Raw genomic sequence first — 115,343 nt, forward strand, 5'->3', positions numbered from 1 at the left:
GATCGTCTCGATGGCCCGCGCGCTCTCGCACGACGTCCGGCTCATCGTCATGGACGAGCCGTCCGCGGCTCTCGACCCCGACGAGGTCGACAACCTCTTCCGGATCGTGGGCGATGTGACCGCCGACGGCGTCGCCGTCGTCTACATCTCCCACCGCCTGGAGGAGATCCGCCGTATCGGCGACCGCGTGACCGTGCTGAAGGACGGCCGTGCGGTGGCGGGCGGACTGCCCGCGAAGTCCACGCCGACCCGGGACGTCGTGGCCCTGATGACGGGACGCAACGTCGAGTACGTCTTCCCCGACCGGCCCACGCGTGAGCCGTCGGCCGAACCGGTGCTGAAGGTCCAAGGACTGTCCAGGACAGGGGAGTTCGCGCCGCTCGACCTCGAACTGCGCCCCGGCGAAATCGTCGGTCTCGCGGGGCTCGTCGGCTCCGGACGCTCCGAGATCCTGGAGACGATCTACGGGGCGCGGAAGGCGACCTCCGGTCAAGTACTCGTGGACAGACGGCCGTTGCGGTCCGGCAGCGTACGTGCCGCCGTCCGTGCCGGGCTCGGACTCGCCCCCGAGGAACGCAAGGCCCAGGCCCTGCTGATGCTGGAGTCCGTCACTCGCAATGTGTCGGTCTCCTCCATGTCCCGCTTCTCGCGCGGAGGTTGGATCGACCGGCGTGCCGAGCGGTGCGCGGCGCGGGCGGCGACCCGCGAGCTGTCCCTGCGCCCCGACAACCCCTCCGCACCCGTGCGGACCCTCTCCGGCGGCAACCAGCAGAAGGCCGTCCTCGCGCGCTGGCTGCTGCGCGGCTGCCGCGTCCTGCTGCTCGACGAACCGACCCGCGGGGTCGACGTCGGCGCCCGCGCCGAGCTGTACGCGGTCATCCGCCGGCTCGCCGACGAGGGCCTCGCCGTCCTGCTGGTCTCCAGCGAAGTGCCCGAGGTCCTCGGGCTCGCCGACCGGGTCCTCGTCCTCCGCGAAGGCCAGGTCGTCCACACCGCCCCGGCCCGCGAACTCGACGAGCACCGCGTACTCGACCTCGTCATGGAAGGAAGCCCGGTGGCCACTGAAGGGAGCCCGGCGTCATGACACAGCCCGTATCTCCGCCCAGGGACGACACCCACAAGGCGTCGCCGGTCAGGGAACACCCGTCGTGGCGGACGCTCGCGGCCCGTGCCGACGTCCGCACCCTCTCGCTCCTCGGTGTGCTCGCCGCGCTGGTCGTCATCGGCGGCATCACCAAGCCGGACGAGTTCCTCGACACCCGCAACCTCCAACTCGTCCTCACCCAGGCCTCGGTGATCGGTGTCGTCACCGTCGGCATGACCTTCGTGATCACCTCCGGCGGCATCGACCTCTCGGTCGGCGCGATCGTCGCGCTCAGTTCGGTCTGGGCGACGACCGTCGCGACCCAGGAGTACGGCTTCGCGGGCGTCCTCTTCACCGCTGTGCTCGTCGGTGTCGGCTGCGGGCTGGTGAACGGACTGCTCATCGCCTACGGGGCGATGGTCCCGTTCATCGCGACCCTCGCCATGCTCGCCTCGGCCCGCGGGCTGGCCCTCCAGATCACGGACGGCAAGACGCAGATCGTCAGCATCAACGGGATTCTGAAGCTCGGCGAGCGCGACTCGTACGTGCTCGGCATTCCGCCCCTGGTGCTCGTCTTCGCCGTCGTCACGGTCATCGGCTGGCTGATCCTGAACCGCACCACCTTCGGCCGGCGCACGGTCGCCGTCGGCGGCAACGCGGAGGCGGCACGGCTCGCCGGCATCGACGTACGACGACAGCGGCTGTACCTCTATCTGCTCTCCGGGCTGTGCTGCGGCATCGCCGCGTTCCTGCTGATCATCCTGTCCGGCTCGGGCCAGAACACCAACGGCAACCTGTACGAACTCGACGCCATCGCGGCCGCGATCATCGGCGGCACGCTGCTCAGCGGGGGCCGGGGCACCATCACCGGCTCGGTGCTCGGTGTCCTGATCTTCACCACGATCACCAACATCTTCGCGCTCAACAACCTGCAGAGCGACGTCCAGCAGATCGCCAAGGGCGCGATCATCGTGGCCGCCGTGCTCGTGCAGCGCCGTACCGCGCAGACCACTTGAGCCGCCCCATACGGGAAGGGTGCACCGCCATGCCAGAACCCACGAGCCTCACCAGCCGCAGAGGACTGCTCTTCGGGACCGCCGCCGTCTCGGCCGGCGCCCTCCTCGCCGGCTGTACCAGCAACGACTCCGGCGACGACAACGCGACCGCGAACGAGCAGCCGGCCGCCGACGACAAGCCCGGCAAGCACGTCACCATCGGCTTCGCGGGGCCGCAGGCCGACCACGGCTGGCTCAACGCGATCAACGACAACGCCAAGAACCGGGCCAAGAAGTACGACGACGTGACGCTGGAGATCACCGAGGGATCCAACGACACGGCCGCGCAGATCGGCCAGATCGAGACACTGATCAACAAGAAGGTCGACGTCCTGGTGGTGCTGCCCGCCGACGGCAAGGCGCTCACCCAGGTCGGCCTGAAGGCCATGCGCGCGGGCATCCCCGTCGTCAACCTCGACCGGATCTTCAACTCCCCGCAGGCGTACCGCTGCTGGATCGGCGGCGACAACTACGGCATGGGCCTCAGCGCGGGCCACTACATCGGCGAGAAACTCAAGGACAAGAAGAACGCACGGGTCATCGAACTCGCGGGGCTGGACAACCTGGAGCTCACCAAGCAGCGCACCCAGGGCTTCGACGCGGCGCTGAAGAACTATCCCAACATCAAGAAGGTCGCCCGCCAGGCAGCCGACTTCACCGTCGAGTCCGGGCAGGCCAAGATGGCCCAACTCCTGCAGGCGCAGTCGAAGTTCGACGCCCTGTGGAACCACGACGACGACCAGGGCGTGGGCGCGCTGCGGGCCATCAAGCAGGCCGGGCGCGACGACTTCCTGATGGTCGGCGGCGCTGGGGCGCTGTCCGCCTTCCAGGCCATCGACGCCGACAACAGCGTCCTCAAGGCCACCGTCCTCTACCCGCCGACCATGGCCGCCTCCGCCATCGACCTCGCCCGCGCGCTCGGCCAGGGCAAGGGGGTGAGCGGTATCGCCGAGTTCGAGATCCCGGCGTCGCTGACGCTCTACTCGGCCGTCGTCGACAAGGAGAACGTCGGCCGGTACATGTCCACCGGCTTCAAGTGAGGCGCTCACCCCCCAGGGCCTGCCCGCCACCGCACCGGCGGACAGGCCCCACCCCCCACCGCGCCACGACGACGAGGAGGACATCCGCATGGGACAGCCGCACCGGGGCGACGAGGCAGAGAAGCCGCCATTGGGCGTGGGCATGGTCGGATACGCGTTCATGGGCGCCGCCCACTCGCAGGGCTGGCGCACGGCCGGCCGCGTTTTCGACCTGCCGCAGCGCCCGGTTCTCGCCGCCGTCTGCGGCCGCGACGCACAGGCGGTGCGCGCCATGGCCGACCGGCACGGCTGGGCGGCCACGGAGACCGACTGGCGTGCCCTGATCGAGCGCGACGACGTCGACCTCGTCGACATCTGCACCCCCGGCGACAGCCACGCCGAGATCGCCGTCGCCGCGCTGGCCGCCGGCAAGCACGTGCTGTGCGAGAAGCCGCTCGCCAACACGGTCGAGGAGGCCGAGGCCATGACCGAGGCGGCCGAAGCCGCCGCCCGGCGCGGCCAGGTGGCCATGGTCGGCTTCAACTACCGCCGTGTGCCCGCCACTTCACTGGCCCGCTCGATGGTCGCCGAGGGGCGCCTGGGGACCCTGCGCCATGTCCGGGTGACGTACCTTCAGGACTGGCTGGTGGACCCGGAGTTCCCGCTGACCTGGCGACTGCGCAAGGAGACGGCGGGGTCGGGCGCGCTCGGGGACCTGGGAGCGCACATCGTGGACCTCGCGCAGTACCTGGCGGGGGAGCCCGTCGTCGGCGTCTCGGCGCTCACCGAGACCTTCGTCCGCGTGCGGCCACTGCCCGCCGGTGCGTCCAGCGGTCTGTCGGCGGCGGGAGCGGCAGGCGACACCGCGCCGGCCGGCGCGGCGGGCGACACCGAGGGCGGCGCACCGGCGGCAGGCGGACGCGGCACGGTCACCGTCGACGACGCCGCCGTCTTCACCGGCCGGCTCGCCTCCGGCGCGCTCGCCTCCTTCGAGGCCTCCCGGTTCGCGACCGGCCGCAAGAACGCCCTGCGCATCGAACTCAACGGCGAGCGCGGCTCGTTGGCCTTCGACCTGGAGCGCCTCAACGAGCTCTCGTACCACGACCACACCGAGCCCGGCACCTACGCGGGTTTCCGCCGCATCCTCGTCACCGAGCCCGACCACCCCTACCTGGAGGCCTGGTGGCCGCCGGGCCACGCTCTCGGCTACGAGCACACCTTCGTGCACCAGGCCCGCGACCTGGTGCGGGCCATCGCGGCGGGTCAGCCGCCCACGCCGTCCTTCGCCGACGGCCTGCAGGTGCAGCGCGTGCTGGCCGCGGTCGAGGAGAGCGCCGCGAAGAACTCCGTCTACACGCCCGTCCAGGCCTAGAGGAGGACCGACGACATGCCCCGCACCTTCACACTCTTCACCGGCCAGTGGGCCGACCTGCCCCTCGAAGAGGTCTGCCGGCTCGCCCGCGACTTCGGCTACGACGGACTCGAACTCGCCTGCTGGGGCGACCATTTCGAGGTCGACAAGGCCCTCGCGGACCCCGCCTACATCGACTCGCGCCACCAGCTGCTCGACAAGTACGGCCTCAAGTGCTGGGCCATCTCCAACCACCTGGTCGGCCAGGCCGTCTGCGACGCCATCATCGACGAGCGCCACCAGGCCATCCTGCCCGCCCGGATCTGGGGCGACGGCGAGCCCGAGGGCGTACGGCAGCGGGCCGCCGCCGAAATGGCCGACACCGCGCGCGCGGCGGCCGCCCTCGGTGTCGACACCGTCATCGGGTTCACCGGCTCGGCGATCTGGCATCTGGTCGCCATGTTCCCGCCCGCCCCCGAGTCGATGATCGAGCGCGGCTACGAGGACTTCGCGACCCGCTGGAACCCGGTCCTGGACGTCTTCGACGCACAGGGCGTGCGGTTCGCCCACGAGGTCCACCCCAGCGAGATCGCGTACGACTACTGGACAACTCAGCGCGCGCTGGCGGCAGTCGACCACCGTCCCGCCTTCGGCCTGAACTTCGATCCCTCCCATTTCGTGTGGCAGGACCTGGACCCGGTCGGCTTCCTCTACGACTTCCGGGACCGGATCTACCACGTCGACTGCAAAGAGGCCCGCAAACGGCTCGACGGCCGCAACGGCCGCCTCGGCTCGCACCTGCCCTGGGGCGACCCGCGCCGCGGCTGGGACTTCGTCTCGGCGGGCCACGGGGACGTCCCCTGGGAGGACGTCTTCCGGATGCTGCGCTCCATCGACTACACGGGCCCTGTCTCCGTGGAGTGGGAGGACGCCGGCATGGACCGGCTCCAGGGCGCACCCGAGGCCCTGACCCGCCTCAAGGCCTACGACTTCGAGCCACCGACCGCCTCGTTCGACGCGGCGTTCGGCGGCAACGACTGAGCAGCCCGGGCCCGGCCACAACGCCGGGCCCGCGCAGAGGACCTCCGGAGTGACGGCGCACTCCGGCCTACCGCACCCGCCCGTACGACCAGCCCCTTCATGGAGGCATTTCGTGCACCCGAACGGCAGGAACACCAGCACCAGGAGCCACGCAAGACGTCCGAGACTCCGCGGGGCACTCGCCCTGCTGAGCGGCGCGCTGCTCGCGGCCGCCTCCCTCACCCTCACCGCGCCCCCGGCCGGCGCAGCCGTCGCCGACCCGGGAAGTTCGGCGGCCGAGGACTTCCAGCAGGTCACCCTCGCCAAGGGGGAACCCGAGGTCGGCGAGCCCATGTCGCTCGCCGTGCTCCCCGACCGCTCGGTCCTGCACACCTCGCGTGATGGCGAACTGCGCCTGACCGACGCCGCGGGCAACACGAAGCTCGCGGGCAAGCTCGACGTGTACACCCACGACGAGGAAGGTCTGCAGGGCGTCGGCATCGACCCCGGCTTCGCCGCCAACCGCTTCGTCTACCTCTACTACGCCCCGCCCCTGAGCACCCCCGCGGGCGACGCCCCCGAGACCGGCACCGCCGCCGACTTCGCGCCCTTCGACGGTGTGAACCGTCTCTCCCGCTTCGTGCTGAAGACGGACGGCACCCTCGACACGGCCAGCGAGAAGAAGATCCTCGACGTCCGGACGTCCCGGGGCATCTGCTGTCACGTCGGCGGCGACATCGACTTCGACGCGGCCGGGAACCTCTATCTGTCGACCGGCGACGACTCCAACCCGTTCCAGTCCGACGGCTTCACTCCCATCGACGAGCGCTCCGACCGCAACCCCGCGTTCGACGCCCAGCGTTCGGCCGGCAACACCAACGACCTGCGCGGCAAGATCCTGCGCATCAAGGTCAACGCGGACGGCTCGTACGCCGTCCCGGACGGCAACCTCTTCCCGCCGGGCACCGACAAGACGCGCCCCGAGATCTACGCGATGGGCTTCCGCAACCCGTTCCGCTTCAGCGTCGACCAGAAGACCGGCATCCTGTACGTCGGTGACTACGGCCCGGACGCCGGCGCCGCCGACCCCGCCCGCGGCCCGGCGGGCCAGGTCGAGTTCGCCCGCGTCACGAAGCCCGGCAACTTCGGCTGGCCGTACTGCACGGGCGACAATGACGCCTACGTCGACTACGACTTCGCGACCAAGCAGTCAGGGTCCGCGTTCGACTGCGCCGCTCCCAAGAACAACTCGCCGCACAACACCGGCCTCACGGACCTGCCGCCGGCGCAGGCCGCCTGGATCCCGTACAACGGCCCGTCCGTCCCGGAGTTCGGGGACGGCTCCGAGTCACCGATGGGCGGTCCTGTCTACCACTACGACGCCTCGCTCGACTCCCCGGTCAAGTTCCCGCAGGCCTACGACGGGAACTTCTTCGCCGGCGAGTTCGGCCGCCGCTGGATCAAGCGGATCGTGTCGGACGGCGACGGGACGGTGCAGTCCATCAACGACGTGCCGTGGACCGGCACACAGGTGATGGACATGGCGTTCGGGCCCGACGGCGCGCTGTACGTCCTCGACTACGGCACCGCCTGGTTCGGCGGCGACGAGCACTCCGGCCTGTACCGGATCGAGAACGCCACCGACGGTCACTCGCCGGTCGCCCAGGCCGCGGCCGACCGCACCTCGGGCCAGGCACCGCTGAAGGTGAAGTTCTCGTCCGCCGGCACGACGGACGCGGACGGTGACGCCCTCACGTACAGCTGGGACTTCGGCGACGGCGGCACGTCGACCGCGGCGAACCCCACGCACAAGTACAAGAAGAACGGGACGTACACCGCGACGCTGACGGCCAAGGACGCGACCGGACGGACCGGGAGCGCGAGCGTGCAGGTCGTGGTCGGCAACACGGCACCCCAGGTGGTGCTCCAACTGCCCAAGGACGGGCAGCTGTTCAGCTTCGGCGACGCCGTGCCCTTCAAGGTGAAGGTCACCGACCCGGAGGACGGCAGCGCGATCGACTGCGCCAAGGTGAAGGTCACCTTCGTCCTCGGCCACGACAGCCACGGCCACCCGGTCACCTCGGCCAACGGCTGCTCCGGCACCATCCAGACCAGTGCCGACGGCGGTCATGACGACGACGCCAACATCTTCGGGGTCTTCGACGCCGAGTACACCGACGGCGGTGGCGGCGGCCAGGCCCCGCTGACCACCCACGACCAGAACGTCGTCCAGCCCAGGCACCGCCAGGCCGAGCACTACGGCAAGGCCTCCGGCGTCACCGTCCAGTCCAAGGCCACCGCACACGGCGGCAAGACGGTCGGCGACATCAACAACGGCGACTGGATCTCCTTCACGCCGTACGTGCTCGCCGACGCCAAGAAGATCACCGCGCGCATCGCGTCCGGTGGCACCGGCGGCACCCTCCAGGTCCGCGCGGGCTCCCCGACCGGGCGGCTGCTGGGCACCGCGACCGTGCCGGTGACCGGCGGCTGGGAGACCTTCCAGGACGTCAGCGCGAACATCTCGCGCGCACCGGCCGGCACCACCACGCTCTACCTGGTCTTCAAGGGCAGTGGCACCGGCGCACTGTACGACGTCGACGACTTCACCTTCACCACGAGCTGACGGGAGTGTGACCGACATGCGCGCCTCCCTGCGAGTGATGACGTCGGCCGCCGCGACCGCCCTGCTGATCGGGTGCGTTTCGGGACCGGCCGCCTCCAAGGGGCCGGACGAGACACGGGTCCTGGTCTTCTCCAGGACAGCCGGCTTCCGCCACGACTCGATCCCCGAAGGGATCGCCGCTGTACGGGAGTTGGGCTCCGCCAACGGGTTCGCGGTGGACGCCACCGAGGACGCCGGCGCCTTCACCGCGAAGAACCTCGCGCGGTACGGGGCCGTGGTGTTCCTCTCGACCACGGGTGACGTCCTGGACGCCACCCAACAGACCGCCTTCGAGCGGTACATCAAGCGCGGTGGTGGCTACGTGGGCGTCCACGCGGCCGCCGACACCGAGTACGACTGGGCGTTCTACGGCGGTCTCGCCGGCGCCTACTTCCAGTCGCACCCGGCGATCCAGCCCGCGACGGTCGACGTCGAGGACCGCGGCAACCCGGCGACCGGGCACCTGGATCCGACCTGGCACCGGACGGACGAGTGGTACAACTACCGCTCCAACCCCCGGGACCACGCCCACGTCCTGGCCTCGCTCGACGAGTCGTCGTACAGCGGCGGCACGATGAGCGGGGACCATCCGATCGCCTGGTGCCAGACCTACCAGGGTGGCCGCGCCTTCTACACCGGCGGCGGTCACACCAAGGAGTCGTACAGCGAAGCCGCCTTCCGGCAGCACCTGTTGGGCGGCATCCGGTACGCCGTCGGCGACGCACAGGCCGACTGCCGTCCGGAGAACGGCTACCGACCGCTCTTCGACGGCACGGCCGAGTCCCTGTCGGCCTGGCGGCAGGCGGGTCCCGGCTCCTTCTCCCGGTCGGACGACGGCACGCTCACGTCGAACGGCGGCCTCGGCATGCTCTGGTACGCCGGCTCCGGCTTCGGCGCCTACTCGCTGAAGCTGGACTGGAAGGTGGACGGGGACGACAACTCCGGTGTCTTCGTGGGCTTTCCGGCCTCCGACGACCCCTGGTCGGCCGTGAACAACGGCTACGAGGTCCAGATCGACGCCACGGACGTGCCCGAGAGGACCACGGGATCCGTCTACAGCTTCCAGTCCGCCGACATCGGCAGGCGCGACCGTGCGCTGAACCCGCCGGGGGAGTGGAACACGTACGAGATCCGCGTGGAGGGCGAACGGCTCCGCGTCTGGCTCAACGGCGTGCGGATCAACGATTTCACCAACACCGATCCGGCCCGGAGTCTGCGGGACGGCCATGTCGGCATCCAGAACCACGGAGCCGACGACCAGGTGTCCTTCCGTGACATCCGGATCAAGGAACTGCCCGTGCGCTCCGGCGCGCCGGGCGACTGAGCGGCGGCGGGCGGGAGACGCCGGACTTCCGCCCGCCGTCTTTGTCCCCCACTTTCCCGTGGCTGTCGTACGAGGACCGTACGACGACGCCCGCCGGGGTCCGCCGGAAGCCGCCGGGGTCTGCCGGAGTCCGCTGGATTTCGACGGGAGTCCGACGGGAGTCCGACGGAACCGATGGAGCCCGACGGACTCCGGCGCGTGGGATGACGTTCGACGAAGTTCGAAAAAGGAGGCTGCCCATGTCCGCGTCCCCTTCCGAATCCCGGGTGGGGGTGTGGCTGATCGGAGCACGCGGCTCCGTCGCCACCACCGCCATCGCCGGCTGCGCGGCCATGACCGCCGGCCTGCATCCCCCGACGGGCATGGTCACCGAGACCGACCTCTTCGCCGACAGCGGTCTGCCGGCCCTGTCGTCCTTCGTGTTCGGCGGCCACGACACGCTCGACTGCCCGCTCCCCAAGCGGGCGGAGGCGCTGGCCGCCGGGGGAGTGCTGCCACCCGGGCTGCCGGCGGCGATCGGCGCCGAACTGGCCGACGCCGACCGCGAGATCAGCCCCGGCGGTCCCGCCGCCGGGGACACCCGGGCCCCGGAGGAACTCATCGAGACGTTCGCCTCGGACATTCGCGATTTCGTACGGCGGCGGGGGCTCGCCCGGGCGGTCGTGGTGAACGTGGCGTCCACCGAACCGGACCCCGTGCGCCGGAACCCACAGGGGGACTCGTCCTCCGAACTTCCGCTCCCCGCAAGCTCGTTGTACGCGGCGGCAGCCCTGCGCGCCGGCTGCCCGTACGTGAACTTCACCCCGTCGACCGGTCTGCACCACCCCGTGCTGGCACCCCTGGCCGAGACCTGCGGCCTGCCCCACGCGGGCCGGGACGGCAAGACCGGACAGACGCTGCTCCGGTCGGTCCTCGGGCCGATGTTCGCGCAGCGCGCGCTGCGGGTGCGCGCCTGGTCCGGCACGAACCTCCTCGGCGGCGGTGACGGCGCCTCCCTCGCCGACCCGGCCGCCGCCGCGGCGAAGAACGCCGGCAAGGAGCGCGTCCTCGCGGACACGCTGGGCGTGGTGCCGGAGGGCGAGGTCCACATCGACGACGTCCCCGCGCTCGGCGACTGGAAGACCGCCTGGGACCACGTCGCCTTCGACGGCTTCCTCGGCACCCGCATGGTCCTCCAGACGACCTGGCAGGGCTGCGACTCGGCCCTGGCCGCACCCCTGATCCTCGACCTGGCCCGGCTGGTCGCGCGCGCCCACGAGGCCGGCCTGACCGGGCCGCTGAGCGAACTCGGCTTCTACTTCAAGGACCCCGTGGGGGAGGGGCCCGCGGCCCTCGGTGAGCAGTACGCGGCCCTGGCCACCTTCGCGGAACGGCTCCGCGACCTCCGGGGGGAGGCGGCGTGAGGGGGCTGTGGGGAGGCGAGGGGCGCGGGTCGCTCGGGACGCGTGGCGTTCTCGGCGCATTCGGCGTTCTCGGGGCCGGTGTGGCTGTCATTTCGGTGGGAGCGGTGTGGGCGTCGCGGGCGGGGGCGTCGGGGGGACCGGGCACGCGGGCGCTGACGGAGACGTCAGCTGCAAACTCGGCGTCAGCCTCAAGGTCGGTGCCGGCGTCAGCCTCAGGTTCTGCGCCGGCGGCGACTCCGGCGTCAGCTGCTAGCCCGGTGCCGGTGCCGACGGTGGCGTCGGCCTCAGGTTCGGGGGGGACGGTGACTCCGACGTCGGCCTCGGGTTCGGCAGCGACGGTGACGTCGGCCTCAGGCTCGGCGCCGACTTCAGCCTCAAGGTCGGCGCCGACGGTGGCCTCGACGCCGGCCTCAAGCCCGGCGCCGACGGTGACCTCAGCCTCGACACCGACACCGACACCGACGGGGATGGCGCAGGCGAAGACGGCGGAGGCCCCCGGCATGGCGGCGGCCCAAGCCGCCGGTGGGGGTGGCCGTAGGCGAGGCACGGGGCGGGCCTGGGCCGAACTGCTCCGTCTGCCCGCCCTGTTCACCGTCCCCGGCGACGCACTCGCGGGCGCGGCCGCAGCCGGCGCCCGGCCGAACCCCCGCACCCTGCTCGCCATCGGTTCCTCCCTCTGCCTGTACGAGGCCGGCATGGCCCTCAACGACTGGGCCGACCAGGCCGAGGACGCCGTGGACCGCCCGCACCGCCCGCTGCCCTCGGGCCGTATCCGGCCGACCGCCGCCCTCGCCGCGGCCGGCGCCCTCACGGCGGCGGGCCTCGCGCTGGCCGCCCGTGCGGGCGGCCGGTCCCTGGCGGTGGCCGTGCCGCTCGCGGCCACGGTCTGGGCGTACGACCTCGGGCTCAAACGGACCCCCGCCGGACCGGCGGCGATGGCTGCCGCCCGCGGCCTCGACCTCCTGCTCGGCGCGACGGCCACCGGCGGCCGGCCCCGGTCCGCCCTGCCCGCGGCCCTGACCCTGGCCACCCACACCTTCGCGGTGACCACCGTCTCCCGCGGCGAGACACAGGGCGGCTCGCACACGGCACCGCTGGCCGCGCTGCTCACCACAGGGGCGGTGGTCTGGGGACTCACCCGCGGTCGACCGGCCGCGGGCACAGACCGACGTCCGCAGTCCGCGCACCGGGGGACTTGGGACGCCGACGCGGGGCTCGGACGGTCGCGTTCGGCCTCCGGCCTGGGCTCGGGTATCTCCGCGCACCGCGGGAGTTGGGACGCCGACGCGGGGATCCGACGGTCGCGCTCGGCCTCCGGCCTGGACTCGGGTATCTCCGCGCACCGCGGGACTCCCGACGCCGGCAGCCCGTCGTCGCGCCCGGCCTCCGGCCAGGGCTCGCGCATCCCCACCCACCGCGGGATTCCAGCCGTACGACGTCCGTCGTCGTCCCCAGGCTCAAGCCCAGGCAGCCCGCCCACCCCCACGGACGCCATACACACGGCCCTCACCGTCGCCTACGCCGTGACCTCCGCCCGGCCCCTCTTTCATGCCGCCCTCAACCCCTCGCCTCCGCTCACGCAGCGCGCCGTCGGCGGGGGCATTCGCGCCATGATTCCGCTCCAGGCCGCGCTCGCCGCACGCGCAGGTGCCCCGGCCGTCGCCGTTCTCACGGCCCTACTCGCCCCGGCGGCACGGAAGTTCGCGAGGAAGGTGAGCGTCACATGAGGGAGACGCCCCGCCTCGCGCCGAACCCCGGCTCCCACCCCCTCCGCTTCGGCTACGGCACCAACGGCCTCACCGACCTCCGTCTCGACGACGCCCTCTCGCTCCTCGCCGACCTCGGCTACGACGGCGTCGGCCTGACCCTCGACCACATGCACCTCGACCCGCTGGGCCCTGATCTCGCCGCCCGCACCCGTAAGGTGGCGCGACGGCTCGACGCCCTCGGCCTGGGGGTCACCGTGGAGACCGGGGCCCGCTATGTCCTCGACCCACGCCGCAAACACGGCCCCTCACTGCTCGACCCGGACCCCGAGGACCGCGCCCGGCGGGTCGATCTGCTCGTCCGTGCCGTGCGAGTGGCCGCCGACCTCGGCGCGCACGCCGTGCACTGCTTCAGCGGAATCACCCCCGCCGGCACGGAGGAGGACACCGCCTGGAAACGCCTCGCCGAGGCACTCGACCCCGTCCTGAGCGCCGCCACCGAGGCCGGCGTACCGCTCGCCGTCGAACCCGAACCAGGACATCTGCTCGCCACCCTCGCCGACTTCCACCGGCTCCGCGAGACGCTCGGCGACCCCGACGCACTCGGTCTCACCCTCGACATCGGGCACTGCCAGTGCCTCGAACCCCTCTCACCCGCCGACTGCGTACGCGCCGCCGCCCCCTGGCTGCGCCACGTCCAGATCGAGGACATGCGCCGCGGCGTCCACGAACACCTCCCGTTCGGGGACGGGGAGATCGACTTCCCGCCCGTACTCGAAGCTCTGGCGGCCACCGGCTACCAGGCGCTGACCGTCGTCGAACTACCCCGCCACTCCCACGCGGGCCCCCACTTCGCCGGACGGTCCCTCCCGTTCCTCCACCGCGCGGCCCGGGCGATCCCCAAGGGCCTCGAAGGGACAGCCCCGTGAACCACCACCCACACCCCACCCGCGACAGCCGGGCGCACCACACCCCCCAGCCGGCCGTCGCCGTCCTGCACTCGCGTCTGAACAGCTGTCTGGGCCCGGCCGCCCGCGCCTGGCTCGACCAGGCCCTCGACGAGGCCGCCACGCACCCCGGCATCCACGGACCCATCTCCGTATGGGAGTTGCGGATCGCCGAGGCCGGCCGCCGGTGCGGACCCGAGTACGCCGACGCCGCCCGCGTCCTGCTGCTGCACGCCGCCCGCGCCGACCCGGACGCCCTCGCCCGCGTCTACCGGCAGGGCACCGCCGCCGAACGCCGGGCCGTCCTGCAGGCCCTGCCCCACCTCGTCACCGGCCCCGACGCCCTCCCCCTAGTCGAGGACGCCCTGCGCACCAACGACACCCGGCTCGTCGCCGCCGCCGTCGGCCCGTACGCCGCCCGGCACCTGGACGCCCACAACTGGCGGCACGCCGTCCTGAAGTGCCTGTTCACCGGCGTCCCCGTCGACGAGGTGAGCGACCTGCCGCGGCGTGCCCACGCCGATGCCGAACTCGCCCGGATGCTCGGCGACTACGCCGACGAACGCACCGCCGCGGGCCGCTCCGTACCCGAGGACCTGCACCGCGTTCTGGCCCTGACCGACCCCACGGCCGCCGGTTCCGCCGCGGCCGGCCGCACCCCCACGAATGGCGCTCCCGGTCCGGCGGCCCCGTCCGGCACCCGCGCCTCGTCCGGCAAGGAGTCCTGATGCGCATCTTCGACCCCCACATCCACATGACGTCACGGACCACCGACGACTACCAGGCCATGTACACCGCAGGCGTCCGCGCCGTTGTCGAACCCGCCTTCTGGCTCGGCCAGCCCCGCACCTCGCCCGCCTCCTTCCTCGACTACTTCGACTCCCTCCTCGGCTGGGAGCCCTTTCGTGCCGCCCAGTACGGCATCGCCCACCACTGCACGCTCGCCCTCAACCCCAAGGAGGCGAACGACCCCCGCTGCGTCCCCGTCCTCGACGAACTGCCCCGCTATCTCGTCAAGGACCAGGTCGTCGCCGTCGGCGAGATCGGCTACGACTCGATGACCCCCGCCGAGGACACCGCTCTCGCGGCCCAGCTCCAGCTCGCCGCCGACCACGGGCTGCCCGCCCTCGTGCACACCCCGCACCGCGACAAGCTCGCCGGGCTGCGCCGCACCCTGGACCTCGTCCGCGAATCGGCGCTGGCCCCGGACCGCGTGCTCGTCGACCACCTCAACGAGACCACCGTCAAGGAGGCCAAGGACAGCGGCTGCTGGCTCGGCTTCTCCGTCTATCCCGACACCAAGATGGACGAGGAACGCATGGTCACCGTGCTCAAGGAGTTCGGCCCCGAGAAGGTGCTCGTCAACTCGGCCGCCGACTGGGGCAGAAGCGATCCCCTCAAGACCCGCAAGGTCGGGGACGCGCTGCTGGCCGCCGGATTCACCGACGACGAGGTCGACCTGGTGCTGTGGCGCAACCCGGTCGCCTTCTACGCGCTCAGCGGGCGCCTCGACCTCGACCTCGCCGACACGGCCGCCACCCACGAGGGCAACTCCATCCTCCGCGGCGGGGAGTGAGCGATGCGCTTCCGCCACCCCGACGGTTCCGTCGTCCACCTCGCCTACTGCACCAACGTCCACCCGGCCGAAACCCTCGACGGTGTCCTCGGCCAGCTCCGCGACCACTGCGAACCCGTCCGCCGGCGCCTGGGCCGCGACCGCCTCGGCATCGGACTGTGGCTCGCCAAGGACGCCGCCCGCGCCCTGGTCACAGATCCGTCGGCGCTGCGCGGACTGCGCACCGAACTCGACCGCCGCGGCCTCGAAGTGGTCACCCTCAACGGCTTCCCGTACGAGGGCTTCGGCGCCGAAGTGGTCAAGTACCGCGTCTACAAGCCGGACTGGGCCGACCCCGAGCGCCTCCAGCACACCACCGCGCTGGCCCGGGTCCTCGCCCGACTGCTCCCGGACGACGTCACCGAAGGCAGCATCTCCACGCTGCCGCTCGCCTGGCGCACCATGTACGACGAAGGGCGGGCAGCCGCGGCCCGCGCGGCGCTCACCACGCTCGCCGGACGCCTCGACGCCCTGGAGGAGCTGACCGGCCGCTCCATCCGGATCGGCCTGGAACCCGAACCGGGCTGCGTCGTCGAGACGACGCGGGACGCCATCGCCCCGCTCACCGCCGTTGCCCACGACCGCATCGGCATCTGCGTCGACACCTGCCACCTCGCCACCTCCTTCGAGGACCCGGACACCGCCCTGGACGCGCTCGCCCGAGCCGGGGTCCCGGTCGTCAAATCCCAGCTCTCCGCCGCCCTGCACGCCGAACACCCCCATCTCCCGGAAGTCCGCACCGCTCTCGCCGCCTTCGACGAACCCCGCTTCCTGCACCAGACCCGCACCAGCACCGCCGGTGGACTGCGCGGCACCGACGACCTCGGCGAGGCCCTCGCAGGCGACGCCCTGCCGGACGGCGCCCCCTGGCGCGCCCACTTCCACGTCCCGCTGCACGCGGCCCCCGCCGCACCCCTCACCTCCACGCTCCCCGTGCTCCGGGCCGCGCTGACCCGACTCGTGGGCGGCCCGCACCCGCTCACCCGTCACCTGGAGGTCGAGACCTACACCTGGCAGGCCCTGCCGCCCGAGCTGCGCCCCCGCGCCCGCGCCCAGCTCGCCGACGGCATCGCCGCCGAACTCACCCTCGCCCGCGACCTCCTGACGGACCTCGGCCTGAAGGAACTCCCATGAGCACCGCACCGGAACGCCCCGGCCGGCCCACCCCGCTCCTCGTCCTGGACGTCGTAGGCCTCACCCCCCGTCTCCTCGACCACATGCCGCACCTCAAGGCCCTCGGCCAGTCCGGCTCCCGCGCCCCGCTCGGTACCGTCCTGCCCGCCGTCACCTGCGCCGCCCAGTCCACCTTCCTCACCGGCAGCCACCCCGCCGAGCACGGCATCGTCGGCAACGGCTGGTACTTCCGCGAGCTCGGCGACGTACTCCTGTGGCGCCAGCACAACGGCCTGGTCTCCGGCGACAGGCTGTGGGACGCCGCCCGGCGCGCGCACCCCGGCTACACGGTCGCCAACATCTGCTGGTGGTACGCCATGGGTGCCGACACCGACTTCACGGTCACCCCCCGTCCCGTCTACTACGCCGACGGCCGCAAGGAGCCCGACTGCTACACCCGGCCCCCGGCCCTGCACGACGAACTCACCGAGAAATTCGGCACGTTCCCCCTCTTCCACTTCTGGGGGCCCGGCGCGGACCTCGTCTCCAGCCGGTGGATCATCGACGCGACCCGTCACATCATGGGCACCCGCCGACCGGACCTGACCCTCTGCTACCTCCCTCACCTCGACTACGACCTGCAACGCTTCGGACCCGACGACCCGCGCTCCCTCAAGGCGGCGGCCGACCTCGACACGGCCCTGGCACCCCTCCTCGACGACGCCAAGGCGCAGGGCCGCACCGTCGTCGCGCTCTCCGAGTACGGCATCACGCGGGTGAACAGGCCCGTCGACATCAACCGCGCGCTGCGCCGTGCCGGGCTGCTCGAAGTGCACACGCAGGACGGCATGGAGTACCTCGACCCGATGGCCTCGCGTGCCTTCGCCGTCGCCGACCACCAGATCGCCCATGTCTACGTGCGCCGTCCCGAGGACCTGGAGGTCACGAAGGAGGCGCTCGCCGATCTGCCCGGTATCGAGCAACTCCTCGACGACGAGGGCAAGAAGGCCCACCACCTCGACCATCCGCGCTCGGGCGAACTCGTAGCCGTCGCGGAGCCGGACGCCTGGTTCACGTACTACTACTGGCTCGACGACGCCCACGCGCCGGACTTCGCGCAGCTCGTCGAGATCCACCGCAAACCCGGCTACGACCCGGTCGAGCTCTTCATGGACCCGCACGACCCCTACGTCAAGGTCAAGGCCGTGGGCGCGGTGGCCCGCAAGAAGCTCGGCATGCGCTACCGCATGGCGGTCGTGCCGCTGGACCCCTCACCTATTCGCGGCAGCCACGGCCGCCTTCCCCCGAGCGACGACGAAGGTCCGCTCATCATCTGCTCCACCCCCCACGCAGTCGGGGGCCGCGTCGCGGCCACCGAAGTGAAATCCCTGCTGCTCGCCCTGGCCGGCCTCGCGTGACGAGCGACTACGGCCTCGCGTGACGAGCAACTACGGAAAGTGAAACACGCGCCACTGACAACGCGTCCGGCCCACGGACGCCAACGCGGGCGCGTCCGGCACCCGCCCGACCGCACACCGACCCGAAAGAGGAACCGTGACCGTGTTCAACGACGAATCCGGAACCGACGACGCCCTGCGTCGCGCGCTCGGCGTCAACCGCCGCCGTTTTCTGAGCACCTGCACCGCCGCCGCGACCGCGGCGATCGCCGCTCCCGTCCTCGGCGCCGCACCCGCCCACGCCCAGGCCCCCGCCCGGGACAGAGGCCACGGGCACGGCGGGGACACCCTCATACCCGCGGCCAGGCGCGGCATCATTCTCTACACCGTCCGTGACGCGACGGGCCGCGATCCGCTCGCCGTCGACCTGCCGTCCGGATTCCGCGAGGTCTTCAGGCAGCTCTCGCGCCACGGCTACCGGCAGGTCGAGTTCGCGGGCTACGGCCAGCACGCCAACGCTCCCGGCGGAGCGAACCTGGAGTCCGTGGCCGGCGCCAGGCTGCTGCGTTCGTGGCTCGACGAGTACGGGCTGCGGGCACAGGGCAACCACGGCTTCATCCCGGGTTCCTGGCCGCTCACGACACCCGACCTGGACACCTTCAAGAAGCATCTGGAGATCGCCAACATCCTCGGCATGGATCACATGGGCACCGGTGGCGACCCCACCGGCAGTGACTACCGCGCCGACTGGGACGTGGCGGCCGACAAGTGGAACGCGCTCGGCGCGATCGCCCGCCGCGAGGGCATCAAGCTCTACACCCACAACCACGACGCGGCCTACGGCTTCCTGCTCGACGGCGGTCCGTCGGACGCCCAGGGCCGGCCGACCCGCAGCTCCGGCATCCGCAAGCTGGAGTACTTCCTCAAGATCACTGATCCGAAGACCGTCTGGCTGGAGATGGACATCTTCTGGGCGCATGTCGCCCAGTACAAGTTCCACACCTGCACGGCCCACGACGGCTCGACCCTGGAGAAGGTCTTCGACCCCGCGGGCCTCGTCGTCCGCAACAACAAGCGCTACCCGCTCTTCCACGCGAAGGACGGCACCGTGAACACCACGAACGGGATGGGCTACGACATGGTCCCGTTCGGCACCGGCGTCATCGACTACACGACGTTCTTCTCGCGCGTGGGCGACCGGAACTACCACAACCCGATGGTCGAGCAGGACAACGCACCCAGCTCCACCGACCTCGGGCAGTCGCTGCGGTTCGCGAAGATCGGCTACGACCACCTCGCGGCCCTCCGCAAGAAGCGTCACCAGTAAGAGGTTGCGCGGATAGGCACGCTGGAGGACGTCGGCTGCGGAACGGGCACAGGTCACAGCGATCATGGAGTTGCGGCGCTCCTTGATCGCTGGGGGACCTGTGCCCGCGCTGCCATCGTGGCTGACTGAACCACTCCGGGATCAATTCGCGGCGCTGCTGCCCGAGCGGCCGGTGTACCACCCGGACCATCCGCTCGGGTGCCACCGCCGGCGCATCAGCGACCGGATCATCTTCGACGAGATGCTGCAACTGACCCGCTCCGTTCACTTCGGCAGATCGGCGGAGAGGAAGGGAGCAAGGAGCGCGAACAATGCGTCGGGGCGGTCGAGGGGGATGATGTGGCCGCAGTCCTGGAGGTGGTGTCCGACCAGGTCATCGGCGATGGGACGGAGTTGGCGTTCGAGCCCGGTGCCGACGGGGTGAGAGCCGACGGCCATGGTGGGCATCGTCAGCCGAGCCGTCACGACGGCGTCCTGTATCTGCTGAGCGCTGGTGGGCAGGGCCCGGTAATAGGAGAACGCGCAGCGCAGGGCCTCGCTCCCGGTGAACGCGTGGACGAAGGCCGCACGGATGTCGTCGGGTACTCCTCGCCCGAGCGTCCCCGAGTCGAGGAACCAGTCGATGTACGGGGCTTCGTTGCCGGCCAGGACGGTCTCGGCGAGGCCGGGGACGGCGTGGAAGCCGAACCACCACGGGGCCCCGCCCGCGATGACGTGTTCTGCTCCGGGCAGGCGGCCGAGCAGTGCCTCCATCACGACCAGGCGCCGGACGAGGCCGGGGCGGCGCAGCGCGAGCAGGACGGCGGGAGCGGCGCCCGCGTCGATGCCGACCACTGCTGCCGAGGGCTCGCCGAGGGCGTCGAGCAGCCCTTCGGCGTCGGCGGCGAGGGTGCCTGCGTCGTAACCCTCGACGGCTTGTGTACTGGCACCGAAGCCTCGAAGGTCCGGGGCGATGACCCGGTATCGCCCGGCGAGCCGGCCCATGATGCCGCTCCAGAGTTGCCAGGTGTGCGGGAAGCCGTGCAGCAGGAGAACCGCAGGTCCGTCCCCGGCGATTGCGACGTTGAGTTGGACGCCGTTCGTCGCGATGCGGCGGAGTTTGGGTGCGGTGGTGACGGGCATGACGGCTCCTGCGACTGGTTACCATTGGTGACCACGGAACGATAGGTAACTGTCCGATCGCTTACTAGACGGCACTTTCAGGGAAGGTGGTGAGCCACAGGTGACCACCCATGGAGCCCGGGCAAACGGTCGCGGGGTGCGCGGCGATCTGTTCGATCCCCAGTGCCCGACGCGGCAGTTGCTGGACCGCATAGGTACGAAGTGGACGTCCATGGCCGTCAAGACGCTCGCCGATGCCGCACCGGACGAGGTGCGCTTCGCGGAGCTGAGACGCCGGATGCCCGGCGTCTCGCAGAAGATGCTGTCCGTGACGCTGCGAAGCCTGACCCGCGACGGGCTGGTGTCGCGCCGGGTCGAACCGACCGTGCCGCCGCGGGTCTTCTACCGACTCACCGGACTCGGGCTGTCTCTGGAAGTCGCGCTTGCGGGGCTGCGGACCTGGGCGGAGGAGCACATGGCCGAGATCGACCGCGCCTACGAAGCCGCCGACCAGGAGGTCGATGAGGGCTAGGCGGGCCGGTTGCGCATGAAGCCGGCCGTCGAGGGCACCTGCCCGCGGTGGTTCTGAGCCAGTTCACCACTGGCGGCCCACCGACCCGCGCGGGGGCCCCGGTTTCGGACCGCGCATGAGGCGGCCCTCCCCGCGTCCGAAGACGTAGGGAGGGCCGCCTCATCCGTACCGTGTGCGGTGGCCCGAAGGGCCTGTCAGCCCGCCGGTTGTGGCTGCGGGGTACTGGTGGATTCCCTCCTGGTCCCGCCCGGCTGTTTCAGCAGCAGCGCGATCGCCGCCGCCACCATGGAGATGCCACCCGCCAGCGCATAGGCGCCGTTGTAGCCCCAGGCGGCCACCACCATGGAGCCGAGCCCGCCGCCGAACAGACCGCTGATCAGCTTTCCGCTGTACACCAGCCCGTAGTTGGTGGCGTTGTAGTTCTCGCCGAAGTAGTCCGGGGTCAGGGCCGCGAACATCGGGTAGAACGCGCCGCCGCCGAATCCGGAGAGGAACGCGAAGACCAGGAACAGCCATTCGCTCTTGATGTCACCGGCCCAGATCACGCCGAACTGCGCGAGACCCAGCACGAGGATGACGAACACCAGGGTCGGCTTGCGGCCCCAGATGTCGGACAGCCAGCCCACCACGCCCCGGCCGACGCCGTTGATGACGGCCATGACGCCCATCGAGGACGCCGCCACCAGCGGACCGAAGCCCACCTCCTTGGCGAAGTCGACCTGGAAGGAGATTCCGAAGATCGACACCCCCGCGGTCATGACCAGAGCGACCCACATCAGGGGGAGCATGCCGGTCCTGATGGCCTCCTTGGGGGTGAACTGCTTCACCGCCGGAGGGTTCTTGGCGAGGCTGGCGGCCCCCTTCTCGGTACCGCCGTACGTCAGCGGATCGATGTCGGCCGGCCACCAGTTCTTCGGCGGGTCCTTGAAGAAGAACGCGGTGGAGACCACCACGATCATCACGTAGCAGCCGATGAGGTCCAGCACGCGGTGGTAATTGGACGTGTCGAAGGCGTAGTTGAAGATGAAGATGAACGGCAGTGAGCCGTACGCGAATCCGCCGTTGACGAATCCGGTCTTCGCGCCACGACGCTCGGGGAACCACTTGCCGACCATGTTGATGCAGGTCGCGTACACCAGTCCGGACCCGATGCCACCGATGACACCGAAGCCCAGAATCGCCAGGAGGACATTGCTCAGGTGCGAGAGAGCGAGGAAGCCGAGCACGCACATGACCGACCCGATGTACATGGCCTTGCGCGCGGTCAGGATCCCCTTCTCCCGCATCCAGCCCGCGGGGAAGGCGATTCCGGCCTGGAAGAACACCCAGACACTCAGGATCCAGAAGGTGTTGCTCTGCGTCCAGCCGTGGGCGTGGGACAGGGTGTCCTCTGCCGAGCCGTACGCATACTCGAAGACACTGATGGCCATCATGGCAAGCCATGGCAGGTACACCATGAACTTGCGCGAGTGGCCGAGGATGTCCCGGTCCGTCTCACCTATTCGGTAGACACGGCCGCGGGAGTCAGTGACTTCCCGGTACGAGCGGTTCTCCGCGCCGGAGTCTCCCGACGCGTCGTTCGCGGCGATGGGTTCCGCCGTCATTAAGCCATCTCCTCACCGATGGGGTGTGGGTTGGGGACAATTTTCCGGGCATGGGGCCTGCCCGGAGCTTTCAGGAAGAGAGCGAGAACGGCCGAGGCCAGTCCTACGGAGCCTGCGATGACGAAGGCGCCTTCGTAGTCCCACACGCGGACCACGACCGCACCCATGCCGGAGCCCAACAGCCCGGAGATGAGCTTCGAGCTGTAGACCATCCCGTAGTTGGACGCGTTGTGGTTCTCGCCGAAGTAGTCCGCCGTCATGGCCGCGAACAGCGGGAAGATCGCCCCGCCGCCGAATCCGGAGACCATGGAGCAGAACAGGAAGAACGGCATGCTGCCCATCTGGCCGGAGACCAGAACACCGAACTGGGCGGTGCCCAGCACCAGACAGACGATGATCAGTGTCTGGCGCCGGCCGACGCGGTCGGAGATCCAACCGATGACGCCGCGTCCGGTGCCGTTGACAATGGCCTTCAGGGACATCGCGGTTGCCACGATCCCGCCGGCGAAGCCCATGTCCTTGCCGAACGGCACCTGCATGGCGATACCGAAGATGTTGATCCCGGCCGTGCACAGGAGACAGAACCACATCATCCACAGGACGGGAGTACGAGCGGCCTCCTTCGGGGTGTACTGCTTGACCGCCGGCGGGTTCTTCTCCAGCGCCCGCCGGACCCTCGGGTCGTCCGACACCTTCAGCGGGTCCGCGTGCGAAGGCCACCAGCCCTTGGGCGGGTCCTTGAAGAACCAGCCGGCGAAGGCGACGACCGAGCAGCAGACCACGCCGACGGCTATCAGGACGTTCTCGTAGTTGCTGAGGTTCATGTACGAGGTGAACAGGAAGACGAAGGGCACCGAGCCATAGGCGAAACCGCCGTTGACCAGGCCGGTCTTGCCGCCCTTGCGCTCCGGATACCACTTGCCGACCATGTTCACGCAGGTCGCGTAGACAAGACCGGCTCCGATACCGCTGAACATCCCGAACCCGATGTACGCGACGATCACGTGCGGCGCGAACGCCAGCGAGAGATAGCCCAGAACCGTGCCCAGTGCACCGAGGAACATGGCGTACCGGGCGGGCAGCCTCCCGCTTTCCCGCAGTTGCCCCGCAGGGAAGGCCACGGCTGCCTGGAAGAAGATCCAGACACCCATCAGCCAGAAGATGTGGCCGCTGCTCCAGAGATGGGCATCGTGCAGGGTGTCCTCGGCCGAAGTGAACGCGTACTCCGAGGAACTGATGCCCAGCATGCCCATCCATGGGAACAGCACCATGGTCCAGCGTGGTCGGCCCAAGATGTCGCGGTCGGTCTCACCGATGCGGTACTTGCGGCCATTGCCATCCGTCACCTCCCTGTAGGGAACGGACGTCGAGTAGTCGGTGGTTGTCATATCGCTCAAGCACCCCTTGCGTCGAAAGATCTGGACAGCGCCCCCTGCCAAATGCCTTTCGTGCGCTTGTGGGCTCCGGGGCCGGCCGACGCGCACCGTCTGCCGTCCCCGCCCTCGGTCACCTCATGGAAGGCCCCCCAACAGCCCCGCCGTACGGGCCCAGCGGTACCTCCCGCCGCGTACCGCCACCGGCTTCTTGGTCATGTCCGGGTCGTCCGCGGCCCCGCAGGGCGGGACGAACATCCGGGAGTAGGGGGTCGGGGCCGGTCGGGCCTGGGTCGGGGAGAGCCTGGGGTTGTTCGCAACCGTCACGTCAGATCACCCCGCTCGACCTGAGCAGGCGCAGCTCTTCGTCCCCGAGGCCGAGCTCACCGACGTACACCTCTTCGTTGTGCTCGCCGAGCAGTGGTGAACTGCTGATGTCCACGGGGGAGTCGGAGAGCTTCAGCGGGCTGCCGACGGTCACGAACTCGCCGCGCCGGGGATGCGGCACCTTCACGATCATCTCGTTGGCGGCGAGGGAGGCGTCCTCGATGATTTCCTTGGTGGACAGGATCGGGCCGCACGGGATGTTGTGGCTGTTGAGCCGCTCCAGCACCTCCCATTTGGGGAGGGTGCTGGTCCATTCCTCGATGAGCTGGAACATCTTGCCGAGTTTCGGCAGCCGGGCCTCGGGGGTGGCCCACTCGGGGTCGTCCGCGAGTTCGGGCCGGCCGATGAGTTCGGTGATCGGTTGCCAGCCGACGGGCTGGACGATGACGTACACGTAGTCGTTCGGGCCGCCCGGCGCGCACCTGACCGCCCAGCCGGGCTGACCGCCACCGGACGCGTTGCCGGAACGGGGAACCTCGTCCCCGAAGTCCTCGTTGGGATATTCGGCGAGCCGGCCATGGGCCAGGCGCTGTTGATCGCGCAGCTTCACCCGGCAGAGATTGAGCACGGCATGCTGCATGGCCACGTTGACCCGCTGACCGCGCCCGGTGTGGGTGCGCTGGAACAGCGCCGCGAGGATCCCGGCGACGGCGTGGATGCCCGTGCCGGAGTCGCCGATCTGTGCGCCGGTGGCGAGGGGTGGTCCGTCCTCGAAGCCGGTGGTGGCCATCGATCCGCCCATGGCCTGTGCGACGACCTCGTACGCCTTGAAGTTGGTGTACGGGCCTTCGCCGAAGCCCTTGATGGAGGCGTAGACGATCCGCGGGTTGATCTCCTGGATGCGGTCCCAGGTGAAGCCCATGCGGTCCACCGCCCCCGGTCCGAAGTTCTCGACCATGACGTCGGAACGGCGGATCAGCTCGGTGAGGATCTGCTTCCCGCGCTCGGTCTTGGTGTTAAGAGTGATGCTTCGCTTGTTGCAGTTGAGCATCGTGAAGTAGAGGGAGTCGACGTCCGGGAGGTCACGGAGCTGCTTCCGGGTGATGTCCCCGGTCGGTGCCTCGAGCTTGACGACGTCCGCGCCGAGCCAGGCAAGGAGCTGGGTCGCCGAGGGCCCGGACTGGACATGCGTCATGTCGAGGACACGGATGCCTTCGAGAGCCTTGGTCGTCACCAGGTCACCTCACTTGTACGTCGTCTGGGTCGTGGTTCCGGGGCGTACGCGTCCGGGGCTGCCCAGACGTCGCACAGCGAGGACTCCCTCTGTCGTGCCTGCTGCGATGCGGCCGGACGCCCGCGGGAGATGAGGTCGTGACCGGTGTACTGAGGCATGGCGAAGTCATCTCCCTTCGTGGGGGATCGGGTACGCCGGAACGCTGGTCAAAGCCGTTCTGACGCGACCCGGGGGCGGCTGCGGCACATTGCATACAGTCGACGAATACTGTATGAAGATTGTTATCCCGCATCCGGTGGGTGATGTCCAGGGGGCGTGCGCACTTTTAAGACAGGAGCCGAAAGATGGACCTGTACGAGCACCAGGCAAGGACACTTTTCGCAGAACACGGCATTTTGGTGCCAAGGGCCGAGGTCACGGACTCCCCTGGGGAGGCACGGGTGATCGCCCGCCGGCTAGGTGGTCGTGTGGTGGTGAAAGCGCAGGTCAAGACCGGTGGCCGCGGTAAGGCGGGCGGCGTCAGGGTGGCCGCGGACCCGGCTGCGGCCGAGCTGGTCGCGCGCAAGATCCTCGGGATGGACATCAAAGGCCACACCGTCGGCAAGGTGATGTTGGCCGAACCCGTAGACATCGAGAGCGAGTTCTACGTCAGTTACGTCCTCGATCGCGCCGCCGGACGCTTCCTCGCGATCGCCTCGGCCGAGGGTGGCATGGACATCGAGGAAGTGGCCGTGAGCAGGCCGGACGCCGTGGCACGCATCCACATCGACCCGGGCGAAGGGGTCACTTCCGCCCGTGCCGCGGAGATCGCCGAGGCCGCCGGACTGCCCCCGGAGACCGTCGACGTCCTGGTGCGCCTGTGGGAGGTGCTGACCCGTGAGGACGCCGTCCTCGTCGAGGTGAACCCCCTTGTACGGACCGCCCAGGGGCAGATTCTCGCCCTGGACGGCAAAGTGACCCTCGACGACAACGCCCGCTTCCGGCAGGCACGTTGGGGCGAGCAGGACGCCGCGCACGACGACCCGCTGGAGGACGCTGCCGCCGCCAAGGGCCTCAACTACGTCAAGCTGGACGGTGAGGTCGGCATCATCGGCAACGGCGCGGGTCTGGTCATGTCGACACTCGACGTGGTCGCGGGCTGCGGCGCACGGCCCGCCAACTTCCTCGACATCGGGGGCGGTGCCTCCGCACAGATCATGGCGGACGGACTGTCGGTCATCCTCTCCGACCCGGCCGTGAAGTCGGTCTTCGTCAACGTCTTCGGCGGCATCACCGCCTGCGACGCCGTCGCCGACGGCATCGTGCAGGCCCTCGACACCGTCCGGCTGACCAAGCCGCTCGTGGTCCGCCTCGACGGCAACAACGCGGTGCGCGGCCGGGCCATCCTCGACGGCCACGCCCATCCGCTCGTTCAGCAGGCCACCACCATGGACGGCGCCGCTCGCCGCGCCGCCGCACTCGCCAACGCCAGCTAAGGGGACGGGACATGGCGATCTACCTCACCAAGGAGAGCAAGGTCCTCGTCCAGGGCATGACCGGGGGCGAGGGCATGAAGCACACCCGGCGCATGCTCGCGGCCGGTACGAACGTCGTCGGCGGCGTCAACCCGCGCAAGGCCGGCCGGAGCGTCGACTTCGACGACCGGGCCGTCCCCGTCTTCGGCTCGGTGCGCGACGGCATGGCGGCGACCGGCGCGGACGTGAGCGTGGTCTTCGTGCCGCCCGCCTTCGCCAAGGCGGCTGTCGTGGAGGCCGCCGACGCCGGCATCGGACTCGCCGTCGTGATCACGGAGGGCATCCCGGTCCACGACTCGGTCGCCTTCCACGCGTACGCCGCGGCCAAGGGCACCCGGGTCATCGGCCCCAACTGTCCCGGGCTGATCACCCCGGGCCAGTCCAACGCCGGCATCATCCCCGCCGACATCACCAAGCCCGGACGTATCGGCCTGGTGTCCAAGTCGGGCACGCTCACCTACCAACTCATGTACGAGCTGCGGGACATCGGCTTCTCCACCTGCGTCGGCATCGGCGGCGACCCGGTCGTCGGCACGACCCACATCGACTGTCTGGCCGCCTTCGAGGCCGACCCAGACACCGAACTCATCGTCCTGATCGGCGAGATCGGCGGCGACGCCGAGGAACGTGCGGCCGCGTACATCGGCGAGCACGTCACCAAACCCGTCATCGGGTACATCGCCGGCTTCACCGCACCCGAGGGCAAGACCATGGGTCACGCGGGCGCGATCGTCTCCGGCTCGTCGGGCACCGCGCAGGCGAAGAAGGAGGCCCTCGAAGCGGTCGGAGTCCAGGTGGGCGGCACCCCGACCGAGACGGCCCAGCTGGTACTGGCCCGTCTGGAAGCCTGAGTGACGTCACTCATAGTTGACGCGAGGTGACTGTCCCGAGCGAGGCCGCCTCACTACCTTCCTCCGTACGTACGCGACCACCGTCCGTACGGACCGCTGAACGCGACACCTCCGTGCAGACCACCGTCGGTACGGACCGCTGAACGCGACATCCCCGTACGGACCACTGTCCGTACGGACTGATCGACGCGACACCCCCGTGCAGACCGCCGTACGCGACCACCGTCCGTACGCAGTGCCGTACTTGACCACCGTCAGGACGGCAGCCGGACCATCTCCCGGCGGCCGGACCACCTCCCGGCAGCCGAGCCATGCATCCCCCGCCCCCGACTGTGCACCGAGAGCGGAGACATCCGAAATGGCATCAACCTCCGATAACCACACCCCCCGAAACCTCACCCTCAAGTCCGGCACGTCCTGGACGGACGCCTGGCAGCGGTGCCTCACCGTCGTCCCCGAGGCGTTCCGGGACGACCGGGTCCTCAACCTCTGGGGTTCCGCCTGGCAGGCGGACGGCCGGGCACTGCCCGCCACCAGCCCCGTGGACGGCAGCCCGATAGCGGGCCCGCCGCGGCTGGACGGCGCCGCCGCCCAGCAGGCCGTACGCGCCTCGCTGGACCAGCACCGCGCCTGGCGCCATGTGCCCCTGAACGAGCGCCGGGCCCGTGTCGCGGCGACCCTCGACGCCCTGACCCAGCACCGCGAACTGCTCGCGCTGCTGCTGGTCTGGGAGATCGGCAAGCCCTGGCGGCTCGCGCAGGCGGACGTGGACCGGGCGATCGACGGCGTGCGCTGGTACGTCGACGGCATCGACCCCATGGTCGAGGGGCGGACCCCGCTCGACGGGCCCGTGTCCAACATCGCGAGCTGGAACTACCCGATGAGCGTGCTCGTGCACGCCATGCTGGTCCAGGCGCTGGCGGGAAACGCGGTCATCGCCAAGACCCCGACCGACGGCGGCGTCGCCTGTCTCACCCTGGCCTGCGCGCTCGCGGCGCGCGAAGGGATCCCCGTCACCCTCGTCAGCGGCAGCGGACGCGAGCTGTCGGAGGCGCTCGTGCGCGCCCCCGAGATCGGCTGTGTGTCCTTCGTGGGCGGCCGGGACACCGGCGCGGCGGTGGCCACCGCCGTCGCCGACCTCGGCAAGCGGCACGTACTGGAACAGGAGGGCCTCAACACCTGGGGCATCTGGAACTACAGCGACTGGGACGCGCTGACGGCCGTCATCCCGAAGCTCTTCGACTACGGGAAGCAGCGCTGCACGGCCTACCCGCGCTTCGTCGTCCAGCGCGCGCTCTTCGACGAGTTCCTCGCCGCCTACCTGCCGGCGGTGCGCACCCTGCGCGTCGGACATCCGCTCGCGGTCGAGCACCCCGACGACCCCTACCCCTCGCTGGACTTCGGGCCGGTCATCAACGCGGCCAAGGCCAAGGAGCTCCACGACCAGGTTGCCGAGGCCATCGACCGCGGTGCCGTCCCGCTGCACCGCGGCAACCTCTCCGACGCGCGCTTCCTGCCGGGCCAGGACACCTCGGCGTACGTCCAGCCCGTCACGATCCTCAACCCGCCGCCGTCCTCGCCGCTGCACCACGCGGAGCCCTTCGGGCCGGTCGACACCATCGTCCTGGTCGACACCGAGGCCGAGCTGCTCGCCGCGATGAACGCGTCGAACGGCGCGCTGGTCGCCACGCTGTCCACGGACGACAGGACGACGTACGACCGACTGGCGCCGCAGATCCGGGCGTTCAAGGTCGGCCACGGCAAGCCGCGTTCACGCGGCGACCGCGACGAGCTCTTCGGCGGCTTCGGCGCGTCCTGGAGCGGCGCGTTCGTGGGCGGTGAACTGCTGGTGCGCGCGGTGACGCAGGGGCCGGCGGGGGAGCGGCTGCCGGGCAACTTCCCGGAGTACCACCTGATGCCGTGAGGTGAGGTGACGTGCGCTCCGGCCGGCAGGGCTATCCGATGCCCTGCCGGTCGGGCCGGAGTGCGAAGGCGCGGTCCGCGGCTTCGGGCACCGCCCGTTGCACGGCCTGTGCCAGCAGCTCGCGGTGCCGCAGCAGGGGCGCACGCCGCTCCTGCGGTGCCACCAGCAGCAGATCGTCGAACCCGGCCATCATGCGCCGGGTGACCTGGGGCGAGCCGACGGCACAGCGCCGCACCTCGCTGAACCCGAGATCCACCAACTCGGTCCAGCCCGGCACCGGTTGCACCAGCCGTACGGTCCCGCGCCGGTCGCGATGCAGCGACGCGTCGAGCGGCCGGTGGGACAGGGCGGCCAGGAACTGCACGATGCGGTCCAGAGCCTGTACGGCGGTGGTCGGATCGTTGATGGCGGCGGACAGCGCGCGCAACGCGATGTCGGACAACTGCCGCAGTCCGAAGGCAAGATCCTGGTGGAAGGTGCGCTCGACCCCCACGGAGACGGTGTACCGCAGGGACCGCGCGGCCGGAGCGGTGCCGCCGTGCACGGCGAGCAGCGGTGTCCCCGGTACGACGAAGTCACCGATCCGCGGGATGAGCCGCAGGACGACGCCGTGCTGTCGTGCCGCCCGGACCAGCCGGGCGATGTTCACATCCCGCAGGACACCGCCCGGCCCCTGATGAAGGACCCGGGCGGTCTCCGGCCCGAGCGCGACCCCGGCCCCCGCGGTCGCGGCCGCGGGCATGCGTGCGGCCACCCGGAACGCCTCCGAGGTGATCCGGCCGATCACATGGCTGACCCGCATGAGCCGGAGCGTCGAGTTCACGTACATCACGAACAACAGCAGGCTCAGGCCCACCATGGCGAGCGTCAGGATCGCCTGCAGCAGAGGGACGGTCTTCACATACCGGGGATCGGGTTCGCCGTCGTAGCCGGTCAGCACGAGCAGGGAGAGCACAAAGGTCGCGAGGAAGACGGCGAAGGTCACCTTGGTGATCCGGCTGCGCACGAAGAGCCGCACCACGCGGGGGCTGAACTGTCCGCTGGCCATCTGCACGGCGACCAGCGAGATACTGAACACCACACCGATGAAGGTCATCATCGCGGAGCTGACCGTGGTGGCCACGGTCCGTGCGTCGTCGGCGATCGAGATGAGCTCGCTGACCCCGTCGTAGTCATGCGCGTCCTGGAACGCCCGGACGATCCTGGCGTCGATCTCCGACGCCACCGCCCACACCGCGAAGACCAGCACCATGGCTGCGGTGGGCGCGAACCAGAACGTGTCCCGCAGATGCTCCCGCCACGGCGACAGCGCTCTCGGCCGCCGCCCTTCCCGCAAACCCCTGGTAGTCACCCAGTCACCCATGGTGAGACTCTAGGCGCACCTCCGCCCGCACCCGTGGACCCGCTCCGCGCCCGGGATATGCAGGTGAAGGCCACTCCGAAACCTTGGTATTGTTGTCCGTGTCGCCGCGGGGAACACCCCCGTCCAGGCGGCAGACACCTGGTCCGGGTGGCGGAATGGCAGACGCGCTAGCTTGAGGTGCTAGTGCCCTTTATCGGGCGTGGGGGTTCAAGTCCCCCCTCGGACACCAGCTGAGACCCCACTTCACGTGGGGTCTTCTGCGTTTCCGGGGCAGCGACACCTTCAAGTGCGGGGTGCCGTCCGTGCCCGTCCTTATTCCTTATTGCCGAGGCGAACCGCGCCCGACGGGCGCCAGGAAAACCCGGTGCCCCCTCCGCACCCCCGTGCCTACACTCGCCACACAGCGCGCCCCGGCAGGGCGGCGTGTCCGTGACGAGTGAGGGGAGCCCGGCCGTGCGTCACCGCATTGCTGTCGTTGTTCCCCGGTCGCGGTACGAGGTGATCCTCGTGTCTCCAGGTGTCCGGTGCCGGCTGCGCGGCCGGAACCGGATGTCCGTGACGAACGACTGACCTCTGCGCGCCACGAAGCGTGCCGACCGCGCGCCTCCCTGTTCACGAGAGGTGCGCCGCGTCGGGGGCTCCACGATGCCTCGGCAGGAGTCGTTCGTCCGGTAATTGCGCCGCCCCGTTCCGGATCACTCCGAAAGGCCCTGGGCCGTGCGTACCGACCTGCACCGTCAACCCGTCCATCCCGTCAGTCCGCTGACCGCCGTCCGTAATCTGGGCATCCTCGCCCATGTGGACGCCGGGAAGACCACCGTCACCGAGCGGATCCTGTTCGCCACCGGAACCACCCACAGGCGGGGTGAGGTCCATGACGGCACGACCGTCACCGACTTCGACCCCCAGGAGCGCGACCGCGGGATCACCATCTTCGCCGCGGCCGTGAGCTGCGACTGGGACGGCCACCGGCTCCATCTGATCGACACCCCGGGCCACGTCGACTTCTCCGACGAAGTGGTGCGCTCATTGCGCGTGCTCGACGGCGCGGTCGCGGTGTTCGACGCCGTCGCGGGGGTCGAGCCGCAGAGCGAGTCGGTGTGGCGGCAGGCCGACCGGTACGGGGTGCCACGCATCGCGTTCGTCAACAAGCTGGACCGCGCCGGTGCCGACCTCGACGCGGCGGTGGACTCGATCCGGGAGCGGCTGCATCCGGCCCCGCTGGTCGTGCAGTTGCCGATCGGGGCGGAGGCCGGGTTCACCGGCGTCGTCGATCTGCTGCGCATGCGGTCGCTGGTCTGGACCGACGGCAGCGACACGGCGGTGGAAGGGGTCGTACCGGTTGAGCTGCGCGACGAGGCGCAGCGACGCCGGCGGTTGCTGGAGGAGGCGGTGGCCGAGCTCCACCCCGTCGCACTGGAGGAGTTCTGCACGGAGGCCGCCGTCTCCGGGCCGACCCTGGCAGCCGCGCTGCGTGAACTGACCCTGAACGGCGACGGCTTGGTGGTGCTGTGCGGCTCGGCCTACCGCAACCGCGGGATCGAACCGCTGCTGGACGCCGTGGTGGCGTACCTGCCCTCACCGCTCGACGTGCCCGCCGTACGCGGCACTTGGGACGGTGCGGAGCAGCGGCGGGCGGCCGACCCCGAGGCGCCGTTCGCTGCCCTGGTCTTCAAGGTGACCGCGACCGCCACGGGCCGGCTGACCTGTCTGCGGGTGTACTCGGGAACGCTTCGGAGGAAGGAGTTGGTGTGGGACGCGGGCGCGCGCCGTTCCGAGCGGGCCGGACGGATTCTGCGGATCCAGGCCGGCAGCCACTCCGAGCTGGAGTACGCGGTGGCCGGAGACATCGTCGCGGTGGCCGGGCTGAAGTCGGCCCGCGCCGGCGCCACGCTGTGCGCCCCCGGAGCTCCGCTGGTTCTGGAAACGTCGCACGTGGCCGACCCCGTCGTCTCCATGGCGGTCGAGGCGTCGACGAGCACGGATACCGAGCGCTTGTCCTCGGCGTTGGCCCGGTTGGCGGAGGAGGACCCTTCGCTGGTCGTACGGACCGATGCCGAGACCGGACAGACCGTGCTGTCGGGCATGGGCGAACTGCACCTGGAGGTGGCGGTGGAGAAGATCCGGAGTGCCCACGGCGTGGCCGTTCGAGTGGGCCGCCCGAAGGTGTCCTGTCGCGAGACGGTCGTGCGCGGGGTGACCGGGTGGGTCCACCGGCACGTCAAGCAGGACGGTGGCGCAGGGCAGTTCGCCCATGTCGTCCTGGACGTGGAGCCCATGGAACCGGACGCAGCCGGAGGCAGCGCGACGGGCTTCGCGTTCCGGTCGGCGGTCGTCGGCGGCCGGGTCCCGCAGGAGTACGTCCGGGCAGTGGAGGCCGGCTGCCGGGACGCGCTGGCCGAAGGACCGGTCGGCGGCCACCCGGTGACCGGGCTGCGTGTCGTCCTGACCGACGGAGCGACCCATCCGAAGGACTCTTCGGAGATGGCGTTCCGGACGGCCGGCCGCAACGCGCTCCGTGAGGCGCTGCGCGGTAGCACGATGGCCCTGCTGGAGCCGGTCGTCGAGGTGACGGTCACCGCGCCGGAGGGCATGACGGGCGGTGTGGTCGGCGACCTGGCGGCGCGGCGCGGCCGGGTCACCGGCTCGACCGCGCGAGCGGGTGCGGTGGTGATCACCGCCACCGTGCCGCTGGCCGAGCTGTTCGGCTATGCGACCCGCCTGCGCAGCCGGACCCAGGGCCGGGGAGTCTTCACCACCCGGCCCACCGGCTACGCACCGGCACCGAGCCCCGCGTCCGACGGGGCAGCGGCCCGGTAGCCCGCACGACGGTCCCGCCCCCGCCCGGGCGGGACCGTCCCGGCGCGATGTCCCGGTGTGCCCGCAGCGCAGCCCGTCGCGTCGTCCCCGTCAGGACGGGAGCGCGCACGTCGAGGCGCGCCTGGACGCCGTACGACGAAGACCGGAACCGTCGAGCGGCGACCCCGAGCAAGGACCGCCTAGGCGGGCGTGCCCCCGAACCACGCCGTCAGCGCCTCGGCCAGGTCGCCGCCGTCCGAGGCCCAGCCGACATAGCCGTCCGGCCTGACCAGCAGCGCCTGGCACGGCAGGTCCGCATCGTCCGGCACGCGTACGGTGCGTACGACGTGCGACCACCGGCCGGCGGTGTCGGCCAGGTGCCGGTCCGCCCCCGCGGTGAGCAGCAGGAACGGGCGGCCGTCGCGCAGGAGTCCGATGAGATCGGTGGGTCCTTCGTTCTCGGTGCGCAGCGGCCGGTTCTCCAGGAAGCGCCCCTCCCACGGGGACGGCTGCACGGACCGCGCCGGGTGGACGGTGTCCTGGGCGCTGATCATGCCGCTGATCAGCGCATGGCCGTCCCGGGTGGCGAGCACGTCGCTGAACAGCGAGCGCAGGGCGTCGACATCGGATCCCGAGCGCATGAGGGCCAGTTGGGCGAAGGTGTTCTCCACCAGACGGAGTGCGACGGGGCGGCGCTCGTCGTCGTAACTCTCGAGGAGCCCCTTGCCCGCGGCGCCCCGCACGCTGTGCGCGAGTTTCCAGCCGAGGTTCAGGGCGTCCAGCAGGCCGGTGCTCAACCCCTGGCCGCCGATGGGGAAATGGAGGTGGGCCGCGTCACCGACGAGGAAGACCCGGTCCCGGCGGAAGGTCCGGGCCAGCCGGGTGAAGTCGCCGAAGCGGGTGAGGCTGGTGGCGTCGGACATCTCCACCTCGTGTCCGGCTATCCGGGAGACCTCGCGCCGGAATTCGTCCGGGCCGACCGGGGCATGCCGGTCGGGGTGGGCGCTCGCGCAGTCGAGGGTGCGGATGAGCCGGTGCTCGCCGGGCTCGGGCCTGCTGACGATCCAGCCGCGCGGCGTACGGTGCCAGCCCCCCGGCAGCACGTCCGGTGCGGCGACCCGCACGCGGCCCATCAACGCGGAGACCGACGCGGGCCAGGTGTCGGTGGGGAACGCGATCTGCTCGCGCACCCTGCTGCGTGCGCCGTCGGCGCCGACGAGGTACGCCGCCCGTACCGTCCGCCGGCCGTCCGGACCCTCCGCCGTGACCTGGACGCCGTGCGCGCTCTGTGCCGCCTCGACGACGAGGTGGCCGCGCAGGATCCGGGCGCCGCGTGCCCGAGCCGTCTCCTCGAACTGCCTTTCGAGGTCGGACTGCGGCCGTTTCAGCAGGGGCACGGGCTCGGTGGCGGGGGACGTGACGGTGAGCTCGGTGATGCCGCCGAAGTGGAAAGGGGCCCTGGCCGGGGTGTCGTTGTCCGCAGGCCAGGGGGCGTCCAGATAGCCGCGCCTGGCGAGCGACTGGACGGTGCGTGCGTGCAGGGTGTTGGCCTTCGGCTGGTCGTCGGTCGCCGCCTTTGCTTCGAGTACGACGGTGTCGACGCCGTAACCGGCGAGTTCCGCCGCGAGCAGCATGCCGACCGGACCACCGCCCGCGATGACGACGTCGGCCTGCGCGATCACGCGTTCCATTCGAGCTCCCCCAAGTCGGCCGTCGGACACGGTCCTTGCTCTGTACGACACGTCACGGACGGAAGGCCGCGTGGTGATCGGTGGCCCACTGCCGGTACGTCCGGGCCGGACGGCCCAGCAGACGCGGCAGGGTGTCGTCGCGGTGGGCCTTGGCGCCGGACAGCTGGCGGTCCGCGCCCTCCGCGAGGGCGTCGGCAATGGGCCGCGGGTACCGGGTGCACAACTGGCGCAGATGGTCCTCGCGGCTGATCTCCTCGAAGCGCAGGGTGCGGCCCTGGACCTCGGAGAGGATCTCCGTCTGCTGCACGGGTGTGAGCGCCTCGGGACCGGTGAGTGCGTGCGCACATCGCTCGTGGCCCGGTTCGGTCAGGGCGAGTACGGCGGCGTCGGCGACGTCGCGCGGGTCGACGGTGGCGTTGGCGGCCGTTGCGTGCGGGGCGCGGACGACGCCCTCCTCACGGACGGAGCGTGCCCAGCCAAGGGTGTTGGACATGAAGGACCTCGGGCGCAGGAAGGTCCAGGCGATGCCCGACGCGCGGATCTGTTCCTCGGCCTCGCGCTGCCAGCGGGTGATCAGATCGTCGGCGCCCGGTTCGGTCACGGCGAGGGCGGTGAGCTTCACGAGGTGCCGCACACCCGCGACGCGCGCGCTCTCGACGAGGTGGGCGTCGTGCTCGGGGCGCAGGGGGTCGGCCGTGATCAGCAGAACGGCGCGGACACCGGCCATGGCCTCGGTGAGACCGGCCGGATCGGCGTAGTCCCCGACCACTGTCTGCACCCGTGGCCCCGTCGCGGACAGCCGCTGCGGGTCGCGGACCAGGACGCGTACGGCGTGGGAGCCGGCCAGGCCCGCGACGACGTGCCGGCCGACCGTTCCGGTGGCTCCGGTCACCAGGATCATCAGTGGTTCCTCTTCGGGGCGGGGTGCGGGGGCGGACCGTACGCGTGCCGCCTCGCGACCGCGATCGGCTTGGCGCACAAGGCGGTTGACGGAGCGTCAGGCTCCGGACGGGCTGGTGGTCAGCAGGCAGCCGAAGACCTGCTCGCCGTCCTGGCGTCCGACGATCCGCAGGCTGTCGGGTCGCCCGTCCGGCACTTCGGCCTCGATCCAGCAGGGGGTGTCGAACTCCACGTACCGGTCGAAGGTGTTGTCCATGGAGACCGGGAGCGGCGCCGCGCCGGGGGGTGAGACGGCCGCGGCGGCCTGGCGGGCCGCCTCCAGCAGGACCATGCCCGGGACGTGGTCGTCGGGGTGGTCGAAAAGGATGGGGTGGCCGGTGTCCACGCGCAGCTGCCAGCGCCTCGGGGCCCCGCCGGGAGCCAGCACGACGTCACTGGCGGAGTCGCGGCCGACCGAGGCCGGGGGAACGGACGGCAGATCCGCCCCCGCCACGACGCCGGCCGTGGCCGACTGGGCGAGCCGTGCCTCCCGCAGCCGTCGGTACACCGCCGGAGAGGTGCAGGTGAAGTGGGCGCCGCCGGTCGCCACGACGCGTCCCGCCGAGCGGATCGTCACCGTGTAGCGGCCGCCCAGTCTGCTGCCCGAGCCGCGTATCTCGGTGAAAACCACGTCGAGTTCGAGCTCGGCCGGGCGGCTGCCGACCGCCAGGTTCTCGGGGTGGACCGCGAAGTGCAGCCCCCACATCAGGAAGCGGTGGCCGAGCGGAACCCCGTGCACCGAGTGGGCCACCAGCACGCCCGCCTGCCGGATGGTCTCGGCGGCGAGCATCGGGTCGTAACGGCCGCCGACGGGCCGGTACAGGCTGTGCGCCCGGGGCCACTGGGCCAGGACCCGGGTCCGCTCGCCGTCGAGAACGGACCAGCCGGTGAGGAAGACCTCGGCGACGGCGGCGCGATGCACCAGCTGCCGCGGTACGGTGGCGGTCATTTGAGGGACCTGGGGGGCCTCGGGACGGTCGTTCCCGGGTGCCGACGCTGGTGTCTTCGGGCAGCCTTCAGCCACGAACGACTCGGTCATGAGCTTCCCCCGGTAACGCGTAGAGCAGTGCGAATGGTCCTGTCCGCCGCGCAGAACGTTACGTACCCGCAGGTTTACTTTGCAAGCGTGTGGCTGTTGCCCACGCGTGAACAAGCCTTGCCGACATACCTGCTTCGCGGTCTAAGTTTTGCAGGTGACACGAAAGACGACACCGCGGCGGAGCGTGCGACGCCTGCGACCGGTAGGCGTGAAGGGGCGGTACGTCCAGTGGTGAAGCAGGATCGAGCGATTCGCACCCGCCGGTTGATTCTGGAGGCGGCCGCGGCCGTCTTCGACGAAAAGGGATATCAGGCCGCGAAGCTGACGGACATCCTGGAACGGGCCCAGCTGACCAAGGGAGCCCTGTACTTCCACTTCGCCGGCAAGGAGGCCCTGGCCCACGCCGTCCTGGACGCGCAGGTCAGCGACACGCCCGTGCCCGCGCCGCAGCAGTACAAGGTCCAGGAGTACGTGGACATGGGCATGATCTACACGCACCTCCTGGTCAACGACCCGTTGCTGCGTGCCAGTGCGCGGCTCTCGCTGGAGCAGATCCCGGGGCTCAACCGCAGCTCCCCGTACGTCGAGTGGGTGGAGCGCAACACCCGGGTGCTCGCCGAGGCGAAGGGGCGCGGCGAGTTGCTGCTGCATGTCGACCCGGCGGAGACCGCGCGGATCACGGTGGGTGCCTACGGGGGCATGAACGCCATGGTGTCGACGCTGACCCCGCAACTGGACCTGCAGCACGAAATACTGGCTCTCTACCGGCACTTGCTGGCCGGCATCGTCGTCCCCGCGGTGCTGCCGGAGCTGGACGTCAGCCCCGGCCGGGGTGCCCATGTGCTGGCCGAAGCCGTCCTGGAACCGGCGGTCGCGGCGTCCTGAGCCGGCGCCGCATCCACGGCGGAGGCTGGTCCGTCGGCGCCGGAAGCCACGCCCGGTACGGACGGTGAACGGCCCGCCGACCGGGGCTACATGGTCCTCGCCACCTTCAACTACCGTATGGGCGCCGTCGGCCGGGGCCTCCACGAGGGGTTGACGCACCGGCCGACCGGCTCGTTCGCCGACTGGGGAGGCTGCTGTCGCCTTCGTCCCCTTCTTCCCGGTCTGAGGTTCCCAGCCGCTAACGGCCGGGCACCCGGAGGCCGTCGCCGAAGCCCTGGACAGCAAGCCGTTCCGCGGCAGCCCGCCTGTCCAGCAGGGGCCTTGCGAAAGTAGTGGAATTCACGCGCCGGGACAAGGCGTTGAGCGGGCACTCATTCATAGACATGGAAATCGGGCCTCCGTTTGTCAGGCTCCTTATTTTCCAATATGGCTTTCCCGTCGCGGTCTGGGCCGCCACACCCGCTCCGGTCTGCGGGCCCTCCGAGTCATCCTATCTTTGGACGCTCGCCCTTGGATCGACCCTTGTTCCAGCTGTCCGAACGAGCCTTGACGCGGAAATACGTCCAATGTTAACTGGACATGACACGGGTGTGAGGTGCGCAACGGGACGTGTGCGCCTGCCTGATGGCGAAGGCGGAGAGCGGAACGCTTTCGGCTGCGCCAGGAAGAAAATGCCTGCACGGCGTCAATCCACTCGCCTGCACGTACGTACGACTTCAGCGTTTCCTTATGTCGAATTCGTGCACCTCTGCCCGCCGCATTCTGCCGTTCTGGCGGAGCCCGCCACCAGAAAAGGGTGTTCATGGTGATAAGACTCCTGCGGTCCTTGCCGCTGCTCGCGCTCGTCGCGGGGATGCTGGCCGGTGGAACCGCCGCCCCGGCAGTCGCCTCGACGACGGACGCCGCGTTCAATCAGACGAGCGGCGCGTTGAACGTCGACTACGCCGGCTATCTGGCCAAGCACGACATCGTTTACAACAAGCCCAACACCAACCCCTCGTACGGTCTGCCTGTGGGCAACGGCCGTACAGGCGCGATGGCCTGGAGCCAGGACGGCCTGACGATGCAGACGTCCGGGGTCGACCTCGCCGAGCAATCGGCATACGCCGCGGGGCTGGTGAACCTCTCGACCAGCCCGGCGATGGACACCGGGTACTCCACCTACCAGCAGCGGTTGTCGCTGTACGACGGCACGCAGGTGACCAAGTACGACGCCAACCGGACCGTGACCGTGATGGGTTCGCCCAACTCGGAGGTCATGGGCGTCCACGTGAACGACTCCCGCAGCGGAGTGTCCAGCGTCTCCTTCAATCTGAGCATGTGGGACCCGGCGACGGTCACCAACGTTGCCGACGTGCCAGACCTGAACACCTGGAAGACCGTCTCCACCTTCGCCGATGCGAGCGTCGCCGGGCTGAGTCGCGGACAGGCGGACCCGAACGGCTTCGGCTACACCCTGGCCGCCACGGTGGAGGGCGCCTCCTTCTCCACGAAGGTGGTCGACTCCCGGACCGTTCGGGTGACCATCACCCCGACCTCCAGCTACACGATCTGGTTCACGGCCGCGAGCCGGATCAACGCGCCGAACAAGGACTCGGTCGCCCAGGCCCGCAACCAGCTGAGCTCGGTCAAGTCCACCGGCTACGCCACCACGTTGACCAACTACAAGAACTGGTGGCACGCGTTCTGGGCCAAGTCGTTCGTGCAGTACTCGGGTCTGTCCGGTGACGCCGACTACCTGGAGAACGTCTACTACCTCTCCACCTACATGATCGCGGCGGGCGGCTACGGCAGCTACCCGTCCCACTTCATCAACGGCGTCTTCCGCTCCACGCAGGACAAGACCAAGTGGAGCAACGCCTACTGGTACTGGAACCAACGCGACGTCTATTTGTCGTTCTTCGCCTCCAACCACACCGATCTGATCGACCGGCACAACAACCTCTACAGCCGCAACTACAACGCGCTGAAGTCGTACACACAGACGCGATACGGCGTGGACGGACTGTGGGTGCCGGAGACCATGGGTTGGGACGGCAACGCGCGCGGCACGGTCAACAGCGACTACACCAAGAACATCCTGTCCACCGGCTATGAAGCCGCTTACAGCATGTACACGCGGTACCGGTACACCAACGACGCCGACTACCTGAAGAACGTGGCCTATCCGTTCATGCGGGAGACCGCGAAGTTCTACTCGGCCATGCTGACCCGGGACGCTTCGACCGGCATCTACCACATGACCAACTCCAACTCCCACGAGACGTACTGGAACGTCCGCGACGCGATCACCGACCTGGCCGCGGTACGCAGCATGTTCCCGCTGGCGATCCAGGTCAGCCAGCAGCTCGGCGTCGACTCCGGACTGCGTACGACCTGGCAGAACGTCCTCGACCACCTGGCGCCGTACTCGGTCTCGAGCAGTGCCTACCAGCCGCACCAGCCGCCGGTCTCCCAGACCAGGAACAACGAGAACGTCTCCGCCGAGCTGATCTGGCCCTACGACCTGACCGGCATCGGCGCCCCCGACTACCAGACGGCACTCAACACCTGGAACCAGCGGCCCTTCGCCTACGGCAACGTGTGGTCCAACGACGCTGTGCAGGCCGCCCGGCTGGGCCTGGGCAACCAGGCCTACCAGGGCATGAAGACCATGCTGCAGAAGTACCAGAACTACCCCAACGGCATGACCAACAACACCAACGGCGTCTTCGAGTACCTCGGTGTGCACCTCACGGCACTCAACGAGTCGCTCCTGCAGAGCTACAACGGCAAGATCCGGGTGTTCCCGGCCGTACCCGGCGATTCGTCGTTCGTCGGCAAGTTCACGCTGCTCGCCAAGGACGGCTTCCAGGTCAGCTCCGAGCGTGAGGGCGGCGAGGTCAAGTACGTCGGGCTGAAGAGCCAGTACGGCAAGCAGGCGACGGTCGTCAATCCGTGGAGCGGGCAACAGGTGCGGGTCCGGCGGGCGTCGGACGGCGCGATCATCACCTCGGGTTCCGGTGCCGAGTTCACCTTCGCCACGACGGCCGGCTCGGTCTACGTGGTCGAGCGCACCGCCAAGCCGCTGTCCTCGTACACCTCGACCCGCCTGACCGGCACCGCCAACCAGGGCGTGAAGACCCTCAGCGGCACCGCCTCCACCCTGGGCCTGCCGACCTGAGCCGCATCCGGCACCGTCAGCCGGCGCTCGCGCGCCAACAACCTGTACGCCAATGCCGGCGGACCGCGCCACTGATCGCCCACCGGGCCTCGATCGGCACGGCTCCGGGTATCGGCAAATTCGTTCGCTGGTCAGGTACGTGATGTGTCTCCTCGTGCAGGCCTCGGCGGAACACTGACTCCACCCCCACATTTTCAGGAGCAAGCAATGCATGGGATTTCCCGAGCTCTACGTCGTACATCCGGCGTCCGGCGCAGACTGCCGGTGATCGCCCTCGCCCTCGCCCTGGCGGGAACGGCGTGGATGTCCTCCACACCAGTGGGCGCCGCCCCCCACGCGCACGTCGCCGCGGCGCACACGGTGCACGCGACGAACGCGGCGGCCCCTGCGACGGATGCCGCCGCAGCGGGAGCCACGACTCCCTTCAGCAGTTATGAGGGCGAGTCCGGCACCCTGGGCGGTGGCGCGACGAAGGTGTCGTTGACCGCGGCACCGACGACGCAGTATTCGAGCGCAGCGCTGGAGGCGTCCGGGCACGCGTACGCCCACCTCAGCGGCGCCGGGCAGTCGGTGCAGTGGACGAACAACACGGGCAAGCCGATCAGTTACATCAATGTGCGCGCCAGCATCCCCGACTCCGCGTCGGGCGGCGGCATCACCGCCACACTGAACCTGTACGTCAACGGCACGTTCCGGCAGACGCTGAACCTCAACTCCAAGCAGACCTGGATATACGAGGGCGCCGCCTACAACAGCAGCGACAACCAGAAGCCGGCGGACGGCCGTCCCCGGGTCTTCTTCGACGAGTCGCACACCTTCGTCACCGGCACCCCCATCCCGGCCGGCAGTACGCTCCAGCTCAAGAAGGACTCAGTCAACTCCGCGGCCTTCTACGACATCGACGTCATCGACGTGGAAAACCCGCCGGCGCCCCTCGCACAGCCCGCCGACTCGATCTCCATCACCAGCTGCGGCGCGGTCGCCAGCACCGCCCCGACCAACGGTTCGGCCGCCGGCGGGTCGGTGGACAGCCGCGCCGCCATCCAGAACTGCATCAACCAGGCGCAGTCCCAGAAGAAGATCCTCTGGATCCCGCAGGGAACCTTCTACGTGAAGGGCACCACCGGCCTGACGGCCACCGGGATCACGATCGCCGGGGCGGGGATGTGGTACAGCACCATCTACCGGGATGTGCCGCTGCCCAACAACGTCGGCTTGGCGGCACTGTTCTCGGTGACCTCGTGCACGGTGCAGAACTTCCACATCGACGCCAACGCCATCAGCCGCAACTACCTTCTGGGTGGTGACGGGGGTGCGATGGACACCACCGGCACCAACTGGGTGACCAGCGGCATGTGGGCCCAGCACACCATGTCCGGCATCTGGGCGTCGGGCACCGGGGGCAAGGTGCAGAACAGCCGCTTCACCGACACCTGGGCCGACGGGATCAACCTGAACAACCAGTCGCTCAGCGGCGGCAAGAGCCAGGTCGGGAACAACCTGACGGCGACCAACAACTTCATCCGCGGCGCCGGTGACGACTCGTTGGCGATCAACTCGACCGCCTACCAGATCAACGGCAGCGGCACCCGGATCGACTTCCCCCCGATGACGAACACCACGATCAGCAACAACACCGCGATCGCGCCCTGGGGCGGCAAAGGCATCGGGATCTTCGGCGGCAGCGGTCACGTCGTCAGTGGCAACTACGTCAGTGACACCTCGCGGTTCATCGGCCTGGCCGCCGGCCGGTTCGGCACCAACGGCAGCGACCTGACGTCCGCGACGGTGAAGAACAACGTCATCGTGAGGTCCGGTGGCAACGCCTACAACCAGACCCAGCCCACCGTGCACATCGGCAACGCCAGCGACGGCCAACAGGTCGGAACCGTCGACAAGGTCACCGCGTCGGGCAACACCATCGCCAACTCCCTCTACGACGCCGTCGGCTTCTCCACGTCGAAGAACACGCTGCTGCAGAACAACACGATCACCTCTCCCGGGCGCAACGGGATCGTGGTCGCTCCGCCGAACTATCCGGCGCCCAGCGGCTCCGCCACGATCACCGGCAACACACTCACCGGACTGGCCTCCGGACGCTCCGCGTTCGTCAGCAACTCCAGCGGCTTCACCGCGACGGTGACCAACAACAGCTGGCAGACGGTGGCCCCCTAGAGCACGGTGCTCGGCCACCCCACCGGGGTGGCCGAGCCAACCACCACACCGGCGCAATTCGTCCCCGCGTCTGCGCCGTGATCGACCGGACAGGTCCTAGGCGCCGCGGCGCACCCGGGCGGCCTTGCGGGCCTCGGCCGTCTGGCGCGCCTCGGCGGTCCGGCGGGACTCACCACCGGCGCGACCGGGGCGGGTGCCCATACCGCGGAAGGGGGCACCGCCGCGCTGGGGGCGCTCCGCGACCGGCGCGCCTCCGGCGATCGGCACCCCGGACGGGGCCTGGGCGCCGGTGATGCGGCTCAACTCGGCCTCGCCGGAGCGGACCTGGGTGATCTGCGGCCTGATGCCCGCGTCGGACATCAGACGGGTCATCTCACGGCGCTGGTTGGGCAGCACCAGCGTGACGACGCTGCCGGACTCGCCGGCGCGCGCGGTACGACCGCCGCGGTGCAGGTAGTCCTTGTGGTCGCCCGGCGGATCGACGTTGACCACGAGGTCGAGGTCGTCGACGTGGATGCCGCGGGCCGCGACGTTCGTCGCCACCAGCGCGGTGACGCCGCCGCTCTTGAACTGCGCCAGGGTCCGGGTGCGCTGCGGCTGCGACTTGCCGCCGTGCAGCGCCGCGGCCTTCACACCGCTGTTCAGCAGGTGCTTGGTGAACTGGTCGACTGCGTGCTTGGTGTCCAGGAACATGATCACGCGCCCGTCCCGGGCGGCGATCTCGGTGGCGGTCGCGTACTTGTCGGTGCTGTGCACATGCAGCACGTGGTGCTCCATCGTGGTGACCGCGCCCGCCGACGGGTCGACCGAGTGGACGACCGGGTCATGGAGGTAGCGCCGGACCAGGAGGTCGATGTTGCGGTCCAGCGTGGCCGAGAACAGCATGCGCTGGCCGTCGGGCCGCACCTGGTCGAGCAGCTCGGTGACCTGGGGCATGAAGCCCATGTCGGCCATCTGGTCGGCCTCGTCCAGGACGGTGATGTTCACCCGGTCCAGCCGGCAGTCCTTGCGCTCGATGAGGTCCGCGAGCCGGCCCGGCGTGGCCACGACGACCTCGGCCCCCGAGCGCAGTGCGCCGGCCTGCCGGCCGATCGACATGCCACCGACCACGGTGGCCATCCGAAGCCTCAGCGACCGGGCGTACGGGGTCAGCGCGTCGGTGACCTGCTGGGCCAGCTCCCGGGTGGGGACGAGGACCAGGGCCAGCGGCTTGCGGGCCTCGGCACGCTGTCCGGCGGTGCGCGCGAGGAGCGCCAGGCCGAAGGCGAGCGTCTTGCCGGAGCCGGTGCGGCCGCGGCCGAGAACGTCACGGCCGGCGAGGGTGTTGGGCAGCGTGGCGGCCTGGATGGGGAACGGCTCGTTCATACCGAGACCGGCGAGCGTCGTCTGCAGCTCGGCGGGGAGGTCCAGCTCACCGAAGGTGGTCACCGGCGGGAGGGCCGGGGTGAGGGTGACGGGCAGGGCGAATTCGCCCTGAAGTGCGGCGGGGCGGCGCCCGGAGCCGTTCGAACGGGCGGGACGGCCCTGGCCCTGCGGGCGGAAACGGGCTCCCCGGTCGGATCCGGCAGCGCCGTCCTTGCGGTTCCTGGAAAAACGGTCGTTCGTGCGAGCTGAGCGGTTCATGGAGAACCTTCCTCGATATGGCACGTATCGAGGAATTCTCGGCGAACGTGAGCCGAACGAATTGCAAGAACGAGCCGGATGTCAGGCAGACGAAGCCGGGCATGCCGACGGCGTCATCGACGGCCCGTGGCGGCGGAGTGCCGGGAGTTCACCGGAAGGGGTGAAGGGGCCGGGTGGTGGGCGCGGACAGGAGCCGCGCGGCGAGGCGTACGCCCCGCAAACAGCAGCAAGCTGGGGCCCCACCGTACGGTGTGGCCCCAGCTGCCTTAGCGCTTCAGCGTCAGGCGGGAGTGATGTTCTCCGCCTGCGGGCCCTTCTGGCCCTGCGTGACGTCGAAGTTCACCTTCTGGCCTTCCTGAAGCTCACGGAAGCCCTGCGCGGCAATGTTCGAGTAGTGGGCGAAGACGTCGGGGCCGCCACCGTCCTGCTCAATGAAGCCGAAGCCCTTTTCCGCGTTGAACCACTTAACGGTGCCAGTAGCCATGTCAAAATCTCCTTCAGGGCAGTGCCCAGGGGGCTCACACTGTGTGAACCCCCGCATCGCCGCAATGACCCCGTCCGGGAATACAGCACCGGAAATACAAAAGTGCCCGACGACAGAAGTCATCAAAGGCACTTGAAGTCAACGGGAACCACAACTGCAACTGCGATCAAGCCTAGCACGCCGCGCTCGGTGGGGCGCGACAAGTGCGACTTTTCGCCCCCAATGTCATGATCGTGCACTGCGTATCGTCCGGAATTGCCTGGTCCTGGGCTCGACGGGGTGCCCGACCGGGCGAGCCGCCCGTCCTCCGAGTGGAGGTCCCCGGTCGTGTCGCGGTGCCGCGCGGGGGCACGGCGAGAGGGCTGCCCGCCCGAGCGTGGGGCCTCACTCGGCGTGCCCGGCGCCTCGTGAGGCGGCCGTAGACTCTCCGCGACCGAGCGGCGCGCACCCGGCGGCGGCCGGCCGAGGGAAGGGCCGACCCATGATGGCGCGCGCCAGACTGATCCAGGAGCTGCGCCGCGACGGCTCCGGGCACACCGCCACGGATGCGGCCCACCTCGTCGAGGACTACGCGCACCACCTGGCCACCAGGCTGCGGGAGGCCGGCCACCGCGAGGCCGCCGACCTCATCGACCCGCGCGCCGGACAGTGCACCTGCGGCGCCCCCGTCGGGGACGACGAGGACAGCGAACAGACCCGCCGCTACTGGGAGCACTCCCGCTCGTGCCCGCAGGGGACCTGAGCAGAAGCGCTCCCGTTCGTGCCCGGCGCCAGGGGATCCCCGGCGGTCGGAGCGCCCGGGGCCGTCAGGACACTCTGACCGTCGCGATCTCCCAGGGCCGCAGGGGCAGCCGGAGGGTGCTGTCCTCGACCGGGACGGACGCGCCCGGGCGGCCGAGCAGATCGACCCGCCGGGCCGAGGTGAACGGCCCGTGGACGACCGCCGTCGAGGCGTCGGGCGACTGGGCGACCAGCCGGAGCTCGAGGGCGTCCTCGCGGCGCCGGAGGCTGGTCAGCACCGCCCCCTGGACGGTGATTCCCTCGCCGGACGCGGGGACCGAGTCGAGCGGGCCCGTGCCGAGAGCCGCGTGAAGAGGGTGCCGGTAGCGCTCGGCGGCGTCGACCAGACCGCCGTCGCACCAGTCGCCCGCGTGCGGCAGCACCGCCAGCTGCACCGTCGTGGTCCCCACCATCTGTGCCTCAGGGGTGGGGATCTGCGGCCCGGCCGGCTCCTCCCGGTAGGGGTGGACATTGCGGCTCAGCTGCCCCGTGCTGCGGAGGACGGTCAGGGCGAGTTCGCCGTCGAGCAGCTCGTACTCGCAGGCCTGGGTCAGCAGCAGTCCGGCGCCGCCCGCGTCGGCGAATCCATGCGCGGGAAAGGTGGGGATCGGGTACTCGCTGAAGCCGCCCTCGGCCGTCCGGCCGCGCTCGACCACGGCGAACTGCCCCTCGGCGTGCGAGGCCGACGCGGGCCGGGCGAGTGGGACATGGAAGCGCACCCGGTGGTCGAGTGAGGCGTTCTCCAGCATGAGGTCGAGCCGTACGAACGGCTCACCGGCCCGCAGTTCCACGTCCATGAGGACAGTGCCCGTCCGGGCCTCGGCCGTGCGCCCGTCGGCCGCCCAGTCCACCGCCGCCGGCCAGTCATACGTGCGTACGACGGTGACCGTGCCGTAGAGCGGGCCGTCGACCCCGGCGTCGACCTCCACCGACCGCGGGACGTCGAGCACGGTGTCCCGGCCGGGCGGAGCGTAGTTGTAGCTGTCGCCACGGTCGCCGCCGTCGACGATCCTGCCGACACCGTCGAGCACCGTCCCGTCGGCCGAGGCGATCCGCAGGGTGCCGTCGTCGAGGACCGTGACGGTGACCAGGCCATTGGTCAGCGTCCGGCCCTCGGTCCGTACGGCGTGCTCTACCTCGGTGGCGCCGGGTACCGCGCGTACCGAGGTCCAGCCGAGCGGGGGAGTCTCGACCAGGCTCGTCACCGTGCGGCGCTCGGCCTGGAGCAGTCGGACCGTCCAGTCGCCCTCCGCGCCGGGCACCGCCGTGCGCACCGCCTCGACGTCGAACGGCGCGTCGCCGCCGTGCCGGGCCAGCGAGAACTCCAGCAGGTGCCGCTCGTGGTCGCAGGTCCAGCCGGTGATCTCCAGGCCGAACAGCTCGCGGCCGTGGATGCGGGGCAGGAACGAGGGCAGATCGGGTCCCGCGAGTGCCTCCGAGTGCAGCAGCCGTTCGCCGCGGGCCTCGGTCTGGGCGGGCAGGCGCCTGCCGTCGGGCAGTTCGACCGAGACGTCCGTCCAGTCCGCGGGGATCTCCAGGTCCAGCGTGACCAGATCGCGCCGGACGGCGGGCGAGGGGTTGACCACGATCATCGCGTCGCGGGACACGGACTGCGCGAGCCGGCCGACGACCCGGTCCCGCACCGCCTGGCCGAGCTGTCCGGCCTCGCTGACGCGGGCGAACACCTGCGTCGCCGTCTCGTCGACCCCGCAGCCCGTCACCGAGTCGTGCCCGGACGCGTCGACCAGCCGCCACCACGCCATGTCGAGGAAGCGCTGCGGCCACTCCGCCGACCAGAGCGCGGCCAGCGGCTCCGCGTACCGCTCGACGAGGCGTTCCGCACGTGCCATCGCCTGCTTGAGGTGCGGGCGCACCGACAGCACGCCCGGCAGGATGTTGGCGGCGGCGTGGCTGCGCAGCTCTCCCTTGATCACCGGCAGCGCAGGGTCGTCCGCGTCGCGTGCGGTGACGTAGTCGCCGAGGGTGGTGATGCTGACGTCGACCGACTCCGGGTCGAGTCCGGCGACCAGTTTGACCAGGGAGCCCACCGGCGCCGAGTGGTCGGTGCCGTACATCGCGAGCACCGGGTCGTCGCCGAAGGACGGCTGGAGCCGCCGCCCGAGGTCCGCCATCCGCTCGGCGAACCGCTCCGCGTCGGAGAACACGTAGGCGGCGTTGCCGTAGCCGCCCGCCAGGTACTCGGCCCGCACCGAGCTGCCGTCCGGGGCCGTCCAGCGGAACGCGTGTCCGTCCACGCCGGACGGCACACCCCGCCACAGGCAGGCGTGTTCGAACCCGGCCGCGGAGAGGATCTGCGGCATCTGCGCGGTGTGGCCGAACATGTCGGGCAGGTAGCCGACACGCATGGCGCCGCCGAGGTCGTTCGCGCGCGCCCACCCCAGTTCGAGGTTGCGGACGATGTTCTCGCCGGACAGCAGGAACTCGTCCAGCAGGATCTGCCAGGGTCCGACGGCCAGTTGGCCGTTCGCCACCAGCGCGGCGACGCGGTCGCGGTTCTCGCCCCGGACTTCGAGGTAGTCGTCGACGGCGGCCATCTGACCGTCGAGGGTGAAGCGGAACCGCGGGTCGGCCTCGGCCCGGTCGAGGACCTCGTCGAGCAGGTCGACCAGCCGGAGCCGGAAGCGCTGGAAGGGTTCGTACCACTCGCGGTCCCAGTGGGTGTGCGGGACGAGCCGTACGTGCGGGATGCCGGTCATCGGCCAATGCCTCCATTTCGTGGGGAGGTTCAGGAAGGCGGTGTGTTCGTGGGGGTCAGGAGAGCGACGCCTTCGTGGGGTGGGTCAGGAGAGCGGCGTGAAGGTGAGCGTGAGGCTCGCCTTCCGTGCCTGGAGCCGGTACGGGGGCAGGACACCGGGGCCGCACGAGGCGGAGCCGAGGCCGTGCTGGGCGAAGTCGAGGTTCAGATGGACCAGTTCACCTGCTGTGAGGTCGGTCGTGTGCGTGGCCGCGTCCAGTTCCTCGGTCGTCCAGCGGCGCGCGGTGAAGTCGAACACCGGCTCGCCGTCGACCCGGATCCCGGCGCCGCCGCCGGACGTCAGCAGCAGATTGCGCACCTCCGTGCGGTTGCCGTTCTCCTGCGGATACACGTACGGCGTCTGCAACTCCTCGACCGTCCGCACGAACCGGCCGGCCCGCGCCGACTGCCTGCTGTCGGGGTACGCCTCGCCGGGACCCGCGCCGAACCACTCGGCGGTGCCGAACGCACCGGGCAGCGCCATCCGCAGGCCGAGCCGGGGGAGCGTGCAGGGCCAGGCGCCGGCGGGTTCGACATCGACCCGCAGCCGGAGCCGGCCGGCGTCCGCGGTCCAGTGGTAGGCGGCGAGCATGCCGAAGCCGAGAGCGGGCGGCGCGACCCGGGTGCGGACCACGAGCTCGTCCTCGCGGACGTCGACGCCCTCGACCCGGTGCTGGAGGCGGTGCAGTCCGGCCGCCCGCCACTGCTGTTCCTCTGGCCGGTCCGAGCCCCGGTCGTTGTCGGTGGGCGCCCGCCACAGGTCGAGACGCGGTCCGTGCACGGGGTGACCGCCGAGCGAGGTCAGCCTGCCGGTCCCGGGGTCGAACGTGCCCGGGCCGAGCCGCAGCCGGTCCTCGGTCGCCGTCACCCGCGCGCCTCGGGCCGGCGCTGCGGGCTCCGGCGCGGGAGTGACCGGCACCTGCCCCCAGGCCACCACATGGCCCGCCGCCGCCCAGCGGGTGTCGGCGGACAGTACGGCCCGGACGGTGAGCAGGCTTTCCGCCGTGGTCGGGGGCAGTGGGGGCAGCGGCACGGCCACGCTCCCTCCCGGCGGGACCGGACCCACGTCGAGCAGGCCCTCCGCCCGTGCGACCCCCTCCTCCTCCAGAACCCAGGAGAAGCCGAGACCGTCGAGCGGGACCGTGTCGTAGTGGTTGGCGATACGGATCCCGCCCGAACCCGCGGTGATCCGTACCGGCTCGAAGACCTTCGCGAACTCGACGAGCGCGGGGGAGGGAGTGCGGTCCGGGTGGACCACGCCGTCGATCACGAAGTTGCCGTCGTGCAGCGGCTCGCCGAAGTCGCCGCCGTACGCGAAGAACTCCCGTCCGTGCTCATCGCGTTGGGCGATCCCGTGATCCAGCCACTCCCAGATGAAGCCGCCCTGGCAGCGGGGATGACGCTCGAACAGCTCCCGGTACTCCAGCAGCCCGCCCGGTCCGTTGCCCATCGCGTGCGCGAACTCACAGAGCAGGAACGGCAGTTCGCGTCGGCGGGGGTTTTCGTCGTCCACCCGCCGGCCGATCCGGTCGACCTCGTCGTGGTCGGCGTACATCCGGCTGAAGACGTCGACGTACGCGCAGTCGAAGTCGCCCTCGTAGTGGACGGGCCGTGAGGGGTCGCGCTCGTGGGTCCACTCGGCCATGCCCGCGAGGTTGCGGCCGGTGTGGGCCTCGTTGCCCAGCGACCACAGCACGATCGAGGGGTGGTTCTTGTCGCGCTCGACCATCCGGCGCATCCGGTCGAGGTAGGCGTCGGCCCACTGGGGGTCGTCGCTCGGGTTGCCCGCCCAGTCGAGTTCGCCGAAGCCGTGCGTCTCCAGATCGCACTCGTCGATCACCCAGAGCCCGTAGAGGTCGCAGAGCTCCAGGAACGCCGGGTCCGGCGGGTAGTGGCTGGTGCGGACGGCGTTGATGTTGTGGCGCTTCATGAGCTCGATGTCGGCGACGGCGAACTCGCGGGGCAGTGCCCGGCCGAACTCCGGGTGGTGCTCGTGCCGGTTGACGCCCCGGAACAGGATCCGGCGGCCGTTCACCTTGAGCTGACCGTCCTCGATCGTGACGGTGCGGAAGCCGACCCGGACCGGCACGCGCTCGGTCGCCGTGTACACCTCGCCGGCGTAGAGACGGGGGCTCTCCGCGCTCCACGGTTCGATGCCGTCGAGCTGGGCGGACTCCCCGGCGGGCAGGCCGGTCACGCCGAGTTCCGGGACGCTGATCCGCACGTCCGGACCGGATGCCGAGACCGACAGGGTGCCGCGGCCGGTCCGGTGGTCGTACCCCGCGTGCACCGTGTAGTCGGTGACGCCGCCCGCCGGGCGGGCCAGCAGGGTGACCGACCGGAAGATCCCGGACAGCCACCACATGTCCTGGTCCTCGAGATAGCTGCCGGCCGACCACTGGTGGACGCGTACGGCGAGCAGGTTGTCCCGGGGCCGCAGCAGCGCGCCGACGTCGAACTCCGACGGCAGCCTGCTGCCCTTGGTCACGCCCAGCTCATGGCCGTTGAGCCAGATCCGCGCGCAGGAGTCGATGCCGTCGAACCGCAGCACTGTCGGGGCGTCGGGCCGGTCGGCGGGCAGGTCGAACGTCAGCCGGTAGTCGCCGGTGGCGTTGTCCGAGGGCACCTCGGGCGGATGGACCGGGAAGGGGTACCGCACGTTGGTGTAGGCGGGTCTGCCGTGTCCCTGGAGCTGCCAGTGCGACGGCACGGGGATCGTGTCCCAACCGTGGTCGTCGAAGTCGTCCCGCTCGGTCCCGTCCGGGGCTGCCGCGATCGATGGTGACAGCAGAAACCGCCAGGTGCCGTTCAGGCTCAGCGCCCACGCGTCCGAGGCGAACGCCGCGCGGGGCGGCAGCGCGCCGTGGCCGGGGGCGGGATCCTCGACGTACGACGAAGACATGGATTCCCTTCAGGAGACGGGCTGGGGAGGAGGAGGGCCCTGGCAGGCGCCGGCCGTGCCGGCGCCCGGTCCTCAGTCCTTGAGCGCGCCGGCGGCGATGTTGGCGATGAAGTGCCGGGCGCCGAAGAGGAACACGATGATCAGCGGCACGATCGCGACGAGCGTGCCGGCCATGATGACGCTGTAGTCCTGGACGTACAGCCCGTTGAGCTGGGAGAGGGCCACCTGGAGCGTCACGTGGTTGGAGTCGATGAGGACGACCAGCGGCCACAGGAAGTCGTTCCAGGAGTTGACGAAGGTGAAGATGCCGAGGAACGCGAGGGCGGGCCGGAGCACCGGCAGCCCCACCAGCAGATAGGTGCGGAAGAAGCCGCAGCCGTCCATCCGGGCCGCCTCGATCAGCTCGTCCGGCACGGCGGCGCGCGTGTACTGGCGCATCCAGAAGATGCCGAACGCGTTCGCGGCCGCAGGGACGATCAGTGCCTTGAGACCGCCGACCCAGCCGAAGTTCGCCATGATCATGAACTGCGGGATCGCGGCCAGCTGCGTCGGCACCACGAAGGTCGCGAGCAGGATGCCGAACAGCACCTTGCTGCCCGGGAAGTCGTACTTGGCGAAGGTGAACGCGGCCAGCGAGTCGAGGAACAGCACCAGCGCCGTCGTCACCAGGGCGACGAACAACGTGTTCAGCAGCGAGCCGAAGAAGTCGATCTTCGAGAAGACCTCGCCGATGTTGTGGAACAGCTGGTCACCGAAGACCAGCTTCGGCGGGGTGGAGTAGATGTCGGCCGTGGTGTTGGACGCCATCACGGTGAGCCAGTAATAGGGGAAGAGCGTGATGACCGCGCCGATGACGAGTGCGCCGTAGGTCAGGATCCGTCCGCGCCGGTACCTCATCGTCCTGACTCCTTGATCTTGACGCGGCCCCGTTCGGGGCGCTGGATGAGCCGCCAGTTGAGGATCGAGAAGAGGACGACGACCACGAAGATGCCCCAGGCGATCGCGGCGCCGTAGCCGAAGTCGTTGCTCGCGAAGGCCGTGTCGTAGAAGTAGACGACCATCGTCATCCCCGCGCCGTCCGTGCCGCCGCGGTTGCCGAGCAGCACCTGCGACTCGGCGAAGATCTGCATCCCGCTGATCGCGGACATCAGGACGGAGAAGAGCAGCACCGGCCGCAGCAGCGGCAGGGTCACCCGGAAGAACGCCTGCACCGGTCCCGCGCCGTCCACGCGGGCCGCTTCGAGGACGTCCTTGGGCAGCGCCTGCAGACCGGCGAGGAAGATGATCGCGTTGTAGCCGGTCCAGCGCCAGATGATCATGATGGCGATGGCGCTGCGGATGGCCCACGGGTCGGAGAGCCACTGCACATGGCCGATGCCGAACAGGCCGAGGAACCAGTTGAGGAAGCCGAACTCACCGCTGAAGATCGAGCCGAACACCAGGGTCATGGCCACGATCGACGTCACGTTCGGAATGAAGTACGCGAGCCGCAGGGCGCCCTTGAAGCGGATCGACGAGTTGAGCCCGACCGCGATGAGCAGGGCGAGCGCCGTCATCGGGACCGTCGACATCACCCAGATGATCAGGGTGTTGCTGATCGAGTGCCAGAAGTCCGTGTCCGTGAGCAGGTACCGGAAATTCTCCAGCCCGACGTACTTCATCGGGCCGACGCCGTCCCAGCGTTGCAGCGAGACGAAGAGCGAGTAGAGCACCGGGTACAGACCGAACACGGCGAACAGTACGAAGAAGGGGGCGACGGCCGTGTAGTGCGGCAGATAGCGCCACCGCCTGCGGCGGGCCACCTCCGCCGGGACCGGCGGGGCGGCGGAGGTCTTCGTCCCTGGGGTGCCGACATCGGGGATCACGGTCATGAGAGCACTCCCTGCCTGCGCAGCAGACGTTCCACGCGAGTCCGGGCGTCGGACCAGGCCTTCGCGGGGTCCTTGCCGCCGACCTCCACGTTGTTGAGCTCGTCCGTGTAGGTGTCGCTGATCGTGATGTCCCACGGGCTGAAGTAGGCGTACTCCACCTCTTCGGCGATCTTCCCGAAGACCTGCATGGTCGCCTGGCCGCCGAAGAAGGGCTCGGGGGCGAGGAGACGCTTGTCCGTGAAGGCGGACGGGCTGGGCGGGAAGAGGCCCACGTCGAGGTAGTTCTGCGGCTGGTTCTCCGGCGACTGCATCCAGCGGATGATCTCGAAGGCGGCTTCCGGCCGCGGGCAGTACCGGGTGATGGCCAGGTACGAGCCGCCCTGATTGCCGGCGCCGCCCGGGGGACGGCACACCCGCCACTTGCCGGCGGTGCCAGGCGCCGACTGTTTCATCTCACCGCTGATCCAGGACGCGTTGACGAGGCTGAGTTCCTTGCCGCTGTTCCAGGCGGCGTGCCGGTCGACCGACTGGCCGTTCTGGCCCTGCGCCCCGGCGTAACCGGCGGTGAGGCGGCGGTGGTACGCCTCCAGCGCACGGTCCCAGGCCAGCCGGACCTGCGACTGGTCGTCGAGGTAGTGGTTCTCGCGGTCGAAGTACTTCTTCGACTCCTGGGCCAGCGAATAGGTGAACACCGTCTTGGTGTCGGTGATCAGATAGCGGCCGGGGAGTTTCTTCTGCACCTTCTCGCCGAACGCGAAGTAGGCCTCCCACGTCGGCACGGCAGCGGCGACGTCGTCGGGTTCGCTGGGGAAGCCGGCCTTCTCGAAGATGTCGTGCCGGTAGTAGAGCGCGGCGGGCCCGATGTCGATGGGGAAACCCAGCTGGAACCCGTCGGGGCTCTGGCCCGCCTGCCACTTCCAGGGCAGATACTCCTTCGCCACCGCTTCGGCCCCGAGCGTGTTGAGGTCCCGGAAGCGGTCGCTGTCGGAGAAGTACGTCGAGATGTTGTCGCCGAGCATGGTGATGTCGGGCAGATAGGCCTCGCCGGCGAGTGCCGCCAGCAGCCGCTGCTTGAGGTCACCGCTCACCGGCGACGTGACGAGCTTGTCGCGGGCGAAGCGTTTGGTGGCCTCGCCGAGGATCTTCTCGGACAGACCGTTGGAGGTGTACCAGAGCGTCAGATGCCCTGGGTTCGCAGTGGTGGGACTGGTACATGCACTGGCTCCGAACGCCGCGGCACCAGTTGCAGCCGCGCCGGTCAGGAACCTTCGTCGAGTCAGCGCCATCGAGGACCCTTCACGTCCCGTGAACGTTCCCGTGAACGTTCACGAACTGCCGGGAAGTCTGCGGGGACCGGGTTTTCGTGTCAAGACATTCGTACGATGGCGGTGAACGGCTCCGGGTCCGGGGGACTGCGCGATCGGCTGCGCGGCGGAACAACTGCCGTTCCCTGCCCTTGGGTTGGCCTTGCTGCCGTGGCCTCGCTCCGCCGTGGAGCTCGAGTGGGCGGACTCCCGCGGTCGGAGGTGGTCCCTCACGCGGGTGCGCGGTGATCCGTCACGCCGACTCACGCAGCCGCAGCTCGGCCCGTACGACGAGGTCGTCGCCCGTGAGCGGGTCGCTGCCCGTCAGCAGCCGGGCGACCTGGTCGATGGCGAGCGCACCCACCTTCCGGGTGTCCAGGGCGACGGTGGAGAGCGCGGGTGCGACGAGCGTGCCGAGTTGCAGGCCGTCGAAGCCGATCACGGCGAGGTCCTCGGGGACGCGCCTGCCCAGCCGCCGCGCCTCCCGCAGGGCGCCGATCGCGATGATGTCGTTGAAGGTGAACACCGCGGTGACGTCCGGATGGAGGGTGAGCAGGGTCTCCAGCGCCTCCCCGCCGCCGTCGGCCGACTGGCTCGCGCCGACCACCGCGTCGGTGTCGATCCCGTGGGCCGCCGCGGCCGCCCCGAACCACGCGCGCCGGATGCTCGGCTCGGCCCGGCCGTCGTGATCGAGCATGCCGATCCGGTGATGCCCCCGGGCGACGAGGTGCGCGACCGCCGAGCGGACGCCGTCCTCCCCGTCTATCCGGATCGAGCTGAACCGTGCCGTGTGGTGCTCACGGCCGACGAGCACCACCGGGATACCGCGGGTGAACAGGTCGATCTCGTGCTCGGGGCGGCTGAAGTATCCGACGACCGCGTCCACCTGGGAGCCGATCACCTGCAGGGTGCCGAGTTCCTCCTCGGCGCTGTCCGCGGTGTCGTAGACGACCACGTGCCAGCCACGGGCCCGAGCCGACTCCAGGGCGGCCGCGGCGACCTCGGTGAAGTACGGATTGCGCAGGTCCGGGATGACCAGGCCGATGGTGGTGGTGTCCTGCCGGACCAGACCGCGGGCGAAACGGCTCGGCCGGTAGCCGAGTTCCAGGGCGGCGTCGAGCACGCGCTGTTTGGTGGAGCCGTCGATCCCGACCTGGTCGTTCAGGGCCCGGGACACGGTCTGCCGGGACACGCCCGCGGAACGGGCGACGTCGTGGATCGTCACCCTCCGGGGCTCTGCCCCCGACGACACCACCATCGCGTACCTCCCGGTTCCCGCGGGGCGCCGGTCGGCCCGCGGGAACCGAGTATGCCTGGGCCGGGCGCGACGGCGCGAGATGATCCATGTCGCAGGCCCGGCCCGGACTCACCCAGGCCAGGGGGCCTGGCCTGCGACTACGCGCTGCACTGCCCGGCTAGCCGGTGATGAGGGTGAACCTCTCGTACGAGCCGATGGCGCTGCGGTCGGCGATCAGCGAGGAGTCCCCGGCGTCCTCGGCGGTGACGTACTTGCCGTTGGCCTTGGCCAGCAGGCTGACCGTGCCGTCGCTGTTCTTCACGAGCTGGAAGGACTGCGCGCGTCCCGCCGAGGTGCTGTCCGCGATCAGCGGTGAGGAACCCGCCGTGACATAGCGGTTGTTGGCGTGGGAGCGCAGGGCGACGGTGCCGCTGCCCGAGTCGACCATGTCGAACTGCTCCCAGGGGCCGATCGCCGTGCGGTTGGCGATCAGCGCGGCGTCGCCCTCCTTCTCGGCGGTGACGTAGCTGTCGTTGATGCCGGCCCGCAGGCTGATCACCTTGTCGGAGAGCACGGGTTCGGTGGGGCGGGTGGCGGTCAGTTCGATCTCGCCCTTGAGCATGCGACCGCCGTCGCCGGTCAGACGCAGGTAGTAGTCCGAGGAGCAGGCTGTGCCGTCCTCGTCCAGGGTCAGGATGCCGGAGTCGGTGGGGACGGAGTCCTGGGACTCCGCGGTCTTGGCGATCTGGTTGCCCTCGTTGTACTCGTCGAACATCGAGATGTAGATGCCCTGCGCGCCGACGCGGACCATGTTGTAGAACTGCCGCCACATCAAGTCGCCGTGGGCGCGCTGGCGTTCGGAGACGTCACCGGGCAGCACGCAGGGCTGGTAGTCGATGCCCTTGGCGTCGCACTCGGCTTGGTCGCCCTTGTTGACGTTCTCGTAGTAGTTGTCCGAGTCGGCGGCCGTGCCGATGGCGCCGACCATCCACGGCGAGATCATGTCGAACGCGTGGAAGACGTCGCTGAAGCCGCTACGGGTGCCCGCGCCGTCGGTCCGCCAGTCGTGCGGGATGCCGCCGATGACGTAGCAGCCCTGGTCCTTGAACCAGTTGACGACGTCCAGGGCGGCCGAAGCGGAGAAGTCGCGCTTGTCGTCGTTGAAGCCGAAGCCCCAGACACACACGACCGGCTTGCCGTTCTGCTCGGCGTAGGCCGAGGAGGAGGTGTGCGCCTTCATCTTGTCGGTCCAGTCGGTCTTGATCTCCGACTGCATGTTCGTCCAGCTGGTGACGTCGTACATGATGTAGAACTTCACGCCCTGCGCCTCCGCGGCGCTGCGCACCTTGTCCGCCATCGCGTCGCGCGTCGGGCCCTCGCCGCCGGTCGGGTTGAAGCGCTGCAGGGCCGCGGTGTCGATGCCGTACTGCTGCATCCAGGCGAAGTGGGTGTCGACGGTCTGCTGGTCGTGCGACGAGAAGAGACCGGCCGGACTGCCGTTGCCGAGATCCGCGTAGCCGGTCTCGTAGGTCGTGGTGTATTCGCGCATGTCGGGCCAGGACTTGATGCCCGTGTTCGACGGCGAGGGAGCCTTGCTCATGTCCTTGGCCCAGTGCCACCAGCCGTCGACCGGGGCGTCGTCCCCCTTGGTGGAGAACCAGCCCTGGTAGCCGACGGTGATCTTCCCGACGACGTCTCCCGGGGTGCTGCCCGCCGCGGTCGAGGAGGAGGTGGTGGCTGCCCTGGCGATGCCGAACGCGCCCAGCGCGGCAGCGGCCGTTCCGCCGGCGGCCGCGCCCAGGACCTTGCGGCGCGACCAGCGTGTCCTGCGATGCGACAAAGACATGAAGTGCTCCAAAGCGGCGGGGGGCCACGCCGACGGCGGCCGCTGCCCGCGTATGTGATCTGGGTGGGGGAGGGGACGTCGCTCACCGAAGGGGACCTCGGGATACGCGTACGTCTGCCGGACGCGCGCGCGTTCATCATGCTGAACCACGAGTTCCGGTTGTGAACTCATTCAACTCGTGGGCGCGCGTCGCCGTCAAGGGTCTAGACCAGATGCGTGGATGGTCCGGAACGGGGCGAACTGCGTCCTTCGGTGCGGTCCTTGGCTCCTCGCCCACTGCGGACCCCGAGGCCGGGTGCGCCGCGGCGGACCCGAGGGCACCCCCGGCACCCGGACGGCGCCGGCCACGAAGGCCGACGCCGTACGGACGGGTGGTGCTTCGCACGTCAGCAGCTGAGGTTGCCGCCCGGGTCCACGCCCAGGATCTGGGTGAACTTCTGGTAGTTGTCGATGCGGCTCTGGACCTGCGTCGGATTTCCGCCGTTGCACTCCAGGCTGCCGTTGATGCTGCGAATGGTCTCGCCGAACCCGGCGCTGTTGACCATCGCGTTGTGCGGCGTCATGGTCCCGGGTCCGGTCTGGGTGTTCCAGTACCAGAGGCCGGTCTTCCAGGACACGGCCGCGTCGTTCTGCACCAGGTCGGGGTTGTTGAGCAGATCGATGCCCAGGGCGTCGCCCGCCGCCTTGTAGTTGAAGTTCCAGCTCAGCTGGATCGGACCACGGCCGTAGTACTTGTCGTTGCCCGCCGGGCACCCGTACGACCGGCTGGTGTCGCAGTAGTGCGGGTAGTTCGCCGTGTTCTGCTCAACCACGTAGACCAGGCCACCGGTCTCATGGCCGACGTTCGCCAGGAAGGCCGCGGCCTCCTGCTTCTTCACCGTGTCGCTGCCGGTGGTCGTGAATCCGGGGTAGGCGCTGAGTGCGGCGGTGAGACCGCTGTACGTGTAGAACGAGTTCCGGCTCGGGAACATCTGGTTGAACTGGCTCTCACTGACGACGAAACCGGCCGCCGCTGTCGTCTTCTGCGCCTCGGCCGGGGCGGCGAGGGTCAGGGCGGCGAGCAGGGTGGCTGCACCGGTCGCGGTCAGCAGTCCGAGCGTACGTCGACGCATGTGGGGTCACTCCATGGATGGGGGCGCTGGGCAGCGCTTGTGTCCCTCGACGGGGAACGGTGGGGGGAGAAGTCCGTGAGTACGGGGATGGGGACGACGCGGCGGGCGAACCGGTGGGAGCCGCCCGCGAGCCGTGAACTGCCTTGTCAGCCACCGACGTTGACGTCGATGCAGGCGTAGAACGCGTTGCTGGTGTCGGCGATGTTCCAGACGGCGAGCACCTTCTGCTGGCCCTTGAGGCTCCCGAAGTTCACCTGGTGGGTGACGGTCGCGCCGGGCTGGGCACCGTTGTCGTTGAACTCGGCGATCTTCTGCCCACTGGCGAAGTACTGCCAGGTGCTGGTGGAGTGACGGGCCGTCAGAGTCCACTGGAACTCGGTGGTGCTGCTGACCGGAGTGACCTTCCAGCCCTTGCTGTCGTCGTCGAGGTCGGCGAAGCGGGAGTTGCCGCCGCTGCAGCTCGTCAGCCCCTTCGGGCCCTCGACGCTCTGCGGCTCGTACGTGATGTCGCCGCAGCTGACCGTTCCGGCGGCGCACTGTGCCTGCCGGCTGGGCGGGTTGGAGATGTAGCCGTGTGCGCTCGCGGAGGCCGCGGGCAGGCTCACGGCGATCACCGGGGCGAGTGCCGCGCCGATGAGCGCGGCCGTCTTCTTCCTTGCGTGCATGGTCTCTCCTTCACTGCAGGTCGTCCCGCGGGGTACGAGGTTGTGGGGAACCGGGTACGACGGGTCGGCTTCTCGTGGGTGGGGGGCCAGGAGTGCGAAGGCCGGCAGCATGAACCCGTGTGCAGACGCGATCAAATGCGCCCGGCGGTACGGGATTTGCTACTTGGACTAGACCATACCCGTGGACGCGTCCGCGTCAAGGGTGTGGCGTGAGGTGGCAGTTGGGAAAACGGGGCATTCGGGGGCGAGGGGGAACACCTCACTCGATCGTGCGCAATAGCGAAGTGTCGAGGTTGTCGTGGCGATCGCGAAGAATCACCTCCGGAATCCGGAGCGCCCCCCGGGGCGTCGCACCGGCCGGTCTCCCGGCGGATCGGCGCGCGTGACGGTACCCGGCCGAGCGGATCCGGCGGCGCCGTGCAACCGTTCGCGCGACCTGGCTGTCTAGGCGGTGGGACGCCCACGCGGGCAACCCCACCGAGTCATGAGCGAACAAGCTGGAGGACGCATGTACAGCCGTACTGCTGCGGCACTTACCGCAGGCGGACTGGCCGCGGTACTGGCAGGGGCCGGCTGGGGTGCGTACGCGCTCACGGACGACGGGTCCACCCGACAGGGCGCCGCGGCGTCGAGCGCCGGCACGCGCGCCGAGGGCCAGGACAAAGCCGTCATCACGCTGCCGGGCGGCCGCAAGGTGGAGGTCCGCTACGTCGACGGGAAGGGCCTCGGCGAGCGGCACTACGACCCCAAGACCAAGAAGTGGTCGAAGACGCACCTGATCTACACCACGAAGTCGGACGCCTGCCAGGGGATCGAACTGGCGGCCGCCGACGGCACGGTCGCCGCGATCGCCGACTTCGGCCCCTACTGCGACGACGGCGAGCCGCCCCAGGAGTCCATCGCCGCGGTCGGCACGGGGCGGTTCACCGCCTGGGAGACGGACCTGCAGAAGGGCTTCGACGGCTGGGACACGGCGAATGTGGCCAAGGGGGGTGCGAGCGCCTCCTTCGTGCAGACCACCGAGGAGACGATCGAGACCCTGCGCTGGTCGAAGAAGGGCGGGTTCTCCGGCCCGACCGAGGAGCCGCGACCGGCGAAGAAGCTCTCCGACAAATTCTTCGGCAGCTGGAAGTCCGCGGACGGCTCGCAGCGGGTCGCCGTCCAGAAGCTCGGGAACGGAGGGGTGGCGACGTTCTTCACCCAGAGCGGCGAACGCTGTGTGACCCGCGTCGGTCTTGACCCCAACTCCGAGACGGTCGGTGAGTTCACCACCGTCTACCGCGAGGAGGGCGACCGCTCCAAGAACTGCCCCGCCTACACCGCCTCGGAATTCATGAAGCTGAACAAGGCGGGCACCGCCCTGAGCTTCCAGTCGGCGCAGGGCACCTTCACCAAGACCGAGCCCAACCAGGAAGAGGAAAAGCTGCCCAGTCCGCCCGGACCGGTCTTCAGCGTGGACAAGGACTGGCTGGGCGACTGGCAGCTCGCGGACGGCAGCCGTCGGGTCACCATCGCGGAGCCGAAGCCGGAGGAGCCGATCGCGACCTTCACCAACACGAGCGGCCCGCACTGCGTGGCCCGCGCCGAGTTGTACGTCCTCACCGTGGACCAGCTGTCCAACATCGCCTCCCGGCCGCCCGAGGTCGTCGAGGGCGCACCGGCCGCCGGCTGCCCGCCGCAGAGCGTGGACTTCACCCTGTCCGCCGACGGCCGTTCCTTCACCCAGAAGGTCGAGGGCGAGCCCGACGTGACCTATGTACGGGCGGCCGGCTCGGACAAGTGAGGGCGTCTGGGCGGTGCTGCGGGGCCGACCCGACACCGCAGGGGGGATCCGGGAGAGGAGCCGTCGGCGTGGGCGTTCCGACGGCTCCTCGGTCCGAGTCCGGCTCACCGGTTCACCGGTGAGCCGGTTCGGGGCTCAGGCCCCGACCAGGGCGCGGCCCAGAGCACGCACCGTCCACCCGGCCGCCTGCCACCGCTCCGCCGGCAGCGCGTTGCGGGCGTCGACGATCCGCGGGCTGCGCACGGTCGAGGCCAGCGCGGCGGGATCGAGATCGCGGTACTCCTGCCATTCGGTGAGATGGAGGATCAGGTCGGCCTGCTCGCACGCCTTGTCGATGTCCAGGGCGTAGTCCAGGGTCGGGAACACCGCGCGGGCGTTGTCGATCGCGGCGGGATCGTGGACGCGGACCCGGCCGCCCTGCAGCTGGATCGCGGCCGCCACATTGAGCGCGGGCGAGTCGCGGACGTCGTCGCTGTCGGGCTTGAAGGCCGCGCCGAGCACCGCCACGTTCCGCCCGAGGAAGGAGCCGCCGACCAGGTCGCGCGCCACGTCGACGGTACGCCGGCGGCGCTGCATGTTGATCTCGTCGACCTCTCTGAGGAAGCCCAGCGAATCCTGTACGCCCAGTTCCTGGGCGCGGGCGAGGAAGGCACGGATGTCCTTGGGCAGGCAGCCGCCCCCGAAGCCCAGGCCGGCGGAGAGGAACCGCGGACCGATGCGGGCGTCGTACCCGATGGCCTTGGCGACGGTGGTGACATCGCCGCCCGCCGCGTCGCAGACGTCCGCGATGGCGTTGATGAACGAGATCTTGGTGGCCAGGAAGGCGTTGGCGGACACCTTGACCAGCTCGGCCGTGGCGAGGTCGGTGGAGATCCAGGGCGTGCTGTCGGAGTCCAGGATGGGCGCGTACACGTCGCGCAGCACGGTCTCGGCCGTGGGGGAGGTGACGCCGACCACCAGCCGGTCGGGGTGCAGGGTGTCCTGGACGGCGAAGCCCTCGCGGAGGAACTCGGGGTTCCAGGCGAGTGCGGCGGCCGGGCCGGCCGGGGCGAGGGCGCGGATCCGCTCGGTGAGACGGGCCGCCGTGCCGACGGGGACGGTGGACTTGCCGACGACCAGGGTGTCGCGGTGCAGATGGGGCGCCAGACCGTCGACGACGGCGTCGATGTACCGCATATCGGCGGCGTTGGACCCGGGCTTCTGCGGGGTGCCGACGCAGATGAAGTGGACGTCGCCGAACTCGGCGGCCTCGGTGAGTGACGTGCTGAAACGGAGCCTGCCCGCTTCGACGTTGCGGGCGAGGATCTCGTCCAGACCCGGCTCGTGGAAGGGCGTCCGGCCGGCGGCCAGGGCCTCGATCTTGGCGGTGTCGACATCGACACCGAGGACTTCATGACCGATCTCGGCCATGCAGGCGGCGTGGACGGCACCGAGGTATCCGGTGCCTATGACGGTGAGACGCATGGGGGGCCTCCTCGTAGGGCGGGTCAGACGGCAGGGGGACCGCTGGAGTAGCCGTTCGGGTGGAGCCGCTGGAAACGCCAGGCGTCGGCGCACATGGCGGCCAGGTCGCGCGTGGTCCGCCAGCCCCAGGCACGCTGGACGCGCCCGGGGTCGGCGATGAGGGTGGGCACGTCACCGGGACGGCGGCCCAGGATGCGGTACGGGATGGGGGTGCCGACGGCCTTGGTGAACTCGGCAAGGAGTTCCAGGACCGACGCGCCGGTGCCGGTGCCCAGGTTGAACACCCGCAGCCCCCGCTCGTCGTCGAGGTGGTCGAGGGCGACACGGTGACCGTCCGCGACGTCGGAGACGTGGATGTAGTCGCGTACGCCCGTCCCGTCGGGAGTGGGGTAGTCGTCGCCGAAGACGGGCAGTTCCGTGAGCCGTCCGACGGCGACCTGGGCCATGTAGGGCAGCACGTTGTTCGGTATGCCGGTCGGGTCCTCGCCGATCCGGCCGCTCGGGTGGGCGCCGATCGGGTTGAAGTAGCGCAGCGCGATCACCGACAGCTCGGGGTACCGCGTGCAGACGTCGGCGAGCAGCTGTTCACACAGGTACTTGGTCCGCGCGTACGGGTTGGCGGGGGCCGCGGGGTCGGACTCGTCCAGCGGGACCTTCGGGGTGTCGCCGTAGATCGAGCAGGACGAGGAGAAGACCAGCCTGCGCACCTGGTACCGGGTCATGGCCCGGAGCAGATTGACGGTGCCGGTGACGTTGATGTCGTAGTACTCGAGCGGCATGCGCGTCGATTCGCCGACGGCCTTCTTGGCGGCGAAGTGGATGACCGAGTCGATCTTGTGGGCGCTGAACACGGCGTCCAGCGCCGTACGGTCGCGCAGGTCGGCCTGGTGCGAGACCAGCGGCCGGCCGGCCAGCTTCTGCACCGCGTCGAGGGCCGCCGGGGAGCTGTTGGAGAAGTCGTCGACGACGACGACCTCGTGACCGTGCTGGAGGAGTTCCACACAGGTGTGGCTGCCGATGAAGCCGGCGCCACCGGTGACAAGGACGGTCTGGGGCACGGGATTCTCGCTTTCGTGGGGGCCGCTACCAGCCGAAGACGTTGCTGGCGTAGGCGGGATAGCGGGCGATGGCGACGGCGACCGGCAGGGCCGCGAGCGCGGCCGTCAGCAGCGGAACCCGCACGGTGCGGTCCACCGCGGTCCGCAGCCGGACACCGGCGGCGCGGGCGGACTCCCCGGCGTGCAGCAGGGGGACGAGGAGTCCGACGACGGCGTACGTCGTCGATCCCAGCAGGCACAGGAAGACGTAGCCGGCCGCGCGGGTCCAGGTCTCCGCGTACAGGGCCGCCGCCGCCAGCAGCACGTTGGTCGCCAGGTAGGGGAGCGTCAGCCGCAGGGGGAGGGGTTCCAGGCCGCCGGCGGACTTCGGGGTCACCTTGAAGGTGATCTGCCGGGGCCGGATCCGCTGGACGACGGCCGCGGTCACCCCCCAGGCGATCAGCGGCCAGCGGGTCAGGCAGTAGAGGTTGTTCTCCCAGCTGAAGAGGGGCGCTCGTCGGGGACGCAACAGGCCGCGGCGCCGCAGCAGCAGGGCCAGGGCGAGCACCCAGACCGAGATCGACCACCAACGCACAAGGAACTCGAGGTAGTTGACGTTGATCCACGGAGTGCCGGTGACCGCCGCGATGGGCGCGAGGGCCAGCCCGCCCACCGTGGTCGCGGCCAGCAGCACGTAGTACGACAGGGCGTACAGGAACCGCAGTCGCAGCGCCCACGGCAGCCGGGGCAGGTGCCGGGGGACGAGATCGAGCAGCACGGTGGTCAGGCTGCGCGACCACTGGAACTCCTGGACCAGCATCGCCGAGAAGGTCAGCGGACCGTCGCCGTGTGCCTCGGCGTCGATGGCGAACGCGCCGTGCCAGCCGGCGGAGTTGAGCAGGAAGCTGGTGGAGAAGTCCTCCGCCAGCTCGGGGCCTATGCCGCCGATGGAACGCAGCGCCTGGGTGCGCACCGCGTAGTGCGAGCCGATGCACGACGGTGCGAGCCCCGCGCTGTGTCCCAGCTGCGCCGGGCCGTGGAACGTGGCCTCCCGGTGCAGCCGGCCGCGCGCCGCCCAGGACTGCTCCGCGTTGGAGTCGCACACGCTCGGTGCGGCGACGTAACCGATCGCCTCGTCGGCGAACGGCCGGACCATCTCGGCGAGATAGCCGGGCTCCGGCACGTGGTCGCAGTCGAGCTGGGCGACCACGTCGTACTCCCAGTAGCCGACCTGGTCGTAGAAGAAGGCGAGGTTGCCCTCCTTGCAGCGGGTCCGGCGGGGCCAGGTGGTGCGGTGGTAGTCGGCCACCTCGAAGCGGGTGACGAGACCGACCCCGTTCTCCTCGCACCAGGTCCGTATCTCGTCGGTCGGCGACTCGTCGCACAGCCATACGTCGAAGGCGTGGGGATAGTGCTGGGCGCGCATCGCCCGGAGGGTCTTCCTGGCCACGTCCCACGGCTCGGAGGGAGCCCGGGTCACGGCGAAGGCGACCCGCAGCCGCGGTACGCCGATCGCCGGGTCGACCCGCTTGAGCCGATTGACGCCGGTCATGAAGTAGACGGGCATCACGGACAGATAGAGCAGCACGGTGCCGTTGACCGCGATCCCGAGCCCGCTGGTCCGGTGCGACGGCTGGAGCAGCCACACCCAGAACAGCGCCAGACAGACCAGCCAGCCGGCGCTGAGTACGGCGACCACCACGCGGTCGGGCCGGCTCAGCACCGGTACGAACGTACGGCGCAGCAGCCGGTGGCGGCGGACGGAGGACCGGTCGAAGACCGGCCCGCTCGCCGGGATGCCGACGACATGGCCGTCGGACAGGGCGAGGAGGGCGTCGGCCAGCTGCCGGCCGTCCTTCGCCGGGGCGACGAGGGAGTCGCCGTCGCGGACAGCGGGGGACAGGGGAGGCGCGGTGGACACGGACGGTCCGGCGCCTGGACGCAGAACACTCATCTGCTGGACTCCGAAGAAGGCGCTCCCGCCGGCCGTCCGGGACGACGGCCGGCGGGGAGGAGACGGACGAGGGGCGACGCGGGGGGTCAGGCCGCCTGGACGACGTCGACCGGCGCCGGTGCCGGCAGCACCGCTCCGTCGAGCTGGCCGCCGGCGATCAACTCGCGAGCCGCCTCGACCTCCTGCGGCCGGTCCCGGAAGTACTGCACCGTACGTCCGAGTCCGTCCTCGTCGGAGACGACCGGCTGCCAGCCCAGCACCTGCTGCGCCCGCGTGATCACGGGACGGCGGCGGGCGGGGTCGTCGACCGGCAGCGGGTGGTACTCGACCTTGCTCTCGGCCTGGGTCAACCGCAGGACGAGCTCGGCGAGTTCGCCGACCGTGCGCTCCTGCGGGTTACCGAGATTGACGGGCCCCGGCTCGGTGGAGTCGATCATCGCGACGAGTCCCCGGACGAGATCGTCGACGTAGCAGAAGCTGCGGGTCTGCGAGCCGTCGCCGTAGATGGTGAGCGGATCGCCGTTCAGCGCCTGGGCGATGAAGCTGGTGACCACCCGGCCGTCGTGCGGGCGCATCCGGGGGCCGTAGGTGTTGAAGATCCGGACGATGCCGGTGTTGAGCTGGGAGGTGCGCCGGTGCGCGCTGGTCAGCGCCTCCGCGAAGCGCTTCGCCTCGTCGTAGATGCTGCGCGGGCCGATGGGGTTCACATGACCCCAGTAGTCCTCGGGCTGCGGATGGATCTGCGGGTCGCCGTAGACCTCGCTCGTGGAGGCCAGGACGAACCGTGCTCCGTGCCGCTCCGCGAGGGCCAGGCACTGTTCGGTGCCGCGGCTGCCGACGGCCAGCGTCTCCAGCGGCATGCGGTGGTAGTCCGGCGGGGAGGCGGGGCTGGCGAGATGGGCCACGGCGTCGACGGGGCCCGTGACAGGTATGTCCGTGGACACATCGGCCAGCGTGAATTCGAATTTCGCATGATCAAGCAGGTGCTCGATGTTGCCGCGACGTCCCGTTGACAGATTGTCCACGCAGACGACCGAATCACCGCGCTGTATGAGGGCATCGCATAAATGCGACCCCAGGAAGCCGGCGCCTCCAGTGACGACGATACGCACGATTCTCCTCGGAATGTGGGGGCGGAGGGAGGGGGGTGAGGGCGATTCCCGCTAGCAAAGGGAGCCCTTCGTGCTTCGCAACTATCGCACTCCGGGAAGGGAGAGTTCCGATATTACCGTGTGACGGTCGTCACATTCGCCGTTATTGGCCGGATTGAAATTGCTCGTTTTCAATTCTGGCGTCTTCGGTGTTGCGCTCGGGTTACCGGCTTGGTTCTTTCTGTGCGTACGCTATGAATTCGGAATGTCGGACCGGTGCGCGGTCACTTCTGTTCGGAATCCGGAATGGTGCGCATTCCCTCGGCAGTACGAGGAAGTGGGACATGCTGCGCTTTCGGCGCCATCGCCAAATGGACGGAAGATGTTGTAGCGTGAATGTGCGGTGAGCGGCTGGCCGGCATTCCCCGCCGACGGCGCCGGCAGTGCCCCGTGCACCGGCTGCCGCAGCCCGCACTTACGGAACTTTCGGCACTCCCGGACCGGAGCGACCTTGCTGTTGAGGAGAAGTCTGCTGGCCGCGCTGCCAGGGCTGGCGGCCCCCGCGGTCACCGGCTGCCGAGTGGAGGACCAGTTGAGCGCGGTCGCCATGAAGTCACCGATCCCGCCGCTGCGCGGCGCCGACCTGTCCAGCGTCCTGCGGGCGGAGTCGGCGGGCCAGACCTACCAGGACCGGGGGCGGCGCGCGCCCGTGGAGCGGCTGCTCGCCACCCGCGGCGCGAACGTCGTCCGGCTCCGGGTCTGGGTCCATCCCTCGCCCGGCGACAACGACCTCGCCTCCGCCCTCGTGCTGGCCCGCCGGGCCCACCGGGCCGGCCTGCGCGTGCTGCTTGACCTGCACTACTCCGACACCTGGGCCGACAACGCCCACCAGACGACGCCCGCCGCCTGGGCGGACCTGGACACGAAGGCCCTCGCCGGCACCGTCCGTGCCTACACCCGCGACACGCTGCGGGCGTTCGCCGCCGAGCGCATTCCGGTGGACCTGATCCAGATAGGCAACGAGGTCACCAACGGCATGCTGTGGCCCACCGGCCGGATCCGGGACGCGGACGGAGAGCACTGGGAGGGCTTCCTGGAAGTCCTCCGGGCCGGTCTCCAGGGAGCCACGGAGGGCACGTCCTCCCCGCCGCGCACCCTCGTCCACGTGGACAAAGGCGGCTCCGGGGCGGGCGGCGTCGACATCCGGTCCTTCTACGACCGGCTGGCCGCGGCCCGGATCCAGTTCGACGTGATGGCCCTGTCGTACTACCCCTTCTGGCACGGCTCGCTGGCCGCGCTCCGGAGCGATCTGACGGATCTGGCGACGCGCTACCGCAAGGACGTGCTGGTGGTGGAGACGGCCTACCCCTGGAAGCTGCCGGCCGCCGGCGAGAAGGGGCCGTTCCTCGTCACGGACACCGACCAGCTGCCGGACGGCGCGCGCTTCCCGCCCACTCCGCAGGGGCAGGCCGCGTTCTTCGACGCCCTGCGCGGAGTGATCGCGCGGGTGCCGGGAGGGCGCGGCCTGGGCTTCCTGGCCTGGGAGCCCGGGTGGGTGCCGGGGGTGGGCTGGGACTTCGAGGGCGTGAACCCCTACAGCAACCTCACCATGTTCGACTGGTCCGGAACCGGCCTGCCGTCGCTGTCGGCGTTCGGCGGCTGAGGGCCGTCGTCCCGGCGGCGCGACGCTGGAAGCACTGGCATCCCCGGCGTGATGCGCCAAGTGGCCGCGTCCCTCATTTCGAGGTGCGCGGCCACTGGTGATCAGACGGTGCTCGGACGGGGTCAGGCGGGCCCGTCGGTGTCGGACGGGCCGTTGTCGTCGAGGTCGCGGGCGAGCGCCCGCAGTACGGGCCCGTACTCGGGGTGCGCCAGCGCGGAGGCGAACTGCGCGACGAGATAGTCCGCCGGGTTGCCGGTGTCGTACCAGCGGCCCTGGATGACCTGGCCGTACACCGCGCGGCTCTTCGCGTAGGCGTTGATGGCGTCGGCCAGATAGACCTCGCCGGTGCGGTGTTCGTACCAGCGCGCGGTCTGCTCGCGCAGTTCGTCGATGATCCCCGGGGTGATCACATAGCCGCCGATCGCGGCGAACGAGGAGGGGGCGTCCTCCGCCTTGGGCTTCTCCACCAGGCCGACGATCCGCAGCAGTCCGTCGTCGAGGTCCTCCTTGACCACGGGCACGCCGTAGCGCTCGGAGTCGCCCGGCGCGATGGGAAGCAGGGCCAGCACCGGGCAGTTGGTCGCCTCGTAGGCGCGGATCAGTTGCTGCGCGCGGGGGACCGGGGCCACGAAGACGTCGTCCGGCCACAGCACGAGCATGGGCTCGTCGCCGAAATTCCGGGCCGCGTTCAGGACGGGCGTCCCATTGCCGTACGGGCCGTGCTGGTCGAGGTAGGTGATATGGCCCTGGCGAGCCAGTTCGGCGACCTCCTCCACGGCATCCGCGTAGGCGGTCTTGCCGTCGGCACGCAGTTGTTCCACCAGCGCGGGGCTGGGCCGGAAATGATCCTGGATCACGGATTTACCACCGGAGACCACAATGGTGATGTCGGTGATCCCCGATGCCACGAGTTCACGCACGGTGTGCTCGATCACGGGTTTGTCGCCGACCGGCAGCATTTCCTTGGGGATGGCTTTGGTCAAAGGAAGCAGACGGGAGCCGAGCCCGGCAGCGGGGATCACCGCCCGGCGAATGGTGGGGGGCACGGGATCTCTCTCTGTTGAATGGCAATCGCCACTCCGGACCTGCACGGAATGGCGGGCGTGGGGGGAGGGTGAGCTTGCCGCAGGTTCGTCCGTGTTTGCCTGACAGATTATTTGCAGGTCCAAAGATCAGCCACGGGCCTGGGTGGCGGCTGAGCGCCTTCGTCCGGCTGAACGCGTCCTTGCGTTCATCATCCTGAACGAGCGATTCGGTTGGGATGATGAATCAACCGAGGTACCAATTCAACTGGCGTCCATGGGGGCGAGTCAAGGGTCTAGACCAGATGCGTGAATGGTCGGGAGTGGGGTGACTTGCATTCTTCGGTCCGGTTATACGTCATCGCCGCGGGCACGGGACGCGCGGGCACAGCCCAGGGGAGCCTCGGCGACCCCCGGTGCGAAATCTTACCGGCGCCCCCTGGACATCCCTGGCGTCTGCCGCGACCATGAAGGCAACTCCATACGGTATGCAATCTACAATCGCAGGAATCGGGGGCCCGGACGTCGCCGCGGTGCGCCAGGCGTGACCGCGAGCGCGGCGACGTCCGGCCTCGTGCGTCAAGACGTGGAGTCATCAAGGTGCGCGTCGACCAGGACGCCCACGCCCCGGAACCGTCAACCGGACGACGTACAAAAGAGGTGGCGATCATGACGAAGGCCCTAGAAGGTGTGCGCGTCCTCGATATGACGCATGTGCAGTCCGGCCCGTCCGCAACGCAGATCCTGGCGTGGCTCGGAGCCGATGTGGTCAAGGTGGAGGCGCCGACCGGGGACATCACGCGCAAGCAGCTGCGCGACCTCCCGGACGTCGACAGCCTCTACTTCACGATGCTCAACAGCAACAAACGCAGTGTGACCCTGAACACCAAGACCGAGCGCGGCAAGGAGATCCTCACCGAGCTGATCCGCCGTTCCGACGTCATGGTCGAGAACTTCGCGCCGGGGGCGGTGGACCGCATGGGCTTCACCTGGGACCGCATCCAGGAGATCAACCCGCGGATCGTCTACGCCTCCATCAAGGGCTTCGGCGAAGGCCCGTACACCAACTTCAAGGCGTACGAGGTCGTCGCACAGGCCATGGGCGGGTCGATGGCGACCACCGGCTTCGAGGACGGACCGCCCCTCGCCACCGGCGCACAGATCGGCGACTCCGGCACCGGTATGCACGCCGTCGCCGGGATCCTCGCGGCGCTGTTCCAGCGCACCCACACCGGGCGCGGTCAGCGGGTGAACGTCGCGATGCAGCATGCCGTGCTCAATCTCTGCCGGGTGAAGCTGCGCGACCAGCAGCGGCTCGCCCATGGTCCGCTCGCGGAGTTCCCGAACGAGGACTTCGGGGACGAGGTGCCGCGTTCCGGCAACGCGTCCGGTGGCGGTCAGCCCGGCTGGGCGGTCAGGTGCGCGCCGGGCGGTCCGAACGACTACGTGTACGTCATCGTCCAGCCCGTCGGCTGGCAACCGATCACCGAACTCATCGGCCGGCCCGAACTCGCGGACGACCCCGAGTGGGCCACCCCCGAGGCCCGGCTGCCGAAACTCGGCAAGATGTTCCAGCTCATCGAGGAATGGACCAGCACCCTCCCCAAATGGGAGGTGCTGGAGCGGCTCAACAGCCACAACATCCCGTGCGGCCCGATCCTGTCCACCAAGGAAATCATCGAGGACGCCTCGCTCGCCGCCAACGAGATCGTCGTCAAGGTCGAGCACCCCGAGCGCGGGTCGTACGTCACGGTCGGCAACCCGCTGAAGCTCTCCGACTCTCCGGTCGAGGTGACGAGTTCCCCCCTGCTCGGCGAGCACAACGAAGAGATCTACCTCGGTGAACTCGGCCTCTCCGGCGCGGAGCTGCCGTTGCTCAAGGCGCAGGGTGTGATCTGACCGTAGCCGCCGCACACCCCACCCACTCCGTCCCGGGCGCGACGCAATCCGTCGCCCCCGGGACGGCTCCATGTCCGGCGCCGTCCGGGGCGGCACGGCTTTGATAGGCGGCGTTTATCACGTGGAAGTTGATCGCTCTTTGACTACGCCCGACGGGCTGTCCGAAGCTGATCTCGGAGCGGGAGTTCGTGCCCGCAGGCACGTCTGAGAACAGTGCTGCCTTCCCGGCCGTCGGGGCGGGAGCGGCAGAAAGGCACAGGCCACAGAACATGAGCACCATCGAGGACCCCACAGAGGACCAGCTGGAGGTCACTCCGCCCAAGACCTGGGCGACCGGACTGCCCGCGGTCACGCACGCGATCCAGTACTCCCTGGGCCAGACCACGGTCCGGCGGACGGCACTGACCCTGCTGAACATCAACCAGCCCAAGGGCTTCGACTGCCCCGGCTGCGCCTGGCCGGAGCCGGCCGTGGGCCACCGCGCCAAGAACGAGTACTGCGAGAACGGCGCCAAGCACATCAACGACGAGGCGACCTCGCACCGGGTCACCGCCGACTTCTTCCGGACACACTCCATCGCGGAGCTGGGCGGGAAGTCCGACTACTGGCTCAACCAGCAGGGCCGGCTGACCGAGCCCATGGTCAAGCGCCCCGGCTCCGACCACTACGAGCCGCTCGGGTGGGACGAGGCGTTCGGCCTGCTCGCCGAGGAACTGCGCCGCCTCGACTCGCCCGACGAGGCCCTCTTCTACACCTCGGGCCGGCTGAACAACGAGGCCGCGTTCCTCCTCCAGCTCTTCGCCCGGGCCTTCGGCACGAACAACCTGCCCGACTGCAGCAACATGTGCCACGAGTCCAGCGGCTCCGCGCTGATGGAGACGCTCGGCATCGGCAAGGGCAGCGTGAGCCTGGACGACATCCACCACGCCGACCTGATCTTCGTCGTCGGCCAGAACCCCGGGACCAACCACCCGCGGATGCTGTCGGCGCTGGAGGAGACCAAGCGCAACGGCGGCCGGATCGTCGCCGTGAACCCGCTGCCCGAGGCCGGGCTCATCCGGTTCAAGCACCCGCAGAAGGCCCGCGGCATCGTCGGCCGCGGTACGGCCATCGCCGACCAGTTCCTGCAGATCCGCCCCGGTGGCGATCTCGCGCTCTTCCAGGCGCTGAACCTGCTGCTCCTGGAGGCGGAGGAGGCCCGCCCGGGCACGGTCCTCGACCACGGGTTCATCCAGACGCACACGACGGGATTCACCGAATTCGCCGAGCGGGCCCGGAAGGTGGCCTGGGAGGACATCCTCACCGCCACCGGGCTGACCCGCGAGGAGATCGAGGCGGTCGCCGAGAAGGTGCTGGGCAGCGAGAAGATCATCGTCTGCTGGGCGATGGGGCTGACGCAGCAGAAGCACGCCGTGCCCACCATCCGTGAGGTGGTCAACTTCCTGATGGTGCGCGGCAACATCGGCAGGCCCGGCGCGGGCGTCTGCCCCGTACGCGGCCACAGCAATGTGCAGGGCGACCGGACCATGGGCATCTGGGAACGGATGCCGCAGACCTTCCTGGACGCCCTGGAGCGGGAGTTCGCCTTCACCCCGCCCACCGAACACGGCCTCGATTCCGTCGACGCCATCCGCGCCATGCGGGACGGCCGGGCCAAGGTCTTCCTGGGGGTCGCGGGCAACTTCGTCCGCGCCACCCCCGACAGCGACGTCACCGAGCGGGCGATGCGACGGTGCCGGCTGACCGCGCACATCTCCACCAAGCTCAACCGCTCCCACACCGTCTGCGGTGAGACCGCGCTGATCCTGCCCACGCTGGGCCGCAGCGACCGGGACATCCAGGAGTCGGGCGAGCAGTTCATCACCGTCGAGGACTCGATGAGCGAGGTGCACGCCTCCCGCGGCCGGCTGGAGCCCGCATCGCCGCACCTGCTCAGCGAGGTGGCGATCATCTCGCGGCTGGCCCGGCGGACGCTGGGCGGGACCCCGTCGATCCCGTGGGAGAAGTTCGAGGCGGACTACGGCACGATCCGGGACCGGATCTCCCGGGTCGTACCGGGCTTCGAGGACTTCAGCGTCCGGGTGGACCGGCCGGGCGGTTTCCGGCTGACCAACCCGGTGAACGAGGGAGTGTTCCCGACGGCGAGCGGCAAGGCCGTCTTCACCTGCAACGACTTCGAGATGCTGAGCGCGCCCGCCGGGCACCTGGTGCTCCAGACCCTGCGCTCCCACGACCAGTGGAACACCATCCCGTACGCCATGAACGACCGCTACCGGGGCATCCACAACGCCCGCCGGGTGGTGCTCGTGAACCCGGTCGACCTCGAGGAGCTCGGGTTCGCCGACCGCGACGAGGTGGACCTGGTGAGTGTGTGGCGCGACGGAGTGGAACGCCGTGCGGAGAAGTTCCGGGTGGTCGCCTATCCCACCACCCCCGGTTCCGCCGCCGCGTACTACCCCGAGACCAATGTCCTGGTCCCGTTGGACAGCGTGGCCGACATCAGCAACACACCGACGTCGAAGGGCGTCGTGGTCCGTCTGGAACCGGTCGGCACTCCGGCCTGAGCCACCGCCCATGACCTCCCGACCGAGCCGCCCCCGGCAGTCCGCCGGGGGCGGCCGTCGTGCCGCCCGAATGCGCGGCGGCGTCAGTGGGAAGGGGAAAGCGTCGTACGCGCTCTGGACACGAGACCGACCCCGCTTCAGAATACTGACTACTCCATACTGTATGCACACCTGTCAGGCCGGGCGCGAACCGTCCCGGGGCGCGGGTCCGATGTCGCCGGGCTCGGTCGACTCTCGAGCGGGCGGCGACAGGCTTCCCTGGATGACCAGTGTCTTTTCGAACTCGACCGGAGTGAGGTAGCCCCAGCATGTCGACATCAGCACAAAGCTCTGCGCGGTCCACCGGCGTCGCCCTCGGCACGGAGACGGTCATCGACCGCCTCGTGAAGTCCAATCGTGAGTACGCCGCCGGGTTCGCCGACCCGGGCATGGGTGCCCGCCCCGTGCTGGGAGTGGCCGTGGTCGCCTGCATGGACGCCCGTATCGACCTGCATGCCGCGCTGGGGCTGGAGTTGGGCGACTGCCACACCATCCGCAACGCGGGGGGTGTGGTCACCGACGACACGATCCGCTCCCTCACGATCAGTCAGCGTGCCCTCAACACCCGCAGCGTCATACTCATCCACCACACCGGCTGCGGTCTGCAGAGTCTGACCGAGGACTTCCGTCACGAGCTGGAACTGGAGGTCGGGCAGCGTCCGGCCTGGGCGGTGGAGGCCTTCACCGACGTGGACCAGGACGTACGGCAGTCGATGCAGCGCGTGCGCACGTCCCCGTTCCTGCCGCACACCGATGACGTCCGGGGCTTCGTCTTCGACGTGACGACCGGACTGCTCCGGGAGATCGACCCGCGGATCTGACCGCGGATCCGAGCGCATCCCGGGCCCCGGGCCCGCCGAGCGGCGCCCGGGGCCGAGGGCTGCCCTGAGCCGTCCCGCGGCCGCATGAAATCCCCGAATTGCCTCCTCCCCTCCTCTGGCGCATTCCGGAAGTCATCTGCATACTGTATGCAATCCCTGGTCGCCCTGCTCCCCGCGGTGTTGAGGCTTCGGACACCGGCAGGATCATCGGCGCGGGGAAACCGAACCTCCCCGCCCAGGGGAGCGCGAGCACTGCATCCGCTTCAGGCGATCGCCGGCCGACAGCGGACCGGAAACCACTCCCGAGGGGGTCACCCCGTGTCGTACCGCACCGCTCTCTCCCACGTCCTGGACGGCGTCATCTCGCAGGCCGCCGCAACGACCGGCACGGAGGGGAGATTTCCCCGCGGTTCCGTGACGGAGCTGGGCCGCACCGGACTGCTCGGACTCACCGTCGCCACCGAACTCGGCGGCGGCGGCCTCGGTCTGCCGGATGCGGCCGACGTGGTGGCACAGGTCGCCCGCGTGTGCCCGGCGACCGCGGCCGTGCTCCGGTCCCACTACGCGGCGGTCGCCGTCATCGAGTCCCACGGGAACCCGTGGCTCCGTCGTGAGATCGCCGCCGGCCGACACCTCAGCAGCCTCGCGCTGGCCGAGGACGGCCCCGCCGCGCCGGGCGTGCTGAGTGAACAGGAGGCGCAGGCCCGGCTCTGGACGACCCGTGCGACCGCCGTTCGCTCCGGTGAGGTGGTCGCGCTGTGCGGGCGCAAGCACCAGGTGACCGCCGCGGGGGAGGCCGACAGCTACGTCTGGTCCTCCCGGCCGCTCACGGCGCCGGACGGGCTGACGCTCTGGGTGGTGCCGGCCCACGCGCCCGATCTCTTCGTCCCGGCCCGGCCGGACGGCGAGGGGCCGCACGGCAGCGCGACGTCCACGGTCTTCGCCGACCCGGTCCTGATCCCCGTCGACGCGATGCTCGGATCGGACGGCGGAGGGCTCGACACCGTGCTGCGCACCGTGCTGCCGTGGCTGCTCGAACTGGGGACCGCCGGTGGGCAGTCCGTGGCGGGCGGCACCTCACCCTGGGCCGCACGTCGCCCCACCGACTCCCTCGCGTCGTCCTGACACCGGCGGCGGGACACACATGAGTCAGGGGTGCGGGCCGATGGCGGGGGCCGCCCGGCGTCGATGCCGGGGGAAGCGGGCAAGTCGGGCCGCGGGGGCGGCGGTTCCTCGTCGGTTCCGCGGGTCGGTCCGGTCAGTTCTGACCGGTACCGGCGGCGATCTGCTTGCGGTAGAAGTCCGTGGTGTGCTCCGTGTGCTTGCGCATGATCTCGCTCGCACGGTCCGCGTCGCCCTTGGCGATGGCCTTGATCAGCAGGGCGTGTTCGTTCCACGCCTCCTTGCCGCGCGGCTGGGCGATGGGCGTGTAGTACCAGCGCACCTTCTGGCCGACCTGCGAGATCAGCTCGGCCAGCACGGCGTTGTCGGCCACGGAGGTGATGAAGGCGTGCAGCTCGGTGTTGGCCGACACCAGGCGTTCGACGTCGCCCTGGCCGAGCGCGTCGACGCCCGCCTGCTGCAGGACCCAGAGCCGCTCGATGTCCTCGGGCTTCGCGTTCCCGGCGGCGAGTTGGGCCGAGTACGTCTCCAGCACCGCGCGGACGCTGAGCAGTTGGGCCGCTTCCTCCTCGGTGGGGGAGTGGACGAAGGCTCCCTGGGAAGGGCGCAGGTCGACCCAGCCGTTGGTCTGGAGCCGTTGCAGCGCTTCACGAACCGGCTGGCGGCTGACGCCCAGGTGCTCGGCGAGCTCGGCCTCGACCAGGTGCTGGCCGGGCTTGAGGGAGCCGCTCACGATCAGCTCGGTCAGGGCGTCGTAGACGGCTTGGCGCAGCGGTGCCGGGCGGGCGACGCGGCGGGTCGCCGCTGCCGTCAGTGCCTCGCGCATGGTTCCCCGATCTGCCGCCGGGCCGGTGGGGCCGACGACTGTGCCAGTGGTGGCCGCCGAGACGGTCGCCGGCGGCGGGCAGGCTCCAGCATACAGGTTTTCGTATGCAAGATGGCCTGTACTGCGGCGATGCGGCCGGGCTCGGGGGAGCGGGCCCACGTGCCCTGACGATCCTCTACAGGCTTCTGTATACAGAAGCCTGTATGGGGTATCGTCGCGGTTATCCCGTCGCTGGGAAGGTGAGGCGGCTCTTCTGCGTCGGTCACGGACCCCGCGCATCCGCAGAAGACGGAAGGCGAAGCGATCATGACGACCAGCGGGAGTGATGTGTCGGTCGAGAACGTGGTCCGGACGGTCGTGGCTGGTCACCGGGGTCAGCGCGGAGCGCTGCTGCCCGTACTGCACGCCCTTCAGGCCGAGTTGGGGCACGTACCCCAAGAGGCGATTCCGGTACTCGCCGACGAGTTCAACCTCTCACGGGCGGACGTCCACGGAGTGGTCACCTTCTACCACGACTTCCGGCGCGAACCGGCGGGGCGCACGACCGTACGGATATGCCGTGCCGAGGCCTGTCAGGCGCTGGGCTCCGAGAGCCTGGTCGGCTACGCCCGCGAGGCCGGACTGACGCTGGGGGAGACGACCCCCGACGGTTCGGTCACCGTCGAGCAGGTCTTCTGCCTCGGCAACTGCGCGCTCGGCCCCTCGGTAGAGGTGAACGGCCGACTGCACGGACGCGTGGGCACGGCCCGGCTGGGCTCGATCATCAAGGGGGCAGTCTCTTCATGAAGGACTTTTCCGACTCCGCGGCGACCGTCTACGTACCCTGCGACTCGGCGGCGAGGTCCGTCGGCGCGGACGAGGTCGCGGACGCCCTGCTGCTGGCCGCCACCCGCGGAGAGTTCGCGATCGACGTGGTGCGCAACGGATCACGCGGCATGCTGTGGCTCGAACCGCTGGTCGAGGTGGCCACCCCGCACGGCCGGGTCGGCTACGGACCCGTCGCACCTGAGGACATCGAGTCCCTCCTCGCCGCCGGCATGCTCGACGGGGCGGACCATCCACTGCGGCTGGGTGTCGTGGACGAACTGCCCTGGCTGGCGCGCCAGACGCGGGTCACCTTCGCCAGAGTCGGGGTGACCGACCCCCTGTCGCCGCGGGACTACGAGGCACACGGCGGCCTGGCCGGGCTGCGCGCGGCGCTGGAGCTCACGCCCGCGGACGTGGTCACGGAGGTCACCGAATCCGGACTCCGCGGCCGCGGCGGCGCGGGATTCCCTGCGGGCATCAAGTGGAAGACCGTGCTCGGCTGTCCCGACGAGCTGAAGTTCATCTGCTGCAACGCCGACGAGGGCGACAGCGGGACCTTCGCCGACCGGATGGTCATGGAGGGCGACCCGTTCATGCTCATCGAGGGCATGACGATCGCCGCGCACGCGGTCGGGGCGAGCGAGGGCTACCTCTACATCCGCTCCGAGTATCCGGACGCGGTGGCCACGATGCGTGCCGCGATCGGGATCGCCCGCGAGCAGGGATGGCTCGGGACGGGCATCCTCGGCTCCGCACTCGACTTCGACCTGCATGTACGCGTCGGCGCCGGCGCGTACATCTGCGGCGAGGAGACCTCCATGCTGGAGAGCCTGGAGGGCAAGCGCGGCACGGTCCGCGCGAAGCCGCCGATCCCGGCGATCGAGGGCCTGTTCGGCAAACCGACCGTGGTGAACAACGTCCTCACCCTGGCCACCGTGCCGACCGTCCTCGCCCATGGGGCGAAGGCGTACCAGGAACTGGGCGTCGAGCGCTCGCGCGGCACCCAGGTGTTCCAGCTCGGCGGCAACATCGCGCACGGCGGCATCGTGGAGACGGCGTTCGGCATCACCCTGCGCGAACTCGTCGAGGACTACGGCGGAGGGAGCTTCTCCGGCCGCCCGGTGCGTACGGTGCAGGTCGGCGGCCCGCTCGGTGCGTATCTGCCGACGTCGATGTTCGACCTCCCGATGGACTACGAGGCCTTCGCGGCCGCCGGTGCGATGGTCGGCCACGGCGGTCTCGTGGTGTTCGACGACACCGTCGACATGGCCGCGCAGGCCCGTTTCGCGATGGAGTTCTGCGCCGAGGAATCCTGCGGCAAGTGCACACCGTGCCGCGTCGGTTCGGTGCGCGGCGTCGAAGTGATCGACAAGATCGTGGCCGGTCAGCACCGGGACGAGAACCTCGCCCTGCTCGAAGACCTCTGCGATCTGATGACCGATGGCTCGCTGTGCGCGATGGGCGGTCTGACGCCGATGCCCGTCCGCAGTGCCATCACCCATTTTCCCGACGACTTCCTCGGCGGCCGTCGAAGCCTGGGGATCCAACCCGTACAGACGACTGGCGCGAGGACGGAGGGCACGGCATGACACTTCTCAAGGAGCCCGACTTCGGAACCCCGGAAAGGCCCGGCGAGGCCACGGTGTCGGTGGAAGTGGACGGGCTGTCGGTAGCCGTCCCCGAAGGCACGTCGGTGATGCGCGCCGCGGCGCTCGCCGGTGTCGACATACCGAAACTGTGCGCCACCGACAGTCTGGAGCCGTTCGGCTCCTGCCGGCTGTGCGTGGTGGAGATCGACGGGCGGCGCGGCACCCCGGCGTCCTGCACCACGCCGTGCGCCGACGGGATGCAGGTGAGGACACAGACGCCGAAGGTGGAGAAGCTCCGCCAGGGCGTCATGGAGCTCTACATCTCCGACCATCCGCTGGACTGCCTCACCTGCCCGGCCAACGGCGACTGCGAACTGCAGGACATGGCCGGCGTGGTGGGGCTGCGACAGGTCCGCTACGGCTACGAGGGCGAGAACCACCTCGACGCCGAGAAGGACACGTCCAACCCGTACTTCGACTTCGACCCGTCCAAGTGCATCGCCTGCTCCCGCTGTGTGCGGGCCTGCGGCGAGGTGCAGGGCACCTTCGCGCTCACCATCGAGGGGCGCGGCTTCGAGTCCAAGGTCTCGGCGGGCGCCGGCGAGTCCTTCATGGACTCCGAGTGCGTCTCCTGCGGGGCCTGCGTCCAGGCGTGCCCGACGTCGACGCTGCAGGAGAAGTCGGTCGTCGAACTCGGCATGCCGACCCGGTCGGTGGTCACCACCTGCGCCTACTGCGGTGTCGGCTGCTCGTTCAAGGCCGAGCTGCGTGGCGACGAACTGGTGCGGATGGTGCCGCACAAGGACGGCGGGGCCAACGAGGGCCACTCCTGTGTGAAGGGCCGCTTCGCCTTCGGCTACGCCACGCACCCCGACCGGGTGCTCAAGCCCATGGTCCGCGAGAAGATCACCGACCCGTGGCGCGAGGTCGAGTGGGACGAGGCCATCGGCACGGTCGCCACCAAGATGCGCGAACTCCAGGGCCGTTACGGGCCGAGTTCGATCGGCGCCATCTCCTCCTCGCGCTGCACCAACGAAGAGGTCTACGTCGTACAGAAGATGGTGCGCGCGGCCTTCGGCAACAACAACATCGACACCTGCGCCCGGGTCTGCCACTCCCCGACGGGATACGGACTCAAGCAGACCTTCGGCGAGTCGGCCGGCACGCAGGACTTCCGGTCGGTGGCCGAGGCCGACGTGATCATGGTGATCGGCGCGAACCCCACGGACGGGCACCCGGTGTTCGCCTCGCGGATGAAGCGCCGGCTGCGCGAGGGCGCGAAGCTCATCGTGGTCGACCCGCGCCGTATCGACCTGGTGCGCTCCCCGCACATCGAGGCACAGCACCACCTCCAGCTCAGGCCGAGCACCAACGTCGCCGTGGTCAACGCCATGGCTCACGTGGTGGTCACCGAGGGGCTGGTCGACCGGTCCTTCGTGGACCAGCGGTGCGAGGGGTTCGACGACTGGGAGGAGTTCATCGCCCGGCCGGAGAACAGCCCGGAGGCGGTCGAGCCGATCACCGGTGTGCCGGCCGAGGAACTGCGGGCCGCGGCCCGGCTCTACGCCGAGGCACCCAACGGGGCCATCTACTACGGCCTCGGGGTCACCGAGCACAGCCAGGGCTCGACCATGGTCATGGGGATGGCCAACCTCGCGATGGCGTGCGGCAACATCGGCCGGGACGGCGTCGGCGTGAACCCGCTGCGCGGTCAGAACAACGTGCAGGGCTCCTGCGACATGGGCTCGTTCCCGCACGAACTGCCCGGCTACCGGCACGTCTCCGACGACGCCGTGCGCCATGTGTTCGAGAACCTGTGGGGCGGCACCCTCCTCGCCGAGCCCGGCCTCCGGATTCCCAACATGTTCGACGCGGCGATCGACGGGACCTTCCGCGGTCTGTTCGTGCACGGCGAGGACATCGCCCAGTCCGACCCGAACCTCAAGCACGTCACCGCGGCGCTGGAGGCCATGGAGCTGGTGGTCGTCCAGGACCTGTTCCTGAACGAGACGGCCAAGTTCGCGCATGTCTTCCTGCCCGGCGCCTCCTTCCTGGAGAAGGACGGCACGTTCACCAACGCCGAGCGCCGGATCAACCGGGTGCGCGCGGTGATGAAGCCGAAGACGGGCAAGCACGAGTGGCAGATCGTGAGCGAGATCGCCACCGCCATGGGCTATGCGATGTCGTACGACCATCCCAGCCAGATCATGGACGAGATCGCCTCGGTCACGCCCACCTTCACCGGTGTCTCCTTCGAGGTGCTGGACAAGCTCGGCAGCGTCCAGTGGCCGTGCAACGAGTCGGCTCCGGAGGGAACGCCGGTCATGCACGTGGACGAGTTCGTCCGCGGCAAGGGCAGGTTCGTGGTCACCTCCTTCGTGCCGACGACCGAGCGCAGCACCCGGCGCTTCCCGCTGGTCCTGACCACGGGACGCATCCTCAGCCAGTACAACGTCGGCGCCCAGACCCGCCGCACCGGCAACGTCGCCTGGCATCCCGAGGACATCCTGGAGCTGCACCCGCACGACGCGGAGGTGCGCGGCATCACCGACGGCGCCATGGTGACGCTGGCCAGCCGGGTCGGGCGGACGACGCTGCGCGCGGAGATCTCCGACCGCATGCCGACCGGGGTCGTGTACACGACGTTCCACCACCCCGTCACCGGCGCCAACGTGGTGACCACGGAGAACTCGGACTGGGCGACCAACTGTCCCGAGTACAAGGTGACCGCCGTACAGGTCGCGCTCGCCCGCCCGGGCCGGCCCGACGACGCGGAGATCACCGAGGACGCCCTGGTCGCGGTGGTGGACTGAGATGACAGCCACCGTGCCGGCGGAGTGCAGGATGGCGAACGACATCGCCAGGAACCAGGCGTACCTGCCCGCCGATCAGGCCGCCGAGGCGATCGCCGGCCACATCGAGCGTTTCTGGGACCCGCGGATGCGCAGCAGGCTGTCCGGCTTCGTCGAAGCCGGAGCGGACGGTCTGGACCCCCTGGTGGTGGCCGCGGTCGCGCTGCTGCCCTGACAGCAGGTCTTCACCCGGGCCCGGATCTCCTCCGGGCCCGGGGCTCGGCGGGCGCCGACCGCATGGTCGGCCGTCCAGTCCCGCAGGCCCGTGCCCTTTCGCCGGTGACCACCTCGATCGTGGAGGTGACGGCAGGGCGCGGGCCTTCGTGCGTCGGGTCTCCCACGGCCGTGGGCGCCGTTGACGGCACCTGCTGGGCCCTCTCGTGGGCGGGCACCCCGGACGCGGCCGGCGGCGCTGCGGCCCCCCGCGCGGTCTCGTATACGACCCTTGCGGTGCAGCCGGGTAGACGTGGAGCCGCCCGCACGGGTAATGCCCTAGTCAATCTTCCTGACATCCTCTGGACATCTACTTTCCCTGCTCCATACCGTATGCAATCTCCAGTATGGGAGCTGGAGCTGTGAGGACTCGGTACCGCCCGCCTCACCGCCTGTGCGTCGTCAGGGTCCGGGTTGCCGCTCTGGACCCCGGCCGCCCGACAAGGCGCACTTACCCACCGCATGAAGAGAAGGGCACAGGGAGCGCACGCCAAACTCTTTTCAGGCAAGGGAAGGCAACATGTCAGCAATACCTGAGGCGACTCCCGTTCCCTATCGGGAAGTCACCGACGCGAACGGCCGCGTGTACCGGGTCGGGGAGAGCGACCGGTCCATCCTGGGCAGGCCCAGGGCCTGGATGGTCTGGCTCCCGTGGTTCGCGATGATGGGTGTCAGTGTCTTCGAGTACGGCTACAGCTCCGCCGAGTCGACGCTGGAGAGCGTCCACGGCTGGTCGCTGACGGAGGCGTTCTGGATCGCGAGTATCTGGGCCGTCTTCCAGGCAGGGGTGGCCTTCCCCGCCGGCCGGCTGCGGGAGAAGGGGGTCGTGTCGGCGAAGACCGCGATGCTCACCGGCGCACTTCTCTCCGGCCTCGGCATGGCGTCCCTCGCCCACTTCGGGAACCCCGCGATCGTGATCATCGGCTACTCGGTGCTGGGCGGCACCGGCGCGGGCCTGGTCTACGCGACCTGCATCAACATGGTCGGCAAGTGGTACCCGGACAACAAGGGAGCCCGCACCGGCTTCGTCAACGGCGGCTTCGCCTACGGCACGCTGCCGTTCATCTTCGTCTTCAGCTACTGGTTCCACCCCGGGAACTTCAAGCTGGTGCTCGACCTGATCGCCGTGTTCATGGTGGCCGTCGTGGCTGTCTGCGGCATGTTCTTCAAGGACCCGCCGAAGAGCTGGTGGCCGGACGACGTCGACCCGCTGAACCGCGGGACGACCGAGGACGCGGCGCGAACCGCCAAGCGCCTGGCCAAGAACCCGCCGGCCGTACGCCAGTTCACGCCGATGGAGGCGATCAGGACCGGACAACTGCCGCTGATGTGGTTCGCCCTGGTGTGCATCGGCGGGGTCTCGCTCTTCGGTATCAACTTCCAGGTCCCGTTCGCCAAGAGCCTCGGCTTCGGGCCGCTGGTGGCCGCGTCCTCGGCGGGTGTGCTCGCCGTGGTCAACGGCGTCGGCCGGGCGGCCGTGGGCTGGCTGTCCGACACCCTGGGCCGCCGGCAGACACTGACGCTGGTCCTGCTGGTGGCAGGCGTGGCGCAGTTCGGCGTCCTGTGGTCGGGCAACGCCCACAACGAGCCGCTCTTCCTGTTCTTCGCCTTCCTCAACGGATTCGGCGGCGGTGCCTTCTACCCACTGTTCGCCGCGCTCGTACCGGACTACTTCGGCGAGAACAACAACGCCCAGAACTACGGCCTGGTCTACAGCGCCAAACTCGTCGGCGGAGTGGGCGGCGGTGGTGTGGCCGCCTCGGTGATCAGCGCCTGGGGCTACACCGGCGGCTACAGCCTGGCCGGAGGCATCGCCTTCCTCTCCGCGCTGATCACGATGTTCCTGCGACAGCCGGGCAAGTCGGGCAAGGGCCTCAACGCCGGTCCGGAGACCGGCGGCCGGCCCGAGCTGGCCGCGGTCGACGCGACCGGCTGAGCGGTCCGCCCCGGGACCGTCCGGTCGGCGCCCCCTGAACCGTGCGCGGGCGAACGGACTCAGGCTCGGGACAGCGGCAGTTCCGCGCCGGGTCGTCCGCGGCACGGGGCGAGGCCGGCCGGTGGGATGCGCTTCCTGCTCCGGCCGGCCTCGCCCAACTCCTCGGCAGCCAGGCCTTCTTGCCCTTCCGGCCGATGCGGCCGTGCTCGTTTCCCCCTTCGTCCGGTCCGGGCGCCGGCGCTGGCACCCGGACCGGGCCTCGTCGTGTACGGCCCCCGAGTCAGCCGCCGATCGCTGACATCGGGCGCCGGGGCCGGCGGAAGGACGGGCTGTCGAGCCCGGAACCGGCGCCCTTTCCCCACATCGCGGCCCGCCACAGCTCGGCGATGCGCTCGTCCGGCGCGCCGGAGCGCAGGGCCGCGCGCAGGTCGGACTCCTCGTGGGCGAAGAGGCAGTTGCGGACCTGGCCGTCGGCGGTGAGACGGGTGCGGTCGCAGGCGCGGCAGAACGGCCGGGTCACCGAGGCGATCACGCCCACGCCGGCCGGTCCGCCGTCGACCAGCCAGCGTTCGGCCGGCGCGGAGCCGCGGACCGACGTGACCTCGGGTGTGAGGGTGAAGCGGGCGGAGAGCCGGTCGAGGATCTCGGCCGCGGTGACCAGGTCCTCTCGCTGCCAGCCGTGCTGGGCGTCCAGCGGCATCTGCTCGATGAAGCGCAACTCGTAGTCGTGATCGAGGGCCCAGCCGAGGAGGGCGGGGCCCTCGTCGTCGTTGACGCCCCGCATGAGGACCGCGTTGACCTTGACCGGGGTCAGGCCCGCCTCGCGGGCCGCGGTGAGACCGGCGAGGACGTCGTGGTGCCGGTCGCGGCGGGTGAGGGTGCGGAAGACCTCGGGGCGCAGGGTGTCGAGGGAGACATTGACCCGGTCCAGGCCCGCGGCGCGCAGTGCTCCGGCGGTGCGGGCCAGACCGATGCCGTTGGTGGTGAGGGAGAGCCGGGGGCGGGGGCCGAGGGCCGCGCACCGCTCGACGATGCCCACCAGTCCAGGGCGGAGCAGCGGTTCGCCGCCGGTGAAGCGGACCTCCGTGACGCCCAGCCGCGTCACCGCGACCGAGACCAGGCGGACGATCTCGTCGTCGGTGAGCAGTTCCGGCTTGGGCAGCCATCGCAGGCCCTCTTCCGGCATGCAGTACGTGCACCGCAGGTTGCAGCGGTCGGTCAGCGAGACCCGCAGGTCCGTCGCGGTCCGGCCATGGGTGTCGAGCAGCACGGTGTGCCCCTTTCGCGTGGAGCGGCAGCGCTGGGGCGGGGTTGGCGCAGCCGCGGCTGTGCCAACCCCGCCCCAGCGCGGGTACGTCGTCTCAGAGGGTCAGAGGGCCTTGAGTTCCTCGGTGATCTCGGCGACGGAGCTCTTCGCGTCGCCGAAGAGCATCGTGGTCTTCGGGTCGTAGTACAGCTCGTTGTCGATGCCGGCGAAGCCCGGGCTCATCGACCGCTTGAGGACGATGATCGAGTGCGCCTCGTCCACGTTCAGGATGGGCATCCCGTAGATCGGCGAACCGGGATTCGAGCGGGCGGCCGGGTTGGTGACATCGTTCGCGCCGATCACGAGTGCCACTTCGGTCCGGCTGAACTCGGCGTTGATGTCGTCCATTTCGCGCAGCTGCTCGTACGGCACGTCGGCCTCGGCGAGCAGCACGTTCATATGGCCCGGCATCCGGCCGGCGACGGGATGGATGGCGTGCTTGACCTCGACGCCGCGGTCCTCCAGATACCTGGCCATCTCCCGCACCGCGTGCTGGGCCTGCGCGACCGCCATGCCGTACCCCGGCACGATGACCACCTGGCTCGCGTACGCCATCTGGATCGCCGCGTCCGCCGCGCTCGTCCGGCGTACCGTCTGGTCCACCGGGCCGGCGCCCGGCCCCCCGGTCACCGCACCGCCGCCGAAGCCGCCGGCGATGATCGAGGGGATCGACCGGTTCATGGCCTTGGCCATCAGGTTGGTCAGGATGGAGCCGGACGCGCCGACGATCATGCCGGCCACGATCATCGCGGTGTTGTCGAGGGCCAGCCCCGCGGCCGCCGCGGACAGTCCGGTGAACGCGTTGAGCAGCGAGATCACCACCGGCATGTCGGCACCGCCGATCGGCAGGACGACCATCACACCGAGCACCGCGGCGAACACCAGCACCCCGATGATCAGCAGCTCGGCGCCCGCGCCCGCGCCGATGGCCGAGGCGCAGCCGACCGTGGCGAGGAACAGCACGATGTTCAGCGGCTGTTGCCCGCGGCCGAGGCCGAGCGGGCGGCCGGGCAGGACCTCCTGGAGCTTCCCGAACGCGACCAGGGAACCCCAGAACGAGACCGAGCCGACGACCGCGCCGAACAGCGAAGCGATCGCCACGTACGAGGCCTCGGAGGCGTAGGCATGGGTGTCCCGGAACTCGACCCAGGCGACCAGCGCCACGGCGCCGCCGCCGACCCCGTTGAACAGCGCCACCATCTGCGGCATGGCGGTCATCTTGACCCGCCGCGCGCTCGGCACCCCGAGGACCGTGCCCAGGCCGATGCCCAGCACGATCAGCCACCAGTTGCCCGTGCCGGGGGTGAGCAGGGCGGCGACGACCGCGATCGCCATGCCGGCCGCGGCGATGAGGTTGCCGCGCACCGCGGTCCGCGGCCCGGTCAGGCCCGAGAGGCCGTAGATGAACAGGCTGAACGCGATGATGTAGAGCACGTGGATCAGGTCACTCATGGTCGTCGGCTCCCTTCGCGGCGGGGCTCGGCTTGTTCTTGAACATGCCGAGCATGCGGTCCGTCACCAGGAATCCGCCGACCACGTTGATCGTGCCGAACGCGATCGCGATCACCAGCAACAGCTGGTTGAGGAAGCCGGACGCGGCGTGTCCCACCAGGATCAGGCCGCCCAGCAGCACGATGCCGTGGATGGCGTTGGTGCCCGACATCAGGGGCGTGTGCAGGGTGTTGGGCACCTTCGAGATCACCGCGAAGCCGACGAAGCCGGCCAGCACCAGAAGGGCGATATTGGCGAGGAACATCAGGCCTCCTCATCCCGTGTGACGCAGGAACCGGCGAGGATCTCGTCGGAGAAGTCGGGCGCGACCTTGCCGTCGACCACCATCAACTCCAGCAGCGACAGCACATTGCGGGCGTAGAGCTCACTGGCGTGTTCGGGCATGGTGGCCGGCAGGTTGAGCGGGGCGGCGACGGTGACGTCGTGCCGTACGACGGTCTCGCCCGGCTCGGTGAGCGCGCAGTTGCCGCCCATCTCGCCGGCCAGGTCCACCACCACGCTGCCGGGCCGCATCCGCCGTACCGCCTCGGCCGTGACCAGCTTCGGCGCGGGCCGGCCGGGGACCAGCGCGGTGGTGATCACCACGTCGAAGCCGGCGACCGCCTCGGTCAGCCGGCGCTGCTGCTCGGCCTGTTCCTCCTCGGTCAGCGCGCGGGCGTAACCGCCCTCGCCGGCGGCCTGGACGCCCAGGTCCAGCCACTTCGCGCCGAGCGAGCGCACCTGCTCGGCGACCTCGGGCCGGACGTCGAAGCCGGTGGTGCGCGCGCCCAGCCGCTTGGCGGTGGCGAGGGCCTGGAGCCCGGCCACCCCGACGCCGAGCACCAGGACCGTCGCGGGCTTCACCGTGCCGGCGGCCGTGGTGAGCATCGGGAAGAAGCGGGTGGACCGCTCGGCGGCCAGCAGGACCGCCTTGTACCCGGCGACGTTGGCCTGCGAGGACAGCGCGTCCATGGACTGGGCCCGTGAGATGCGCGGTACGGCCTCCATGGCGAATCCGGTGATGCCGGAACCGCGCAGCCGTGCCGTGACCTCGGGGCGGGTCAGCGGGGCCAGAAAGCTGATCAGCGTGCTCCCGGATCCCAGCGAGTCGATCTCCCGCTCCGTGGGCGGGTTCACCTTGACCACGACATCGGCGTCCCAGGGATCGCCGATGGTGGCTCCCGCCTGCTCGTACCGCTCGTCGGGGATCAGTGCGCCGGCGCCTGCGCCGGCCTCGACCACGACGGCCAGGCCGGCGGCCCGCAGCCGCTCGACGACATTGGGTACGAGCGCGACGCGGCGTTCGCCGGCCGCCGTTTCGAGAGGCACCCCGATCAGGGCCGTGGGCCCGGTCTCTGTTGCTGCGGTGTCCCGTGTCATGTGGTGTCCCTCATGGCTGTGCACATGTCCCTTCGCGGACTGGGCGTGGGCAGGGGCGACCCGGTCCGGTAACCCGTGACGAGGTGTTCCCATCGAGTGAGGATACTGCATACAGTATTCATTAAGTCCCCCTCGAGAGGAGCCACCGTGAAAATTGCAGTCCTCGGAGCCGGTGCGATCGGCGCCTATGTCGGAGCGGCACTGCACCGGGGTGGCGCGGACGTCCACCTCGTGGCCCGCGGTGAGCATCTGCGGGCGATCCGGGCCCATGGGGTCCGTGTGAACAGCCCCCGGGGTGACTTCGTCGCGCGGCCCCACGCCACTGACGACCCGGCCGAGATCGGCGCCGTGGACTTCGTGTTCCTGGGTCTCAAGGCGCACTCGTACGCCTCCAGCGGATCCCTCGTCGCCCCGCTGCTGGGCGAGCGGACGGCGGTGGTGGCCGGGCAGAACGGCATTCCGTGGTGGTACTTCCACCAGCTGGCGGGACCCTACGAAGGACGCCAGATCGAGGCGGTCGACCCGGGCGGCGCCACCAGCAAGGTCCTGCCGCCGGAACGGGCGATCGGCTGTGTGGTCTACCCGGCCACGGTGATCGAGGCCCCCGGTGTCATCCGGCACCTGGAAGGCACCCGCTTCTCCATCGGCGAACCCGGAGGAGAGGTCTCCGAGCGGTGCACGGCGCTGAGCGAGGCCATGATCGCGGGCGGGCTGAAGTGTCCGGTCGAGCCGAACCTGCGGGACGACATCTGGATCAAGCTCATGGGCAACGTCGCCTTCAACCCGATCAGCGCGCTCACCCGGGCGACGATGGTCGAGATCTGCCAACATCCGCCCACCCGGCGCCTGGTGACCCTGTTGATGGAGGAGACCCTCGACATCGCCTCCAGGGTGGGCAGCACCCCGGACATCTCGATCGAGAAGCGGCTGCGGGGAGCGGAGGGCGTGGGACACCACAAGACCTCGATGCTGCAGGATCTGGAGGCGGGCAAGCAGCTGGAACTCGACGCCATCGTGACCGCGGTGGTGGAGATGGCCGACATCGCCGGCGCCGAGGCGCCCAACCTGCGCGCGGTGCACGCCGCCATCGATCTGCTGTCGCGGCGCAGCGCGCCGGGTGCGGGGGCGGTCACCGCCGCACCGCAGTAGATTTCCCGGAACGGCGCGGCTGCCTGCGAGAACCGCCGCACCGCCCGGTGGGACAGCACGATGATCGCGGGGGCCGGGCTCGATAAGCTGGGCCGGCCCCACGGCATCCGGCCTGTCCGTCTTCGGCCGCTCCGGGGACGTCTCGACGTCCCCGGAGCGGAACGGCCGGCACTGACGGCCTTGCGACTCCCGCAGGAGGTGCCGGTGCGGCTTCAGGCAGAGAGGAGTCGTTGATGCTGTTCCGCCAGCTGGAGTACTTCGTGGCGGTGGCCAGGGAGAGACACTTCGCCCGGGCGGCGGAATCCTGCTACGTGTCCCAGCCCGCGCTGTCGGCGGCGATCGCCAAGCTGGAGCGTGAGCTGAACGTCACGCTGATCAACCGGGGTCACAACTACCAGGGCCTCACCCCGGAGGGCGAACGGCTGGTCGTGTGGGCCAAGCGGATCCTCGCCGAGCAGGACGCCTTCAAGGCGGAGGTCGCCGCCGTGCAGTCCGGCATCAGCGGAACGCTGCGGCTGGGCACCGACCCCACGGCATCGACGACCCTGGCGCTTCCGGTGGCCGCGTTCTGCGCGGCCCACCCGCTGGCCAAGGTGCAGGTCCGCTCCCGTCTGTCGACCAAGGAACTGCACCGCCAGTTGCGCGACTTCGAGCTGGACGTGGCGATCGCCCACTTCGATCCGGGCGACCAGGAGGGCCTCCAGGTCGTACCGCTGTACCAGGAGAGGTACATGCTCCTGGTCTCGAGCGACCAGCTGATGTCCCAGACCTCCGTGATGACCTGGGCGGAGGCGGCCCAGATGCCGCTGGCGCTGCTGACCCCCGACATGCGGATCCGGCAGATCATCGACGGCGTCTTCGCGGACAAGGGATTCGTGGTGACCCCCCAGGTGGAGACCGACTCGATCGCCTCCCTGTACGCGCATGTGGGGGGCGGTGAGTGGGCGAGCATCGTGCCGCACACCTGGCTGCGCGCCATGCCGGTGATCGGCAGGACGCGCGCGCTGCCCCTCGTCGACCCGGAGGCCGGGGCCCAGGTCTCGGTGGCGATCCACGCGGCGACCCCCGGCTCGGTCGCCGCCCGCGCGTTCGTGAACGCGGCGACCGGCCTGTCGCTGGACAGCTTCTTCGATCAGCCGCTGCCGACCGAGCCCCGCGTGCGGTGAGCCAGCCGAGCGAGCCCCGCGTGCGGTGAGCCGGAGCCCGGGTGACGCAGCCCGTGACGTCAGGTCACCGGCCGTACCGGGCCTCCACCGCCTGCCGGTCCAGCGCGCCCTTGGCGGTGTGCGGCAGCGCGGCGACGACGTCGAGCCGGTCCGGCACCTCGAACGCGGCCAGCCGGTCCCGGCAGTACTGCAGGATCTGCTGGGACCCGATGCCCTCTCCCTCGCGTACGACGACGGCGGCGCCGACCCGCTGCCCGTAGGTCGGGTCGGGAAGGGCGAACACGGCCGCCTCGGCGACCCCGGGGCATCCGGCGAGAATGTCCTCGACGTGCTCCGGTGAGATCTTCTCGCCGCCGCGGTTGATGAGGTTCTTGATGCGCCCGGTGAGGGACAGGAACCCGTCCTCGTCCAGCGATCCCAGATCACCTGTGCGGAACCAGCCGTCGGCGAAACTGCGCGCCGTCTCGGCCGGGTTGCCCAGATAGCCGCGGGCCACGGTGGGACCGTGCACCCACACCTCGCCCTCCGTGCCGGCCGGGCAGGTCAGCCCGTCCGGGTCGACGACCCGCAGGTCCACCCCGGTCGGCCGGCCCACCGACCCGTGCTTCAGGGGTCCCCGCGGCGGCAGCGGTTCACTGGTCGCCTGGTGCGTGGACTCGGTCATCCCGTACGCGGACAGGAGCGGCGCCCCGAGCGTGCGCTCCAGTGCCCGCTGGGTGGCCGTGTTGAGCGGGGCACTGCAACTGCGGACGAACTTCAGGGGCGGCGGCTGGGGGCCCGGGCACTCGGTCTCCGAACGGTCCAGCAGGATCTCGTAGATGGTGGGGACGGCGGTGAACCAGGTGGCGGCCGCGGCCCGCATGTCGTCCCAGAACGTGTGGGCCGAGAACCGTCCCCGCTCGGGGAGCAGTACGCAGCCTCCGCTGGCCAGGGACGCCAGCAGCGCCGCGAACAGGCCGTGACCGTGGAAGAACGGCATCACCGCGACCGTCGCGTCGCCGGGCCCCAACTCGTAGGTGGCGCAGATGTTCCGCACCGACGCGGCCACGTTGGCGTGCGTCAGCGGAACCATCTTGGCCCGGTCGGTGGTGCCCGCCGTGAACAGGACGAGGGCGTCCTGGCTCACGAGTTCGTGCGCCGCGCCCCGGGCGTGCCGCACCATGCGCGTGCCGGTGTCGAGCCCCACCGCCGCCGTCCCCGCACGGGAGACGTCCACGCGCAGGGGCCAGGTCGGCAGCCGTACCGGGGCGATCGGCGGGGCGCCGGCCGCGGCGGGACCGAGGAGCACCGCCTGCGCGCCCAGCGCCTCGAGCCGGGCGGACAGCTGGGACTCGGGCAGGGTGGGGTCGACCGGCGCGACCACGAGGCCGGCGCGTGCCGCACCCAGCATCCCGACGACGAACTCGGCGGTGTTGGCGCAGAGCAGCCCGACCGCGTCGCCCCGGCGCAGCCCCGTGCCACCGAGCCGCGCCGCCACGTCGTCGGCCAGCGCGGCGAGGGCGCGGTAGGACAGATGGACACGGCCCCCGGTGACGACCAGGGCCCGGGCGTGCGGACGTTCGCGGACGTGCCGGTCGAGAAGATCGACCAGGCCCGTGAGCGCCGGGGGCCGGTACCGGTTCACGTCGCGCACGGATGCTGCGGCCGGAACGGCCATGACCCCACCTCCTCGCGCACCTTCTGATGAAGCAGTCATCTGCGAGCCTGCGGTGGCGCGCGGTGCCCGGTCCAATACCCGCTGGTGAACGGGCAATAGCAGGCATCTATCAAGCGTGCTGCAAGGCCAGGTCGGCCGCCTCCACCAGCCATCGATAGATGCTGTTTATCGGCTGGTCGTCGATGGGTCTTGGACGCGGGCGAGCGGGCTGCGGAAGGTGAGAGGAGTAGCCGCACAGGCAGGACCTGCCCAAGGAGGACCTCGGACCATGACCGCCCCCTCGACACTGGAGACCGCGGCAACAGCCGACGTTCCGACCGAGCTCACCGACGGGTACCACCTGGTCGTCGACGCGCTGAAGCTGAACGACGTCGACACCATCTACGGGGTGGTCGGCATCCCGATCACCGACCTGGCCCGTCTCGCCCAGGCGCAGGGCATCCGCTACATCGGCTTCCGGCACGAGAGCAACGCGGGACACGCGGCGGCCGCGGCCGGCTATCTCACCAAGAAGCCGGGCGTGGCCCTGACCGTGTCCGCTCCGGGCTTCCTCAACGGGCTGGTCGCGCTGGCGAACGCCACCACGAACTGTTTCCCGATGGTGCAGATCTCCGGTTCCAGCGAGCGCCATCTCGTCGACCTGAAGCAGGGCGACTACGAGGAGATGGACCAGCTCGCCGCCGCGCAGCCGTTCGTCAAGGCCGCGTACCGGGTGAGCCGGGTAGAGGACATCGGCCGCGGCATCGCCCGCGCGCTGCGCACCGCGATCTCGGGCCGACCCGGCGGTGTCTACCTCGACATCCCGGCCGCGGTGCTCGGCTCGATCATGGACGCGGAGGAAGGCGCCAAGACGCTGAGCCGCCTCGTCGACCCGGCGCCACGCCAGCTGCCCGCCCCGGAGGCGGTGGACCGCGCGATCGAGCTGCTGGCCGGCGCCCAGCGGCCGCTGGTGGTGCTCGGCAAGGGCGCCGCGTACGCGCAGGCGGACGCCAAGATCCGTGAGTTCATCGAGTCCACCGGTGTTCCGTACGTACCGATGTCGATGGCGAAGGGCCTGCTGCCCGACGACCACCCGCAGTCGGCGGCCACCGCCCGTTCGCTGGCGCTGAAGAAGGCCGACGTCGTGGTGCTCGTCGGCGCCCGGCTGAACTGGTTGCTCAACCACGGCGAGGCGCCGAGCTGGAACCCCGACGCGAAGTTCATCCAGATCGACATCGAGCCCAAGGAGCTGGACAGCAACCAGCCCATCGCGGCCCCGCTCGTCGGAGACATCGAGTCGGTGCTCGACGCGATCGCCGAGCGGACCAAGCCCGGCCAGATCGCCACGCCGGCGGCCTGGAAGGACGAGCTGGCCGCACGCTCGGCGCAGAACGTCGCCAAGATGGCGAAGCGTCTCGAGGCCGACCCGAGCCCGATGCAGTTCATGGGCGCGCTGAAGGCGGTACGTGACGTCATCCACGCGCAGCCCGAGACGTACCTCGTCAACGAGGGCGCCAACGCGCTGGACATCGCGCGCAACGTGATCGACATGCACGTTCCGCGCCACCGCCTCGACAGCGGTACGTGGGGTGTCATGGGCATCGGCATGGGCTACGCGATCGCGGCCGCCGTGGAGAGCGGCGCCCCCGTCGTGGCCGTGGAGGGCGACAGCGCCTTCGGGTTCAGCGGCATGGAGCTGGAGACGATCTGCCGCTACAAGCTGCCCGTGGTCACGGTCATCATGAACAACGGCGGTGTCTACCGCGGTGACGACGTGAACCCGCTCGACGACGCCCCCTCGCCGACCACCCTCATGCTCTCCGCGCGCCACGACCTGATGATCGAGGCCTTCGGCGGCAAGGGCTACCGCGCGACCACGCCCGCCGAGGTCAGCGCCGCCCTCACCGAGGCCCTCGCCTCGGGCGGCCCGGCACTCATCGACTGCGTGATCGACCCCTCGGCCGGCACCGAGAGCGGCCACATCGCGCACCTCAACCCGAAGGGCATCACCGTCGGCAACATCACGGCGAAGAAGTGACCGCCCCCCTCCCCGAACCTCTGCGCCCGCACAGAGCCCACACTCGCACCGCGAACATTCACGAGAAGGAAACCACCATGAGTGAAAAGCCGCTCGCCGGAATCAAGGTGATCGACTTCACCGGGGTCCAGGCCGGTCCCGCGTGTACACAGATGCTCGCCTGGTTCGGAGCCGACGTCATCAAGGTCGAGCGCCCCCAGGGCGGCGATGTGACCCGCAATCAGCTGCGGGACATCCCCGACCTCGACGCCCTGTACTTCACCATGCTGAACAGCAACAAGCGTTCGCTGGCCATCAACACCAAGACCCCCGGCGGCAAGGAGGTCATGGAGAAGCTGATCCGCGAGTCCGACATCCTGGTCGAGAACTTCGCGCCGGGTGCCATGGACCGTATGGGTCTCAGCTGGGAGTACATCCACGAGCTGAACCCGCGCCTGATCTTCGGCTCGGTCAAGGGCTTCAACGACGACTCGTCGTGGTCCGACCTCAAGGTCTACGAGAACGTCGCGCAGGCGGCCGGTGGCGCCGCGTCCACCACGGGTTTCTGGGACGGCCCGCCGACCATCAGCGGCTCGGCCCTCGGTGACAGCAACACCGGTATGCACCTGCTGATCGGCCTGCTGACCGCGATCATCCAGCGCAACGCGACGGGCCTAGGCCAGAAGGTATCGGTGTCCATGCAGGACGCCGTGCTCAACCTGACCCGGGTCAAGCTCCGTGACCAGCAGCGCCTGGAGAAGATCGGCTACCTGGAGGAGTACCCGCAGTACCCGCACAGCGAGTTCGGCGACGCGGTGCCCCGCGGTGGCAACGCCGGCGGCGGCGGTCAGCCGGGCTGGATCCTGAAGTGCAAGGGCTGGGAGACCGACCCCAACGCCTACATCTACTTCACGGTCCAGGAGCAGAACTGGAAGCGCACCGCCGAGGCCATCGGCCACCCCGAGTGGGTCGACGACCCGGAGTACACCACCGCCCGGGCCCGCCAGCCGCACATCATGGAGATCTTCGGCGAGATCGAGAAGTGGCTGGCCGACAAGACCAAGTACGAGGCGGTCGACATCCTGCGTGTGTGGGAGGTGCCCTGCGCCCCCGTGCTCAGCATGAAGGAGCTCGCCGAGGACCCCGACATGCGCAAGAGCGGCACGATCGTCGAGGTCGAGCAGAAGGAGCGCGGCACCTACCTCACGGTGGGCAGCCCGATCAAGTTCTCCGGCTTCAAGCCCGACATCAAGGGTGCGCCGCTGCTCGGTGAGCACACGGACGAGGTCCTCGCGGACCTCGGCTACGACGCGAACGACATCCGCAAGCTGCACGAGGGCAACGTCGTCGCCTGACCGACCCGAACGTCCCGGGTGCCCTGCGCGCGTGTCATCGCGTGCGGGGCACCGGCGTGCGGACTCCGTGGGTGCTGCCCTCGCGCGAACGGACGGGCGGGTGCCTGCCGTTGAGTGCGAACGGACGGGCGGGTGCCTGCCGTTGAGTGCGAACGGACGGGCCGGTGCCTGCCGATGAGCGCGAACAGCCGGGCCCGTGCCTCCCGTTGAGGAGGACACCGGCCCGGCCGTCAGTCACGTCCAGGCAGTCGTCAGACCGTTGTCGCGTCGGGCGCAGCCACCAGTTGCCGCCGCAGCTCCCGCTCCTGTGCGCGCCGCGCGGTGACGTCCCGGATGACCGCTCCGACATGGCCGGGGCCGCCGTCCGGATCGGCCAGCAGCACCACGCTGAACTCGATGGACAGCTTCGAACCGTCCGCGGTCACGGCAGGGACGTTCAGGAGGTCGTTCTCCCCGTACTTGGTGGCTCCTTCGGCCATGGCCGTGTGAAAGCCGTCCCAGTGGGCCTTCTTGTGCCGCTCGGGAATGATGACGTCCAGACTGCGGCCGGCGACGTCGTCCGCCGAGAACCCGAAGATCCGCTCGGCCCCCCGGTTCCAGTACCGGATCAGGCCTTCATGGTCGATGATCACTACGCCGTCGGGCGCCTGGGCGGCCATTCCCAGGACCACTTCGGGGTTCAAATCTGCCATGTCTCCTCCGAGCAGGGGCTACGCGCGGGTGTACTCGTATACAGAATACAGTTTTCGCGTCAGCGGCAAAGGGATCCCGTCAGGTCGGTAACTGTGTGGCTGTATGTCCAGGTTGGGTCGCGCATCTCACTGGAAACGCACAGAAAACAACGCATGCAAAGGGGTTGACCCAAGAACGAACACGCGGAGAAGGTAACGCTGGCCCCGCACTGCTCGTACCACCTCCGGAGTCCCCCTGTGAAACACCGAAGATTCCGCCGTCGCCTGGGCGCCGTCGCCGCCGCGACGGCGCTGCTCATGGGTGCAGGCACCGCTGCCGAAGCCGCCTCGACAACGTTGTCGGACGCGGCGAAGGCCGCGCCCCTGGTCAGCGACCCCGCCGACTACGTCGACCCGTTCATCGGGACGGGACTGAGCGGCAGTTCGTTCGGCGAGATCAACAACTTCCCCGGCCCCGCAGCGCCGTTCGGGATGATGCAGTTCTCGCCCGACACCCAGAACAGCTACGCCGGGTACCAGTACCACAACGACCGGATCCGCGGCTTCAGCCTCGACCACGCCTCCGTCGGCTGCAGCGCCTTCGGCGACGTGCCGATCCTGCCCGTGGTCGGCGACATCGGCTCCGCGCCCTGGGACCGCACCGAGAAGTACAGCCACGACAGCGAGCAGGCGGAGCCCGGCTCCTACGCGGTGACCCTCGCGGACTCCGGCGTACGCGCCGAGCTGACCGCGACCACCCGCACCGGCCTCGCCGCCTTCACCTTCCCGGCCACGGACGCGGCCCAGGTACTGGTCAAGGGCGGCGCGAGCCTGGGCGGCAACGACGCGGCCGACATGAAGATCGTCGCCGACAACCAGGTGACCGGATCCGCCACCACGGGTCACTTCTGCGGGAAGTCCAACACGTACACGGTGCACTACGCGATCACCTTCGACCGCCCGTTCACCGCGCACGGCACCTGGGACGGGTCCAAGGTGCAGCCGGGCGGCGACGCGGTGGACGCGAAGCGCGCCGGGACCTATCTGACGTTCGACACCAGTGGCGAAAAGGACCGCACCGTCCGGGCCAAGGTCTCCATGAGCTACGTCAGCGTGGCGGGTGCGCAGGCCAACATGGCCGCGGAGATCCCCGGCTGGGACCTGGGCGCGGTCGCGAAGAGCACCCGCGACCAGTGGACCAGGACCCTGCGCAAGGTCCGGGTGGCCGGACGCGACGAGGGCGAGCTCAAGACCTTCTACACCTCGCTCTACCACTCGCTGATGCACCCGAACACCTTCAACGACGTCGACGGCCGCTACATCGGCTTCGACGACAAGATCCGTACGCTGCCCAAGGGCCGTACGCAGTACGCGAACTTCTCCGACTGGGACACCTACCGCTCGCTGGCGCCGCTGCAGGCCATGCTCTTCCCCAAGGAGGCGAGCGACATGGCGCAGTCGCTCGTCAACGACGCGCAGCAGAACGGCTGGTGGCCGCGCTGGCCCATGGCCAACCAGTCCACCAGCCAGATGACCGGCGACAACTCGGTACCGCTGGTCGCCGCGCTCTACGCGTACGGCGCACGGGACTTCGACGTGAAGACGGCGCTCAAGTACCTGGTGAAGGGCGCTACTTCGGTGGACGACACGCCCGGCGCGTACAAGGAGCGCCCCGGCGTGGAGAGTTACGTCGAGCGCGGCTATCTGCCGAACAACGACTCCGCGCGTGGTGACCACCAGCTGGTCGGCGCCTCCATCACGCTGGAGTGGTCGATCGACGACTTCGCCATCGCGCAGCTCGCGAAGGCCACGGGCGACAAGCGCACCGCCGCCACGTTCACCAAGCGCTCCCAGAACTGGCAGAACCTCTTCAACCCGACGACCGGCTACGTCCAGCCGCGCAGCGAGGACGGGCTCTTCCCCGACGGCCCCGCCTTCCAGGCCCCGTCCTCCGGCGAGATCGGGCAGAGCGGCTTCGACGAGGGCAACGCCGCCCAGTACAACTGGCTCGTACCGCAGAACATGGCCGGCCTGACCACCGCCATGGGCGGCTCCGACGTGGCCTCGAAGCGGCTCGACACCTTCCTCACGCAGCTCAACGCGGGCCCCAACGCGCCCTACATGTGGGCGGGCAACGAGCCCGACTTCGCGGTGCCGTGGGCCTACAACTACCTCGGCGAGCCCTGGAAGACGCAGGAGACCGTCCGCAAGGTCGCCACCACGATGTTCGGTCCCACGCCCGACGGCGAACCCGGCAACGACGACCTGGGCGCGCAGTCCGCCTGGTACGTCTGGGCCGCCCTCGGCGTGTATCCCGCGACCCCGGGCACGGCCGACCTCACCGCGCACAGCCCGCTGTTCGAGCGCGCCGTGCTCGACCTGCCCGGCTCGCACACCCTCGACCTGCGCGCGCCCGGAGCCTCGGCGGACACCAAGTACGTCCACGGTCTGAAGCTCGACGGCGCCAAGTGGGAGCGCACCTATCTGCCGCAGAGCGCCGTACGCAAGGGAGGCAGGCTGGACTTCACCCTGAGCGCCACCCCGGACAAGACCTGGGCGACCGGCGCGAAGGCGGCGCCGCCGTCGTACCAGGAGGGTGAGCACGCGTTCCTCGCGAACGTCTCGCCCAGCCAGGCCACCGTGGACCGCGGCAAGTCGGCGACGCTCACCGTCGACGCGCAGCGGCTCGGCGGCAAGGACCGGACGCTCAAGGTCACCGCTCAGGCGCCGGACGGTCTGACGCTCGACGCCGGACGGAAGACCCTGACGATCGACAAGCGCAGCGGATCCGGCAGCGTCGAGTTCACCGCCACCGCGGGGTCCGGCACGGCCGACGGCTTCTACCGCGTCCCGGTCACCGTCCAGGGCAGGACCGGCCCGGCCGTCAAGCAGACGGTCTACGTCCAGGTCGCCGCCGAGGGAAGCTTCGGGGCCGCGTACAACGCCACGGGCATCTCCAGTGACACGGACACCGCACAGGGTGACTTCGACCGCTCCGGCGGCAGTTACTCCCGTCAGGCACTGGCCGCCGCCGGGCTGACCCCGGGCGCGAAGGTGGAGGCCTCGGGCACCGCCTTCACCTGGCCGGCCTCCCCGGCCGGCCGTCCCGACCACCTCTACGCGGCGGGTCAGACCATCGACCTCACCACGCAGTCGGACGACGTGCGGAAGCTGACGTTCGTCGGCGCCGCGATCTACGGGGACGTGCGGACGACGGCCACGGTGACGTTCGACGACGGCAGTACGGCGAAGACCGACCTGTCGTTCGGCGACTGGGTGCTGCCGGGCGGCTCCGGGACACCCGTCTTCGACAACTCCGTGGTGGCCAAGACGGAGTACCGCAATCCCGGCCACGGCGGTCCGGCGTACATCTACGCCACCAAGCCGTTCGAGGCGCCCGACGGCAGGACCGTCAAGTCCGTCACGCTGCCGGAGAACGTGAACATGCACCTGTTCGGCATCGGCGTCGGCTGACCCGGCCGGCCGGCACCGGGTGAGGGGGCCCGCACGGGGTGACACCCGTGCGGGCCCCCTCACTGCTGCCGCACCCGCCCGGCGGAAACCCGGTTGATCAACCGGAGGACCCCTGCGAGGCTCTGGTGCATGTCTGCCTACTCCCCCTACTCCGCGCCCGACGGAATCGCACTCGCCTACCACGTGAAGGGGGACGGGCGGCCGGTGGTCTGCCTGCCCGGCGGACCCATGCAGGCCTCCGTGTACCTCGGCGACCTCGGCGGTCTGTCCGCGCACCGGCAGCTGGTCATGCCGGATCTGCGGGGCACCGGTCACTCCGCGGTGCCGGCGGACGTGACGTCGTACCGCTGCGACCGGCTCGTCGACGACGTGGAGGCCCTGCGGAAGCAGCTCGGCCTGGAGACGATGGACCTGCTCGCGCACTCCGGCGGCACCAATCTGGCGCTGCTGTACGCGGCCCGCCACCCGGACCGCGTCGCCGGACTCGCCCTCATCACCCCGAGCGTGATGGCCGTCGGGGTCACCGTCACGCCGGACCAGCGGCGCGCGGCCGCACTGCTCCGCCGGGACGAGCCGTGGTTCCCCGAGGCCTTCGAGGCACTTGAGGCGATCATGGCGGGCAACGCGACGGGCGACCGGATGCAGGCCATCGCGCCCTTCTGGTACGGCCGTTGGGACGAAGCGGCTCGGAACCATCGGGCCGCCGAGACCGAGCAGCGCAACGGCGAGGCCGCGGCCGTCTACGGCGCCGAGGGCGCCTTCGACCCGGGTGCCACCCGGGCGGCGCTCGCCCGGTTCGCCGCGCCGGTGCTCGTGCTCGCCGGAGAGGCCGATCTGAACTCGCCGCCGGACGCGATGGCCGAGCTGGCCGGGCTGTTCCCGAACGCCCGGCTCGTCGTCCAGCCCGGAGCGGGGCACTTCCCGTGGCTCGACGACGCCGACGCGTTCGTGGCGACCACGGCGGCGTTCCTGGACTGATCGGCGGCGGGCCGTGACGCGGGCCCCGTCGAGCGCGAGGGGTGGTGTGCGTCAGCGGGCGGCGCCGGCCCCGTCGAGCGCGACGGGTGGTGCGCGCCAGCCCGCGCGGCGGCGCGGACCCCGTCGAGCGCGACGCGCGGTCTGCCTCAGCCCGTGGCGCGGACCCCGTCGAGCGCGACCGCCAGGACACGGTCCCGCTGGGCGTCGTCGAGGAAGTTCGTCGAGGTGATCCCGGCGACCATGCGCAGCAGATCGTCGAAGTCCATGTCCTTGCGCACCTGCCCGGCCCGCTGAGCGCGGTCGAACAGCGGGCCGCCCGCGTGGTACATCGAGTCCCGGCAGGCGACGAGGATCTCCGACTCGTTGCTGAGCGCCTCTCGCACGGCCCGCTTGGTGACGACATAGTCCACGAAGCGGCGCAGCCACGAGGAAAGCGCCTCCCACGGCTCCAGCTCCGCGACGTCCTCCGCCACCCGGCACAGGGTGTTCACCTCGTCCGCGTAGACGCTCTCGAAGAGCTGACGGCGGGTGGGGAAGTTCCGGTAGAGCGTGCCGATTCCCACGCCCGCGCGACGGGCGATGTCCTCCAGGGACGCCTCCGCGCCGTGCTCCGCGAAGGCCTCGCGGGCGGCGGCCAGCAGGGCGTCGTAGTTGCGCGCGGCGTCCTTCCGGTGCGGACGCTGGGCCGCGACGATCTCGCGGACGGGATACGGCTGGGCCGTCACGGGGGCCTCCTGGCCGGGACGAGGTTGAAGCGGAGGGGTGCCTCCGGTAGAGTGGAGGCGTACCTCCACTTTAGCAGTCGAGGTGCGTTCCCCCTCGAACCGCGCTGCCCGCATGCCTTCCTCAGTGCTGCCCGCAGCCGCTCCAGTCCGTACGACCGTGGCCCGTCGACCTCGGCCGCATCCTGTTCGGAGAGGCTCTTTTGATGCCCCGGAAGTCCACTCGCCTCACCTTCGCGGTCCTCGCGACCGGTGCCGGTGTGTTCTCCATGCTCCAGTCGCTGATCGCGCCGGCGCTGCCGACCGTTCAGCACGCCCTGCACACCTCGCAGTCCACCGCGACCTGGGTGATGACGGCGTATCTGCTGTCCGCCTCGGTCTTCACGCCGATCCTCGGCCGGGTCGGCGACCTGATCGGCAAGAAACGCACCCTCGTCGCCGTACTCGTCACCGTGGCCGTGGGCTGTCTGCTGGCCGCCCTCGCGCCGACCATCGGTGTACTGATCGTCGCCCGGGTCGTCCAGGGCATAGGCGGTGCGCTGTTCCCGCTGTCCTTCGGCATCATCCGCGACGAGTTCGCCCCGGCCGAGGTCAGCCCCGCCATCAGCAATCTGTCCGCCGTGATCGCCGCGGGAGGTGGCGTCGGCATGGTGGCGGCCGGACCCATCGTGACGGCGCTCGACTACCGCTGGCTGTTCTGGCTCCCCGTCGGTGTCGTCGCCGTCACCACGCTGATCGCCCTCCGCTTCGTCCCCGAGTCCCCGCGCCGCGCCGAGGGGCGCGTCAACTGGCTCGGAGCCGTCCTGCTGTCCGGCTGGCTCGTGGCCCTGCTGCTGCCGCTCAGCCAGGCGACCCGCTGGGGCTGGGGATCGGCCCGGGTGATCGGACTGTTCGCCGCCGCCGTCGTGCTCTTCGCGCTGTGGCTGTTCGCCGAGGCGCGCTCGCGTTCCCCGCTCATCGATCTGCGCATCATGCGGCTGCCCGCGGTGTGGACCACCAACACCGCCGCGCTGCTGTTCGGCGCCGGCATGTACGCGATCTGGTCCTTCCTGCCGGGCTTCGTGCAGACCCCGAGTTCCGCGGGATACGGCTTCGGCGCGAGCGTCACCGCGGCCGGGCTGCTCATGCTTCCGATGCTGATCGCGATGTTCTGCTCGGGCGTGCTCAGCGGCCGCCTCGAACCCGTACTGGGTGCCAAGAAGCTGCTCACGGCCGGCGCCTCGCTCGGCGCGGTGGCCTGCGGATTCCTCGCCGCCTGGCACGACCAGCAGTGGCAGGTGGCGTTCGCCGCGGGCGTCTTCGGCCTCGGCATCGGCCTGGCCTTCGCCTCGATGGCCAACCTGATCGTGGGCAGTGTCCCGGCCGAGCAGACCGGCGCCGCCACCGGCATGAACGCCAACATCAGGACCATCGGCGGCTCCATCGGCGCGGCCGTGACCAGCCTCCTGGTGACCAGTCGGCTGCAGCCCTCGGGACTGCCCTACGCCGCCGGCTACACCCACGGGTTCACCCTGCTCGCGCTGCTCTGCCTGGCCGCCGCACTGGCCGCGCTGCTCGTCCCGGCCCAGCGCGCCCGCCGCGTCTCCGGCACCCCCCGCGCGTTCGGCGACTCGTCCCGCCCGCGACCCGAGGCCGTCCCGTCCGGCACCCGGGACTGACCTGCCCGCGGTGGCTCAGCCGGCCGCCCCGCTGGGTGCGGCCTCCCCGGCCGGCGCGTGCGCGTGCAGACGATAGACGCTGAACGCGCGCCGGATGACCGGCTGGGCCACGTTGCGGACCCGGACGCCACCGCTCGTCATCCCGTGCTCGGTGCCCGCGTGCGCGTGCCCGTGGACGGCGAGGTCGGCGCCGGCCGTGTCGATGGCCTCCGCGAGCAGGTAGCTCCCGAGGAACGGGTAGATCTCCGGCGGCTCACCCGCGAGCGTGTCCGGTACGGGGGAGAAGTGCGTCAGGGCGATCCGCACCTCGCAGTCCTGCCCGGCCAGGCTCTCCAGCGAGGTGCGCAGCCCCTCCGCGCACCGGCGGGAGTACCGGACGAATTCCTTCATCAGCGGTTCGCCGAACTCCCCGGCGCTCCTGCCGACGAACCCGCCGCCGAACCCCTTGGTCCCGGCGACCCCGACGCGTGTCCCGCCGGCCTCCAGTACGGTCGCCTCACCCTCCAGCACCCGTACGCCCGCGGAGCGGAGGATGGCGGTGACCTCCTCCGGCCGTTCGTCGTGGTGGTCGTGATTGCCTAGTACGGCGACGACCGGGACGCCGAGGCCGCCGACCTCGTCGGCCACCACCCGCGCCTCCTCGGGGGTGCCGTGGCGGGTGAGATCCCCCGCGAGGAGCAGCAGGTCGGCGCACTCGGGGAGGGTGTCGAAGGCCGGCCTGAGCAGGCCACGACTGTCGGGCCCCATGTGGATGTCCCCGACGGCTGCGACCCGGATCATGCGAGTTCCTCCGTGTGGTCGGGGGCGGTGGCATCCGCCACGACGAGGTCGCAGTGGACCGGGAGCCCCGCCAGTTCCTCGTGCGTGATCCGCAGGACCTCGTCCCGGCAGTGTGCGGAGGGCACGGTGCCCGTCAGCGCCACCGCGCCCGCGCGCACGTCGATCCGTACGCCCAGTTCTCCCAGGTCGTCGGCGGCCAGCCGGTCGCGCAGATGGGCGACGCGGTACTCGGCGTTCTGCCCCGGGACGTCCGCGGTGGCGCGTCCGGGCTCCTCGGTGGGTTCGCTCATCGTCGTTCCTTGAGGGGTGCGATCACTTCCATGCGCTCCAGCAAGTACAGGAAGGCGTCCGGCATCGGCGCGTCCCCGCAGGTCGAGCGCACCTGCTCCCAGTCGACCTTCTCGCGCAGCGCGCGGGCGATGGGCAGGACCGCGCCGAAGTCGCAGTGGTGCTCGGAGAACGCGGAGAGCAGGCTCCGCATCAGGTCCGTCGGTGCCAGCACCGGCATCCGCACCGAGTCGACCGAGAGAGTCCCGGCCCGCTCCAGCAGCTCCGAGGTGACCGGCTGGTGCGCCAGCTCGAAGATCAGGTCGATGTCCTGTCCGAGGCACTTGGCCTTCAGCAGCCAGTCCTCCGGCGGGGTGCCGACCGCCAGGCCCGCCTCACGCAGGGTGTCCGCCACCCGGTCCGCGTCCTCGGGCCTGATGCAGAAGTCGGCGTCGTGCTGCAGATTGCCCGTACCACCATGCGCGTAGACAGCCACGCTGCCGGCGAGGGCGAAGGGGTAGGCGTTTCTCTTCAGAATCGCGCCCACCTGTTTCGCGGCCTCCAGAATCGCCTGGTTGTGGTCGAGGGGCAGCGCCGACTCCTGCCGGTCGAAGCCGCCGGCCTGCTGAGGCCGTACGGCCGCCAGATGCGGCTCGGGCGAGATCTGCCGCCGTTCGCGAGCACCGTCGTCCGCGTTCTGCGTCATCGCTGCTCCGTCTCCGGTCCGGGCGTCCGATGCGATCGGTTGCGTCCCCATTCCGGTACCCGGCCCGCCGGTTTCGACACGGCGAAGTGGGGCCGCGGGACCGGTGGGCCGCCCACGGGAACGGCATCCTGCCGCAGCAGCCGGCCGTCCGCGACAAGGTCAAGAACTTCCTCGCGCGGCGCCGCTGATCTCGACCGGGCGTTCCTGCCTGGCCTCGGGGGCCGTCGCCGACGGCCAGGCCGGCTGCCCGCCCCGGGCACCCGCGCGCCACAGCCGGGCGATGTCCCGCCCGAAGGACCAGCTCAGCAGCCCCAGCGCCAGCAGGACGAGCGCGAAGTTCACGGCGTGGGGGAGGACCCCGGCGGCGGCCACCAGCAGCACGATCCCCTGCAACGCGGCCACCGTCTTGCGCGCCATGCTCGGCGCCAGCGGGCCGTTCAGCCAGGGCAGGGCCCGGGCCGCCGCCACGAACGCGTACCGCATGGTGCCGATCAGCAGCACCCAGGGTCCGAGCGTCATGGCGACGTACACGCTCAGCACCAGGATCAGGAACGCGTCGACCTCCATGTCGAACCGGGCGCCCAGCGCGGACGACGTGCCCGTACGGCGGGCGACCTTGCCGTCCACCCCGTCGAGGATCAGGGCCACCGCCGTCAGCCCCACGAAGAGCGTCACCGGCGGGGAGCTCTCGAAGGAGTCGGCGACCAGCGCGGTGACACCGCCGACCAGGATCGCGCGGCCGAGCGTGACCCGGTTGGCCACCCCGAAGGAGAGGGGCTGCGAGCGGCGCAGGGCCCGGTTGAGGACGGCCCAGGTGGCGATCCCGAAGGCCAGGCCCGTCAGCCAGCCGGCGGGTCCCATCCCGATCGCCGTGCCCAGGAGCGCGAGGAGCAGCAGCTGTGCGCCGGCCCCCACCGCCGTCTCGTGCTGCGCGAGCCTTGCGTCGTACGTGTGGTTCAGGGCCACCGTTCACCCTCCGGCCGAGTGACAGATTCGATCAACGCCGCGTACCTTGTGCGCGACTTCTCATAGCTGCGTACGTGGGGAGTCGGCCGATCGTTCAGGAGGACGCACATGGAACCCACAGCTCGTGCCTTCTGGCTCAGGTCGCCCGGGCACGGAGAGATCCGCGAACACCCCGTGCCGAAGCCCGCCGAGGGAGAGGTCCTGGTGCGCGCGCTCTGCTCCGGAGTGAGCCGCGGCACGGAGACTCTCGTCTTTCGCGGCGGTGTACCGGAGAACCAGTACACCGCGATGCGGGCCCCGTTCCAGGAAGGCGACTTCCCCGGCCCGGTCAAGTACGGCTATCTCAGCGTCGGACAGGTCGAGGAAGGCCCCTCGTCGCTCCTCGGGCGGACCGTGTTCTGTCTCTACCCGCATCAGACCCGGTACGTCGTCCCGGTCGACGCGGTGACCGTCGTACCGGACGGAGTTCCGGCGGCGCGCGCCATCCTCGCCGGGACCGTCGAGACCGCGGTGAACGCCCTCTGGGACGCCGCGCCCCTGGTCGGCGACCGGATCGCCGTGATCGGCGGCGGCATGGTCGGCTCGTCCGTCGCCGCGCTGCTCGCCCGCTTCCCGGGGGTTCGCGTCCAGCTCGTCGACGCCGACCCCGCCCGCGCCGGCATCGCCCGGGCGATCGGCGCCGACTTCGCGCTGCCCGAGGAGGCGAAGGGCGACTGTGATCTCGTCGTGCACGCCAGTGCCACCGACGCCGGCCTGGCGCGGGCGCTGGAACTGCTTCGCCCGGAGGGGACCGTCCTCGAACTGAGCTGGTACGGCGACCGGCGCGTGAGCCTGCCCCTGGGGGAGGCCTTCCACTCACGGCGACTGGTCCTGCGCAGCAGCCAGGTCGGTTCGGTCTCTCCGGCCCGGCGCGCCTCCCGGACGTACGCCGACCGGCTCGCGCTCGCTCTGGAACTGCTCGCCGATCCCGCCTTCGACGCCCTGGTCACCGGAGAGTGCGCCTTCGAGGAGCTGCCCGACGTGTTGCCCCGGCTCGCCTCCGGCGAGATTCCGGGCCTGTGCCACCGAGTCCTGTACACCGCCGGCTGATCTCCATGACAGCTGCCCGGTCTCCCGAACCACCAGGCAGGATGCCCGGAAGAAGCTCCGGGCGGCCTCCGAAAGAAGGAGAACGAGCAGCTGAACAACCCGTACCGGGCGGCCGTACTACACGGCATGTTCCCGGCAGGGGATCAGACGCACCGCACCTGGAGGGTCGTCCGTTGTTCAGTATCACCGTCCGCGATCACCTCATGATCGCCCACAGCTTCCGCGGCGAGGTCTTCGGACCCGCGCAGCGCCTGCATGGTGCGACGTTCCTCGTGGACGCCACCTTCCGCCGCGCCGAGCTGGACGACGACAACATCGTCGTCGACATCGGACTGGCCACCCAGGAGCTCGGCGCCGTGGTGAGCGAGCTGAACTACCGCAATCTCGACAACGAGCCGGACTTCGCCGACACCAACACCTCGACGGAGTTCCTGGCCAAGGTGGTCGCCGACCGCCTCGCCGGCCGGGTGCACGCGGGAGCACTGGGCGAGGGCGCCCGCGGCCTGACCGGCATCACCGTCACGCTCCACGAGTCGCACATCGCCTGGGCGAGTTACGAGCGTGCCCTGTGACCGACGTGACCATGGAACAGGCCTTTCCGGGCCGGGCGCGCAACGACCAGAAGGCCCTGAACTACGTGCCCGTGCAGCACGCGGCTCTCAAGAACGCCGAGATCATCCCCATGTCCCTGAGCTCCGTGCACTTCGTCATGCCCGGCGGTGTCGACGACCCGGCCGCGCCGAGCGGCGGCAACGCCTACGACCGCCGGGTCTGCCTCGATCTGCCCGGCTTCGGCTGGCAGGTCCGCCGGCACGTCGTCGCGGGCGGCTGGCCCCGGCCGGAGGCGGCGGCCCGCGCCGAACTCGCCCGCACCCTCGGCGAGTTGCCGGACGGCACCGTGGTCCTGCTCGACGGCATCGTCGCCTGCGGGGTTCCGGAGATCATCGTCCCGGAGGCCCAACGGCTGCGGCTGGCCGTCCTGGTGCATCTGCCGCTCGGAGACGAGACGGGCCTCGACCCGGCCGTGGCGGCCGACCTGGACGCCCGCGAGCGTACGACGCTGCGGGCCGTGCCGGCCGTCGTGGCGACCAGCGAATGGGCGGTCCGCCGGCTCGTGGCCCACCACGGGCTGGCCCCCGAGCGGGTCCATGTAGCCGTCCCCGGCGCCGACATTGCGCCGCTCGCGCCCGGCACCGACGGCGTCTCGCGGCTCCTGTGCGTGGCCGCGGTGACCCCCCGCAAGGGGCAGCACCGGCTGGTGGAGGCCCTCGCGACCGTCACCGACCTGCCCTGGAGCTGCGTCTTCGTCGGCGGACTGGAGCAGGAACCGGAGTACGTCGCAGGCCTCCGGAAGCTGATCGACGGCTTCGGTCTCGGCGACCGGCTGCACCTCGCGGGTCCGCAGGCCGGCGGCGAACTCGACGCGAGCTATGCCGCGGCCGACCTCATGGTCCTCACCTCGTACGCCGAGACGTACGGCATGGCGGTGACCGAAGCGCTCGCCCGGGGCATCCCGGTCCTGGCCACGGACGTCGGCGGGCTCCCCGAAGCGGTGGGCCGCGCGCCCGACGGCGGGGTGCCCGGGATCCTCGTACCGCCGGAGAACCCGGCCGCTCTCGCCGCGGAGTTGCGCGGCTGGTTCGGCGAGGCCGATGTGCGCCGCCGGCTGAAGGCCGCCGCGCGTGCCCGCCGGGCCGCACTGGGAGGCTGGGCGGCGACCGCGCGCAGCCTGGCGGGTGTACTCGGACGGCTTCGGCAAGAACCCCGGAAGGCGGCATGAACGTGACGACGACTTCTTCTGAGGTGCCGGGTCGCGTACCCGGAGCGCAGACGCCGGCAGAGGCCGGGGGCCTGACTCCCGGTCCGGGTGCCGACGGCCGGGTGGCCGCGCGCGCCGGTTCACCGTCCGGGCACGACGAGGCTTCCGTCGAGGTGCCCCGCTTCGCCCCGCGGTGGCTCGAACTGCGCGAGGGCGCGGACGCCGACGCCCGGGCCCACGACCTGCTCGACCCGCTGCGGATCCGGCTCGCGAACCTGCCGGGACGGCACCGGGGCCTGATCATCCACGATCTCGGGTGCGGGACCGGCTCCATGGGCCGCTGGCTCGCCCCCCACCTCGACGGCCCCCAGCACTGGGTCCTGCACGACCGCGACCCCTATCTCCTGCACTTCGCCACCGTGGGTGCGCCCCGCGCGGCCGCCGACGGCAGCCGGGTCACCGTCACCACGCAGCGCGGGGACATCGGCCGGCTGACCGGCGACGTACTGACCGGCGCCTCGCTGGTGACGGCGTCCGCCCTGCTCGACGTCCTGACCCGCGACGAGCTGGACGTGCTCGCCGCGGCCTGCGTCGGCGCCGGCTGCCCGGCCCTGCTCACCCTGTCGGTCGCCGGACGCGTGGAACTCACCCCGGCCGACCCGCTCGACGCCGAGATCGGCGAGGCCTTCAACGCGCACCAGCGGCGCGGCGAGCTGCTCGGCCCGGACGCGATCACCGCGGCCTGCGAGGCCTTCGCCCAGCAGGGCGCGACCGTGCGGGTGCACCCCAGCCCCTGGCGGCTCGGCGCCGTGCACGCCCCGCTCACGGCGGAGTGGCTGCGGGGCTGGGTCGCGGCGGCCGTCGAGCAGCGGCCCGATCTGGCGGCGGCCGCCGAGGCGTATCTGCGCCGCCGGCTGGACCAGTGCGAGGCGGGCGAGCTGCGCGCGGTCGTCCACCACAGCGACATCCTGGCGCTGCCCGGTCCGACGGGCAGGCGGTCATGAACGCGCCGGCCGCGCAGGCGGTGTCCGTGACCTCGCTGACGCGGGGCGCCGAGGCGGTGTCCGTGCCGTCCTTGGTCCCGCGGACGCGCGGCGGCGGAGAGCCGCCGGAGTCCCGGGGCCCGGGCCCCCGGCTCGGCGGACGTGGCATCCGGTCGCGTATCGGCTCCCGTGCCGTCCGCACCCACATCGGGACCGTCGCCGGAGTCGTCATCCTGGCCGTGCTGCTGTGGCGGCTCGGCACCGGAGTCTTCGTCGACGGGCTGCGGCGCATCGACGGCCCGACCCTGCTGGCCGGCCTCGGACTCGGCCTGCTCACCACCGTGTTCAGCGCCTGGCGCTGGTCCCTGGTGTCCCGCGGGCTGGGCATCCGGCTGCCGCTCGGCGCGGCCGTCGCCGACTACTACCGTGCCCTGTTCCTGAACGCGGCTCTGCCCGGCGGCGTCCTCGGCGACGTGCACCGCGCGGTCCGCCACGGGCAGAGCGCCGGCGACCTCGGCCGCGGTGTCCGCGCGGTGGTCCTCGAACGGACCGCGGGCCAGGCGGTACTCGTCGCCGTCGGCGCCGTGGTGCTGCTCACCCAGCCCTCGCCGGTCCTGGCGCAGGCGCGCCATCTCACCGAGTTGGGCGCGCTCGCCGTGCTGGGCGCGCTGGCGGTGGTGGCCGCGCTGCGCATGGGCCGCGCACCCGCCGCCCCGTCCGCCCGGCGCCGGGCCGTCCGCGCCGGGCTCGCCGAGGCGCGCCACGCGCTGCTGGCCCGCGGGAACTGGCCGGGCGTGCTGGTCTCCTCGACCATGGTGCTGGCCGGACACCTCGCGATGTTCCTGCTCGCGGCCCGGGTCGCCGGATCCCAGGCGTCGGCGGCCGTGCTGCTGCCCCTGGCCCTGCTCGCGCTGCTCGCCATGGGACTGCCGCTGAACGTCGGCGGCTGGGGACCCCGGGAGGGTGTCACGGTCTGGGCCTTCGGTGCGGCGGGCCTCGGCGCGACCACGGGCCTGACCGTCGCCGTCGTCTACGGCGTCCTCAGCTTCGCGGCGAGCCTGCCGGGTGTGTGCGTGCTCGTCGCCCGCTGGTACGCGGGCGTTCGACGCCCACAGGGGGAGGCGGCCACCGCGGTCGCGCCGGCCGCTGCGACGCGGGATGCCTCCACAGCGGCGGCTGCGACGTCGGATGCCTCCACAGCGGTCGCCGCGGGCCTCGTAGAGCCGGACGATGTGCCCGGTACGGCCGGTACGCCGCGTGCGGCGGTAGCCGGTCCGGGCGAGGCCGGTGCGGCGCGGGTGTCGGCAGCCACGGGGGGCGAGGCCGGCCGCTGTGTCGTCCCCGCCCCGGACGCCGTCGCGCCCGCCCGCGGCCACACCCCTCCCGCCGCCTTCCCGCGCTCACCCCCACCGCGGCCGAAGGCGGCCTCGCGTCACGGCCGGCGACGGGCGCCGGCGTCTCCCGGGAGTTCCGTTTCCGAGGTGAGCAAAGAGATGTACGCGCCGAAGGAGTCGACGAGGCCCGCCAGTAGCGCCTTTCCCTTCTCGGCCGAACCCAGCGAAGGCCGGCCGATGACTCCGGATTCGGTATAGGCCGACATCCCGACAGTGAGGAGATGCCTGCGGTCGTCGGCCAGGAAATCGGTCGTCTCGTATCCGGGGAGCACCACATCGGGATGAGTGTGCAGAAGGACGGAGGTCTCGATTTCCCCCGCATGCATATCGCTGAGCAGGGAGGTCTCCACGCCGGCCAGTTCCCGCGCCGCTTCCCAGTCCTCCAGGGCCGGGAACAGCGCCATACGGGTACCACTGCCGACGGATTCCTGAACGACATTGCCCAGGACGTAATTGCCACCATGTCCGTTGACCAGCACCAGAGTGTCGATTCCGGAACGACGGAGGGATTCGGCGATGTCGCGCACTACCGCGTGCAGGGTCACGGAGGAGATGCTGACGGTCCCCGGCCAGGCCGCGTGCTCGTGGGAGCACGAGATCGTCACAGGAGGGAGGAGGTGGACAGGATGAGCGGCAGCGATCTCGCGGGCGATCGCGCAGGCCACCAACGTGTCGGTGGCCAGCGGAAGGTACGGGCCGTGCTGCTCGTAGCTGCCCACGGGAAGAACGGCGACCTCCCGTCCGACCCGCTCCCGCCGAGCCCGCACCTCTTCCGAAGTGTCCGCCGGAACCAGGGAGTTCCGCGACGGCGGCACCGGGTTCCCGGCCGGACCGGAGGAGTTCTCCACCGCCGGAGAACTCTCCCGCGGTGCCGTCCCGGACTCCGTCTCCTGGATGTCCGACCTGCTCATGTTTTCACGGCCTTTCGTCTCGTACCGCCCGCGCTAGCGCTTAGCAGATAGGAATCAGATCATGACAGAGAACGTCGGCGTGCTCGGCGCTAATGCCCAGTCATCGGGAGTCACCCGAGTCGTGACGGCCCCCTTGCCCACGGCGTACGGCGATTTCCAGGCGGTCGGCTACCTGGACAACGATCGCGGCGACGAACAAGTGGCTCTGGTGTACGGCGACATCGGTGCGGACCGGGTGCTCACCCGGCTGCATTCCGAGTGCCTGACCGGTGACGCTTTCGGCTCCACGCACTGCGAGTGCGGGCCCCAACTCGCCACCGCACTGCGCGAGATCGTGGCGGAAGGGCGCGGAATACTCGTCTATCTCCGGGGCCACGAGGGCCGGGGGATCGGTCTGCTGGCCAAGCTGCGCGCGATGAAGCTTCAGGCGGAGGGACTCGACACGGTCGAGGCGAACCTCGCGCTGGGCCTTCCCGTGGACGCCCGCGACTACGGGGTGGCCGCGGAGATCCTGCACGACCTCGGCGTCCGTTCCGTACGGCTGCTGTCGAACAACCCGCGCAAGCGTGAGGCGCTGCTGCGCCACGGCATCAAGGTCCCCGAGCAGGTCCCGCTGCTGATCCCGCCGTGCGAGGAGAACCTCAGCTATCTGCTGACCAAGCGGGAGCGCCTCGACCACTACCTGCCGCACCTGGACGGGGGCGTGCTGCCCCATCTGGACGCGGCCAAGAACGAGGCGATCTTTTGCGGATCGGTGAAGACGGCTATCACTGAGGAGTGAGCGAAGACGAGAGCGGCCCGCTGTTCCTGTCGCGGGCCCAGGTGGCCGAGCTGCTGGACACCGACGCGGCGATCGCGTCCCAGCGGGCGGCGTTCGCCGCCCTCGGGGACGGGAGCGCCGAACTGCCGGGCAAGATCATGCATCGGAGCCGCTTCGACGACAGTGTCGTGTTCGCCTATCTCGCGCGGCTGTCCGCGGACACCGGGCCCGTGGCGAAGATCGGCAGCGTCAACCCGGGCAACGCGGCGGCCGGGCTGCCCAGCATCCACGCGGTGATCAACGCGCTCGACCCGGTCACCGGTGAGCTGGTCGCCGTCATGGACGGGACGGCCGTGACGACCCTGCGGACGGCCGCCGCGAGCGCCGTCGCCTTCGACGCGCTGGCCAATGCCGACAGCTCCGAGCTCGGTGTCCTCGGCTCGGGCACCCAGGCGCTCGCCCATGTGCGGGCCGTGGCCCGGGTGCGCAAGCTGCGGTCTGTACGGCTGTGGAGTCCCGACCCGGGGCGCCGCACGCGCGCGGCGCAGCTGCTGGCGGACGAGCTGGGCGTCGCCGCCGAGGCCGTGGACTCGGCGCAGGAAGCGGTGGCGGGGCTGCCGATGGTGGCGGCCTGCACCCTGAGCACCACGCCCGTCGTACGGGGCGAGTGGCTCGCGCCGGGCTGCACGGTGGTGAGCGTCGGGTCCTTCGAGCCCACGCGCAGCGAGGTCGACGCCGAGGTCCTGCGACGGGCGGCCGCCGTCGTTGTGGACGATCCGGGAACGGCGGCGGAGCACGCGGGGCCCGTCGTCGAGGCGCTCCGGGAGGGGCTGCTCGCCTTCGAGGACCTGGTTCCGCTCGGTGCCGTGGTCACGGGCCGCCGTGCCGCACGCACCGGCCCGGACGACATCGTCTTCTACAACAGCGTCGGACTCGGTGTGCAGGACGCCGCCGCGGCCTGGGCCGTCATCGAGGCGGCCGGCGGAAGGGGACCGCGGTGAACAGGACCGCGCAGGTCGTCGTCATCGGCGGTGGGGTGATGGGCGCAAGTGCCGCCTACCACCTCGCTCGCGCCGGCGTCCCTGACGTCGTCCTGGTCGAGCGCGACGAACTGGCCTCCGGCTCGACCTCGCGGGCCGCGGGCGGGGTCCGGGCGCAGTTCTCCGACGCGCTCAACGTCCAGCTCGGCGCCCGCAGCCTGGAGGCCTTCGCCCGCTTCGGCGAGGAGCCCGGCCACGACATCGGACTGCACCGGGTCGGCTATCTCTTCCTCCTGTCGACACCGGAGGAGGTAGCCGCCTTCGAGGCCGGCGTGGAGCTGCAGAACGGCCTCGGCGTACCCAGCCGCATGCTCGACCCGGCCGAGGCGCAGCGGCTGTCCCCGCTGATCACCACCGACGGACTGCTGGCCGCCGCCTACTCACCGGACGACGGGCACTGCACTCCCGAGGCCGTGGTGCACGGCTACGCGGCCGGGGCCCGCCGCCACGGCGCTACCGTGCTGCGGCACTGCGAGGTGACCGGCATCGAACTGCGCGGCGACGAGATCACGGCGGTGCTGACCAGCCGGGGCCGGATCACCACCGACACGGTGGTCTGCGCGGCCGGCGCCTGGTCCCGGGCGGTCGGTGCCATGGTCGGCGTGGACCTGCCCGTGGAGCCGCTGCGCCGGCAGATCGCCGTCACGGAACCGGTCCCCGGGCTGCCGCCCCGGCTGCCCATGACCATCGACTTCACCAGCAGCCTCTACTTCCACTCCGAAGGCCCCGGGCTGCTCGTCGGCATGTCCGACCCCGACGAGACCACCGGATTCTCCACCTCGACCCACGACGGCTGGATCCCCCGGCTCGGCGAGGCCATGGAGCGGCGCGCCCCCGCCCTCCTCGACCTGCGCCGCACGGGCGGCTGGGCCGGCCTGTACGAG

Annotated in this window: 87 protein-coding genes, 1 tRNA gene and 2 pseudogenes (2 of these 90 only partly in view); 52 read left to right on the forward strand and 38 right to left on the reverse strand. The window is 70.4% G+C overall.

Going from position 1 to position 115,343, the window contains the following annotated elements; genetic code table 11:
* The 16 genes and pseudogenes from ACFWM2_RS01220 to ACFWM2_RS01295 form a co-directional block, all read left to right on the forward strand.
* A protein-coding gene (locus ACFWM2_RS01220; RefSeq protein WP_383271694.1) for a sugar ABC transporter ATP-binding protein crosses the window boundary here: on the forward strand, positions 1 to 1,084 show its 3' portion. The gene continues 455 nt to the left of window position 1, outside the view; only the last 1,084 of its 1,539 coding nucleotides appear in the window; its start codon lies beyond the left edge, outside the window; its stop codon occupies positions 1,082 to 1,084.
* Positions 1,081 to 2,100, forward strand: coding sequence for an ABC transporter permease (locus ACFWM2_RS01225; RefSeq protein WP_383271696.1), 1,020 nt, complete (start codon positions 1,081 to 1,083; stop codon positions 2,098 to 2,100). The genes ACFWM2_RS01220 and ACFWM2_RS01225 overlap by 4 nt, the downstream gene beginning before the upstream one ends.
* Positions 2,101 to 2,129: 29 nt before the next feature.
* The gene (locus ACFWM2_RS01230) at positions 2,130 to 3,179 is read left to right on the forward strand and encodes a substrate-binding domain-containing protein (protein WP_383271699.1); all 1,050 of its coding nucleotides are present in this window, start codon (positions 2,130 to 2,132) and stop codon (positions 3,177 to 3,179) included.
* 88 nt (positions 3,180 to 3,267) lie between these two features.
* Positions 3,268 to 4,530 carry a Gfo/Idh/MocA family protein gene (locus ACFWM2_RS01235; RefSeq protein ID WP_383271701.1) on the forward strand — a complete coding sequence of 421 codons (1,263 nt, stop codon included), beginning with the start codon at positions 3,268 to 3,270 and terminating at the stop codon, positions 4,528 to 4,530.
* A gap of 15 nt (positions 4,531 to 4,545) precedes the next feature.
* Complete coding sequence (locus ACFWM2_RS01240; protein WP_383271703.1) at positions 4,546 to 5,550, forward strand: sugar phosphate isomerase/epimerase family protein; 1,005 nt, start codon at positions 4,546 to 4,548, stop codon at positions 5,548 to 5,550.
* A 112-nt stretch (positions 5,551 to 5,662) separates the two neighbouring features.
* Positions 5,663 to 8,155: a PQQ-dependent sugar dehydrogenase gene (locus ACFWM2_RS01245; RefSeq protein WP_383271705.1), complete on the forward strand. Its 2,493-nt coding sequence runs from the start codon at positions 5,663 to 5,665 to the stop codon at positions 8,153 to 8,155.
* 16 nt (positions 8,156 to 8,171) lie between these two features.
* Complete coding sequence (locus tag ACFWM2_RS01250) at positions 8,172 to 9,518, forward strand: ThuA domain-containing protein (RefSeq protein ID WP_383271707.1); 1,347 nt, start codon at positions 8,172 to 8,174, stop codon at positions 9,516 to 9,518.
* A 239-nt stretch (positions 9,519 to 9,757) separates the two neighbouring features.
* Positions 9,758 to 10,921, forward strand: a complete 1,164-nt coding sequence (locus tag ACFWM2_RS01255; RefSeq protein WP_383271709.1) for an inositol-3-phosphate synthase — start codon at positions 9,758 to 9,760, stop codon at positions 10,919 to 10,921.
* 467 nt (positions 10,922 to 11,388) lie between these two features.
* Positions 11,389 to 12,648 carry an SCO3242 family prenyltransferase gene (locus ACFWM2_RS01260; protein WP_383271711.1) on the forward strand — a complete coding sequence of 420 codons (1,260 nt, stop codon included), beginning with the start codon at positions 11,389 to 11,391 and terminating at the stop codon, positions 12,646 to 12,648.
* A complete protein-coding gene (locus tag ACFWM2_RS01265; RefSeq protein WP_383271713.1) occupies positions 12,645 to 13,556 on the forward strand; it encodes a sugar phosphate isomerase/epimerase family protein in 912 nt (303 codons plus the stop codon). The genes ACFWM2_RS01260 and ACFWM2_RS01265 overlap by 4 nt, the downstream gene beginning before the upstream one ends.
* On the forward strand, positions 13,553 to 14,302 hold the full coding sequence (locus ACFWM2_RS01270; protein ID WP_383271715.1) for an EboA domain-containing protein: 750 nt from the start codon (positions 13,553 to 13,555) through the stop codon (positions 14,300 to 14,302). The genes ACFWM2_RS01265 and ACFWM2_RS01270 overlap by 4 nt, the downstream gene beginning before the upstream one ends.
* A complete protein-coding gene (locus ACFWM2_RS01275; protein ID WP_383271717.1) occupies positions 14,302 to 15,150 on the forward strand; it encodes a TatD family hydrolase in 849 nt (282 codons plus the stop codon). The genes ACFWM2_RS01270 and ACFWM2_RS01275 overlap by 1 nt, the downstream gene beginning before the upstream one ends.
* Positions 15,151 to 15,153: 3 nt before the next feature.
* Positions 15,154 to 16,323 (forward strand): metabolite traffic protein EboE, encoded by a 1,170-nt coding sequence (gene eboE, locus ACFWM2_RS01280; RefSeq protein WP_383271719.1) that lies wholly within the window; start codon positions 15,154 to 15,156, stop codon positions 16,321 to 16,323.
* Positions 16,320 to 17,720: an alkaline phosphatase family protein gene (locus ACFWM2_RS01285; RefSeq protein ID WP_383271721.1), complete on the forward strand. Its 1,401-nt coding sequence runs from the start codon at positions 16,320 to 16,322 to the stop codon at positions 17,718 to 17,720. The genes eboE and ACFWM2_RS01285 overlap by 4 nt, the downstream gene beginning before the upstream one ends.
* A 136-nt stretch (positions 17,721 to 17,856) precedes the next feature.
* Positions 17,857 to 19,026: a sugar phosphate isomerase/epimerase family protein gene (locus ACFWM2_RS01290; protein ID WP_383271723.1), complete on the forward strand. Its 1,170-nt coding sequence runs from the start codon at positions 17,857 to 17,859 to the stop codon at positions 19,024 to 19,026.
* A 100-nt stretch (positions 19,027 to 19,126) separates the two neighbouring features.
* Positions 19,127 to 19,369: pseudogene (locus ACFWM2_RS01295) on the forward strand (IS5/IS1182 family transposase); the annotation flags it as partial.
* On the opposite strand, the gene ACFWM2_RS01300 reads toward ACFWM2_RS01295, so the two are convergent.
* Entirely contained in the window at positions 19,291 to 20,148 is an 858-nt protein-coding gene (locus ACFWM2_RS01300) for an alpha/beta fold hydrolase (protein WP_383271725.1), read from the reverse strand. The pseudogene ACFWM2_RS01295 and the gene ACFWM2_RS01300 overlap by 79 nt on opposite strands.
* A 100-nt stretch (positions 20,149 to 20,248) precedes the next feature.
* Here ACFWM2_RS01300 and ACFWM2_RS01305 point away from each other — a divergent pair, with 100 nt between their 5' ends.
* Positions 20,249 to 20,659: a winged helix-turn-helix transcriptional regulator gene (locus tag ACFWM2_RS01305; RefSeq protein ID WP_383271727.1), complete on the forward strand. Its 411-nt coding sequence runs from the start codon at positions 20,249 to 20,251 to the stop codon at positions 20,657 to 20,659.
* Positions 20,660 to 20,853: 194 nt separating this feature from the next.
* Here ACFWM2_RS01305 and ACFWM2_RS01310 read toward each other — a convergent pair whose 3' ends face one another.
* From ACFWM2_RS01310 to frc (ACFWM2_RS01325), 4 genes are all read right to left on the reverse strand, one after another.
* Complete coding sequence (locus ACFWM2_RS01310; protein ID WP_383271729.1) at positions 20,854 to 22,263, reverse strand: OFA family MFS transporter; 1,410 nt, start codon at positions 22,261 to 22,263, stop codon at positions 20,854 to 20,856.
* On the reverse strand, positions 22,263 to 23,651 hold the full coding sequence (locus tag ACFWM2_RS01315) for an OFA family MFS transporter (RefSeq protein ID WP_383271731.1): 1,389 nt from the start codon (positions 23,649 to 23,651) through the stop codon (positions 22,263 to 22,265). The genes ACFWM2_RS01310 and ACFWM2_RS01315 overlap by 1 nt, the downstream gene beginning before the upstream one ends.
* Before the next feature lie 123 nt (positions 23,652 to 23,774).
* Entirely contained in the window at positions 23,775 to 23,963 is a 189-nt protein-coding gene (locus ACFWM2_RS01320) for a hypothetical protein (protein ID WP_383271733.1), read from the reverse strand.
* 1 nt (position 23,964) lies between these two features.
* Entirely contained in the window at positions 23,965 to 25,197 is a 1,233-nt protein-coding gene (frc, locus tag ACFWM2_RS01325; RefSeq protein WP_383271735.1) for a formyl-CoA transferase, read from the reverse strand.
* A 344-nt stretch (positions 25,198 to 25,541) separates the two neighbouring features.
* On the opposite strand from frc (ACFWM2_RS01325), the gene sucC reads away from it, so the two are divergent.
* From sucC to ACFWM2_RS01340, 3 genes are all read left to right on the forward strand, one after another.
* Complete coding sequence (sucC, locus tag ACFWM2_RS01330) at positions 25,542 to 26,672, forward strand: ADP-forming succinate--CoA ligase subunit beta (protein ID WP_383271737.1); 1,131 nt, start codon at positions 25,542 to 25,544, stop codon at positions 26,670 to 26,672.
* A gap of 11 nt (positions 26,673 to 26,683) precedes the next feature.
* Positions 26,684 to 27,562, forward strand: a complete 879-nt coding sequence (sucD, locus tag ACFWM2_RS01335) for a succinate--CoA ligase subunit alpha (RefSeq protein WP_383271739.1) — start codon at positions 26,684 to 26,686, stop codon at positions 27,560 to 27,562.
* 358 nt (positions 27,563 to 27,920) lie between these two features.
* The gene (locus ACFWM2_RS01340) at positions 27,921 to 29,486 is read left to right on the forward strand and encodes an aldehyde dehydrogenase family protein (RefSeq protein ID WP_383271741.1); all 1,566 of its coding nucleotides are present in this window, start codon (positions 27,921 to 27,923) and stop codon (positions 29,484 to 29,486) included.
* Between the two features lie 31 nt (positions 29,487 to 29,517).
* Here ACFWM2_RS01340 and ACFWM2_RS01345 read toward each other — a convergent pair whose 3' ends face one another.
* The gene (locus tag ACFWM2_RS01345; protein ID WP_383271743.1) at positions 29,518 to 30,849 is read right to left on the reverse strand and encodes a DUF2254 domain-containing protein; all 1,332 of its coding nucleotides are present in this window, start codon (positions 30,847 to 30,849) and stop codon (positions 29,518 to 29,520) included.
* 141 nt (positions 30,850 to 30,990) lie between these two features.
* Between ACFWM2_RS01345 and ACFWM2_RS01350 the strand changes: the two genes are divergently transcribed.
* Together ACFWM2_RS01350 and fusA are read left to right on the forward strand one after the other, a co-directional pair.
* Positions 30,991 to 31,078, forward strand: a tRNA-Leu gene (locus tag ACFWM2_RS01350).
* Between the two features lie 488 nt (positions 31,079 to 31,566).
* Entirely contained in the window at positions 31,567 to 33,669 is a 2,103-nt protein-coding gene (gene fusA / locus ACFWM2_RS01355; protein ID WP_383271745.1) for an elongation factor G, read from the forward strand.
* 179 nt (positions 33,670 to 33,848) lie between these two features.
* Here the strand turns inward: fusA and ACFWM2_RS01360 are convergent, their stop codons facing one another.
* The 3 genes from ACFWM2_RS01360 to ACFWM2_RS01370 all read right to left on the reverse strand — a co-directional run bounded on the left by ACFWM2_RS01360 (position 33,849) and on the right by ACFWM2_RS01370 (position 37,227).
* Entirely contained in the window at positions 33,849 to 35,339 is a 1,491-nt protein-coding gene (locus tag ACFWM2_RS01360) for an FAD-dependent monooxygenase (RefSeq protein WP_383271747.1), read from the reverse strand.
* Between the two features lie 52 nt (positions 35,340 to 35,391).
* Positions 35,392 to 36,240: an NAD(P)H-binding protein gene (locus ACFWM2_RS01365; RefSeq protein WP_383271749.1), complete on the reverse strand. Its 849-nt coding sequence runs from the start codon at positions 36,238 to 36,240 to the stop codon at positions 35,392 to 35,394.
* Between the two features lie 96 nt (positions 36,241 to 36,336).
* Positions 36,337 to 37,227, reverse strand: coding sequence for a ScbA/BarX family gamma-butyrolactone biosynthesis protein (locus tag ACFWM2_RS01370; protein WP_383271751.1), 891 nt, complete (start codon positions 37,225 to 37,227; stop codon positions 36,337 to 36,339).
* 321 nt (positions 37,228 to 37,548) lie between these two features.
* Between ACFWM2_RS01370 and ACFWM2_RS01375 the strand changes: the two genes are divergently transcribed.
* From ACFWM2_RS01375 to ACFWM2_RS01385, 3 genes are all read left to right on the forward strand, one after another.
* Complete coding sequence (locus ACFWM2_RS01375; RefSeq protein ID WP_383271753.1) at positions 37,549 to 38,202, forward strand: ScbR family autoregulator-binding transcription factor; 654 nt, start codon at positions 37,549 to 37,551, stop codon at positions 38,200 to 38,202.
* A gap of 802 nt (positions 38,203 to 39,004) precedes the next feature.
* Positions 39,005 to 41,365, forward strand: a complete 2,361-nt coding sequence (locus ACFWM2_RS01380) for a carbohydrate-binding protein (protein WP_383271755.1) — start codon at positions 39,005 to 39,007, stop codon at positions 41,363 to 41,365.
* A gap of 303 nt (positions 41,366 to 41,668) precedes the next feature.
* Complete coding sequence (locus tag ACFWM2_RS01385; RefSeq protein WP_383271757.1) at positions 41,669 to 43,540, forward strand: NosD domain-containing protein; 1,872 nt, start codon at positions 41,669 to 41,671, stop codon at positions 43,538 to 43,540.
* A gap of 96 nt (positions 43,541 to 43,636) precedes the next feature.
* Here ACFWM2_RS01385 and ACFWM2_RS01390 read toward each other — a convergent pair whose 3' ends face one another.
* Positions 43,637 to 45,163 (reverse strand): DEAD/DEAH box helicase, encoded by a 1,527-nt coding sequence (locus ACFWM2_RS01390; RefSeq protein WP_383271759.1) that lies wholly within the window; start codon positions 45,161 to 45,163, stop codon positions 43,637 to 43,639.
* A gap of 280 nt (positions 45,164 to 45,443) precedes the next feature.
* Positions 45,444 to 45,647: a cold-shock protein gene (locus ACFWM2_RS01395; protein WP_062705208.1), complete on the reverse strand. Its 204-nt coding sequence runs from the start codon at positions 45,645 to 45,647 to the stop codon at positions 45,444 to 45,446.
* 481 nt (positions 45,648 to 46,128) lie between these two features.
* On the opposite strand from ACFWM2_RS01395, the gene ACFWM2_RS01400 reads away from it, so the two are divergent.
* Positions 46,129 to 46,389 carry a hypothetical protein gene (locus tag ACFWM2_RS01400; RefSeq protein ID WP_383271761.1) on the forward strand — a complete coding sequence of 87 codons (261 nt, stop codon included), beginning with the start codon at positions 46,129 to 46,131 and terminating at the stop codon, positions 46,387 to 46,389.
* A 64-nt stretch (positions 46,390 to 46,453) separates the two neighbouring features.
* Here ACFWM2_RS01400 and ACFWM2_RS01405 read toward each other — a convergent pair whose 3' ends face one another.
* The 9 genes from ACFWM2_RS01405 to ACFWM2_RS01445 all read right to left on the reverse strand — a co-directional run bounded on the left by ACFWM2_RS01405 (position 46,454) and on the right by ACFWM2_RS01445 (position 60,119).
* On the reverse strand, positions 46,454 to 49,144 hold the full coding sequence (locus tag ACFWM2_RS01405; RefSeq protein ID WP_383271763.1) for a glycosyl hydrolase-related protein: 2,691 nt from the start codon (positions 49,142 to 49,144) through the stop codon (positions 46,454 to 46,456).
* A gap of 84 nt (positions 49,145 to 49,228) precedes the next feature.
* Positions 49,229 to 52,084: a glycoside hydrolase family 2 TIM barrel-domain containing protein gene (locus ACFWM2_RS01410; protein WP_383271765.1), complete on the reverse strand. Its 2,856-nt coding sequence runs from the start codon at positions 52,082 to 52,084 to the stop codon at positions 49,229 to 49,231.
* Between the two features lie 72 nt (positions 52,085 to 52,156).
* Positions 52,157 to 52,981, reverse strand: a complete 825-nt coding sequence (locus ACFWM2_RS01415; protein WP_383271767.1) for a carbohydrate ABC transporter permease — start codon at positions 52,979 to 52,981, stop codon at positions 52,157 to 52,159.
* The gene (locus ACFWM2_RS01420) at positions 52,978 to 53,955 is read right to left on the reverse strand and encodes a carbohydrate ABC transporter permease (RefSeq protein WP_383271769.1); all 978 of its coding nucleotides are present in this window, start codon (positions 53,953 to 53,955) and stop codon (positions 52,978 to 52,980) included. Before ACFWM2_RS01420 ends, ACFWM2_RS01415 begins: the two co-directional genes overlap by 4 nt.
* The gene (locus tag ACFWM2_RS01425) at positions 53,952 to 55,241 is read right to left on the reverse strand and encodes an extracellular solute-binding protein (RefSeq protein ID WP_383271771.1); all 1,290 of its coding nucleotides are present in this window, start codon (positions 55,239 to 55,241) and stop codon (positions 53,952 to 53,954) included. The genes ACFWM2_RS01420 and ACFWM2_RS01425 overlap by 4 nt, the downstream gene beginning before the upstream one ends.
* A gap of 271 nt (positions 55,242 to 55,512) precedes the next feature.
* Entirely contained in the window at positions 55,513 to 56,517 is a 1,005-nt protein-coding gene (locus ACFWM2_RS01430) for a LacI family DNA-binding transcriptional regulator (protein ID WP_383271773.1), read from the reverse strand.
* A gap of 157 nt (positions 56,518 to 56,674) precedes the next feature.
* Positions 56,675 to 58,342 carry a xylosidase gene (locus ACFWM2_RS01435; RefSeq protein ID WP_383271775.1) on the reverse strand — a complete coding sequence of 556 codons (1,668 nt, stop codon included), beginning with the start codon at positions 58,340 to 58,342 and terminating at the stop codon, positions 56,675 to 56,677.
* A gap of 386 nt (positions 58,343 to 58,728) precedes the next feature.
* Positions 58,729 to 59,454: a chitinase gene (locus tag ACFWM2_RS01440; RefSeq protein ID WP_383271777.1), complete on the reverse strand. Its 726-nt coding sequence runs from the start codon at positions 59,452 to 59,454 to the stop codon at positions 58,729 to 58,731.
* A gap of 146 nt (positions 59,455 to 59,600) precedes the next feature.
* Positions 59,601 to 60,119, reverse strand: coding sequence for a lytic polysaccharide monooxygenase auxiliary activity family 9 protein (locus ACFWM2_RS01445; RefSeq protein ID WP_383271779.1), 519 nt, complete (start codon positions 60,117 to 60,119; stop codon positions 59,601 to 59,603).
* 508 nt (positions 60,120 to 60,627) lie between these two features.
* Between ACFWM2_RS01445 and ACFWM2_RS01450 the strand changes: the two genes are divergently transcribed.
* Positions 60,628 to 61,902 (forward strand): hypothetical protein, encoded by a 1,275-nt coding sequence (locus ACFWM2_RS01450; RefSeq protein ID WP_383271781.1) that lies wholly within the window; start codon positions 60,628 to 60,630, stop codon positions 61,900 to 61,902.
* Between the two features lie 135 nt (positions 61,903 to 62,037).
* On the opposite strand, the gene ACFWM2_RS01455 is transcribed toward ACFWM2_RS01450, so the two are convergent.
* From ACFWM2_RS01455 to ACFWM2_RS01470, 4 genes are all read right to left on the reverse strand, one after another.
* Positions 62,038 to 63,366, reverse strand: a complete 1,329-nt coding sequence (locus tag ACFWM2_RS01455) for a UDP-glucose dehydrogenase family protein (protein ID WP_383271783.1) — start codon at positions 63,364 to 63,366, stop codon at positions 62,038 to 62,040.
* A gap of 23 nt (positions 63,367 to 63,389) precedes the next feature.
* Positions 63,390 to 64,424 carry a UDP-glucose 4-epimerase GalE gene (gene galE / locus ACFWM2_RS01460; RefSeq protein WP_383271785.1) on the reverse strand — a complete coding sequence of 345 codons (1,035 nt, stop codon included), beginning with the start codon at positions 64,422 to 64,424 and terminating at the stop codon, positions 63,390 to 63,392.
* A 25-nt stretch (positions 64,425 to 64,449) separates the two neighbouring features.
* Positions 64,450 to 66,357 carry a glycosyltransferase family 2 protein gene (locus ACFWM2_RS01465; protein WP_383271787.1) on the reverse strand — a complete coding sequence of 636 codons (1,908 nt, stop codon included), beginning with the start codon at positions 66,355 to 66,357 and terminating at the stop codon, positions 64,450 to 64,452.
* Between the two features lie 86 nt (positions 66,358 to 66,443).
* Positions 66,444 to 67,469, reverse strand: a complete 1,026-nt coding sequence (locus ACFWM2_RS01470; RefSeq protein WP_383271789.1) for a UDP-glucuronic acid decarboxylase family protein — start codon at positions 67,467 to 67,469, stop codon at positions 66,444 to 66,446.
* Between the two features lie 490 nt (positions 67,470 to 67,959).
* Between ACFWM2_RS01470 and ACFWM2_RS01475 the strand changes: the two genes are divergently transcribed.
* Complete coding sequence (locus tag ACFWM2_RS01475; RefSeq protein WP_383271791.1) at positions 67,960 to 69,111, forward strand: arabinogalactan endo-beta-1,4-galactanase; 1,152 nt, start codon at positions 67,960 to 67,962, stop codon at positions 69,109 to 69,111.
* Between the two features lie 122 nt (positions 69,112 to 69,233).
* Here ACFWM2_RS01475 and ACFWM2_RS01480 read toward each other — a convergent pair whose 3' ends face one another.
* Positions 69,234 to 70,157, reverse strand: coding sequence for a UTP--glucose-1-phosphate uridylyltransferase (locus ACFWM2_RS01480; protein WP_383271793.1), 924 nt, complete (start codon positions 70,155 to 70,157; stop codon positions 69,234 to 69,236).
* 645 nt (positions 70,158 to 70,802) lie between these two features.
* Here ACFWM2_RS01480 and frc (ACFWM2_RS01485) point away from each other — a divergent pair.
* The 4 genes from frc (ACFWM2_RS01485) to ACFWM2_RS01500 all read left to right on the forward strand — a co-directional run bounded on the left by frc (ACFWM2_RS01485) (position 70,803) and on the right by ACFWM2_RS01500 (position 76,581).
* Positions 70,803 to 72,032, forward strand: coding sequence for a formyl-CoA transferase (frc, locus tag ACFWM2_RS01485; protein WP_383271795.1), 1,230 nt, complete (start codon positions 70,803 to 70,805; stop codon positions 72,030 to 72,032).
* Between the two features lie 269 nt (positions 72,033 to 72,301).
* Complete coding sequence (locus ACFWM2_RS01490) at positions 72,302 to 74,596, forward strand: FdhF/YdeP family oxidoreductase (protein ID WP_383271797.1); 2,295 nt, start codon at positions 72,302 to 72,304, stop codon at positions 74,594 to 74,596.
* Between the two features lie 308 nt (positions 74,597 to 74,904).
* Positions 74,905 to 75,456 carry a beta-class carbonic anhydrase gene (locus ACFWM2_RS01495; protein ID WP_383271799.1) on the forward strand — a complete coding sequence of 184 codons (552 nt, stop codon included), beginning with the start codon at positions 74,905 to 74,907 and terminating at the stop codon, positions 75,454 to 75,456.
* Between the two features lie 318 nt (positions 75,457 to 75,774).
* On the forward strand, positions 75,775 to 76,581 hold the full coding sequence (locus ACFWM2_RS01500; RefSeq protein ID WP_383271801.1) for an acyl-CoA dehydrogenase family protein: 807 nt from the start codon (positions 75,775 to 75,777) through the stop codon (positions 76,579 to 76,581).
* Positions 76,582 to 76,714: 133 nt separating this feature from the next.
* Here the strand turns inward: ACFWM2_RS01500 and ACFWM2_RS01505 are convergent, their stop codons facing one another.
* Positions 76,715 to 77,404: a GntR family transcriptional regulator gene (locus tag ACFWM2_RS01505; protein ID WP_383271803.1), complete on the reverse strand. Its 690-nt coding sequence runs from the start codon at positions 77,402 to 77,404 to the stop codon at positions 76,715 to 76,717.
* A gap of 306 nt (positions 77,405 to 77,710) precedes the next feature.
* Here ACFWM2_RS01505 and ACFWM2_RS01510 point away from each other — a divergent pair, with 306 nt between their 5' ends.
* The 5 genes from ACFWM2_RS01510 to ACFWM2_RS01530 all read left to right on the forward strand — a co-directional run bounded on the left by ACFWM2_RS01510 (position 77,711) and on the right by ACFWM2_RS01530 (position 84,801).
* Positions 77,711 to 78,190: an NAD(P)H-dependent oxidoreductase subunit E gene (locus ACFWM2_RS01510; RefSeq protein WP_383271805.1), complete on the forward strand. Its 480-nt coding sequence runs from the start codon at positions 77,711 to 77,713 to the stop codon at positions 78,188 to 78,190.
* Entirely contained in the window at positions 78,187 to 79,800 is a 1,614-nt protein-coding gene (locus ACFWM2_RS01515) for a formate dehydrogenase beta subunit (protein ID WP_383271807.1), read from the forward strand. Before ACFWM2_RS01510 ends, ACFWM2_RS01515 begins: the two co-directional genes overlap by 4 nt.
* The gene (gene fdhF, locus ACFWM2_RS01520) at positions 79,797 to 82,613 is read left to right on the forward strand and encodes a formate dehydrogenase subunit alpha (protein WP_383271809.1); all 2,817 of its coding nucleotides are present in this window, start codon (positions 79,797 to 79,799) and stop codon (positions 82,611 to 82,613) included. Before ACFWM2_RS01515 ends, fdhF begins: the two co-directional genes overlap by 4 nt.
* Positions 82,614 to 82,644: 31 nt before the next feature.
* Positions 82,645 to 82,827: a formate dehydrogenase subunit delta gene (locus ACFWM2_RS01525; RefSeq protein WP_383271811.1), complete on the forward strand. Its 183-nt coding sequence runs from the start codon at positions 82,645 to 82,647 to the stop codon at positions 82,825 to 82,827.
* Positions 82,828 to 83,385: 558 nt separating this feature from the next.
* Positions 83,386 to 84,801 (forward strand): OFA family MFS transporter, encoded by a 1,416-nt coding sequence (locus tag ACFWM2_RS01530; protein WP_383271813.1) that lies wholly within the window; start codon positions 83,386 to 83,388, stop codon positions 84,799 to 84,801.
* 280 nt (positions 84,802 to 85,081) lie between these two features.
* Here the strand turns inward: ACFWM2_RS01530 and moaA are convergent, their stop codons facing one another.
* The 4 genes from moaA to ACFWM2_RS01550 all read right to left on the reverse strand — a co-directional run bounded on the left by moaA (position 85,082) and on the right by ACFWM2_RS01550 (position 88,978).
* A complete protein-coding gene (gene moaA / locus ACFWM2_RS01535) occupies positions 85,082 to 86,071 on the reverse strand; it encodes a GTP 3',8-cyclase MoaA (protein ID WP_383271815.1) in 990 nt (329 codons plus the stop codon).
* Between the two features lie 99 nt (positions 86,072 to 86,170).
* The gene (locus ACFWM2_RS01540; protein WP_383271817.1) at positions 86,171 to 87,559 is read right to left on the reverse strand and encodes an NAD(P)(+) transhydrogenase (Re/Si-specific) subunit beta; all 1,389 of its coding nucleotides are present in this window, start codon (positions 87,557 to 87,559) and stop codon (positions 86,171 to 86,173) included.
* A complete protein-coding gene (locus tag ACFWM2_RS01545; protein ID WP_383271819.1) occupies positions 87,552 to 87,863 on the reverse strand; it encodes an NAD(P) transhydrogenase subunit alpha in 312 nt (103 codons plus the stop codon). The genes ACFWM2_RS01540 and ACFWM2_RS01545 overlap by 8 nt, the downstream gene beginning before the upstream one ends.
* Complete coding sequence (locus ACFWM2_RS01550; protein WP_383271821.1) at positions 87,863 to 88,978, reverse strand: Re/Si-specific NAD(P)(+) transhydrogenase subunit alpha; 1,116 nt, start codon at positions 88,976 to 88,978, stop codon at positions 87,863 to 87,865. Before ACFWM2_RS01550 ends, ACFWM2_RS01545 begins: the two co-directional genes overlap by 1 nt.
* A 147-nt stretch (positions 88,979 to 89,125) precedes the next feature.
* Between ACFWM2_RS01550 and ACFWM2_RS01555 the strand changes: the two genes are divergently transcribed.
* Complete coding sequence (locus tag ACFWM2_RS01555; protein WP_383271823.1) at positions 89,126 to 90,127, forward strand: 2-dehydropantoate 2-reductase; 1,002 nt, start codon at positions 89,126 to 89,128, stop codon at positions 90,125 to 90,127.
* Between the two features lie 233 nt (positions 90,128 to 90,360).
* Complete coding sequence (locus ACFWM2_RS01560) at positions 90,361 to 91,293, forward strand: LysR family transcriptional regulator (RefSeq protein WP_383271825.1); 933 nt, start codon at positions 90,361 to 90,363, stop codon at positions 91,291 to 91,293.
* A 64-nt stretch (positions 91,294 to 91,357) separates the two neighbouring features.
* Here ACFWM2_RS01560 and ACFWM2_RS01565 read toward each other — a convergent pair whose 3' ends face one another.
* Complete coding sequence (locus tag ACFWM2_RS01565) at positions 91,358 to 92,950, reverse strand: FadD7 family fatty acid--CoA ligase (RefSeq protein ID WP_383271827.1); 1,593 nt, start codon at positions 92,948 to 92,950, stop codon at positions 91,358 to 91,360.
* Between the two features lie 268 nt (positions 92,951 to 93,218).
* Here ACFWM2_RS01565 and oxc point away from each other — a divergent pair, with 268 nt between their 5' ends.
* The gene (oxc, locus tag ACFWM2_RS01570; RefSeq protein WP_383271829.1) at positions 93,219 to 94,967 is read left to right on the forward strand and encodes an oxalyl-CoA decarboxylase; all 1,749 of its coding nucleotides are present in this window, start codon (positions 93,219 to 93,221) and stop codon (positions 94,965 to 94,967) included.
* Between the two features lie 77 nt (positions 94,968 to 95,044).
* Positions 95,045 to 96,301 carry a formyl-CoA transferase gene (frc, locus tag ACFWM2_RS01575; protein WP_383271831.1) on the forward strand — a complete coding sequence of 419 codons (1,257 nt, stop codon included), beginning with the start codon at positions 95,045 to 95,047 and terminating at the stop codon, positions 96,299 to 96,301.
* Between the two features lie 251 nt (positions 96,302 to 96,552).
* Here frc (ACFWM2_RS01575) and ACFWM2_RS01580 read toward each other — a convergent pair whose 3' ends face one another.
* Positions 96,553 to 96,993 (reverse strand): PAS domain-containing protein, encoded by a 441-nt coding sequence (locus tag ACFWM2_RS01580; protein WP_383271833.1) that lies wholly within the window; start codon positions 96,991 to 96,993, stop codon positions 96,553 to 96,555.
* 237 nt (positions 96,994 to 97,230) lie between these two features.
* On the opposite strand from ACFWM2_RS01580, the gene ACFWM2_RS01585 reads away from it, so the two are divergent.
* Together ACFWM2_RS01585 and ACFWM2_RS01590 are read left to right on the forward strand one after the other, a co-directional pair.
* Positions 97,231 to 100,446 carry a GH92 family glycosyl hydrolase gene (locus ACFWM2_RS01585; RefSeq protein WP_383271835.1) on the forward strand — a complete coding sequence of 1,072 codons (3,216 nt, stop codon included), beginning with the start codon at positions 97,231 to 97,233 and terminating at the stop codon, positions 100,444 to 100,446.
* 129 nt (positions 100,447 to 100,575) lie between these two features.
* The gene (locus tag ACFWM2_RS01590; protein ID WP_383271837.1) at positions 100,576 to 101,424 is read left to right on the forward strand and encodes an alpha/beta fold hydrolase; all 849 of its coding nucleotides are present in this window, start codon (positions 100,576 to 100,578) and stop codon (positions 101,422 to 101,424) included.
* Between the two features lie 146 nt (positions 101,425 to 101,570).
* On the opposite strand, the gene ACFWM2_RS01595 is transcribed toward ACFWM2_RS01590, so the two are convergent.
* A complete protein-coding gene (locus ACFWM2_RS01595; RefSeq protein ID WP_383271839.1) occupies positions 101,571 to 102,149 on the reverse strand; it encodes a TetR/AcrR family transcriptional regulator in 579 nt (192 codons plus the stop codon).
* Positions 102,150 to 102,352: 203 nt separating this feature from the next.
* On the opposite strand from ACFWM2_RS01595, the gene ACFWM2_RS01600 reads away from it, so the two are divergent.
* Positions 102,353 to 103,804 carry an MFS transporter gene (locus ACFWM2_RS01600; protein WP_383271841.1) on the forward strand — a complete coding sequence of 484 codons (1,452 nt, stop codon included), beginning with the start codon at positions 102,353 to 102,355 and terminating at the stop codon, positions 103,802 to 103,804.
* Positions 103,805 to 103,819: 15 nt separating this feature from the next.
* Here the strand turns inward: ACFWM2_RS01600 and ACFWM2_RS01605 are convergent, their stop codons facing one another.
* The 4 genes from ACFWM2_RS01605 to ACFWM2_RS01620 all read right to left on the reverse strand — a co-directional run bounded on the left by ACFWM2_RS01605 (position 103,820) and on the right by ACFWM2_RS01620 (position 106,523).
* Positions 103,820 to 104,584, reverse strand: a complete 765-nt coding sequence (locus tag ACFWM2_RS01605) for a metallophosphoesterase (RefSeq protein ID WP_383271843.1) — start codon at positions 104,582 to 104,584, stop codon at positions 103,820 to 103,822.
* Positions 104,581 to 104,874, reverse strand: a complete 294-nt coding sequence (locus ACFWM2_RS01610; protein WP_383271845.1) for a BON domain-containing protein — start codon at positions 104,872 to 104,874, stop codon at positions 104,581 to 104,583. Before ACFWM2_RS01610 ends, ACFWM2_RS01605 begins: the two co-directional genes overlap by 4 nt.
* Positions 104,871 to 105,557 (reverse strand): hypothetical protein, encoded by a 687-nt coding sequence (locus ACFWM2_RS01615; RefSeq protein ID WP_383271846.1) that lies wholly within the window; start codon positions 105,555 to 105,557, stop codon positions 104,871 to 104,873. The genes ACFWM2_RS01610 and ACFWM2_RS01615 overlap by 4 nt, the downstream gene beginning before the upstream one ends.
* Positions 105,558 to 105,716: 159 nt before the next feature.
* A complete protein-coding gene (locus ACFWM2_RS01620) occupies positions 105,717 to 106,523 on the reverse strand; it encodes a CDP-alcohol phosphatidyltransferase family protein (RefSeq protein WP_383271848.1) in 807 nt (268 codons plus the stop codon).
* Positions 106,524 to 106,631: 108 nt separating this feature from the next.
* Between ACFWM2_RS01620 and ACFWM2_RS01625 the strand changes: the two genes are divergently transcribed.
* From ACFWM2_RS01625 to ACFWM2_RS01645, 5 genes and pseudogenes are all read left to right on the forward strand, one after another.
* Positions 106,632 to 107,612, forward strand: a complete 981-nt coding sequence (locus ACFWM2_RS01625) for a zinc-binding alcohol dehydrogenase (RefSeq protein ID WP_383271850.1) — start codon at positions 106,632 to 106,634, stop codon at positions 107,610 to 107,612.
* Positions 107,613 to 107,785: 173 nt separating this feature from the next.
* Entirely contained in the window at positions 107,786 to 108,184 is a 399-nt protein-coding gene (locus tag ACFWM2_RS01630) for a 6-pyruvoyl tetrahydropterin synthase family protein (protein WP_383271852.1), read from the forward strand.
* The gene (locus tag ACFWM2_RS01635) at positions 108,181 to 109,392 is read left to right on the forward strand and encodes a glycosyltransferase family 4 protein (protein WP_383271854.1); all 1,212 of its coding nucleotides are present in this window, start codon (positions 108,181 to 108,183) and stop codon (positions 109,390 to 109,392) included. The genes ACFWM2_RS01630 and ACFWM2_RS01635 overlap by 4 nt, the downstream gene beginning before the upstream one ends.
* Positions 109,389 to 110,375, forward strand: a complete 987-nt coding sequence (locus ACFWM2_RS01640; RefSeq protein WP_383271856.1) for a class I SAM-dependent methyltransferase — start codon at positions 109,389 to 109,391, stop codon at positions 110,373 to 110,375. Before ACFWM2_RS01635 ends, ACFWM2_RS01640 begins: the two co-directional genes overlap by 4 nt.
* Positions 110,372 to 111,355: pseudogene (locus ACFWM2_RS01645) on the forward strand (lysylphosphatidylglycerol synthase transmembrane domain-containing protein); the annotation flags it as partial. The gene ACFWM2_RS01640 and the pseudogene ACFWM2_RS01645, both read left to right, overlap by 4 nt.
* Positions 111,356 to 111,786: 431 nt before the next feature.
* Here ACFWM2_RS01645 and ACFWM2_RS01650 read toward each other — a convergent pair.
* On the reverse strand, positions 111,787 to 112,659 hold the full coding sequence (locus ACFWM2_RS01650) for a creatininase family protein (protein ID WP_383271858.1): 873 nt from the start codon (positions 112,657 to 112,659) through the stop codon (positions 111,787 to 111,789).
* Between the two features lie 61 nt (positions 112,660 to 112,720).
* Here ACFWM2_RS01650 and ribA point away from each other — a divergent pair, with 61 nt between their 5' ends.
* The 3 genes in view from ribA to ACFWM2_RS01665 are tightly spaced (each overlapping or abutting the next) and all read left to right on the forward strand, a layout consistent with a single transcriptional unit that may run on beyond the window.
* Complete coding sequence (ribA, locus tag ACFWM2_RS01655) at positions 112,721 to 113,440, forward strand: GTP cyclohydrolase II (protein WP_383271860.1); 720 nt, start codon at positions 112,721 to 112,723, stop codon at positions 113,438 to 113,440.
* Positions 113,437 to 114,420 carry an ornithine cyclodeaminase family protein gene (locus tag ACFWM2_RS01660; protein WP_383271861.1) on the forward strand — a complete coding sequence of 328 codons (984 nt, stop codon included), beginning with the start codon at positions 113,437 to 113,439 and terminating at the stop codon, positions 114,418 to 114,420. Before ribA ends, ACFWM2_RS01660 begins: the two co-directional genes overlap by 4 nt.
* Positions 114,417 to 115,343 carry the 5' portion of an NAD(P)/FAD-dependent oxidoreductase gene (locus ACFWM2_RS01665; RefSeq protein ID WP_383271863.1) on the forward strand. The gene runs 219 nt beyond the window's last position, so only the first 927 of its 1,146 coding nucleotides appear in the window; it begins with the start codon at positions 114,417 to 114,419; its stop codon lies beyond the right edge, outside the window. Before ACFWM2_RS01660 ends, ACFWM2_RS01665 begins: the two co-directional genes overlap by 4 nt.

The organism is Streptomyces sp. NPDC058371 (assembly GCF_042723265.1).
In the GTDB taxonomy this organism is placed as follows: domain Bacteria; phylum Actinomycetota; class Actinomycetes; order Streptomycetales; family Streptomycetaceae; genus Streptomyces.

Excerpts from the sequence above, each read along its gene's own strand:
- ACFWM2_RS01225 (WP_383271696.1), top strand. The coding sequence starts at position 1,081 with ATGACACAGCCCGTATCTCCGCCCAGGGACGACACCCACAAGGCGTCG.
- ACFWM2_RS01230 (WP_383271699.1), top strand. The coding sequence starts at position 2,130 with ATGCCAGAACCCACGAGCCTCACCAGCCGCAGAGGACTGCTCTTCGGG.
- ACFWM2_RS01235 (WP_383271701.1), top strand. The coding sequence starts at position 3,268 with ATGGGACAGCCGCACCGGGGCGACGAGGCAGAGAAGCCGCCATTGGGC.
- ACFWM2_RS01240 (WP_383271703.1), top strand. The coding sequence starts at position 4,546 with ATGCCCCGCACCTTCACACTCTTCACCGGCCAGTGGGCCGACCTGCCC.
- ACFWM2_RS01250 (WP_383271707.1), top strand. The coding sequence starts at position 8,172 with ATGCGCGCCTCCCTGCGAGTGATGACGTCGGCCGCCGCGACCGCCCTG.
- ACFWM2_RS01255 (WP_383271709.1), top strand. The coding sequence starts at position 9,758 with ATGTCCGCGTCCCCTTCCGAATCCCGGGTGGGGGTGTGGCTGATCGGA.
- ACFWM2_RS01260 (WP_383271711.1), top strand. The coding sequence starts at position 11,389 with ATGGCGCAGGCGAAGACGGCGGAGGCCCCCGGCATGGCGGCGGCCCAA.
- ACFWM2_RS01265 (WP_383271713.1), top strand. The coding sequence starts at position 12,645 with ATGAGGGAGACGCCCCGCCTCGCGCCGAACCCCGGCTCCCACCCCCTC.
- ACFWM2_RS01275 (WP_383271717.1), top strand. The coding sequence starts at position 14,302 with ATGCGCATCTTCGACCCCCACATCCACATGACGTCACGGACCACCGAC.
- eboE (WP_383271719.1), top strand. The coding sequence starts at position 15,154 with ATGCGCTTCCGCCACCCCGACGGTTCCGTCGTCCACCTCGCCTACTGC.
- ACFWM2_RS01285 (WP_383271721.1), top strand. The coding sequence starts at position 16,320 with ATGAGCACCGCACCGGAACGCCCCGGCCGGCCCACCCCGCTCCTCGTC.
- ACFWM2_RS01300 (WP_383271725.1), bottom strand. The coding sequence starts at position 20,148 with ATGCCCGTCACCACCGCACCCAAACTCCGCCGCATCGCGACGAACGGC.
- ACFWM2_RS01310 (WP_383271729.1), bottom strand. The coding sequence starts at position 22,263 with ATGACGGCGGAACCCATCGCCGCGAACGACGCGTCGGGAGACTCCGGC.
- ACFWM2_RS01315 (WP_383271731.1), bottom strand. The coding sequence starts at position 23,651 with ATGACAACCACCGACTACTCGACGTCCGTTCCCTACAGGGAGGTGACG.
- sucC (WP_383271737.1), top strand. The coding sequence starts at position 25,542 with ATGGACCTGTACGAGCACCAGGCAAGGACACTTTTCGCAGAACACGGC.
- sucD (WP_383271739.1), top strand. The coding sequence starts at position 26,684 with ATGGCGATCTACCTCACCAAGGAGAGCAAGGTCCTCGTCCAGGGCATG.
- ACFWM2_RS01340 (WP_383271741.1), top strand. The coding sequence starts at position 27,921 with ATGGCATCAACCTCCGATAACCACACCCCCCGAAACCTCACCCTCAAG.
- ACFWM2_RS01345 (WP_383271743.1), bottom strand. The coding sequence starts at position 30,849 with ATGGGTGACTGGGTGACTACCAGGGGTTTGCGGGAAGGGCGGCGGCCG.
- ACFWM2_RS01360 (WP_383271747.1), bottom strand. The coding sequence starts at position 35,339 with ATGGAACGCGTGATCGCGCAGGCCGACGTCGTCATCGCGGGCGGTGGT.
- ACFWM2_RS01365 (WP_383271749.1), bottom strand. The coding sequence starts at position 36,240 with ATGATCCTGGTGACCGGAGCCACCGGAACGGTCGGCCGGCACGTCGTC.
- ACFWM2_RS01370 (WP_383271751.1), bottom strand. The coding sequence starts at position 37,227 with ATGACCGCCACCGTACCGCGGCAGCTGGTGCATCGCGCCGCCGTCGCC.
- ACFWM2_RS01380 (WP_383271755.1), top strand. The coding sequence starts at position 39,005 with ATGGTGATAAGACTCCTGCGGTCCTTGCCGCTGCTCGCGCTCGTCGCG.
- ACFWM2_RS01385 (WP_383271757.1), top strand. The coding sequence starts at position 41,669 with ATGTCCTCCACACCAGTGGGCGCCGCCCCCCACGCGCACGTCGCCGCG.
- ACFWM2_RS01390 (WP_383271759.1), bottom strand. The coding sequence starts at position 45,163 with ATGAACCGCTCAGCTCGCACGAACGACCGTTTTTCCAGGAACCGCAAG.
- ACFWM2_RS01395 (WP_062705208.1), bottom strand. The coding sequence starts at position 45,647 with ATGGCTACTGGCACCGTTAAGTGGTTCAACGCGGAAAAGGGCTTCGGC.
- ACFWM2_RS01400 (WP_383271761.1), top strand. The coding sequence starts at position 46,129 with ATGATGGCGCGCGCCAGACTGATCCAGGAGCTGCGCCGCGACGGCTCC.
- ACFWM2_RS01405 (WP_383271763.1), bottom strand. The coding sequence starts at position 49,144 with ATGACCGGCATCCCGCACGTACGGCTCGTCCCGCACACCCACTGGGAC.
- ACFWM2_RS01410 (WP_383271765.1), bottom strand. The coding sequence starts at position 52,084 with ATGTCTTCGTCGTACGTCGAGGATCCCGCCCCCGGCCACGGCGCGCTG.
- ACFWM2_RS01415 (WP_383271767.1), bottom strand. The coding sequence starts at position 52,981 with ATGAGGTACCGGCGCGGACGGATCCTGACCTACGGCGCACTCGTCATC.
- ACFWM2_RS01420 (WP_383271769.1), bottom strand. The coding sequence starts at position 53,955 with ATGACCGTGATCCCCGATGTCGGCACCCCAGGGACGAAGACCTCCGCC.
- ACFWM2_RS01425 (WP_383271771.1), bottom strand. The coding sequence starts at position 55,241 with ATGGCGCTGACTCGACGAAGGTTCCTGACCGGCGCGGCTGCAACTGGT.
- ACFWM2_RS01430 (WP_383271773.1), bottom strand. The coding sequence starts at position 56,517 with ATGGTGGTGTCGTCGGGGGCAGAGCCCCGGAGGGTGACGATCCACGAC.
- ACFWM2_RS01435 (WP_383271775.1), bottom strand. The coding sequence starts at position 58,342 with ATGTCTTTGTCGCATCGCAGGACACGCTGGTCGCGCCGCAAGGTCCTG.
- ACFWM2_RS01440 (WP_383271777.1), bottom strand. The coding sequence starts at position 59,454 with ATGCGTCGACGTACGCTCGGACTGCTGACCGCGACCGGTGCAGCCACC.
- ACFWM2_RS01445 (WP_383271779.1), bottom strand. The coding sequence starts at position 60,119 with ATGCACGCAAGGAAGAAGACGGCCGCGCTCATCGGCGCGGCACTCGCC.
- ACFWM2_RS01450 (WP_383271781.1), top strand. The coding sequence starts at position 60,628 with ATGTACAGCCGTACTGCTGCGGCACTTACCGCAGGCGGACTGGCCGCG.
- ACFWM2_RS01455 (WP_383271783.1), bottom strand. The coding sequence starts at position 63,366 with ATGCGTCTCACCGTCATAGGCACCGGATACCTCGGTGCCGTCCACGCC.
- ACFWM2_RS01465 (WP_383271787.1), bottom strand. The coding sequence starts at position 66,357 with ATGAGTGTTCTGCGTCCAGGCGCCGGACCGTCCGTGTCCACCGCGCCT.
- frc (WP_383271795.1), top strand. The coding sequence starts at position 70,803 with ATGACGAAGGCCCTAGAAGGTGTGCGCGTCCTCGATATGACGCATGTG.
- ACFWM2_RS01490 (WP_383271797.1), top strand. The coding sequence starts at position 72,302 with ATGAGCACCATCGAGGACCCCACAGAGGACCAGCTGGAGGTCACTCCG.
- ACFWM2_RS01495 (WP_383271799.1), top strand. The coding sequence starts at position 74,905 with ATGTCGACATCAGCACAAAGCTCTGCGCGGTCCACCGGCGTCGCCCTC.
- ACFWM2_RS01505 (WP_383271803.1), bottom strand. The coding sequence starts at position 77,404 with ATGCGCGAGGCACTGACGGCAGCGGCGACCCGCCGCGTCGCCCGCCCG.
- ACFWM2_RS01510 (WP_383271805.1), top strand. The coding sequence starts at position 77,711 with ATGACGACCAGCGGGAGTGATGTGTCGGTCGAGAACGTGGTCCGGACG.
- ACFWM2_RS01515 (WP_383271807.1), top strand. The coding sequence starts at position 78,187 with ATGAAGGACTTTTCCGACTCCGCGGCGACCGTCTACGTACCCTGCGAC.
- fdhF (WP_383271809.1), top strand. The coding sequence starts at position 79,797 with ATGACACTTCTCAAGGAGCCCGACTTCGGAACCCCGGAAAGGCCCGGC.
- ACFWM2_RS01525 (WP_383271811.1), top strand. The coding sequence starts at position 82,645 with ATGGCGAACGACATCGCCAGGAACCAGGCGTACCTGCCCGCCGATCAG.
- ACFWM2_RS01530 (WP_383271813.1), top strand. The coding sequence starts at position 83,386 with ATGTCAGCAATACCTGAGGCGACTCCCGTTCCCTATCGGGAAGTCACC.
- ACFWM2_RS01540 (WP_383271817.1), bottom strand. The coding sequence starts at position 87,559 with ATGAGTGACCTGATCCACGTGCTCTACATCATCGCGTTCAGCCTGTTC.
- ACFWM2_RS01545 (WP_383271819.1), bottom strand. The coding sequence starts at position 87,863 with ATGTTCCTCGCCAATATCGCCCTTCTGGTGCTGGCCGGCTTCGTCGGC.
- ACFWM2_RS01550 (WP_383271821.1), bottom strand. The coding sequence starts at position 88,978 with ATGACACGGGACACCGCAGCAACAGAGACCGGGCCCACGGCCCTGATC.
- ACFWM2_RS01560 (WP_383271825.1), top strand. The coding sequence starts at position 90,361 with ATGCTGTTCCGCCAGCTGGAGTACTTCGTGGCGGTGGCCAGGGAGAGA.
- ACFWM2_RS01565 (WP_383271827.1), bottom strand. The coding sequence starts at position 92,950 with ATGGCCGTTCCGGCCGCAGCATCCGTGCGCGACGTGAACCGGTACCGG.
- oxc (WP_383271829.1), top strand. The coding sequence starts at position 93,219 with ATGACCGCCCCCTCGACACTGGAGACCGCGGCAACAGCCGACGTTCCG.
- frc (WP_383271831.1), top strand. The coding sequence starts at position 95,045 with ATGAGTGAAAAGCCGCTCGCCGGAATCAAGGTGATCGACTTCACCGGG.
- ACFWM2_RS01580 (WP_383271833.1), bottom strand. The coding sequence starts at position 96,993 with ATGGCAGATTTGAACCCCGAAGTGGTCCTGGGAATGGCCGCCCAGGCG.
- ACFWM2_RS01590 (WP_383271837.1), top strand. The coding sequence starts at position 100,576 with ATGTCTGCCTACTCCCCCTACTCCGCGCCCGACGGAATCGCACTCGCC.
- ACFWM2_RS01600 (WP_383271841.1), top strand. The coding sequence starts at position 102,353 with ATGCCCCGGAAGTCCACTCGCCTCACCTTCGCGGTCCTCGCGACCGGT.
- ACFWM2_RS01605 (WP_383271843.1), bottom strand. The coding sequence starts at position 104,584 with ATGATCCGGGTCGCAGCCGTCGGGGACATCCACATGGGGCCCGACAGT.
- ACFWM2_RS01610 (WP_383271845.1), bottom strand. The coding sequence starts at position 104,874 with ATGAGCGAACCCACCGAGGAGCCCGGACGCGCCACCGCGGACGTCCCG.
- ACFWM2_RS01615 (WP_383271846.1), bottom strand. The coding sequence starts at position 105,557 with ATGACGCAGAACGCGGACGACGGTGCTCGCGAACGGCGGCAGATCTCG.
- ACFWM2_RS01625 (WP_383271850.1), top strand. The coding sequence starts at position 106,632 with ATGGAACCCACAGCTCGTGCCTTCTGGCTCAGGTCGCCCGGGCACGGA.
- ACFWM2_RS01640 (WP_383271856.1), top strand. The coding sequence starts at position 109,389 with ATGAACGTGACGACGACTTCTTCTGAGGTGCCGGGTCGCGTACCCGGA.
- ACFWM2_RS01650 (WP_383271858.1), bottom strand. The coding sequence starts at position 112,659 with ATGAGCAGGTCGGACATCCAGGAGACGGAGTCCGGGACGGCACCGCGG.
- ribA (WP_383271860.1), top strand. The coding sequence starts at position 112,721 with ATGACAGAGAACGTCGGCGTGCTCGGCGCTAATGCCCAGTCATCGGGA.